The sequence below is a fragment of the Paraburkholderia sp. GAS348 genome, assembly GCF_050434205.1.
Lineage (GTDB): Bacteria > Pseudomonadota > Gammaproteobacteria > Burkholderiales > Burkholderiaceae > Paraburkholderia.
In genome coordinates this window covers 342,479-457,821 of record NZ_JBNPVT010000002.1, presented here as the reverse complement: position 1 = coordinate 457,821, position 115,343 = coordinate 342,479, and the positions used below count along the sequence as shown (strand labels likewise).

Annotated in this window: 97 protein-coding genes, 4 tRNA genes and 11 pseudogenes (2 of these 112 running past the window's edge); 67 read left to right on the top strand and 45 right to left on the bottom strand. The window is 59.5% G+C overall.

What is annotated here, in order from left to right; genetic code table 11:
• The 7 genes and pseudogenes from P3T22_RS05040 to P3T22_RS05010 all read right to left on the bottom strand — a co-directional run.
• Positions 1-115: pseudogene (locus tag P3T22_RS05040) on the bottom strand (IS1096 element passenger TnpR family protein) (its annotated part extends 257 nt beyond the left edge of the window); the annotation flags it as partial.
• 204 nt (positions 116-319) lie between these two features.
• Positions 320-1,276: a 2-hydroxyacid dehydrogenase gene (locus P3T22_RS05035; RefSeq protein ID WP_429324383.1), complete on the bottom strand. Its 957-nt coding sequence runs from the start codon at positions 1,274-1,276 to the stop codon at positions 320-322.
• Positions 1,277-1,316: 40 nt separating this feature from the next.
• On the bottom strand, positions 1,317-2,348 hold the full coding sequence (locus P3T22_RS05030) for a histone deacetylase family protein (protein WP_429324382.1): 1,032 nt from the start codon (positions 2,346-2,348) through the stop codon (positions 1,317-1,319).
• 244 nt (positions 2,349-2,592) lie between these two features.
• Positions 2,593-4,065: an NAD-dependent succinate-semialdehyde dehydrogenase gene (locus P3T22_RS05025; RefSeq protein ID WP_429324381.1), complete on the bottom strand. Its 1,473-nt coding sequence runs from the start codon at positions 4,063-4,065 to the stop codon at positions 2,593-2,595.
• 80 nt (positions 4,066-4,145) lie between these two features.
• Positions 4,146-5,546 carry an aspartate aminotransferase family protein gene (locus P3T22_RS05020; RefSeq protein WP_429324380.1) on the bottom strand — a complete coding sequence of 467 codons (1,401 nt, stop codon included), beginning with the start codon at positions 5,544-5,546 and terminating at the stop codon, positions 4,146-4,148.
• Positions 5,547-6,050: 504 nt separating this feature from the next.
• Positions 6,051-6,675 (bottom strand): annotated as a pseudogene (locus P3T22_RS05015) (FAD-binding oxidoreductase); the annotation flags it as partial.
• Between the two features lie 124 nt (positions 6,676-6,799).
• On the bottom strand, positions 6,800-8,368 hold the full coding sequence (locus tag P3T22_RS05010; RefSeq protein WP_429324379.1) for a PucR family transcriptional regulator: 1,569 nt from the start codon (positions 8,366-8,368) through the stop codon (positions 6,800-6,802).
• A 365-nt stretch (positions 8,369-8,733) separates the two neighbouring features.
• Between P3T22_RS05010 and gabT the strand changes: the two genes are divergently transcribed.
• The 3 genes from gabT (at position 8,734) to P3T22_RS04995 (ending at position 12,358) form a co-directional block, all read left to right on the top strand.
• Complete coding sequence (gabT, locus tag P3T22_RS05005; RefSeq protein WP_429324378.1) at positions 8,734-10,032, top strand: 4-aminobutyrate--2-oxoglutarate transaminase; 1,299 nt, start codon at positions 8,734-8,736, stop codon at positions 10,030-10,032.
• Between the two features lie 120 nt (positions 10,033-10,152).
• Positions 10,153-11,505, top strand: coding sequence for an MFS transporter (locus tag P3T22_RS05000; RefSeq protein ID WP_429324377.1), 1,353 nt, complete (start codon positions 10,153-10,155; stop codon positions 11,503-11,505).
• 376 nt (positions 11,506-11,881) lie between these two features.
• Complete coding sequence (locus tag P3T22_RS04995; protein ID WP_172176542.1) at positions 11,882-12,358, top strand: Lrp/AsnC family transcriptional regulator; 477 nt, start codon at positions 11,882-11,884, stop codon at positions 12,356-12,358.
• Between the two features lie 278 nt (positions 12,359-12,636).
• On the opposite strand, the gene P3T22_RS04990 is transcribed toward P3T22_RS04995, so the two are convergent.
• Together P3T22_RS04990 and P3T22_RS04985 are read right to left on the bottom strand one after the other, a co-directional pair.
• A complete protein-coding gene (locus P3T22_RS04990; RefSeq protein ID WP_216673470.1) occupies positions 12,637-14,034 on the bottom strand; it encodes an aspartate aminotransferase family protein in 1,398 nt (465 codons plus the stop codon).
• Between the two features lie 10 nt (positions 14,035-14,044).
• Positions 14,045-15,523: an NAD-dependent succinate-semialdehyde dehydrogenase gene (locus P3T22_RS04985; RefSeq protein WP_429324376.1), complete on the bottom strand. Its 1,479-nt coding sequence runs from the start codon at positions 15,521-15,523 to the stop codon at positions 14,045-14,047.
• Between the two features lie 710 nt (positions 15,524-16,233).
• Between P3T22_RS04985 and P3T22_RS04980 the strand changes: the two genes are divergently transcribed.
• The 6 genes from P3T22_RS04980 (at position 16,234) to P3T22_RS04955 (ending at position 22,709) form a co-directional block, all read left to right on the top strand.
• Positions 16,234-16,803 carry an ureidoglycolate lyase gene (locus P3T22_RS04980; RefSeq protein WP_429324375.1) on the top strand — a complete coding sequence of 190 codons (570 nt, stop codon included), beginning with the start codon at positions 16,234-16,236 and terminating at the stop codon, positions 16,801-16,803.
• Between the two features lie 171 nt (positions 16,804-16,974).
• The gene (locus P3T22_RS04975) at positions 16,975-18,129 is read left to right on the top strand and encodes a branched-chain amino acid ABC transporter substrate-binding protein (protein WP_429324374.1); all 1,155 of its coding nucleotides are present in this window, start codon (positions 16,975-16,977) and stop codon (positions 18,127-18,129) included.
• 152 nt (positions 18,130-18,281) lie between these two features.
• A complete protein-coding gene (doeA, locus tag P3T22_RS04970; protein WP_429324373.1) occupies positions 18,282-19,490 on the top strand; it encodes an ectoine hydrolase DoeA in 1,209 nt (402 codons plus the stop codon).
• Positions 19,491-19,873: 383 nt separating this feature from the next.
• Complete coding sequence (gene doeB, locus P3T22_RS04965; protein WP_429324372.1) at positions 19,874-20,899, top strand: N(2)-acetyl-L-2,4-diaminobutanoate deacetylase DoeB; 1,026 nt, start codon at positions 19,874-19,876, stop codon at positions 20,897-20,899.
• Positions 20,900-21,126: 227 nt separating this feature from the next.
• A complete protein-coding gene (locus P3T22_RS04960) occupies positions 21,127-22,419 on the top strand; it encodes a D-amino acid dehydrogenase (protein WP_429324371.1) in 1,293 nt (430 codons plus the stop codon).
• Positions 22,416-22,709, top strand: a complete 294-nt coding sequence (locus tag P3T22_RS04955; RefSeq protein ID WP_429324370.1) for an alanine racemase — start codon at positions 22,416-22,418, stop codon at positions 22,707-22,709. Before P3T22_RS04960 ends, P3T22_RS04955 begins: the two co-directional genes overlap by 4 nt.
• A gap of 68 nt (positions 22,710-22,777) precedes the next feature.
• Here P3T22_RS04955 and P3T22_RS04950 read toward each other — a convergent pair.
• The 4 genes and pseudogenes from P3T22_RS04950 to P3T22_RS04935 all read right to left on the bottom strand — a co-directional run.
• Positions 22,778-23,332, bottom strand: a pseudogene (locus P3T22_RS04950) (aldo/keto reductase); the annotation flags it as partial.
• 240 nt (positions 23,333-23,572) lie between these two features.
• On the bottom strand, positions 23,573-24,250 hold the full coding sequence (locus tag P3T22_RS04945) for a glutathione binding-like protein (RefSeq protein WP_429324369.1): 678 nt from the start codon (positions 24,248-24,250) through the stop codon (positions 23,573-23,575).
• A gap of 143 nt (positions 24,251-24,393) precedes the next feature.
• Complete coding sequence (locus P3T22_RS04940; protein ID WP_429324368.1) at positions 24,394-25,074, bottom strand: peroxiredoxin-like family protein; 681 nt, start codon at positions 25,072-25,074, stop codon at positions 24,394-24,396.
• 130 nt (positions 25,075-25,204) lie between these two features.
• Positions 25,205-26,131, bottom strand: coding sequence for a LysR substrate-binding domain-containing protein (locus P3T22_RS04935; RefSeq protein WP_429324367.1), 927 nt, complete (start codon positions 26,129-26,131; stop codon positions 25,205-25,207).
• Between the two features lie 118 nt (positions 26,132-26,249).
• Between P3T22_RS04935 and P3T22_RS04930 the strand changes: the two genes are divergently transcribed.
• The 7 genes and pseudogenes from P3T22_RS04930 to P3T22_RS04900 all read left to right on the top strand — a co-directional run bounded on the left by P3T22_RS04930 (position 26,250) and on the right by P3T22_RS04900 (position 31,697).
• A complete protein-coding gene (locus P3T22_RS04930) occupies positions 26,250-26,651 on the top strand; it encodes an MAPEG family protein (RefSeq protein ID WP_429324366.1) in 402 nt (133 codons plus the stop codon).
• 148 nt (positions 26,652-26,799) lie between these two features.
• A complete protein-coding gene (locus P3T22_RS04925; protein ID WP_429324365.1) occupies positions 26,800-27,900 on the top strand; it encodes an alkene reductase in 1,101 nt (366 codons plus the stop codon).
• Positions 27,901-27,957: 57 nt separating this feature from the next.
• The gene (locus tag P3T22_RS04920; protein WP_429324364.1) at positions 27,958-28,371 is read left to right on the top strand and encodes a YciI family protein; all 414 of its coding nucleotides are present in this window, start codon (positions 27,958-27,960) and stop codon (positions 28,369-28,371) included.
• 478 nt (positions 28,372-28,849) lie between these two features.
• Positions 28,850-29,800: an aldehyde dehydrogenase family protein gene (locus tag P3T22_RS04915; protein WP_429324363.1), complete on the top strand. Its 951-nt coding sequence runs from the start codon at positions 28,850-28,852 to the stop codon at positions 29,798-29,800.
• Positions 29,801-29,894: 94 nt separating this feature from the next.
• Positions 29,895-30,650, top strand: coding sequence for an SDR family NAD(P)-dependent oxidoreductase (locus P3T22_RS04910; RefSeq protein ID WP_429324362.1), 756 nt, complete (start codon positions 29,895-29,897; stop codon positions 30,648-30,650).
• Positions 30,651-30,804: 154 nt separating this feature from the next.
• Positions 30,805-31,371: pseudogene (locus tag P3T22_RS04905) on the top strand (cytochrome b).
• 38 nt (positions 31,372-31,409) lie between these two features.
• Positions 31,410-31,697 carry a hypothetical protein gene (locus tag P3T22_RS04900; RefSeq protein WP_429324361.1) on the top strand — a complete coding sequence of 96 codons (288 nt, stop codon included), beginning with the start codon at positions 31,410-31,412 and terminating at the stop codon, positions 31,695-31,697.
• A gap of 23 nt (positions 31,698-31,720) precedes the next feature.
• Here P3T22_RS04900 and P3T22_RS04895 read toward each other — a convergent pair.
• From P3T22_RS04895 to P3T22_RS04885, 3 genes and pseudogenes are all read right to left on the bottom strand, one after another.
• Positions 31,721-32,455: pseudogene (locus tag P3T22_RS04895) on the bottom strand (IS6 family transposase).
• Between the two features lie 166 nt (positions 32,456-32,621).
• Complete coding sequence (locus P3T22_RS04890) at positions 32,622-32,939, bottom strand: plastocyanin/azurin family copper-binding protein (RefSeq protein ID WP_429324360.1); 318 nt, start codon at positions 32,937-32,939, stop codon at positions 32,622-32,624.
• Positions 32,940-33,024: 85 nt separating this feature from the next.
• Positions 33,025-33,711, bottom strand: a pseudogene (locus tag P3T22_RS04885) (metallophosphoesterase family protein); the annotation flags it as partial.
• Positions 33,712-34,120: 409 nt separating this feature from the next.
• Between P3T22_RS04885 and P3T22_RS04880 the strand changes: the two are divergent.
• The 4 genes and pseudogenes from P3T22_RS04880 (at position 34,121) to P3T22_RS04865 (ending at position 35,924) form a co-directional block, all read left to right on the top strand.
• Complete coding sequence (locus tag P3T22_RS04880) at positions 34,121-34,303, top strand: hypothetical protein (protein WP_429324359.1); 183 nt, start codon at positions 34,121-34,123, stop codon at positions 34,301-34,303.
• Between the two features lie 376 nt (positions 34,304-34,679).
• Positions 34,680-34,862, top strand: coding sequence for a hypothetical protein (locus P3T22_RS04875; RefSeq protein ID WP_429324358.1), 183 nt, complete (start codon positions 34,680-34,682; stop codon positions 34,860-34,862).
• Between the two features lie 68 nt (positions 34,863-34,930).
• A pseudogene (locus tag P3T22_RS04870) lies at positions 34,931-35,185 on the top strand (IS5/IS1182 family transposase); the annotation flags it as partial.
• Positions 35,186-35,420: 235 nt separating this feature from the next.
• Entirely contained in the window at positions 35,421-35,924 is a 504-nt protein-coding gene (locus P3T22_RS04865; protein WP_429324357.1) for a nuclear transport factor 2 family protein, read from the top strand.
• A 483-nt stretch (positions 35,925-36,407) separates the two neighbouring features.
• Here the strand turns inward: P3T22_RS04865 and P3T22_RS04860 are convergent, their stop codons facing one another.
• On the bottom strand, positions 36,408-36,944 hold the full coding sequence (locus P3T22_RS04860; RefSeq protein WP_429324356.1) for a hypothetical protein: 537 nt from the start codon (positions 36,942-36,944) through the stop codon (positions 36,408-36,410).
• A gap of 346 nt (positions 36,945-37,290) precedes the next feature.
• Here P3T22_RS04860 and P3T22_RS04855 point away from each other — a divergent pair, with 346 nt between their 5' ends.
• Positions 37,291-37,539, top strand: a complete 249-nt coding sequence (locus tag P3T22_RS04855) for a hypothetical protein (RefSeq protein WP_429324355.1) — start codon at positions 37,291-37,293, stop codon at positions 37,537-37,539.
• Between the two features lie 56 nt (positions 37,540-37,595).
• Here the strand turns inward: P3T22_RS04855 and P3T22_RS04850 are convergent, their stop codons facing one another.
• Positions 37,596-38,141, bottom strand: a complete 546-nt coding sequence (locus P3T22_RS04850) for a hypothetical protein (RefSeq protein ID WP_429324354.1) — start codon at positions 38,139-38,141, stop codon at positions 37,596-37,598.
• Positions 38,142-38,542: 401 nt separating this feature from the next.
• On the opposite strand from P3T22_RS04850, the gene P3T22_RS04845 reads away from it, so the two are divergent.
• A complete protein-coding gene (locus P3T22_RS04845; RefSeq protein ID WP_429324353.1) occupies positions 38,543-38,821 on the top strand; it encodes a hypothetical protein in 279 nt (92 codons plus the stop codon).
• A 343-nt stretch (positions 38,822-39,164) separates the two neighbouring features.
• Entirely contained in the window at positions 39,165-39,518 is a 354-nt protein-coding gene (locus P3T22_RS04840) for a BON domain-containing protein (protein WP_429324352.1), read from the top strand.
• 1,298 nt (positions 39,519-40,816) lie between these two features.
• Here P3T22_RS04840 and P3T22_RS04835 read toward each other — a convergent pair.
• Positions 40,817-41,986 (bottom strand): porin, encoded by a 1,170-nt coding sequence (locus tag P3T22_RS04835; protein WP_200619535.1) that lies wholly within the window; start codon positions 41,984-41,986, stop codon positions 40,817-40,819.
• Positions 41,987-42,152: 166 nt separating this feature from the next.
• Here P3T22_RS04835 and P3T22_RS04830 point away from each other — a divergent pair, with 166 nt between their 5' ends.
• The 4 genes from P3T22_RS04830 (at position 42,153) to P3T22_RS04815 (ending at position 45,887) form a co-directional block, all read left to right on the top strand.
• Positions 42,153-42,368, top strand: a complete 216-nt coding sequence (locus P3T22_RS04830; RefSeq protein ID WP_429324351.1) for a hypothetical protein — start codon at positions 42,153-42,155, stop codon at positions 42,366-42,368.
• Between the two features lie 1,591 nt (positions 42,369-43,959).
• Positions 43,960-44,421, top strand: a complete 462-nt coding sequence (locus P3T22_RS04825) for a hypothetical protein (protein ID WP_429324350.1) — start codon at positions 43,960-43,962, stop codon at positions 44,419-44,421.
• 10 nt (positions 44,422-44,431) lie between these two features.
• Entirely contained in the window at positions 44,432-45,124 is a 693-nt protein-coding gene (locus P3T22_RS04820; protein ID WP_429324349.1) for a protein mobD, read from the top strand.
• The gene (locus P3T22_RS04815; protein ID WP_429324348.1) at positions 45,117-45,887 is read left to right on the top strand and encodes a hypothetical protein; all 771 of its coding nucleotides are present in this window, start codon (positions 45,117-45,119) and stop codon (positions 45,885-45,887) included. The genes P3T22_RS04820 and P3T22_RS04815 overlap by 8 nt, the downstream gene beginning before the upstream one ends.
• On the opposite strand, the gene P3T22_RS04810 is transcribed toward P3T22_RS04815, so the two are convergent.
• Complete coding sequence (locus P3T22_RS04810) at positions 45,882-48,107, bottom strand: ParB N-terminal domain-containing protein (protein ID WP_429324347.1); 2,226 nt, start codon at positions 48,105-48,107, stop codon at positions 45,882-45,884. The two genes, P3T22_RS04815 and P3T22_RS04810, sit on opposite strands and share 6 nt — an antisense overlap.
• Positions 48,108-48,231: 124 nt before the next feature.
• Positions 48,232-49,065 carry a DUF932 domain-containing protein gene (locus P3T22_RS04805; protein WP_429324346.1) on the bottom strand — a complete coding sequence of 278 codons (834 nt, stop codon included), beginning with the start codon at positions 49,063-49,065 and terminating at the stop codon, positions 48,232-48,234.
• Between the two features lie 632 nt (positions 49,066-49,697).
• Here P3T22_RS04805 and P3T22_RS04800 point away from each other — a divergent pair.
• The 4 genes from P3T22_RS04800 to P3T22_RS04785 all read left to right on the top strand — a co-directional run bounded on the left by P3T22_RS04800 (position 49,698) and on the right by P3T22_RS04785 (position 55,034).
• Positions 49,698-50,591, top strand: coding sequence for a hypothetical protein (locus P3T22_RS04800; protein ID WP_429324345.1), 894 nt, complete (start codon positions 49,698-49,700; stop codon positions 50,589-50,591).
• Entirely contained in the window at positions 50,588-51,703 is a 1,116-nt protein-coding gene (locus P3T22_RS04795) for a ComEC/Rec2 family competence protein (RefSeq protein WP_429324344.1), read from the top strand. Before P3T22_RS04800 ends, P3T22_RS04795 begins: the two co-directional genes overlap by 4 nt.
• Before the next feature lie 59 nt (positions 51,704-51,762).
• Positions 51,763-52,623: a ComEC/Rec2 family competence protein gene (locus tag P3T22_RS04790; RefSeq protein ID WP_429324343.1), complete on the top strand. Its 861-nt coding sequence runs from the start codon at positions 51,763-51,765 to the stop codon at positions 52,621-52,623.
• 182 nt (positions 52,624-52,805) lie between these two features.
• The gene (locus tag P3T22_RS04785) at positions 52,806-55,034 is read left to right on the top strand and encodes an MBL fold metallo-hydrolase (protein WP_429324342.1); all 2,229 of its coding nucleotides are present in this window, start codon (positions 52,806-52,808) and stop codon (positions 55,032-55,034) included.
• Positions 55,035-55,131: 97 nt separating this feature from the next.
• On the opposite strand, the gene P3T22_RS04780 is transcribed toward P3T22_RS04785, so the two are convergent.
• The 4 genes from P3T22_RS04780 to P3T22_RS04765 form a co-directional block, all read right to left on the bottom strand.
• The gene (locus P3T22_RS04780; protein WP_429324341.1) at positions 55,132-57,381 is read right to left on the bottom strand and encodes a ThiF family adenylyltransferase; all 2,250 of its coding nucleotides are present in this window, start codon (positions 57,379-57,381) and stop codon (positions 55,132-55,134) included.
• Positions 57,374-58,546, bottom strand: a complete 1,173-nt coding sequence (locus P3T22_RS04775) for a hypothetical protein (RefSeq protein WP_429324340.1) — start codon at positions 58,544-58,546, stop codon at positions 57,374-57,376. Before P3T22_RS04775 ends, P3T22_RS04780 begins: the two co-directional genes overlap by 8 nt.
• 253 nt (positions 58,547-58,799) lie before the next feature.
• Positions 58,800-60,812, bottom strand: a complete 2,013-nt coding sequence (locus P3T22_RS04770; protein ID WP_429324339.1) for a restriction endonuclease — start codon at positions 60,810-60,812, stop codon at positions 58,800-58,802.
• 213 nt (positions 60,813-61,025) lie between these two features.
• Positions 61,026-64,637, bottom strand: a complete 3,612-nt coding sequence (locus tag P3T22_RS04765; protein WP_429324338.1) for an SIR2 family NAD-dependent protein deacylase — start codon at positions 64,635-64,637, stop codon at positions 61,026-61,028.
• Positions 64,638-65,317: 680 nt separating this feature from the next.
• On the opposite strand from P3T22_RS04765, the gene P3T22_RS04760 reads away from it, so the two are divergent.
• On the top strand, positions 65,318-66,187 hold the full coding sequence (locus P3T22_RS04760) for a hypothetical protein (RefSeq protein WP_429324337.1): 870 nt from the start codon (positions 65,318-65,320) through the stop codon (positions 66,185-66,187).
• A 30-nt stretch (positions 66,188-66,217) separates the two neighbouring features.
• A complete protein-coding gene (locus P3T22_RS04755; protein WP_429324336.1) occupies positions 66,218-67,399 on the top strand; it encodes a patatin-like phospholipase family protein in 1,182 nt (393 codons plus the stop codon).
• Between the two features lie 375 nt (positions 67,400-67,774).
• On the opposite strand, the gene P3T22_RS04750 is transcribed toward P3T22_RS04755, so the two are convergent.
• Complete coding sequence (locus P3T22_RS04750; RefSeq protein ID WP_429324335.1) at positions 67,775-67,936, bottom strand: hypothetical protein; 162 nt, start codon at positions 67,934-67,936, stop codon at positions 67,775-67,777.
• A gap of 136 nt (positions 67,937-68,072) precedes the next feature.
• On the opposite strand from P3T22_RS04750, the gene P3T22_RS04745 reads away from it, so the two are divergent.
• Together P3T22_RS04745 and P3T22_RS04740 are read left to right on the top strand one after the other, a co-directional pair.
• A complete protein-coding gene (locus P3T22_RS04745; RefSeq protein WP_429324334.1) occupies positions 68,073-68,360 on the top strand; it encodes a hypothetical protein in 288 nt (95 codons plus the stop codon).
• 253 nt (positions 68,361-68,613) lie between these two features.
• Positions 68,614-71,823, top strand: a complete 3,210-nt coding sequence (locus P3T22_RS04740; protein WP_429324333.1) for a DEAD/DEAH box helicase — start codon at positions 68,614-68,616, stop codon at positions 71,821-71,823.
• A 451-nt stretch (positions 71,824-72,274) separates the two neighbouring features.
• Here the strand turns inward: P3T22_RS04740 and P3T22_RS04735 are convergent, their stop codons facing one another.
• The 3 genes from P3T22_RS04735 to P3T22_RS04725 all read right to left on the bottom strand — a co-directional run bounded on the left by P3T22_RS04735 (position 72,275) and on the right by P3T22_RS04725 (position 74,095).
• Positions 72,275-73,507 (bottom strand): tyrosine-type recombinase/integrase, encoded by a 1,233-nt coding sequence (locus P3T22_RS04735; protein WP_083083565.1) that lies wholly within the window; start codon positions 73,505-73,507, stop codon positions 72,275-72,277.
• 152 nt (positions 73,508-73,659) lie between these two features.
• Positions 73,660-73,746, bottom strand: a tRNA-Leu gene (locus tag P3T22_RS04730).
• 262 nt (positions 73,747-74,008) lie between these two features.
• Positions 74,009-74,095: transfer RNA gene (locus tag P3T22_RS04725), tRNA-Leu, on the bottom strand.
• 305 nt (positions 74,096-74,400) lie between these two features.
• Here P3T22_RS04725 and rnr point away from each other — a divergent pair.
• The 6 genes and pseudogenes from rnr (at position 74,401) to P3T22_RS04695 (ending at position 79,795) form a co-directional block, all read left to right on the top strand.
• Positions 74,401-76,917, top strand: coding sequence for a ribonuclease R (rnr, locus tag P3T22_RS04720; RefSeq protein ID WP_063496381.1), 2,517 nt, complete (start codon positions 74,401-74,403; stop codon positions 76,915-76,917).
• A 183-nt stretch (positions 76,918-77,100) separates the two neighbouring features.
• Positions 77,101-77,844, top strand: a complete 744-nt coding sequence (gene rlmB, locus P3T22_RS04715) for a 23S rRNA (guanosine(2251)-2'-O)-methyltransferase RlmB (protein ID WP_429324332.1) — start codon at positions 77,101-77,103, stop codon at positions 77,842-77,844.
• Between the two features lie 59 nt (positions 77,845-77,903).
• On the top strand, positions 77,904-78,599 hold the full coding sequence (rpiA, locus tag P3T22_RS04710; RefSeq protein ID WP_063497972.1) for a ribose-5-phosphate isomerase RpiA: 696 nt from the start codon (positions 77,904-77,906) through the stop codon (positions 78,597-78,599).
• Between the two features lie 265 nt (positions 78,600-78,864).
• Positions 78,865-79,065, top strand: a pseudogene (locus P3T22_RS04705) (glycosyltransferase family 4 protein); the annotation flags it as partial.
• A 29-nt stretch (positions 79,066-79,094) separates the two neighbouring features.
• A complete protein-coding gene (locus P3T22_RS04700; RefSeq protein WP_429324331.1) occupies positions 79,095-79,376 on the top strand; it encodes a type II toxin-antitoxin system HigB family toxin in 282 nt (93 codons plus the stop codon).
• Positions 79,373-79,795 carry a helix-turn-helix domain-containing protein gene (locus P3T22_RS04695; protein WP_063496377.1) on the top strand — a complete coding sequence of 141 codons (423 nt, stop codon included), beginning with the start codon at positions 79,373-79,375 and terminating at the stop codon, positions 79,793-79,795. Before P3T22_RS04700 ends, P3T22_RS04695 begins: the two co-directional genes overlap by 4 nt.
• 88 nt (positions 79,796-79,883) lie before the next feature.
• Here the strand turns inward: P3T22_RS04695 and P3T22_RS04690 are convergent.
• From P3T22_RS04690 to P3T22_RS04680, 3 genes and pseudogenes are all read right to left on the bottom strand, one after another.
• Positions 79,884-80,998, bottom strand: a pseudogene (locus P3T22_RS04690) (exopolysaccharide biosynthesis polyprenyl glycosylphosphotransferase).
• A gap of 45 nt (positions 80,999-81,043) precedes the next feature.
• Complete coding sequence (locus tag P3T22_RS04685) at positions 81,044-81,778, bottom strand: Crp/Fnr family transcriptional regulator (protein ID WP_006048767.1); 735 nt, start codon at positions 81,776-81,778, stop codon at positions 81,044-81,046.
• A gap of 940 nt (positions 81,779-82,718) precedes the next feature.
• Positions 82,719-82,913, bottom strand: a pseudogene (locus tag P3T22_RS04680) (DUF1839 family protein); the annotation flags it as partial.
• Between the two features lie 183 nt (positions 82,914-83,096).
• Here P3T22_RS04680 and P3T22_RS04675 point away from each other — a divergent pair.
• The 3 genes from P3T22_RS04675 to P3T22_RS04665 all read left to right on the top strand — a co-directional run bounded on the left by P3T22_RS04675 (position 83,097) and on the right by P3T22_RS04665 (position 85,963).
• Positions 83,097-83,630, top strand: a complete 534-nt coding sequence (locus P3T22_RS04675; RefSeq protein WP_429324330.1) for a GNAT family N-acetyltransferase — start codon at positions 83,097-83,099, stop codon at positions 83,628-83,630.
• Positions 83,631-84,104: 474 nt separating this feature from the next.
• On the top strand, positions 84,105-84,824 hold the full coding sequence (locus P3T22_RS04670; RefSeq protein WP_063496374.1) for a FadR/GntR family transcriptional regulator: 720 nt from the start codon (positions 84,105-84,107) through the stop codon (positions 84,822-84,824).
• A 140-nt stretch (positions 84,825-84,964) separates the two neighbouring features.
• Complete coding sequence (locus P3T22_RS04665) at positions 84,965-85,963, top strand: Gfo/Idh/MocA family protein (protein WP_429324329.1); 999 nt, start codon at positions 84,965-84,967, stop codon at positions 85,961-85,963.
• 72 nt (positions 85,964-86,035) lie between these two features.
• Here P3T22_RS04665 and P3T22_RS04660 read toward each other — a convergent pair whose 3' ends face one another.
• The 7 genes from P3T22_RS04660 to P3T22_RS04630 all read right to left on the bottom strand — a co-directional run bounded on the left by P3T22_RS04660 (position 86,036) and on the right by P3T22_RS04630 (position 91,784).
• Positions 86,036-86,695: an amino acid ABC transporter permease gene (locus P3T22_RS04660; RefSeq protein ID WP_429324328.1), complete on the bottom strand. Its 660-nt coding sequence runs from the start codon at positions 86,693-86,695 to the stop codon at positions 86,036-86,038.
• A 151-nt stretch (positions 86,696-86,846) separates the two neighbouring features.
• Positions 86,847-87,641, bottom strand: a complete 795-nt coding sequence (locus tag P3T22_RS04655; protein WP_429324327.1) for a cystine ABC transporter substrate-binding protein — start codon at positions 87,639-87,641, stop codon at positions 86,847-86,849.
• A gap of 263 nt (positions 87,642-87,904) precedes the next feature.
• A complete protein-coding gene (locus P3T22_RS04650) occupies positions 87,905-88,966 on the bottom strand; it encodes a quinone-dependent dihydroorotate dehydrogenase (RefSeq protein WP_181448366.1) in 1,062 nt (353 codons plus the stop codon).
• 166 nt (positions 88,967-89,132) lie between these two features.
• Positions 89,133-89,954, bottom strand: coding sequence for an arginyltransferase (locus P3T22_RS04645; protein WP_429324326.1), 822 nt, complete (start codon positions 89,952-89,954; stop codon positions 89,133-89,135).
• A gap of 104 nt (positions 89,955-90,058) precedes the next feature.
• Positions 90,059-90,796, bottom strand: coding sequence for a leucyl/phenylalanyl-tRNA--protein transferase (gene aat / locus P3T22_RS04640; RefSeq protein ID WP_063496370.1), 738 nt, complete (start codon positions 90,794-90,796; stop codon positions 90,059-90,061).
• 9 nt (positions 90,797-90,805) lie between these two features.
• Complete coding sequence (locus P3T22_RS04635; protein WP_035550671.1) at positions 90,806-91,351, bottom strand: NUDIX hydrolase; 546 nt, start codon at positions 91,349-91,351, stop codon at positions 90,806-90,808.
• A gap of 356 nt (positions 91,352-91,707) precedes the next feature.
• Positions 91,708-91,784 (bottom strand) — tRNA-Met (locus P3T22_RS04630).
• Positions 91,785-92,065: 281 nt separating this feature from the next.
• On the opposite strand from P3T22_RS04630, the gene P3T22_RS04625 reads away from it, so the two are divergent.
• A complete protein-coding gene (locus P3T22_RS04625) occupies positions 92,066-92,563 on the top strand; it encodes a heme-degrading domain-containing protein (protein ID WP_063496369.1) in 498 nt (165 codons plus the stop codon).
• A gap of 10 nt (positions 92,564-92,573) precedes the next feature.
• Positions 92,574-92,906, top strand: coding sequence for a DMT family transporter (locus P3T22_RS04620; protein ID WP_063496368.1), 333 nt, complete (start codon positions 92,574-92,576; stop codon positions 92,904-92,906).
• A 2-nt stretch (positions 92,907-92,908) separates the two neighbouring features.
• Here the strand turns inward: P3T22_RS04620 and P3T22_RS04615 are convergent, their stop codons facing one another.
• Positions 92,909-93,280 (bottom strand): hypothetical protein, encoded by a 372-nt coding sequence (locus P3T22_RS04615; protein ID WP_429324464.1) that lies wholly within the window; start codon positions 93,278-93,280, stop codon positions 92,909-92,911.
• A 311-nt stretch (positions 93,281-93,591) separates the two neighbouring features.
• Between P3T22_RS04615 and P3T22_RS04610 the strand changes: the two genes are divergently transcribed.
• Complete coding sequence (locus P3T22_RS04610) at positions 93,592-93,876, top strand: DUF1488 domain-containing protein (protein ID WP_429324325.1); 285 nt, start codon at positions 93,592-93,594, stop codon at positions 93,874-93,876.
• Positions 93,877-93,943: 67 nt separating this feature from the next.
• Here P3T22_RS04610 and P3T22_RS04605 read toward each other — a convergent pair whose 3' ends face one another.
• A complete protein-coding gene (locus tag P3T22_RS04605) occupies positions 93,944-94,954 on the bottom strand; it encodes an NAD-dependent epimerase/dehydratase family protein (RefSeq protein ID WP_429324324.1) in 1,011 nt (336 codons plus the stop codon).
• A 198-nt stretch (positions 94,955-95,152) separates the two neighbouring features.
• Between P3T22_RS04605 and P3T22_RS04600 the strand changes: the two genes are divergently transcribed.
• Positions 95,153-96,100, top strand: coding sequence for a TetR/AcrR family transcriptional regulator (locus P3T22_RS04600; RefSeq protein WP_429324323.1), 948 nt, complete (start codon positions 95,153-95,155; stop codon positions 96,098-96,100).
• Positions 96,101-96,146: 46 nt separating this feature from the next.
• Positions 96,147-97,283 carry an enoyl-CoA hydratase/isomerase family protein gene (locus tag P3T22_RS04595; RefSeq protein ID WP_429324322.1) on the top strand — a complete coding sequence of 379 codons (1,137 nt, stop codon included), beginning with the start codon at positions 96,147-96,149 and terminating at the stop codon, positions 97,281-97,283.
• A gap of 3 nt (positions 97,284-97,286) precedes the next feature.
• On the opposite strand, the gene P3T22_RS04590 is transcribed toward P3T22_RS04595, so the two are convergent.
• Entirely contained in the window at positions 97,287-97,712 is a 426-nt protein-coding gene (locus tag P3T22_RS04590; RefSeq protein ID WP_063496363.1) for a hypothetical protein, read from the bottom strand.
• Between the two features lie 540 nt (positions 97,713-98,252).
• Between P3T22_RS04590 and ssuD the strand changes: the two genes are divergently transcribed.
• The 6 genes from ssuD (at position 98,253) to P3T22_RS04560 (ending at position 102,425) form a co-directional block, all read left to right on the top strand.
• Positions 98,253-99,413: an FMNH2-dependent alkanesulfonate monooxygenase gene (gene ssuD, locus P3T22_RS04585; RefSeq protein WP_429324321.1), complete on the top strand. Its 1,161-nt coding sequence runs from the start codon at positions 98,253-98,255 to the stop codon at positions 99,411-99,413.
• Between the two features lie 56 nt (positions 99,414-99,469).
• Positions 99,470-100,378 (top strand): aliphatic sulfonate ABC transporter permease SsuC, encoded by a 909-nt coding sequence (ssuC, locus tag P3T22_RS04580; protein ID WP_429324320.1) that lies wholly within the window; start codon positions 99,470-99,472, stop codon positions 100,376-100,378.
• On the top strand, positions 100,375-101,430 hold the full coding sequence (locus tag P3T22_RS04575; RefSeq protein ID WP_429324319.1) for an ATP-binding cassette domain-containing protein: 1,056 nt from the start codon (positions 100,375-100,377) through the stop codon (positions 101,428-101,430). Before ssuC ends, P3T22_RS04575 begins: the two co-directional genes overlap by 4 nt.
• Positions 101,431-101,477: 47 nt before the next feature.
• A complete protein-coding gene (locus P3T22_RS04570; protein ID WP_429324318.1) occupies positions 101,478-101,693 on the top strand; it encodes a TOBE domain-containing protein in 216 nt (71 codons plus the stop codon).
• Positions 101,694-101,863: 170 nt separating this feature from the next.
• Positions 101,864-102,061, top strand: coding sequence for a hypothetical protein (locus P3T22_RS04565; protein ID WP_063496360.1), 198 nt, complete (start codon positions 101,864-101,866; stop codon positions 102,059-102,061).
• A gap of 121 nt (positions 102,062-102,182) precedes the next feature.
• Positions 102,183-102,425 (top strand): DUF6566 family protein, encoded by a 243-nt coding sequence (locus P3T22_RS04560; protein ID WP_429324317.1) that lies wholly within the window; start codon positions 102,183-102,185, stop codon positions 102,423-102,425.
• 177 nt (positions 102,426-102,602) lie between these two features.
• Here the strand turns inward: P3T22_RS04560 and P3T22_RS04555 are convergent, their stop codons facing one another.
• Positions 102,603-102,869: a hypothetical protein gene (locus tag P3T22_RS04555; RefSeq protein WP_063496358.1), complete on the bottom strand. Its 267-nt coding sequence runs from the start codon at positions 102,867-102,869 to the stop codon at positions 102,603-102,605.
• Between the two features lie 350 nt (positions 102,870-103,219).
• Here P3T22_RS04555 and dusA point away from each other — a divergent pair, with 350 nt between their 5' ends.
• Together dusA and P3T22_RS04545 are read left to right on the top strand one after the other, a co-directional pair.
• Positions 103,220-104,221, top strand: coding sequence for a tRNA dihydrouridine(20/20a) synthase DusA (gene dusA / locus P3T22_RS04550; RefSeq protein ID WP_063496357.1), 1,002 nt, complete (start codon positions 103,220-103,222; stop codon positions 104,219-104,221).
• Positions 104,222-104,324: 103 nt separating this feature from the next.
• Positions 104,325-104,400 (top strand) — tRNA-His (locus tag P3T22_RS04545).
• A 15-nt stretch (positions 104,401-104,415) separates the two neighbouring features.
• Here the strand turns inward: P3T22_RS04545 and P3T22_RS04540 are convergent.
• Positions 104,416-104,565, bottom strand: coding sequence for a hypothetical protein (locus P3T22_RS04540; protein WP_158515276.1), 150 nt, complete (start codon positions 104,563-104,565; stop codon positions 104,416-104,418).
• 318 nt (positions 104,566-104,883) lie between these two features.
• Here P3T22_RS04540 and P3T22_RS04535 point away from each other — a divergent pair, with 318 nt between their 5' ends.
• From P3T22_RS04535 to P3T22_RS04490, 10 genes and pseudogenes are all read left to right on the top strand, one after another.
• Positions 104,884-105,705: an alpha/beta fold hydrolase gene (locus P3T22_RS04535; protein WP_429324316.1), complete on the top strand. Its 822-nt coding sequence runs from the start codon at positions 104,884-104,886 to the stop codon at positions 105,703-105,705.
• 88 nt (positions 105,706-105,793) lie between these two features.
• On the top strand, positions 105,794-106,228 hold the full coding sequence (locus P3T22_RS04530) for a DoxX family protein (RefSeq protein WP_429324315.1): 435 nt from the start codon (positions 105,794-105,796) through the stop codon (positions 106,226-106,228).
• Positions 106,229-106,519: 291 nt separating this feature from the next.
• A complete protein-coding gene (locus P3T22_RS04525) occupies positions 106,520-107,404 on the top strand; it encodes a lipid A biosynthesis lauroyl acyltransferase (RefSeq protein WP_063496354.1) in 885 nt (294 codons plus the stop codon).
• Between the two features lie 34 nt (positions 107,405-107,438).
• Positions 107,439-107,573: pseudogene (locus P3T22_RS04520) on the top strand (LysR family transcriptional regulator); the annotation flags it as partial.
• Between the two features lie 271 nt (positions 107,574-107,844).
• Positions 107,845-108,534 carry a hydrolase gene (locus tag P3T22_RS04515; RefSeq protein ID WP_063496353.1) on the top strand — a complete coding sequence of 230 codons (690 nt, stop codon included), beginning with the start codon at positions 107,845-107,847 and terminating at the stop codon, positions 108,532-108,534.
• A 73-nt stretch (positions 108,535-108,607) separates the two neighbouring features.
• The gene (locus tag P3T22_RS04510; protein WP_429324314.1) at positions 108,608-110,476 is read left to right on the top strand and encodes an amidohydrolase; all 1,869 of its coding nucleotides are present in this window, start codon (positions 108,608-108,610) and stop codon (positions 110,474-110,476) included.
• 51 nt (positions 110,477-110,527) lie between these two features.
• Positions 110,528-111,169, top strand: coding sequence for an HD domain-containing protein (locus P3T22_RS04505; protein WP_429324463.1), 642 nt, complete (start codon positions 110,528-110,530; stop codon positions 111,167-111,169).
• A 27-nt stretch (positions 111,170-111,196) separates the two neighbouring features.
• A complete protein-coding gene (locus P3T22_RS04500) occupies positions 111,197-111,445 on the top strand; it encodes a DUF1427 family protein (protein WP_063496351.1) in 249 nt (82 codons plus the stop codon).
• 162 nt (positions 111,446-111,607) lie between these two features.
• Positions 111,608-112,564: a VOC family protein gene (locus P3T22_RS04495; protein ID WP_429324313.1), complete on the top strand. Its 957-nt coding sequence runs from the start codon at positions 111,608-111,610 to the stop codon at positions 112,562-112,564.
• Positions 112,554-114,083: an alginate export family protein gene (locus tag P3T22_RS04490; RefSeq protein WP_063496349.1), complete on the top strand. Its 1,530-nt coding sequence runs from the start codon at positions 112,554-112,556 to the stop codon at positions 114,081-114,083. Before P3T22_RS04495 ends, P3T22_RS04490 begins: the two co-directional genes overlap by 11 nt.
• Positions 114,084-114,175: 92 nt before the next feature.
• Here P3T22_RS04490 and P3T22_RS04485 read toward each other — a convergent pair whose 3' ends face one another.
• On the bottom strand, positions 114,176-115,343 hold the 3' portion of the coding sequence (locus P3T22_RS04485; protein ID WP_063496348.1) for an FAD binding domain-containing protein. It continues 56 nt past the right edge of the window; the window shows 1,168 of its 1,224 coding nt (coding positions 57-1,224); its start codon lies beyond the right edge, outside the window; the stop codon is at positions 114,176-114,178.

Genomic DNA, 115,343 nt, shown 5'->3' with positions numbered 1-115,343 from the left:
CTTCAACGTGAATGTCGTGATGCCAGCCGCCGCCGAAGTCATATCGATAGGGGAACCGCTCTCCCTGGACGACGAGTCCGTGCAGCCGCGCGTTACGGTCATCCATCATTTGCGTGTCTTCAGCACGTCGTCGGGCGCCGTCATGTTAAATGTGACAGCGCCCGGATGACTAGGCATGCCATCGTGGCTGGTGCATTCCTCCAGGTAGGTATCTAGCATCGCAGCAAAGATAGTCAGGCTAACCGCTTGGGCCTCTGACACAGCTGCCGCCCCAAACTTTTTGTCCCGCTGCAGTACGAATGCAATGCTGAAGTTTAAGTTAGTATCCGCGCGCAAGGTTCACACGAGATGTTAACGGTTGGCCATTCTCGAGACTCTTTACACCTCGAAGAACCTGGTCGACCACTACGTCAGGATCCGAGTCTGCAGCGACATGTGGGGTCACCAAGACATTCGGCATCAACCAGAGCGGGCTATCCTTTTCAAGCGGTTCAAGTTCGAACACGTCCAGCACTGCGCCGGCTAGTGTGCCATCTCGCAACGCCTCGACCAAATCGTGCTGACGGACCACTTCCCCGCGCCCCACGTTGACGAAGCACGGACCATCAAGGCTGCCCGAAAGGGAAAGTCCCGCAAAGGTACTTTTACCGATTAAGCCGCTGGTTTCCACAGTGTTCGGTAGCAGGCTCACAAGGATGTCCGTACGCTCGAGAAACGCGGGCAGTTCGTCCGGTCCGGCGAACATGGGGAAATCGTGCGTCGAAGGCTTTGTCCGAGCCCATCCGGCCACCTTAAAGCCAATTCGCTGGAGCAATTGGCCGCAGGCCTTTCCAAGGACTCCCACGCCCATGATTCCGACTCGAACCCCGCTCGCCGCAGGCTGGATAACTGGCGACCATTCACGTCGTGCCTGACTGGCTTCATAGGTTCGGATCTTTCGATGCAAATACAACACAGCGAACATCACGTACTCAACCATACGCATGGTGAGATCCGGGTCGATGACGCGTGCGACAGGAATCTCTGGCCGTTGCTCAAGTGCGTGAAGATGGTCTACGCCCGCGCCAAGGGAGAACACTGCAGCCGGCGGGGTAGATTGTTCGAAAATTTGTGAATCTGCCTTCCACGAGCAGATGACGTAGGGGTTCTCCCCCAATTGGACACCATCGTTTGGCCACACGCGAACCTTGCGGCCACCGGCCTTCGTTTCGAATGTGTGTCGCCACAATTCGGCGTCCCATGGGCCAGGTGCGACCACAATTTCAAGCTTGTTCAAGATTTACTCCGCAGAAACACTGGGTACAGCAGAAAGGGCGTTAAGCGGCGCGGGCCGACTCGAAGCCGTCCAGGATCGCCTTAAGGTTCTCACCAAGAATCGCGCTCAGGTAGCCTCCCTCCTGGATTAAGACCGTTGGCCAACGTGTCGAGCCGAGCTTGCGGCCGGCACCCCGAAAACCCTCCGTTGTGACGGCCAGGGCACCGTTCGGATCCATCTCAGACGCATCAAGTCCCAACGCAACTACGAGGGCTTCAACTCCTCTATTCGCACAAAATTCCAGCGCGTCGTCGATGGCCTGCAGATAAACAGGATCACCGGAGCCGTGCACCAACGGAAGATTCAGGTTGTAGCCCTTCCCGGTACCCGTGCCGATTTCATCGCTGTAACCAGCGTAGTAGGGCATGAATGCCGACGGATCCGCATGAATCGATACGGTCACGACATCATCGCGGTCGAAAAAGATACTTTGCGTCCCATTCCCGTGGTGAACGTCGATATCGATGATCCCGACTTTGCAGCCGAGCGCAAGCTTGAGATGTGCCGCCGCGACCGCGGTGTTATTCACAAAGCAGAAGCCGCCGGCGCTCTCAGTCGACGCGTGGTGGCCAGGCGGCCGACACAGTCCATAAGCGAAGCCATTATCGATGGCAAAGGATGCGGCGCTCATTGCGACATCTACACTCGCCTGGACAGCAGCGTACGTGTGCTCATGAATAGGCGTCGAAAGGTCAGCCATATGGAAACCCACCTGACCGATTATCCCGGTAGGGTAGTGGGACATTTGCGGCCGCGCAAAGTGAGACGGCAGAACATGTTCGAGACCGGGTTCAATCTCGGCGCGGCGTTTCCATGCTTGCTCCAGGAACGTCAAATATCGCTCTGAGTGCACACGTAAGATCGGTGCGATGCCATGTGTACCGGCGACGCAAACGTCATGTCCGCCACTCTGCGCAGCATTGAGCAATACGTTATAGCGGCCTGGCTGCTCTAAATGCGGGATCGCTTTCCCACGGCGAAGGTAAGTGGTCGGGGCGTGCAAGATGCTCGATGGGGAATGAAAGACTTTCATTTTCGATAACAAGGGGGTTAGGGTGGCGACCCTCCACGTACTTGCACTGAGCGCCGGGAGGGTCGATTAATCTGTTACAGAGCTTGTCTATCCTCGGTACTTGTGACGCGTGTCGTGTAATCCGCCTCAGTGCGACGGTTTGCGCGAGCGTGGACCACGAGGCCTATGATTCATACGTGTGTTTTTTCCGTGCTCTCGCCCCGCACAAGGAGTATCCCGATCAGGGCGAGTGTCGTTCGATAGGTCAATCCAGACCGCCCTGACACATGTACTTGATGGTGAGATAGTCGTCGAGGCCGTACTTCGAGCCTTCGCGCCCATAGCCGGATTCCTTTACACCCCCAAATGGGGCGGCTTCACTTGCGACAGCGCCTTCGTTGATGCCGATGACACCTGCTTCCAGTTTGCGCGAAACGCGATCGATTCGACGCAGGTTCTGTGTGTAAAAGTAGGCGGCGAGACCATACGGTGTGTCATTGGCGAGACGAACCACTTCGTCCTCGTCGTCGAACGGGAACAGTGGCGCAACAGGGCCAAAGGTCTCTTCGCAGCAGAGCAGCATGCTGTCGTTCGCGTTCGTTAGCACAGTCGGGGCGTAGTAGTTCGGGCCCAAAGCTTCGAGCCGCTTGCCTCCCACAAGAGCATGCGCGCCCTGCGCGACAGCGTCGTCGACGTGGCGAGCAATTTTCTCGATGGCGCGTTGGTTGATCACAGGTCCAATCTGGGACTGCGGGTCATTCGCCGGCCCGACGCGGAGTGCGCTGACGCGCTGACCAAGGAGGTCAGCGAAGCGCTCGTAGATCGCCGCGTGCACATAGATGCGGTTCGGACACACGCAAGTCTGCCCGCCATTGCGGAATTTCGCTGCCATCAAACCGGTAACTGCTGCATCGAGATCGGCGTCTTCGAAAACGATGAATGGTGCGTTGCCGCCCAACTCGAGAGAAAGCTTCTTGAGCGTTCCAGCCGACTCTCGTGCGAGATGTTTGCCGACCGCCGTCGACCCCGTGAATGTAATCTTGCGAACCCGATCATCCGCGAGCCAGTCGGCGACTGCGTTGATTCCATCTTCGCGCGCGGCCGTAATCATGTTCAGAACGCCCTCAGGCACGCCGGCTTCATGAGCGAGAGCCGCTAGGGCAAGAGCGGTCAGCGGTGTATCTTCTGCGGGCTTTGCTACCACCGTGCAACCTGCAGCCAGTGCCGGGGTAATCTTCCGGGCGATCATCGCGAGTGGAAAGTTCCACGGCGTAATTGCAGCGACTATGCCTACGGACTCTTTCACAGCGCTCATGCGCTTCCCGCGCTGATGCTGAGGGATGATGTCACCATAGATTTTTGTGGCTTCGTCCGCGAACCATGCGACGTAGGACGCGCCGTACGCGACCTCATCGCGACTCTCGACCATCGGCTTGCCCTGTTCCATCGACATCAGGGTCGCCAGATCTTCAGTGTTTTCGACGATGAGGGTGTGCCAGCGACGGAGAATCTCCGCTCGCTCGCGGGGTAGGCGGTCCCGCCAAGCCGGAAGCGCCCGTGCAGCCGCATCAGTGGCTGCACGAGCATCGACCGAGCTGCTGTTCGCGACCTGTTTGATCGTCCCGTTTGTAGCGGGATTGGTGACGGGATACCGTGCTTCACTCGAGGCATCCACCCATTTGCCCCCAATCAGATTCTGCGTGCGAAGCAGTTCGCCACGCGTTAGTTGCAACGTCATTGTTTTCTCCTTCATGTAGCGGCACCCCGGCGTGTCACCGCGATATTCGCTGCTGTGTTGTGCGCAAGTTCAGACTCTGCTTACGATAGTGCCTTTTCTGCATTTCGCAGCGACTCTCGAATATCTGCTTGATCGAGTACTTCGTCGAGCGTCTTACGTACGCGCGCGATTATCTGTTCCACCTCGCTCTGGGTGATGCACAGAGCCGGAGCGAAGCCGAGGATGTTGTCGCCGAACGCTCGGAAGATGACCTTGTTGCGGTACGCAGCCTCGAAAATCCGTTGCGAGAGATTGAGCGAAGAATCAAAGCGGGTTCGCTTTTCTTTGTCGGAGACCAGCTCAACTGCGCCGAGCAGCCCGCGATGACGCGAATCGCCTACAAGCGGATGGTCTAGGAGGCTGTCGAGCCCAGCAGCAAAGTGAGTTGCTTGGGCTGCTCCATTGGCAAGAAGACCGCCTTGACGATAGAGGCGCAATACTTCGAGGCCGATCGCAGCACTCACCGGATGGGCGGAGTATGTCTGCCCATGGCCAATTGGGTCCGCGCGACCGCCGCTGTCGGCAATGCCTTGATAAACCCGGTCAGACATCAGGACTGCGCCCATCGGCGCGTAGCCTGCTGTCAGTCCCTTGGCGACAGTCATCAGGTCAGGTTCGACATCCTCTGCTTCACACGCGAACATCGGCCCCGTGCGCCCAAAGGCGGTAATGACTTCGTCCGCAACGAAGAGGATGTCGAGCCGGTTGCATGCGTCGCGTATGGCTTTCAGCCACCCCTTCGGGGGAACAATGACCCCCCCCGATCCTTGAACGGGTTCGCAAAAGAACGCAGCGACATTTTCCGCACCCAGCTCGGAGACCTTCTTTTCGAGGGCGGCTACGGATCCCGCGATTATTGCTGCAGCGTCGTCTGGCGTCGCGCTGCGATACGGATAGGGCGACGCAATATGGTGCTGGGTCGCCAAGGGTAAATCGAAGTTCCGATGGAAGCTCGCAATGGCAGTCAGACCCGCACCGGTCGAGGACGAACCATGGTATCCGCGCTCGAGAGCGATGATGTGTTTCTTCGACGGACGTCCAGTGGCATTGTAGTAGTGCGTGATGAATCGCACGGCCGAATCGACGGCATCCGAGCCTCCAAGAGAGAAATAGACGTGGCGAAGCGATGCCGGTGCGAGCTCGACCAATTGCTCCGCGAGCTCAATGGCAGGTGCAGAGGCAAAATGGAAGTAGCCGGTAGCGTAGGGCAGGCGGGCCATTTGCTCAGACGCTGCCCGAACGATGCTTTCGTGTCCGTAGCCGGTATTGACGCACCACAACCCGGCAAACGCATCGAGCAGTTCATTGCCGTCTGCGTCCCGGAGCCACACGCCGCGGCCGGATTCAAGAATGGTTGCGCCGCGCTCTTCATGGGCCCGGTAATTGACAACCGGATGGATGAGGTGCTTGCGATCAGATTCGATAAGTGACGCAATGGACATGGTGTTCCTCGTTTCAATGTTTGACAGACGGCAATTCATCCGGCGTGACGGCAGCAACGAACGCTTCCTTTAAACCGGCGGACATATCGAAAAAATGCTGAATCAAGTGTGAATCGGGGTCGAGAGGGACCAACTTCTATACGCTTTCTTTCTCCACCGACATTGAGTTGGTTTGCTGCGAGGTCTTGACGACAGCGCGACGATCGAGCCACTGGGCAAGATGGATTGCTGTCCTGCCGGTTGAATTTCGGATTTGCGAACGGCAACTGAAGCCATCACTGACGATTACAGTGTCCTGATGCAGTGCATGGACTACAGGCACCATTTCGGAGGCGGCGACTTCCCTTGCAAGGCTCGCGGTTTTTGAGTGGTACCCGTATGCGCCGGCCATCCCGCAGCAGCCCGTCGGAAGTATGCTGCCCCCGCGGGTAGCCCCTTTGAGCAGTTGGGATTCCGCTTGCATGGCGTCACCATGTTTCTCGACGAGCTCTAGAAGACTCGACACGATTTCGGCGCGTCGCCCGCCCGCCGCAAGATGCTCCTGCAGTATCTCGGCATCGGTTGGGCCCACCCAAAATTGAGCGCCATCGTACGTGAGAACTTCCATCGATTCGACGTTTTCGGCGGTCTTTCCTGCCATGACCGAGTGTGCGCCACACGAGTTGTTGCCGACCATGCCGCCGATTGTGCAGCGACTGTGGGTGGCAGGATCGGGGCCGAACGTTAGGCCCTCCACGGCCGCAGCGTCCTTTAGCTGGTCACAAATCACGCCCGGCTGCACAATCGCAGTGCGGGAGGCGGCGTCAATCTGCTCGATAGCGGTGAGGTACTTGGATACGTCGATAACGACAGCGGCATTGACCGACTGGCCGCACATGGATGTGCCTGCTCCTCGTGTCAGGACGGGCACGTCGGCTTCGTGACACGCGCGCACTGTCTCGACTACGTCATCGAGACAACGTGGAATGACGACACCGATCGGGACTTGCCGGTAATTGGATGCCTCGGATGCGTACGCCGCACGCGTGCCGGCGTCGAACCGGACTTCGGCACGCGTGTCGGCGATACGGCGCTGGAGTGCGAGCCTGGAGTTGAGGTCGTTCCGGCGTGAGGCTTTTCCTGAAGTCATTTCAAAGTAGCGCGGGCGCAGTTCGAGGGAAACGGTGCACCACGCGAGTGCGCAAGTGCTGACGCCTCCTATTTGACCGCCCAGCTACCGCAAAGTCATCCTACTAAAGATAGGGAAATTAGACTCAATCGTTCAGAATTCTGTAGAGGGCCATCGCGACCTGAATCTCAAATCGCATGCGTGGATCCTCGAGTGACACAGACAGGACGCTTTCGATGCGCTCGAGTCGGTAGCGGAGAGTGCTGATATGTATCCCGAGTGCTTTGGACGTATTTGCGAGCTGAAAGCCTTCGTCAGCGAGGCAGGCGAGCGTTTCAAGGAGTGACTCCCCACGCCGCTTCTCGGTGAGAGGCTTTACGAGTCGCTCTATGAGCATGTCGCGCGCGGCCGCATCTCCCATCAACGTCCTCGGGAAAAGGATTTCGTCGAATTGATGTATCCGCCCCGGTCGCAGAGAGGGTACTAGCGCGTCGACATCCTGGGCGCCTGTCGCCATACCCTTAACGCCGGTGTGTACGCGACTGACAGCCAATGCCGCATGTCGGTCTGTAATGGCTTCCCACAACGTGTTCAGAGGCGCGTCGGCTGGGACGATGAATTTGATCTGATTGAGCCAGATCGCGAGCAACTCCGGCAGTTCGCGAGCCCGTAACTGACGCTTTAGCGATTCTATCCAACCTTCCCGTCGAGCGAGGCCATCCGTCGTGAGCGGGATCGGCTCGTCCAGCAGAACAAGACATACTCGATACTGCCTCGAGTCACTCCATCCACATACACGAGCGCGCTCCAGTGCGCTGGTTGTTGGATTGAACTCACCGTCCAGCAGCCCCGCTACGAGTGCATAACCCAGTCTCTCTTCCTGCTGGACAAGTTGCCGCTGATGCATCAAATGGAGCGCGGCGACAACGCTCGCATGTTCGATCGCGCGCGAGTCTAGCTCGTGGCTAGTACCTCCGGTGAGATCCAGCCAAATCAACCCGACCACCGCGTCTTGAAGTCGCACGGGCAGGCATAGTCTCGAGGTTGGACCATCTGGCAGCGCGAATTCCACGACCGTAGGGTGAGGTGCGTCGACCAGACGCAGCGCCTGTGTGTCTTTATGAATCGCGTCGACGAATTGCTGTTCGATACGCTTGATAGTGTCGACGTCCTCCGAACCACCGAGTACGTGGCCATTGATATCGGAGAAAGTGACGGGCCGGCCGAGCAGAGTGCTCAGGGCAAGGGCGATGTCCGAGAGGCTGGATGCGAAGACAGCGGCATTCGTTAGCGCGCGATGAAGCTGCTCGGACCTTTCGATGATTTCAGCCTGGAAGTTGATGATCTTTTCCAGTATCTCGTGCGTGACTTGACTGAACGGCACCTCCCAGGGAAGCTCAAGGAGAGGCACACCAACCCGGTCGGCCTCCTCGATAGCTGCTGGTGGGAAACGGTCCCGAAAATGCGGAACGGCCAAAACGACTCCAGCAAGGCCGACTTCGCTGAGTTTTCTCACGAGGTTGCGCGAGGCTTCTTCCTCTGTGGGCCAGTTATATCCTGTTGTAAGTAACAGTTCGCCAGGCTTGATCCAGTCAACGATGTCCGGATGGTCAACCATGTGGACCCAGGTAATTTCCCGGTCGAGATTCTGCTCGCCGGCCACGACTCGGGCGTCACGAAGCACTGTTTCGAGGATCGCAGTCTGAAGTCTCATTGAATCTTTTCCATTGTCCTTTTCGGGTACGAAGAAGCGCAGCAGTGGCCGATCTGGAACGTACCATCTTTGACGTAAGGGCAGAAGACTGCTGGTTCTCGTCGTAGCGGCGCTGGAAATGCGGCACGCGCAGCCCCCAATCACCACAAGCATTCCGGTGCGATGACAGCACAACGGGACCCATCTGTCGCGCAGGGCCGCCTCCATACCTCTCCGCCTTATTGTGGAATTGGATGGTAAATCGTCCAGCAATAGAGAGGGTATCAGGCAAAACACACAAAAATAACTGGCGTGCGTCCTACGCCACGTAGGTATCAGCTCGATTTCTGGCTTCCTACTATTGGTGAACTTCAAGGAGGAGGCTCATGAGCAACGTGGAGAATTTGCACGGCGACCTAGCCGCAATGCGCGATACATATGTGCCCCGCGGTGTAGCAACTGCGCATCCGCTGTTTGCTAGCCGTGCGGCTGGCGCGTATCTCTGGGATACGGCGGGAAAAAAGTATCTCGACTTCGTCGGAGGTATCGGCGTGTTAAATGTTGGGCACAACCATCCTGCCGTTGTTGCTGCCGTGCAGCAGCAACTGACAGCCTTTTCGCATGTCTGCTTCCAGGTTGTCGGTTACGAACCGTACATTCGCCTCGCGGCCCGCCTCGCGGAGCTTGTGGGGCCCGGACAAGGCTACAAATCGGTGTTCCTCACTACCGGAGCTGAGGCAGTCGAGAACGCCATCAAGATCGCTCGTAGTTACACCAACCGCCCCGGTGTTATCGCATTCAGAGGCGGTTTCCATGGCCGGACGCTGATGGGGATGTCGCTTACCGGAATGAGTTCACCCTATAAGCAAAACTTCGGGCCATTCGCTCCCGATGTCTACCATGCGCCGTACCCGAATTCCTATCACGGGATCTCGACGAGCGACGCGCTCGCCGCGATTGACCAGATTTTCAGCACGCAAGTAGCTGCGGATCGAGTCGCGGCGATCATCTTGGAGCCGGTTCAAGGTGACGGCGGCTTTTTGGCTGCTCCGTCTGAGTTCATGAAGGCGTTGCGTGAGCTGAGCACGAAGCATGGCATCGTTCTGATCGTCGATGAAATTCAGACGGGTTTCGGGCGTACTGGGGAGATGTTTGGCTTCCAGCACTCGGGCGTTCAACCCGACTTGATCACTGTCGCGAAAAGTCTCGCCGGAGGACTGCCGATCTCGGGTGTTGTAGGCCGAGCGGAAATGATCGAAGCGCCGCAGCCGGGTGGACTTGGCGGCACATACGGTGGCAACCCTCTCGCATGTGCGGCGGCGAATGCGGTCCTCGATATTTTTGAGCAGGAGGACCTGCTTGGACGCAGCCGGAAAATTGGAGCCTTGCTCCGCGGCGGTCTCGAGTCCCACCGCGAAAAGCACCAGGAGATGGGCGAAATCCGGCAGACCGGCGCGATGGTTGCAGTGGAGCTTGTGGTGGACCGTGCGACCAAAGCACCCGCAGCGGCACTCGTTCAGCGCGTTCTCGATGCTGCACGAGACGAAGGTCTGCTTTTGATCAAATGCGGTGTCGAGCGTAATGTCATTCGATTCCTCGCGCCCCTTACGACGTCCGATGAAGACGTCTCCGACGCAATTGAAATTTTTGGTCGGGCGCTCCAAAGCGCAAAGCTTGCTGACTAATGCGCCTGGCCGCGTAAGGAGACCGGCCCTCGGCGGGCCGCATTGGGCGTCGTGCCTAGATTGGGGAACGACTCGCGGTCGTCACCATTTGGGCCGACAGACTATGAAAAAGGGAAACAAATGACTTCACTTTCAGCCAGGCAGCCCATTCGCGCAGCGTTGGGCGCCTTCCTCGGAACGATGATTGAATGGTACGACTTTTACTGTTTCGGAACTGCTGCAGCTCTCGTCTTCGGGGACGTATTTTTTTCCTCGAATGATCCTGCAGTCGCGGCGTTTGCGTCGTTGGGAACGTTCGCAATTGGATTTGTTGCTCGGCCTTTTGGTGCGCTTGTTTTCGGTCATCTTGGCGACCGCATTGGGCGTAAAACAACTCTGATTGTTACGCTCCTGGTCATGGGGACAGGTACGACCCTGATGGCGTTCATCCCGAGCTACCACTCAATCGGCATCAAGGCCACCATTATTTTGGTGGTCCTGCGTATGGTGCAAGGAATCGCCGTTGGCGGTGAGTGGGGTGGAGCCGTTCTCATCGCGAGCGAGCATGCACCTGAGCGGTGGCGGACCTTTCTCGCAGCCGCTCCGCAGTACGGAAGTCCAGTTGGTTTGATCCTCGCCACGTTGATGTTCCGCATCGTGTCGAGTCTGCCGAAAGAAGATTTTCAGTCGTGGGGATGGCGAATCCCATTTCTCGCGAGCGCCTTGCTGGTGGCCATAGCCTTGATCATTCGTCGCACTGTTGATGAGAGTCCCGAGTTCGAGCGTCGAAAAGCGCAACGTGACGTCAACCACGTTGCACCGTTGCGTATGGTCCTGCGAAACCACAAGAAGGCGCTTCTGATTGGCATTGCCCTGTGTATGCACGCAAGCGCGGGCTTTTACTTCCTGACGACGTTGATGATCACGTACACGACAACCTTCTTGAAGGTGCCCAAACCACAGATTCTCGACGTGGTCGCGTGGTGTGGTGCCGTTGAACTCGTCGCGCTGCCTGTCGGGTCATTGATTGCTCATAAGATTGGCGAGCGGAAATTCCTTGTCTTGGTGACCGGCGCTCTCTGCCTATGGGCACTTCCGATGATGCACTTGATTGGCTCTGGCAACATCGTCGATATTGCAATCGGCATCTTGGTAGCCATCGCTCTTATTGGCAGTTACTACTCAGTCTTGCCATCTTTCCTGCCGCGAGCGTTTCCGGTGGAGATGCGTTATACGGGTATATCTCTGAGTTTCCAGCTGTGTGGCGCAATTTTCGGAGGTACGACGCCGTTGATTGGGGTTTCGTTGGCGAAGACGTTTGGTGGGGATTGGTTGCCATTGGGGATCTTGTTCTTGTTGATTTCCGGAGCAACGTTCTTGGCAAGCGTCTTCATTCCGATGGAAGAGCCCGAGAAGCGTGGTGAGGACACGATCGAAACCGAGCGCATGAACGCCTCCCAATCGGCGATCCCTTCGGCAAACCGAATCCCTTGAGCCCTTTTCGCGCGGGCGGGCGAAGACCTGCGCGCTGGTATCCGGTCGAACGTCCTTAGTACGCCGCTCCTGACCGGCAACAGCAATGCTCGGGGATCAATGAACTAGCAGAGCTTTGAAACGGGCCTTGGTCGGACGGCCACCCAAGTCTCAACGTGAACGAGGCGGGCGGCAGCAGGAAATGGGAGCATATCGCAGTTGCGTTCGACGAGTTCCGACCCTAGGGCCAGGAGCTGGTTATCCAGTCAACAGACGGTTGCGCCTTTCACGATCTCTGTCGCGCAACGTCGGGATTGACCACAACGTGTTGCGTGCTAGATGCTCGAGAGGACTTCCGCTATTCTGTCGGTTGTTTAATAGCCACGCCGTAATGACCATGGATCTCGACAAAATCGACGCTCGCATTCTTGACCTTGTGCAACGTAACAATCGCCTGACCAGCGACGAGCTTGGAGAAAAGGTCGGATTGTCCGCAACTGGAGTCCAGCGTCGACTGAAGCGTTTGCGATCAGAGGGCGTGATTGAAGCAGACATTTCAATAGTTTCACCCAAGGCGATTGGCCGGAACGTTACGATGTTGGTCCTGGTCACCTTGGAGCGGGAGCGGGCGGACATCGTTGACCGCTTCAAGCAGGCGATCTGCAATACTACCGAGGTAATGAGCGGCTTCTACGTTACTGGTGATGCAGACTTTGTTCTACTGGTTACTGCAAACAATATGGAAGACTACGAGCAATTTACCAGGCGTTTCTTCTACGAGAATACGGATATTAAGTCTTTCAAAACGATGGTTGTTATGGATCGCGTTAAAGCTGGCTTTACTCTGCCGATGCCTTTAGGTGCGTCAATTTAGATTGGTTCGGAAAGGAAGGCACCGGCAAAGTCATGTCTATTTTTCCTTGACCGCTGGGATGGTGTTGTGAACTGGCATCGACGGTCTACAAATATTCTCTCGATGATTGGGAAATATTGATAGCTTCGTGTGCTCCCGATTTCGGTTTCTTGTCCAATCGATCGAGAGGGTGACATGGCGTGCGAGCGGATACGGACGTCTCACGGAGTAAAAAGAGCTCCTAAACATCGCGCGACGTAAAGGAGCTAACTCCCGGACCTAAGAACGGTTATAGAAGCTTAGGAATGCGTCGGATCTTTGGCCAGTTCGTTCTCAACCTGTGAGAGCGCCTGACGAGCAATGCCAACGATGTCGTCGATCTCCGCCCTGGTAATCGTGAGCGGAGGAGCGAAACCCAGGATGTCACCGTGCGGCATCGCGCGAGCGATCAACCCGCGGTCTCGAGCGGCTTTCGACACTCGTGCCCCGACCTTCAGTTGCGCGTCAAAGCGTTGCTTGGTCGCCGGCTCAGCAACGAATTCAACCGCTGCCATGAGGCCAACACCACGAACCTCACCAACGATCGGCGAATCGCTGAACGCGTCCTCTAGTGCCGTCTGGAAATATTCGCCGACGTTTGCGGCATTTCCGGGGAGGTCCTCACGCTCGACGATGTCGAGGACTGCATTTGCAGCTGCGACGCCAATCGGATGGCCAGAGTACGTGTAGCCATGCGAGAAGGCACCGACCTTCTGTGCACCTGCGTCGAGCACCTCATAGACCTTTTCGCCCACGATACATGCCGACAGTGGCGCGTACGCCGACGTGAGCCCCTTCGCGACGGTGATGAGGTCCGGCTCTATCCCGTACTTTTGCGATCCAAACATCGCGCCGGTACGACCGAAGCCTGTGATCACTTCGTCTGCAATCAGCAGGACATCATATTTCGCCAGAACCGGTTGGATCGCTGCCCAGTAGCCTTCCGGTGGGGGCGTGATGCCGCCCGTGCCGAGCACAGGTTCAGCGATGAATGCACCGACCGTTTCCGGGCCCTCACGAAGAATGAGTTCCTCCAGCTCGCGAGCACGACGTGCCGAGAACTCCAGCTCCGTCTCACCCGGATTTGCACCCCAATAATAATGGGGTACGCCCGTATGCAAAATGCCTGAGACCGGCAGGTCCATGTGGTCGTGATAGAAGCTCATACCCGTCATCGAGCCGGACACAACTGAGCACCCGTGGTATCCGCGTTCACGCGCGATGATCTTCTTTTTCTTCGGCAGCCCGCGAAGATTGTTGTAGTACCAGACCAGCTTCGCCTGCGTTTCGTTGGCGTCGGAGCCGGAAAGGCCGTAGAACACCTTGCTCATCTTGCCCGGCGCCATCTTGACGAGGCGGTCAGACAGTTTGGCAAGCTCCTCCGTCGTGTGTGCGGCGTACGTGTGGTAATAGGCGAGCTTGTAGGCTTGCCGCGCAATCGCCTCGGCGACTTCGTCGCGGCCGTAACCAACGTTGACGCAGTAGAGGCCGGCGAACCCGTCAATGTACTCGCGGCCTTCGGCGTCGCGAATGCGAATGCCCTTGCCACCTTCAACGATCGTGGGATCTCCGGCCTTCCCGGCAGCAAAATCGTGAAGCTGCGTGAACGGATGGAGGACCGAATTGCGATCCATTTCCGAAATCTTCTTGATATCCATGTCTATCTCCTTAATCCTTCAAATTGCCGAAGCAGGTGTACTTCTGCTCCATGTAATCACCCATGCCGTAGCGCGATCCTTCCCGCCCAAGGCCCGACTGCTTCCATCCCCCGAACGGAATCGATGCACCCGTGAACTTTGGCGTATTGACGGCCACCATCCCGTACTCCAGTCGATCGGACATACGCATCGCACGATTCAGGTTGCTCGTGTATACATACGCAGCGAGACCGTATTCGGAATTGTTTGCGCGTTGCAGTACTTCAGCTTCGGTATCAAACGGCAGGATTGCGGCGACCGGACCGAACGTCTCCTCCTTCGCAATATCCATGTCATCTGCAACGTCAGCCAGAACTGTCGGAGGAACGAACTGGTGCCCCAGCGGAGAGATGCCTCCACCTGCAACGACGCGGGCTCCCGCGCTTACTGCCTGCCCAATCTGATCGCGACATTTCGCAGACACAGACGGACGAGTCATTGGGCCGATGTCGGAGCTGGGATCCAGACCATGTCCCACCTTCAGCTCTTTGACAGCGGTCGAAAACTTCTCCACAAACTGCTCGTAGATGGATCGCTGGACGTAGATTCTGTTTGCAGCAAGACAATCCTGGCCAGACGTCGCAAACTTCGCATCAATACAGCCCTCGACCGCGACCTCGAGAGACGCGTCATCAAATACGATGAAAGGTGCGTGACCGCCCAGTTCCATCGAGACCTTCTTGACCGTCTCTGCCGACTGGCGCAGCAGGATTCGGCCCACCGTGGTCGAACCGGTGAAGCTGAAGGAACGGACCTCCGTAGCTTCAAGAAGACGTTTGGACATCTCGGCCGCGTCGCCGTTGATGACCTGAAACACACCCGCCGGCATACCTGCTTCTTCAGCCAGTTTTGCGATGGCCAGCGCGCATAGCGGCGTTTCCGGCGCGGGCTTGATGATCATCGGGCAACCCGCTGCGAGCGCAGCGCCGGCCTTGCGCGTAATCATCGCGATCGGAAAATTCCAGGGTGTAACCGCCGCCGTCACTCCGATTGGGTGCCAGGTGACTGTCAGCCGGCTACCCGCCAGGTGGCTCGGAATAGTCTCCCCATAGGCACGTTCACCTTCGGCTGCAAACCAGTCGAGAAAATTCGCGGCGTACTCGATCTCCCCGCGCGATTCCTTGATAGGCTTGCCTTGCTCCGACGTCATGATTACGGCGAGGTCTTCGGAGTTGCTCCGCAGCAATGCAGCCCACCTTCGAAGAATCGCGCCACGCGCGGTCGGAACAAGTTCGCGCCAGCCTTCAAACGCAGCTCGCGCAGCATCGACCGCGGCATCAATGGCGTGCGCGGAAAGCATGTCCACTTGGGCAATCACCTCGCTGGTTGCGGGATCGATGACACTTATCTTCTCCTGGCCGGCTTTCCACGAACCGTTCACGTAGGACCGGTGTTCCAACAGGTCCGCGCGGCTCAGCGAAGCCAGTGCATTTCTTGCTAACTCTTTCACGACGTGTCCTTATAAGCTCGTCAAACGACGTATACATGGTAGCGTCGGTGCCTCGCTGAAAAAGCGCACTTGAATTGATTGTGACGTCGAATTCCGGCGATGTTCCTCTCGCTACGCAGCTTTTCAACGCCGCGTGGCATTGAGGGCGTATTCACGTCGAGGCGACTTGCCGCTACACGCTCGACCGCACGAACCACGGCTCTTGGCCCGGTGCACAACATCTGCGGGTAGTCAAACGACCGACGATTCCCTGCCAGTTGAAGGTCCGCACAAATTGTGCGCGAAGAAAGAAAAAACGCAGATTCTCTGCGTAGTGCAGCGACCAAACGCCGTATTGCGCTTTTATTGCCGGCGGAAACTCTCTTCATTCCAAATGAACTCGAGGAGAGGGGGCATGAAACCTGGCTCACGTCGCGAAGCCGTTCAGATCGGATATCTCGCTGCCGACAGTGCTTCGCAATGCAACGTGACGACTGAGTCCACTGACCACTATTCCGATTTCAGTGATCTCGCGCACGCTCGAACGGAACGGAAACAGCTATTTGGCGCTTCAGCAGAGGCGCATTCAATTGGATGGCATACGGCCTCCTATGGTGAAGCGCGTGTGGCGGATGGTTCCTTGAGTTACCCGTATTCTCGAAAGATTCACGACCGCGTTGTTGGAATCTGGCAGACCTGCAAGATGCATCCTGGAAATTCAGAGAGCACGAATGAGCACAGCACCTTTACTCACTGTCAAACAACTGACGCCCGAGTCTTTTTCTCCGTTTGGCTGGGTGTTGGGTAAAGCGATGGCGACTGCGGGCGACAAACCGTTCTTCAAAGGCCCCACGCTGTCGATGTGGCGGGAGCACCTGTTCGATACGGGGACTCCGAACAAGACCGAAATTGTGTGGGGTAACTTCAGCGACGATGACCCGATCGTGCGCACTCTCGAGACACGCTTGTTGACTCAGCAAGCGGTTGTGCCACTGACCGGGCCGTTGATCCAAATTGTTGCTGCCAGCAATGCATCTGGTGGCCCTGACATTGACTCAATCAGAGCCTTTGAAATTCCAATAGGCATGGGGACGTGCGTGCGCCCGGGATGTTGGCATGCAATCCGTGTGTCGAAAGGCGAGGTTATGGCCCTTCTGCTATCTCGGCAATCGACAACTTACGATTTGATTGTCCACCTGCACACGGGATGTCCAACAGCAGAGAGTTCAAGGAATTCAATTGTGCCGCGTCGAGTAGCTTTGAAGGAGGTCGAGTCAAACGAAATTGTCGATGCCGTATAAATCTTTGCGTCAATACCGAAAAGCGCAGTGATTTTCTGAATCTCTATTTCGATTGTGGTTGCATGCCGATTGAAGGCATTCAATTCGAACGGCGTAGTTGTGCCTTTTGCTTTACATACGCTTATAACGCTACATTTTTAGTTATCTCACGTTCAATAACAGGTGGTTATCATGCGCAAAATTGGATCCCTTTCGTGTATTGCGGCGCTCTCGTCGCTTGCATATGCTTTCGCGGCCGTCTACTCGGCACAGGCGGTCGCAGATGAGACAGTGGTGATCGGCCATGTTGCTCCGCTCACCGGCCCTGTCGCACAGTTGGGTAAAGACAACGAGAATGGTGCAAGGCTCGCGGTTGAGGAGATCAACGCAAAAGGCCTCGTGATTGGCGGTCAGAAGGTCGTCCTGCAATTGGACGGTGAAGACGACGGCGCAGACCCGAGGACGGCTACCCAGGTGGCACAGAAGCTCGTTGACGAGAAAGTGGTGGCGGTCGTTGGTCACATGGAGTCGGGCACTTCGATTCCGGCATCAAAAATTTATAGCGACGCGGGAATTACGATGATCACACCATCGGCGACCAACCCGACTCTCACGCGACAGGGTTTCAAAAACGTCTTCCGCCTGGTAGCCACTGACGCGCAACAAGGTCCTGCGCTGGCAAACTATGCAAGCGAGAAACTGAAGATTAAAACCGTTGCGATCGTTGACGATGCTACGGCATACGGCCAAGGCTTGGCTGATGAGTTCGCAAAGGCGGCAAAAAACCTGGGTATCCAAGTCCTGTCTCGAGACACCACGAACGATAAAGCTGTCGATTTTCACGCCATTTTGACGAAAATCAAGAGTGAAAAACCTGACGCAATCATGTATGGCGGTCTGGATGCAACCGGAGGGCCTTTCACCAAACAGTCCGCACAACTCGGGTTGCAGGCGAAGATTCTTTCTGGTGATGGCGTATGCTCTGACAGATTGGAAGCACTGGCGGGAAGCGCGGTTGATCGCGTAGTGTGCTCCCAGCCCGGAGCGTCTCCGGAGAAGATGCCGGGTGGCGCCGCGTTCAAGGCCAAATATCAAAAGCGTTTTGGGCATGCGATGGAAATCTATGCACCGTTCACTTACGACGCTGTGTATATCGTGGTAGATGCGATGCGACGTGTGAATTCGACAGATCCAGCAAAGATTCTGGTTGCGACGCCGGCCACCGACTATCACGGCGTTACTGGTGAAACCAAATTTGATGAGAAAGGGGATCTTCGGAACGGTGTGATTTCGATCTTTGACTATCAAAACGGGAAGAAGACGTTCGTCGACCAGGTGACGATGTAAGCGGTTCCGTCCGGGAGCAACTGGTCGAGTCGAGCTCCCGGATGTTTGTTTCTCAAGTTTGAGAAATAAAGTAAAAAGAGGGCTTTCGTACATTCGAATTTTCTGAATTGGATTATTGAAGGAGCGAAAATTAATTTTATGAGGTATTGGCAATGAGCGAAATCTCAAGTGATGCCGAATTTCCAAAGCTTCGAAATTTTTTCGATCGCGCGGAATATCTAGTTCGCTTAGAAAAAGTACGTACCGAGATGGTCGCGAGAGGCATGGATTTGCTGATCGTGTCGGACCCCGCCAATATCGGTTGGATGTCGGGGTACGATGGCTATTCGTTTTACAACCATCAATGTGTGGTTGTTTCGATGGATAACGAACCCGTCTGGTTCGGACGCGGCATAGATCTCAACGGCGCCAGGGCGACCACTTACATGGCCGATTCCGCATTGTTCGCGTACCCGGAGGAGTATGTTCAGCGCGACTTGCATCCGATGGAGTACCTTGCTCGCGAAGTGATTGCGGGTCGTCACTGGGAAGGTTTGGCTGTCGGGGTGGAAATGGACAGCTTCTACTTTTCTGCGGCGTCGCTTATCACACTGCAGAAGCATTTGCCGAAGAACTCATGGGTGGATGCGACAGGGCTCGTTAACCGTCAACGCGCCGTGAAATCGGAAACCGAACTGCGCTATATGCGGATCGGGGGGCGTATCCTCGAGAAGATGTACGGTCGGATTCTCGATTTGATCGAGCCGGGTGTGCGGAAGAACGATCTGGTTGCTGAAATTTTCGCAACCGCGATTCGGGGTGTGGATGATTTCGGTGGGGATTATCCGTCGATTGTGCCTCTGGTTCCGACCGGAATTGAGGCTGCTACCCCTCATTTGACGTGGGACGATTCGAAGTTCCAGCGCGGTGCGGGTACCTTCTTCGAAATTGCAGGGGTTTATAGAAGGTACCACTGCCCGTTGTCGAGAACGGTATATATCGGTCAGCCTCCGCAGAAATTCCTGGACGCCGAAAAAGCGGTTATTGAAGGAATTGAGGCTGGGCTTGAAGCTGCCAAGCCGGGAAACACGTGCGAGGATATTGCAACGGCCTTCTTTTCTGTCATGAATCGGCACGGCATTCAGAAAGGTGGTCGCGTGGGATATCCGATCGGAATGAGCTATCCGCCAGACTGGGGCGAGCGCACTACGAGCCTGCGCGTCGGGGACAAAACAGTGCTGGAGCCGGGCATGACTTTCCACTTCATGCCTGGCCTGTGGTTCGAGGACTGGGGACTGGAGATTACCGAGAGCATCGTTATTACACCGACAGGTTCATCATGTCTGTGCGATGTTCCGCGGAAGCTCTTTGTCAAAAACTGACTTGTTCTAAGTTGACGTGTGTTCCGGGAGAAGTGGAGGAGGGCATTGCTACTCAATTTCTCCGGAGCGCTGTGAGTTGATTGTTGTGCGAAACGGTGACGACCGGGGCGCCGGTGATGTCGAATCTTGGTCTTTTCATCGGAACGTCGGACGGCAATCCGAGTGGCGAGGGCCGACAGCGGGTGTTTCGGATCTTGCGCGAAGCCGAAGGTCATGAGGGTGCCTCTGAAGATCCCGGTGGGTGTTGCAGCATCACGGAACAGAGGTTTTACGAGTGACGCTGTAAGCCGATGCGCGCACTTTTGCAAAGTACTCAATTTACTGACTAAGGTGTTCTGATCTGCCGCGAGGCGCCACACGAACTTTTATCAAGGAGTGACCCGATGCGGGCTTCACCGATAACCCCCACTGTCGATTTCGATGCCGATGGCGAGCAACATGGGTTCTTGAAACTGCCGTACTCACGGGACGATTCTGCGTGGGGCGCGGTCATGATTCCGGTTGCGGTCGTGAAACGCGGTGAGGGGCCAACCGTCTTGCTTACGGGCGGGAACCACGGGGACGAATACGAAGGCCCCGTTGCGTTGTCGAAGCTTGCGGGCGAGCTTCGCGCACATGACGTGCGTGGACGGGTCATTATCATTCCGTTCATGAACTATCCGGCGTTCCAGACCGGTACACGCACTTCGCCGATTGACGCGGGCAACCTGAACCGCAGCTTCCCTGGCAGGCCCGACGGCACCGTGACGGAGAAAATCGCTGACTACTTCCAGCGGTACCTGCTCCCGCTTGCGGATTACGTGCTCGACATTCACGCTGGCGGTCGCACTCTCGATTTCGTGCCATTTTCCGCGACCCACGTGCTCGACGACAAGGCTCAGCAGGCACGCTGCGAGGCCGCGATGCGAGCATTCGGCGCCCCGTACTCGATGCGGCTTCTCGAACTCGACAGTGTCGGGATGTTTGACACGGCAGTCGAGGAGGCTGGCAAGGTGTTCGTATCGACGGAACTCGGCGGCGGCGGTGCGTCAACGGCGAAAAGCGTCGCTATTGCTGACCGGGGCGTGCGTGGGTTCTTGCGGTACGCCGGCATCCTGGAGGGTGATGGGCAACCGGGTGCGGAGAGGCGCACGACGACACTCCTCGATATGCCGGACGGATCCTGCTACACCACCAGCGACCGCGGCGGATTGCTGGAGATGTGCCGCGACCTGGGCGAAACGGTTACGTGCGGCGATGTGCTTGCACGCATCTACGACACGAGTCGCACCGGCGTGCCGGCGGTCGAATACAGAGCACGGCGAGACGGGATTGTCGTAGCCCGACACTTTCCTGGGTTGGTGAAAGTCGGCGACACGATCGCGGTTGTTGCAATAGTCGTCGAGCGCGATGTGGCAGTGGCTGGCTGAGTTGTTCTCGGATACGCGCGATCGCTGCTATCGCGGCTATTGGATCGCGCCGGCCCATTCAACCTGTAACGTCTTCTGTAAAACAATCCCGATCTCTCAACTTGTACCGATTGATCTGGGCGAAAATAGCTTTTCTTGAAGCGTTCCAGGTTGGCCCAGATCGTGTGGATCATCGATGGCCACGGGCGCTTGACGACCAGGGGCATCAAACGCAATCGGGAGCAAGTATGCGAGTCGTTGTGTTGGGCAGTGGGGTCGTCGGAGTCACAAGTGCTTACTACCTGGCGCTTGCAGGTCACGAAGTTACGGTCATTGATCGCGAGGCCGGTCCGGCGCTCGAAACCAGTTTTGCGAATGCCGGGCAGATCTCGCCAGGTTACGCCGCGCCGTGGGCTGCTCCAGGCATTCCACTAAAGGCAGTCAAGTGGATGTTCCAGAAGCATGCGCCGCTTGCGATCCGCCCGGACGATGAAGACAAGCAATTCCAGCTTCAGTGGATGTGGCAGATGCTGCAGAACTGCACGGCCGAACGTTATGCCGTCAACAAGAACCGGATGGTCCGGCTTGCTGAGTACAGCCGCGATTGCCTCAAGGCCTTGAGAGTGACCACTGGCATCCAGTACGAGGGACGCACGGGTGGGACACTCCAGTTGTTCCGTACACAGCAACAGCTTGATGGTGCCGCCAAGGACATCGCGGTGCTGAAAGATGCCAATGTGCCGTATGAGCTTCTTACGCGAACTGAATTGGCGCGGGCCGAGCCTGCGCTTGCGGCCACGGCGCACAAGTTGACTGGAGGCCTGCGACTGCCCGGGGACGAAACCGGAGACTGCCAACTATTCACGACGCACCTCGCGGCATTAGCCGAGCAGGCCGGGGTGAACTTTCGCTATAACACGACCATTGATGGCCTCGTGGTCGAAGGCGGAAAGGTGGTCGGGGTGCGGCATGGCAGCAAGCTAGTGCACGCCGACGTCTTCGTGGTCGCGTTCGGTTCCTATTCGACCAAGTTCCTTTCCGGCATCGTCAAGATTCCGGTTTATCCGCTCAAGGGCTACTCGATCACGGCCCCCATCGTCGACGAAGCAGCGGCGCCGGTCTCCACCGTGCTCGACGAGACCTACAAGATTGCCATCACGCGCTTCGACAAGCGCATTCGCGTTGGTGGCATGGCGGAAATCGTCGGCTTCGACAAGGGCTTGAGAGAAGCTCGGCGCGAAACGCTGGAGATGTGCGTGAACGACCTTTTCCCTGGAGGAGGCGACACGTTAAAGGCAACCTTTTGGACTGGGTTGCGTCCGATGACGCCAGACGGCACGCCAATCGTCGGCCGCACGGCTTTGCCGAATCTTTTGCTCAACACGGGGCACGGCACCCTAGGCTGGACGATGTCGTGCGGCTCCGCTCAGTTGCTAGCGGACCTCGTGTCGGGCAAGCAGCCTGCCATCCGCTACGACGACCTTAACGTCTTCCGGTACGCCGGCGGATCACCTGCGCCCGCCAATTTCGAGTTCGGATGAACGCTCCCATGTGTTGCGCGGTGCCGAAGGTTGTGCGCCGCGAGCCACAGAATCATTGCTTCGCCCCAAGGATCAACATGCCCCGCCCGCTAATTGCCTACATTCACACTGACGCTGCCATGCACAACTTAAACGTCATCAAACAGCGCGCGGCTAAGTCCAGCGTCTGGGCTATCATCAAGGCGAGCGCATACGGAAATGGTGTCGAGAGAGTCTATCCCGCCCTCGCCGAGGCGAATGCCGAGATCAAGCATGCGCGCCGGATGACTGACGCCTTCGCTGCAAGATAGCCCGAAACCAGAGCCAGACGGGCGTCGTCTGCTTAACGTGCATTATCCGTTTTCTGAAGCGACCCCTTGTAGCGAGGCTGCACTGAGACGAACCGGGCGAGCCTCCAAGTGTCCTGCCGGCCGATCGCCCGAGCCAGCCGATAAGCCAAAAAGTTCGACACGCCGACATAGCGTGCCTTGCCCAAGCGGACGACCAGATTGAGCGTTTCGATGGTCTCGTCGAGCGATGTCGCCGCATCGTCGATGTGGAGTTGATAAAGGTCGATATAGTCGGTTCCCAACCGCCGAAGCGACGCGTCGATCGCATCGAGCAGCTACTTGCGCGACGAGTCCTGATCCCACGTAGATGGTCCCATTGGACCTCCGGCTTTAGTCGCGACGATGAACCTGTCGCGCCTGCCTTTCAGCCAGCGCCCGGTGATCTCCTCAGTCCGACCTACGAGAGTCAAGTCGGCGCCCATTGGATTGGCGTTGGCTGTATCAATGAAATTAACGCCAGCGTCCGCGGCGACATCCAGGATTCGGTGAGAGGAGGATTCATCCGCCTGCTTACCGAACGTTGCGGTTCCGAGGCTTAGACGGGAGACCGTAAGGCCAGTGAGACCGAATCTTGTGTACTGCATGGCATGCACCTCGAGTGGAGAGTCGCGCAGGCGCGACTGGGCGGCGTAGATTACGCGCCGGTGAAGCGACGAAGCGCTTCCGCGGCATGATCCTGAATCACGGCACCCCCGAGATCAGCGAAGATCGCCGGTTGATCGACGAGAGTCTCGGTAAGCGTATTCGTACCCGCTCAGAGGGATGTTCCGGTTTCAGCTCATGGCCTTTGGTCCATTTCATCCTCCTGCAGAGGGGGCTGTCTATCAGGCTTGCAGTGCAGTCCGTGGAGCCGGGGGCTGCGGAGCATTGGGGTTCATTTCCTTCGCGATGGCGTAGGCGCGTTTCGTCGCCGGACGCACGGCGATCGTGTCCAGCCAGCGTTCGACGTGGGGAAACTGGTCGATGTCCTGGTTCAGGATGTTGTAGGCAGCGGCCCACGGATACGTTGCGACATCAGCGATTGAATAGTCGTCGCCCGCGAGGAACGGTCGGTCAGCGAGACGTCTGTTGAGCACGCCGTATAGGCGGGTGGTCTCGGCCGTATAGCGCTCAATCGCGTAAGGAATCTGCTCGGGCGCGGCGCGCCGGAAGTGGTTCTGTTGCCCCGCCATCGGACCCAGGCCACCCACTTGCCAGAACAACCACTGATGTACCTCAACCTGCCCACGCCCATCTGCGGGGATCAGCTTGCCCGCCTTGTCAGCGAGGTAGAGTAGAATCGCGCCGGACTCGAACAGAGAGATCGGTTCCCCGCCATCGGCCGGTTCGGGATCAACGATCGCCGGAATCCGGTTGTTGGGCGAGATTTTCAGGAATTCCGGCTCGAACTGCTCGTTCTTGCTGATGTTCACTGGAACGATGCGGTAAGGAAGACTGCTCTCTTCAAGGAAAATTGCTATTTTGTGGCCGTTGGGCGTGGCCCAGTAGTGCAGGTCAATCATTGAATTCTCCATCTGCTAAAAGGCTCTTGCCCGCGTAGCAAGAACCGGAATGATCGAGGCGATGCGGCAAGGTCCGGCCTGACTGAACCGGTCCTTGATGCTCATCGGGATTCGGGCCGATCCCGGCCGACCGGCCAGGGCAGTCAGGCGGCGCCCGCGCGCGCCAGGTGATCCAGCACGGGAAACAGCTCGGAAGGGTCGGGGCGACGTGTGTAGTCCGGGTTCACCTCGGAGTACGCGACGACGCCGCCTTGAGCGATGACGTAGCGTGCGGGCATTGGCAGGCTCCATGACGTGTCATCGTTGAACACCGCGAGGTCGTTCTTCAGGACATTCCGATACAGATCGATCAGATAGTCGGGCAGCGCGAACCGGACACCGAACGCTTGCGCCACCTGACCATGAGGATCCACGAGAATGGGAAAGCCCAGGTGGTTTTGCTGGACCGACTTGCGGCTATTGACTGCGTTCTGCATCGAGATCGCGACGAGCGAGGCCCCTCGCGCTTCGATGTCGCTACGTGCTTCCTCCAGCGCCTGAAGCTCCAGATTGCAATACGGGCACCAGACGCCCCGATAGAACGTGACCACCAGCGGGCCGCGGCTCAGAAGACGATCCGAACTGAATGTTGCGCCTTCGGAATCCTTGAGCGTGAAGCCGGGAGCCTGCTGACCGGCCTTTATCGCAAGACTTGCCTGCCCGCTCGCGATCAGTTCCGCAGTGCCTTTGCGGAACGTATCGATCACAAAAGAGGGAATATTGTAGGGGGGGCCGCCGCTTACCAGTTCGGCGGTGAAAGCATCCAGTTTGTTCTGAAGCGCCATGACTATCTTCTCCGTTTGGGAGCCGCGAGCAAGAGACGCGGCAACGACGGGAAAGATATTTGATATGCCCACGCGCTGGTAGGTGTAGAGACTGACTTTAAGATATTCAGTTATTGAATGATTGATCCACTCAAGTGCCAGTATCAGGTTGGCGCTTGATGAAATCGGTCCGGAATTCCTGGAACGCGGTGCTCACGAAATCGGCAAATGCCCGGGCCGATGGCTTTGCGGCGCGACCGGCGGGCAGGATCACGTTGATGTCGGCTGACCCCATCGCCCAATCCGGAAGGACACGCACAAGCGCGCCGCTGTCCAGCTCCGCCAGGCAACTCAAATGACCGGTTGAGAGAATGCCGAGACCCGCCACCGCTGCGGCGGTCGCACCGTCGGCCCCATTCAGCATGAAACGTGGGTCGACGCGAACCGAAGTCGCGTTTCCGTCCATCCAGAATGCCCATCCTTCTGAACTCTGGCCAGCCGGCCCAACGATCACAGCATGGTTAGGCAAGTCTGATGGAGCAGAGGGGGTTCCCGCCTTCTTCAGATAAGCCGGCGAAGCGACCAACACGCGATGCACCACACCGATCCTGCGGGCGACCGCCGTTGAATCGGCCAGCGGACCGATGCGAACGGCAACATCCACGGACTCGCCGACGAGGTCTTGTCGCTGATCATTTAGTGTGAACTCCACTCGCAATCCGGGATGGGCGTCGGTGAATTGCGAAAGTCGTGGGAGTACAGTGCGGGTGGCTAAAGCGGACGAGGTCGCGACCCGCAGAATTCCGCGCAACTCGCCGGTGCCGCGAGCCGCGTGATCGGCCTCGTCGAGCGCTGTGAGAATCGCCTCCGCGCGAGCAAGATAGTCGGCACCGGCCTCCGTCAACGTCACGGCACGTGTCGTGCGCGTGAGCAAGGCCGCGCCGACTTTCCTTTCCAAGGTGGCGACAATGCGCGAGGCGGTCGGCTGGGAGAGGCCGAGTTCGCGTCCGGCTACGGAAAAGCTGCCAGTGCGCGCAACCCGGACGAAAAGCAGCAGCGAGAAAAATCGATCGTTCATGCAGAAATCAAATAAGACTTAGTCATATTCTCCTACTACCTCAAAAAAGTGAATGAGGCAACACTAAGTCGGGAGGCCGCCGTGTGTGGCGGCCGCGTCCACAGGAGAAAGTCTCGGCATGTTAGCCCTATCGATCGTCTACGCTGGCGCGTTGGTCTGGATTTCGGCCATCGCTCAGCATCTCAACAATCTGACGGTACATGGCGCCAGGTGGGTCGCGAGTGACCGCACGCAGCCGATTGTCGACGACGGTTTCACCGGGCGGTCGACGCGTGCACTGCGCAACAACCTCGAGTCGGCTGCCATGTACGTCCCGGTTGCTCTGGTTGCGCTTTTCCTGCACCCGGCCTCGGCGATCGTCACCTGGGTGCCAGCCATCTATATGGTTGTCCGTACGACCTTCACTCTCGGCTATTGGCTGAAGATCAACGCGGTCCGCTCCCTGTCCTGGCTGATCGGGATGATCTGCATCCTCGTCCTCTCAGGTAGCCTGGCTTCGGGACTGTTATCTGCTGGCTAACGTCGTCTCATGAAAGCCCATCGTGTTGAGCAGAGCACGCCGCAAAGCGCCGTTCGGTCGGGAATCGGGCAACTCAAAATCAATGGTTGTCTCGACCAACGCATTCCTGAATTTTCAATTCTCCTATCGACTGAATCGGAGATCCATCATGCCGGACACTGATCGACAGACCCTATTTTCACCGTTCAGCCTGGGCGGCCTTGAACTGAAGAACCGTGTCGTCATGGCGTCTATGACGCGCGGACGCGCACGCAATGACGGGCTGATCCCGACGCCGTTGCATGTCGAATATTATCGGCAGCGCGCTTCCGCGGGTCTGATCATGACAGAGGCGACCTGGGTCAGCCGCGAGAGCATTGGCTTTATCAATGTTCCTGGCCTATTTACGGCCGGACAGGCCGAAGGCTGGCGCGCAGTCACTGAGGCCGTTCACGCGGAAGGCGGCCGGATCTATTCCCAACTCGCCCATTCCGGGGCCGGGTCCCATCCGGATTTCTTCAAGGGCGAGCCGCCGCTGGGGCCGTCGGCCATCAACCCCGGCCTCAAGTCCTTCACGCCGGAAGGTTTCAAGGACACGGTCACGCCCCGAGCGATGACCGTCGAACAGGTCAAGGCGACGATTGCCGACTACGCCGCAGCGGCCCGTAACGCCAGGGCGGCCGGCTTTGATGGAGTCGAACTCCATTCGGCCACGACCTATCTACTGCCGGAATTCCTCAACAGTGCACTGAATGTCCGGCGGGATGAGTATGGGGGTAGTCCGGAAAACCGTGCGCGGATCGTCGTCGAGATACTGGAAGCCCTGATTGGCGTGTGGGGGCCTGGTCGCGTGGGCATCAAAATCAGCCCGACGATGGCGATGGGTGGATTCGGCCCGACCGACGAGACGGTTGCGACCTACGATCATCTCGTCGAGCGGCTGAACGACCTGGCGCTTTCCCACCTGCAGATCGTCCGCGTCCCGAATGATCTCACTGGGACGCCGATTCATGCGCTGCAGGACACCATTGCATACTACCGCCCCCGATACGCTGGCACCCTTATCGCCAATTGTGGCTTCGATAAAGCGTCAGCCACCAGCGTTATCGAATCAGGGCAGGCCGACCTCGTATCCTTCGGTAGTTCTTTCATCGGAAATCCCGATCTGGTCCGACGGTTGCGCGAGGACCTTTCGTTAAACCCATCCAACCGGGAAACCTATTATCAGGGCGCTGCCGAAGGCTACGTCGACTATCCGGTGGCGTCCTGATCGCTTGCCGGCCGCGCACGACCTTTTCTTGATCTAATCACCCAACCGGAGACAGTAATGACTTCAAGCAGTCCCACCAGCGACCGCATCAAGGCCGACGACATGGTACAAAAGTTCAAGGAGCAGGGGTTCCTGGCGCGGCGCCTTTTCGCTGTATTTACCACTCCAGTCAATGGACTCGGCCCGATCATGCAGAATCTTCAGGCCCATCTTCGCTATCAGGTTGAACTTGAACACAAAGGTGTGATGTTCGCGGCCGGCCCCCTCCTGACGGACGATGGCGAGTATGGCGAAGGGGAAGGAATGTTCATCTATCGAGCCTCGTCACTTGCGGAAGCCCGATCGATCGCTGAGGCGGACCCTATGCATTCGAGCGGTGCTCGCAGCTTCCGCATCAGACCGTGGATTCTCAATGAAGGGAAAATAACAATCTCCGCAGACTTCTCTACCGGAAAGTTCGAAGTCTTCTGATAGACAGCAAGAACCCAACCCGGATGGTCAGTTCTACGGAATGAAGAAGTCAAGAGATCATCGCGGCGCTCAAGCGCGTTGCGATTCCATGTTACACGCGTCACCGAAGGCTTCAACCGCTTCGTTGTCTCCACGATTGCTCCGGTTGCTTCCGGCTGGAGCGGTTGCCGGGTGGGGCTTTCACCCACTGGAAAAGCGCCGCCTTTTCACGGCGCACGCCAGGAAGGGTCTTTCGCTTGTATCTTTAGTCGGACGTTAAGGAGGGGAATCGCCTGCTCGAGCTCTTGTGATCGCTGGGGTGTCTTCTTGATTGTTGGTGTGATGAGGGTTTACGCGTGTTTATGTATTTGAAAAATCAAATATAATCCACTCGTAAAGTATTTGATAAATCAAGAAAATTCCATCCGGGCGAACTCGGATAGGCCTCGTATTTCTTCCTACTTGAGCCAAGCGTCATACGCTGAACCGGAGCAGATTGATGAGAAATAAGATTGCACTTGGAGAGCCTTTTGCAATCGACCTAACGATCGAGCAATCGAAAGGTTATGCGCCTTCCCACGTCTGGGAGATGCTGACGTCCAATCTGATGGACATCGAGCAGAAACGGCTCGAACGGATGGAGCAGGGCCGATCGGAGTATTCAATTTTGTCGCTCAACTCGCCTGGCATCCAAGGGATTCCGGACATCAAGGAAGGGATTGATGTTGGGCGGCGGCCCAATGATGTCCTCGCCCGTTTGAAGTTCTTGCATCAGGGGCAAGTCTGCATGTCCGCTGGGCGGCATCTCGTTCAGCAAAGCATTGCCGACGCCTACGTCGAGAGCCTCGTCCGGCGGCCCGATGCGCTATCGGTCGGCGATCCGTTCAAGGGCGATTTCCACTTGGACCCCATCGTCAACGAACGGCAGGCCGCAAACGTAGATCGCATCGTGACGGAATCGGCCGGCAAGGGCGCGAAGATTCTCGCCGGTGGATCGCGAGACGGGCTGTTTTACAAGTCGACCGTGATGGTTGACTTCGCGCCAGGCATGCAGATGGTCGAGGAAGATATCTTCGGTCCCGTCGCCGCGGTAACCGTGGCGAAGGACGATGACGAAGCGGTTGCGCTGGCCAATCAGAACCGGTATGGCCTCGTTGCGGCAGTGGCTTCCTCCGATTTGCGCCGGGCCAGCGGGTTGCGGACCGATTGCGTGCCGGCATCGTCCACATCAATGACCAGACTGTCATGCACGAGGTGTTCGGGCCGATGGGCGGCTTGGGTATGTCGGGCAACGGGCATAACTACAGCACGCTGGCCAATGCCGACCACTTCGCGGAATGGAAGTGGATGCGGGCCGCGAAAACCTTCCCGCTTACCCATTCTGAAAAAAGGGTGGCACCGCACTCCCTCGCCGCATACGGGCAGGGCTTCAGCATCACCAGGTAGCTAAGTCGAGCAGGCGCAAACGACCCAGTGGAGGACGATGTCACGATCATCTCCGTCCGCAGATTGCTTTAAATTAAAACGTTACTGAGGAGTACGATATGAATGAAGTTGCTTTGATCACCGGTGCAGCGCGAGGTATCGGTCAAGCCTTTGCGAAAAGACTTGCCCAAGATGGTTTTACTATTGCACTCCTCGATCGTCTCGACTGCCAGGCTACTGCGCAACTCGTCCACGAAGCCGGCTCGGAGGCGCATATTTTCCGCGCCGATCTCAGCGAGAAGGCAGACATTGACCGCGTAGCGGCGGAGGTGCAAAGTGAGCTCGGCTCCGTCGACGTGCTGGTCAATAACGCCGGGATTCTCCCCAACAAATCCTTCGACGAAATTACCATGGAGGACTATCGGTTGCTGATGTCCATTAACCTGGATGCGCCATTCTGGCTGGCACATGCACTCGTGGGAAATATGCGAAAAAGAGGATGGGGGCGCATCATCAACATCACGTCCAATACGTTTGGTGCGCCAATAAAGGATTTCACTCACTACATTGCCAGCAAGATGGGGTTGATTGGTTTGACGCGCGCATTGGCAAGCGAGCTGGGTGTCTCCGGCATCACGGTCAATGCCGTGGCGCCTGGATTGACGAGAACACCCTGGATGCTCGAGCCCGGACGCAAGGGTCCGGGTGGGATGAGCTACGAGGAGGAGTCGAAGCTCATCGTTTCCATGCAGTCCATCCCGCGAGCGCAAACGCCGGAGGATCTGGCCGGAATCGTTTCGTTCCTGTCTTCAAAGGATGCTGACTTCGTCACGGGTCAAACCATTGTTGTTGATGGAGGATTGGTTCGCGTTTAGTGCAGAGGCGCTGGCACAAGACATTTTCAAGTCGTCACCAGCAGTTGCACAGAGGCGATTGTTACGAATTTCCTCGTGTGCAACAGCGAAGTTTGTATGATCGATACACGGCCGCTTAAAGGACTGGTATTTCGGCGGATCTCTTTACAAGGGTATGGATTCAATCGAATTTCCTTCTGAAGAAAACCGTTCAAGCTACAACGGTGTCGCCGTGCTATTTCATTGGCTGATCGCCCTGTTGATGATCTGCGGCTTTTATCTCGGCTGAATTATGACCGACATCCCGGGCTCCACTCCGGCGAAGCTCAGATACGTGTCGTGGCACAAGTGGATCGGCGTTACCGTGTTTGCACTCGCGCTGCTTCGCCTCCTGTGACGCGCAACGCACGGAGCACCGCCGATACCCGCCGCGATGCCGAGATGGCGAAGGGCCGCTGCGTGCACAACGCACTCGCTGCTGTATGCGCTGATGCTGGCCGTGCCCATTACAGGCTACTTGTTTAGTTCGGCAGCGGGCGTGCAAGTCGTGTATCTCGGCATACTACCGCTGCCGAACATCATCGGCCCTGACCAGACGCTGAAGGCGCTGCTGCGCACAGCGCATATTGTGCTGAACTACACGCTGCTCGTGCTGTTTGCCACGCACGTGCTAGCGGCACTCAAGCATCAATTTGTGGAACGTGACGGACTTCTCACACGTATGATTCCTTTCCGTAGATGAGAGCGCCATCTCAGGGCGCGTTCACTCTGGATCTTCGAATGATTTTCAGGAATCGCTCTTCTCGCCGGCTTCTGGCGAGTGCCGCGGCCGTTCTGTTCGCAATCGCCTTGCCCGGATTCGCGCAAAGCGACGCAAGCAAGAGCACGGTTGTTGCTACGTCGAAGCAAATGAGCGTGCCGGTCGACGGTGCGTTCAAGAAGTTCACAGCGCACCCCGCGAAGCCCCTTTTGGGCTGCACGAACCTGTCGGTCGATATGAGCAGCTACGACCTGGGCGATGCTGAGTACAACAAACGGCGCTGTCACGTTAAATTGTTCGCGACGTAGTGGCGGAGAGAACCTACGCTTGCTCAGAAAACGAACGGGACTTGGGTAGCCTCAGTGAAACGATGCCAGGCGGTGAATCGTGCGGCGAGCTGTTTGCGATAGAGTGAGGCGCTTAGCAGGTGTTGCTTGAGCGCGAAGTGCTGACTGATCGGACCGAAACTTGATAGAAAAGCCTGCGTGCGCTCAGGCTTCGCGGAAGCCTCGCATGCGTCGCTCGCGTTCGCGCGTTGGTTGATGACTGTTTTCAGCCCGGTTATTGATCCGCGCGCTGGCTTTGACGAAAACGTGTTTGACGTGAGCCATTGCGGGAATCTCGGCTTTCGCCTCCGGATAGCTGCGCATCTGGTCGGTCACAATCTTGCGCGGTGCTTCAGCACATGAGGCAAGCTCGCGCTTGAAAAACCGCTTCGCTGCTGCCTTGTCGCGACGCTTCTGTAGCAGGATATCGAGTTCGGCCCCGTGTTGATCAACGGCGCGCCACAACAGGTAAGACTCGCTACGCGACGTCACAAATGCTTGATCAAGGTGCCATCTGGTGCCGGGCTTGCGACGCGCCGCTTCGCTTGGTATGCGAAACACGCACCGAATTTATCGCACCAGCGTCGGACCGTTTCGGAGCTGACGATAACCCCGCGCTCGAACAGCAGCTCTTCAATATCACGCACGCTGAGCTGAAACCTGAAATACCGGCGTACCGCGCAACTGATGACCACTGCTGGAAAGCGATGACCGTGGTAAAGCGACTTTTCATTCTTCATCACGCGATCTTACTCGACCATCTCAGCAACGTGACAGTGCCGAGCGCTGCAGTGAAACGGCCGAAGCTGCATTATCCGCGCAACAAGCGGCACGAGGGCATCGTAACGATTGATTTCGCGTCCAGATATGCACGGCGTTATTCGGCTCAGATCACAATAGTTCGAGTCATTGAACCGTGATCGTTTCCTTCATGTCAGGGTGGTCCCCACAAAAGACATTGTAGATCCCGGGCTTGTCGAACTTGTACGAAAACGTGTCGTCCTGATCGAGGTCATACGAATGAAAGAGGCCCATGTCAAAGGCGCCTACGTCGTGGACTATCGTGTGCGGCTCCGCATCGAGATTCATCCACGTGACTGTAGTTCCGGCTTTGATCGTGGCGGACGAGGGCGAAAACATCAGATTCTTTATCGTCACGAGAGAGTCGCTCGCGCTTTGTGCGGACGCCGTGACTGTAGCTCCAGACGCTACCAGGCAGAACACGACCGCAAATACGGATTTCGGTAACGAATGATTTTTCACAATGATCTCCTCGAAGCTCGTACAGTTGCTGAATCGTGAAGCGGGGGGCACCGGGATGGCCGGCGAACGAGACGGTCGTCACGCCACGCATTCTTGGCATCTGGTCGCGCACAACCGTCAGCGGTACCGGGCCTGGGCCATTCCCGGCGGTAGGTTGAGGAAAGGCAGTGGAGCGAGCCGTATGGAAGGTGATGCTGCCTTTACCTTGCAAAGATGCATGACGTTGACGATCGACGAAATGAACACTGTCATGGTCGAAGCTGTAATAGCCGCCGTTATCCGAGGCCTTGCCAAAGCGGCAGAAATATTCCGCGCTGGAATCATCCGTTACGTCGTGCTCCCCCGGGACGGTATGAAGTTCCGGGACCGGTAATTCGAACAGGAGAGGGGATGCGAGGTCGAACTCCTGAGCTTTCGAGAGGCGGGTGGTATCGCCTGTATGAATGGCCAGAGCAGTCTTCGTGGGCGTGCTCTTGACGAGATCGATGGTCTGCTTGAGTGCTCCCGACACATCAGGGTTGCCTTCATTGTTGAACCCGATGTGTGCGTCGCTGATCTGCAGGAACAACGGTTTGCTTACCTCCACGGACTGTCCCTTCTTTTCCTGCACTATGGCCAGGTCGATGGGTGTGGGTACGCCGCCGGAAAGTGTGAACAGCGTCCCGAGTCCGCCGTAGGTCATGCACCTCAAGGCCCTGCGACGTGACGGATTGGATGGGTGCTGTGACGACATGAGATCCTCGCAAGCGAATCAGCAAGCTGAGCGGCCGGGTCGTCTGGGTAGAAACCGGCGCCTTCAGCAGGGAGTACCTGCCCGATTGGATATTTATTCCCACTGCCTGAGTTCGCGAGGCTTGCGAAGTCGCGAATGTCTGCGGGCTTCCCGGTGTCGGGAGACCGTAGCTGGGTGTCGATTGGCTACAAGCCGCCAATGCAGACAGCTGACGAGGCGACAGTAAAAGAGGAACTGATCTGAAGAAAGGGGATATTCGCGGCGCAGCAGTGTGGGGCGGCCTGACGGCGCGAACGATGGGCACCGTCAGTACAGGAACTCGCCCTCTACGTATCGAACGGATTCCGAATCGACACGATGTAGCACGGTAGTTAAGAATGTGCGCATCGAGACGGCTGGAGAGGAGAGGTTGTCACACATTCCCTATCCCCAATGGATGCGGCCGGCGGCTGTGCGATCGGTCTGGCTGACCACGGGACTGGTGGTGTTCACCTACTTGGGCACGCACGTCCTGAATCACTCGCTGGGGAATATCTCGCTCGCATGGATGGAGCGTGATCTGCTTGTGCAGAAATTCATCTGGCTGGGATGACTTGGAACGGCCGTGCTGTACAGCGCGCTGGTGACGCATTTCTTCTTGGGTCTGTCGGCACTATACGAACGATGCTCGTTGCACTGGACTCCAGGTTAAATGGCACAACTCGTTCTGGATCGATTCACCGTTCTTCGGCCGTGTGCAACTGGTGCTGGTGGTTGTCGCCTGGCTGGATGGGTGTTACGGCATCTGGTTCTGGTTGCGATTGGAACCTTGGTTCGGAGCGTGGCGGAGTGTGCTACTGAGCGCAGCGGATCTCCTCCCGGTGCTCACGCTGCTTGGCTTCTTGCAGAGCGGACGGGAAGTGATCGCGCTCGCGCAAGATCCTGTCTGGCGCGCCGCGGTGACCCGGCGGACAACTATCGGAACGTGATTGCAAAATCATTGGCTGGCCGAGCTGCGCAACTACTTTCAGCTCTTCGATCGCGGTGCGCTGCTGCTGGTGCTCGCCGCACGGCTGATGCGCGCGATGCGGGAGCGCCGGATCGGACGGCTTTGCGTCCGGTATCCAGACGGGGCGAAAAGTATTCGCGCCGCTTGGGTTTTCGGTGCTTGAGGTCAGCCGCATGGCCGGCGTGCCCCTTGCCAGCAGCTGCGGTGGACGCGCTCGATGCACGTTGTGCTGGGTACGACTCCGAGTCGCATCGTCAGAGGCTTCGCGAGCGCGGCGTCAAACCGGTGATTGCCAGGCGCTGCACAGAACACGGCAGCGGACTGGGCAAATTCCGCTGGGTGGTCGAGCATACCCACGCATGGCTCCACGACCTTCGTCGTCTTCGCATTCGCTTTGAGCGTCGGGCTGATATTCACGAAACATTCCTCAAACTCGGTTGCTCGCTCGTCTGCTGGGACATCTCCATACGCACGGAGCAGTCCTTTTTGAAATGGTCTCCTAGGAACTTTCCTTATGCTGCAAGCGCGTCGGTGTTGCAGGCCTTCGCGCTATGGCCCAGGTTCCAGGGCCGGCGCAGATGGCATGGCGACGCGCTTGCAATGCAGCAAGCCATTCGGCGCGGGAGCACCGATGCGCCGGCAAGATCCGTCTCGTCGCCGCCACCTGCGGATGCTAAAGTCCTTGCAGCCGCCGGCTTTTAACGAAAAGAAAGGGATCGTCATGCCAAACAGAATCACCTTGCTCCAGCGCGTGGCAGCCGCCGCTGCTTTCTTTGTGCTGATCGCGAGCCATGTGGCCCGCGCCGAAGATAGCGTCGCGCCGGTTCATCCGGCCGCTCGCGATATTGCCCAGGAAGAGCGCAACCGCGCGCTAGTCGTGAACTTCTACGATGCGGTGTTCAACCGGCACGATCTCAGGACTGCTAGCACCGTGCTCGCACCGAATTACATTCAGCACAATCCGCATGTGCCCACCGGGTCCGCGCCGTTCATCAGCTTCTTTACCGAATACTTCAAGCATGCCCCCGATGCCCGTTCGACCATCGTGCGCAGTGCGACCGACGGCGATCTCGTCTTTCTGCATGTTCACTCGACCAGTAACCCGCAAGACCGCGGCAACGCCATCGTGGATATCTTCCGCGTCGAGCACGGCAAGATCGCCGAGCACTGGGATGTGATTCAACCCGTGCCCGAGCAGTCGGCCAACGACAACACGATGTTCTAGTCGATCCGGCGAAACACGCTGTCTGCCGCGGGCCTCTCCTTGCTTTAGACAGCGCGCCGCGGTTTAGTCGAGGCTGCCGAACACCGCTTCGATCGAACTAAAGATGCTAAGCATGTCTCCCGTCGAGCAGTTCGATCCGTGTTTGCAACAAGTAATGGACGCCCTTCATTGGCCACCTCATTTGTGGACGTCTTGCGAGCGGGCGATTTATCAAACGATTCATGACCGATTCGGCCGACGCCACCCGGCGTGTCGCTTCCAGCATCGATCCGGACGGCAGGCATGCCATTGCCATCCGCGCTGACGTGGCCAGGAAAACCAACACGCAAGCCCACGGCCAGCCAGACCCTCGAGGCGCTCGGCGCCATCGACATTTTGGTCGCATTGACTCATCAGAATTGCAACTCGCGCTGACCTGTTGCCTCACTTAGTCTGCTACCCGTCGGCTTGTCCGGCGGGAGCGGCAAGAGGTGACGAGGCAAATCAGCATGACGACACGCAAAAAGTTGGTGGCAGCATTGCATTTGCTGCCAGGACGGCGCGGGCCATCTGAACAAAGCCGGCAGCGGACAGCGACGGGAGGATAACGAGCGCGGGGATCAGTGCGGGCTTCGCGAGGCGAACGAAAGGATAGTGACGAAAACGGATCCACAATACGAGACGGTTATGCACGCACCCGGGGGCGAGCCGTGCAAGTTGCAAGCCTTGTGTTCCGCTCGTGGTCAGCGATACCACAATCTTTTTGTAGTCCGGTTCGAAGCCATAGAGCGAAGCGGCGAGGTGGGCCGCAACCGCACGCCGGATGAGCAGGACAGGGAGGCTGAGTCCGGCCCAGAGGCGGACCCATTCGGCGAGCTGAAGAGTCCACTGGTGACGCCGGTCATAGACCGTACGAAGAGCCAGCGCAAAATGCAGGCCGGCGGAGCCATACAGAAGGACCGTGCCGCGCGCGGCAAGATCCAGCGACCAGATGCCGAGCGCGTGATTCTCCAGATGGAGGGAAAGATAGGTCAGCAGCACTACACTCGACGCCAGTTGCAAGTGACGCAGAATTGATTGCACTTCGGTTCCCTTTGATCTCGCGGTTGCACTTGAAACGACGCACCTCTATTCCCACCATTCGAGCGTCCGTCCAACAGGAAGCCGCATCCGGACCGGCTCGGCTCTGATCAAGAAAACTCGCAAAAACTCGGGCAAGTAGCACAGGCGTGCTCTAAATCGCGGTATGCCGCCGCGTTCGAGGTTCGGGAATAAAGCGGACGCTGGCGTGGTTAGCTCAGTGTACGCAGCACGATCGACAGATCGCAGCGTTCCGCTACCGACAGCTGGTCGTAGTGAGCTGCGGCAGAAATGGAAGGAGGCGAACATGAACATCGCCGAGAAGTCCCTGCGGTTCCTGGTAGAAAAATGGCTTGCGCCGACTCCGACGACGCGGCTCCGCGTAATTCAGTTCGGCCGTACCGGTTGCGAGAGGAGACGCTATGTGCGCGTTGAGGCCTTGGCCCCAAGCGGTTCGCATGCGATTTTCTTCTTTCGGCACGATGACGGCTGCTGGTGTGTATTCCCGCCTGCGATTTCGCGGCCGGCATTGACGGGTCGTCGGCTTGCAGCGTAGAGGAGCGCCATACTGGTAAAAGGAGCATCAAATAAAAACGGCAACTAGCGCTTTCCTCAGCAACCAGGAAAGCGTTGGCCGTGCGGCCATGCACCCGTCGCAGCAGGACCGAGCCGGTCTTTTACAATGTGAGGGCCGTGCCTACCGTGGTTACGCCGACGAGTGTCATGCTCGCACGGCACGTAGTGCACTCCCAGTCCTGCACCGTTGATCATTTGCACAGCGCCATCGAATTCGCCGGGCTTCGAAGGGTGACTGATATCACTGGCTTGGATCATGAACGCCTTTCGCTCCGGCGTTGCCTGGATCTCGCTGACAGCCTCCTCCGGCGTACTGGCGGGGCCAGGACTCAGTGCCTTGTCGAAGCGCGCGTGACTGTGGCTGATCTGCACGAACCTGGGAGCGGTGCATCGATTTCTGCTGCCGGAGCTACGGTGCAGATCATCAGCAAGGTCGGTACGCCGCCGTTCGGTGGCGAGCATGCCCGCCTCGTCCCGTGCGCTGGCGGTGAGGGCGGTGCTTAGGCGTGGGCCGCGTTCTTGAAACGCTTCGGCTTGCGGTCCTGCCGCCGCAGTGCCGCAGGTTCGGAAGTCGCTCGTCATGCATCCCTCGATGTTTTGTCTGACGGCACTGCGATCGCGCGCCCTTTCGATTCGAATCGTCTGAAAGGTAGCCGTTTCGCAATCGCGGCAAGAAGCGCTGGGCACTTCAATTCGTGGTAGATCTAACCGTAGGACCATCGCTAGGGCGGCACTATTTGCATCCGTTTTTTCAGTTCGAAGCTGGAATAATTTTCGAAAGACTTCGGTATAGGCTAGAAGAGCATGCCAGCGATCAGGCAGACGGTCCGCCTGCAGACTCGCGGTTCATGAACGAAATGGGCTGACCCGGCGCGAGCCTGAAGACAGGAGAGCACCGCGATGCTCGTGAGCAGGTCCACCCGCAAAGAGAACCCAGCAGCCCCGCCGCGTTTCGAGGCAGCATCTCACGCGGGGCGTCAGGGATGCCAGAAGATCTGGTCCGGGACGCCTATCTGTGTGCAACCCATTCCTTCGACGGTTTCCATGGCGACAATACGTGCGGATCGATGCTCGCAATTGGGCGCAACACCCGGTTCACCGAATGGCAACGATGGTGCCAGATGGCCGACGGCGCCCCCGACGACGAAGCCCTGCACTGTAGGTCATTCGAAACCCAAGTGGCTCGTCGCGCCGATGCGCTCTCTGTCCAGTACTCGTGTATGCCTGAGGTCGATCATGAAATCGCTGCTGAGTCACCATGAGATCGCCATTCTGTTTCTACTGCTCGATGCGCCCAACCAGGTCGCACCTGGTGATCCAGATGCGATCGCTCTTCAAGAAGCGAGCCTCATCGAAATCGTACCTACGGCTTTCGACAACGGCAGATTTCGGGTAACGCCAGCCGGGGCGGAACTACTCCGGCGTCTTCGTATTCCAGCACACCGGCGAAGATAGCCAGGAGCTTCTCCCTATCCCCGTAGTCTTCCCAACATATCGTGTCGACCGCAGAACAGTTCCTCAGAATGTCGGGTAGCCCGGCAGCACCGACGTTGTGTAATGGTTTCATTAGAGACCGTCCCGAATCATCGCCATAGGAGAACGTGTATGAACGCAATCAAAGCAGTCAAGTTAGCGAGCTGCGCGCTGATTGTCCTGGCTTCCGTCAACGCCTATGCGCAGTCCAGCGAAGCCGGCGGAATGGCGCCCGCCGCACCGACCGCGAAGTCGGTCGGTGCGGAAAACCGCGCGTTGCGCAAGAAAGTGCGTACCGCGCTCGCGAAGGCTGGGGGGATCGATGTTGCCAATCTGACCGTGCGCGCGCGTAGCGGCGCTGTGTCGCTGGTAGGCACCGTGCCTGACGCGTCGCAAATTGATCAAGCAGCGACCGTCGCGAAGAGCGTGGCGGGCGTAACTTCCGTCGACAATCATTTGACGATTCGCACGGAGGGCGGTCAGTAATTGCGCGGGCGCGTCGGGCAACCGGCTCGCCGTCAAGCCTTACCGGGCAAGGCGTTGCCAGTCGCACATTGCATATGTCACTGTTGCCGAACGCGTGGGCACGTCAGTCATCTGGATCTGGATATGAGAAAGGAGCTGACACCACGTAAGGCCGCAGACAGTCGATGCAGTTGAGAAAGTCGCTGCGTGGCTTTTTCAATTCGCTCGCAAGAAAATCGACTTCTCAAATCGGCATACAAACCGGTCGCGAACACCGGGAACCCATCACCGCTCGCGCGGTAATGGGGCTCAGGTTGAGCTCTGGTGGCAGGTAAGAAGAAACAGAGCCATGACTCCCACCAGCCAGAGCGCCAGAGTTATATAGATTTGCTGAATTATTCGGAAACGTTGTAGTCGGTGCCCTTTCTGGATGCCGGAACAGTCCTGACGCTGCGACGACGGTCCCCAGAAGCGTTATCCGACGCCGTCATTCGCTACTTGATGCGACTGAATGCCGTCCCGGAATTGCGCAATTCATTTACGAAAACGATGGGCTTTATGACTGCGAGACTTATGATAGAAATTCGCGTTTCGCTTGTTCCACCACCTAGCCAACCTTCACACATATTACGGAGGACCTGGGCCCGAGGCGATGCCACTGAATGGCGTGGGACCCGTAAAGTCAGCGCTGGTGAACATGCCGACACTTGCTGCGTAGCGTTCGTCAGGGCTCCAAAGAAAACGCCCGCGCTATTCAAGCGGGCGTTTCCGTGGCCCCGCTACCGCGCCTCCATGAGCGATTTCTCGATCGCTTCTGCTTTGGGGGTCGGCTTCCGCGCGGCTCCTTGGAGTGCAGGACGCGCAGCGGGACGACCAAGTCGGCGAGACTAGCGTTCAGATGGGGGAATTCGTACCTTTCGTGCAATTTATGGCGGATTGATCCTAAAACTCGTTATTTACCAATGACTTGTCTAGCATCCGATTGTGCGAAAGCCGGGGCGCCCCCGAGCCTTTCTGCAGCGGCTCTGCAAGTGACTACCGCCAGATTTCGCACGATTCGTACGATTACCCCATGAAGAACACAATAGCCACAAGGCACTCGTCTACATCAGCGATCGCGGGCTGGCGATGGTTGCGCGTCTGAAGCGCAGCGTGGACGCGCACCACGAGGCAATCGAAGAAGCTTTGAGCCACGCAACTCCAAACTGCTGAAGCGCTCGTTCGAGCGCCTGATCGAGAAATAACAGTTGCATTGACGGCATTCGACAGTTCCGTCGCTGGCCCGTTTCGTTGCATGCCCGGCACATGCAACAGGTCTTCTAGAACTTGTGACGCAGGCCGAGGTTGACCATTTCCTGCGTGCTGGTGCCTGCGTATCCGTACGAGCCGATTGAGGCTTGCGCCGCCATCGTGCCGCCTGTGCCATTGCCGGTTTCGCCGCTCGCATGCTGATAGGCGGCCGTCACATACACATCGGTGCGCTTCGAAAGGGAATAGTCAGCGCCGAGCGAGACCTGGTGATACGTCGCGGAGGTATCGCCGCTCGATTTTGTATAGCTGTAGCCCAGGCCGACCAGAAGGGCCTTGGTGGCTTGATAGTTCACGAATCCCTGACCCGTGTTGTATTTTTCGTTCGAAGCGAACACCGAGGCGCTGTCGCGGCGGTACTGCGAGTTGCTGTAGGCGGCCCCGAGCGTGAACTGCCCGAGCGTATATTGGCCCGCGACGCGGGCAATCCCGAGCGAGTGCGCGGTCTGGTATCCACTGTTGATCGGGCCATCGAACGTACCGTCCGACGTGCTATTCCAACCCGCTGTCGGACTGCGTGGGCCCGCCGACGCTGGACTGTTTGCTGCATAGAAGTAACCGGCGGCGAGGGCGATCGGGCCATTGTTATAGGCGGCCGCCGCCGAATACGATTGCTCCGAGCCGGTGCTGCCCGCGATGCCGCCGAACGAGTACATCGCTTCAAACTGCAGACCCGACCAGACCGGCGACGTGTACTTGACCGCGTTGTTCACGCGGAAGCTGTTGTCGTAGTTGTCGACGTCGCCCGCGGTCGCGAATGCGCTGCCGAAATAGTTGTCCTCGGTGATGCCCTGTACGAGATCGATCAGCGGATCGTACTGGCGGCCGAGCGTCACGGAACCCAGCGAATCGCTTGTCAAACCGACGTAGGCCTGCCGCCCGAATAGCCGGCTGCCTTGCCCCAGTTTGCCGGTGCTCGGATCGAAACCGTTTTCGAGCTGGAAGATGGCCTTCAGGCCGGCGCCGAGATCTTCCGTTCCCTTGAGGCCCCAACGTGTACCCGACAGATTGCCTGCACTACTGTTGCCGAGAGCCCAGAGATTCTTGTTGCCCTGTGCGTTGTGCACGTAGGTCAGCGACGTGTCGATCGCGCCGTACAAGGTCACGCTGCTTTGGGCATGCGCGGCGCCGGCGGACGCGAGCGCAGCCAGCGAAATTATCGAAAAGGTGGTGCGTTTCATCTCATCTCCTGCGTTGGACGTCAATCCTCATGCAGGGAGACTAATCTCGCAAAACAGTAATGTACAAAGTTGAAATACAGATCGTGTCCGATATGCGACACCTGACAATTAACCATCCTTTCAATTAATGAAAAACAGAGTCGTGGTCATAGAGGAATTTGTCGAAATGTCCCTGAATCCGGCCGAATTCCGTCCCGCGCAAGCAGAAAACATGCTTGCCGTTTACCGTATCCGTAGACAGCCGATGCCTGCGCTTAACGCGGCTTCGGCCGGTTTTTTTTTGTCTGAAGTGTTCGCCGAACCGGGCGGTTTGCTCACAGCCGATGCCCAGAAGATAGCGTTCCGCCCAGGCATTGCTGCCTGGCGCTCAGCAACCGTCTGAAAAAAGCGAGTCCTTGCGGCGTGCCAGGGAAGCGCTTAAGCGCCTGCTATTCCTACATCCCCGGGGATCTCAACCTTCACCTTATGGGGGTGTCGATGGCTTTCAGAACTCCGCACAAATCTGTGCGGCACGAGTTTGACGGCGGCACGACGATGTGTGATGACGGATTGCATCTGGAGATCAATCGATGAAGGAAATCGATAACGCGGGGTGCGTCGTAGGACGACTGCAGACGCACCCCGCGTCGCGTTACGCGAACAGTGGGGCACGTGGTAGAAAAGCGGTTCGCCGAAGCCCGAAAAACGCAACAGTTCCAAACATACCAACAACGAGGTTGCTAATTCCTTTTATGGAAAATCCCAAAATTTCAGGATAGTGGCCAATCCTTGGTGCCATCTCGGCGCTCGGGACAAGTGAATCTGCAGGTCGGGGCGGCGGAAGCACACGTTGAACGAAACCGCTGACGCGGAAACTAGGTGTCGCAAGGCGACGGCGAATAGCATGGATCGGCTGGCAATTGTCGGACTCGCAGTCGTATCGGTCTTTGCAACCAGTCCCTTGGCGCGACATCGTTGCCGACCGGCTGAAGTAGCGTGCGTTCAGGCTCTCAACGCCGCTGTAGACGCCAGCCAATTCGGCGGCTACGAATACAGTTTTCGACGTTCGCGTTGAACTGATCGATCAGATTACCGAAATACGCAGCAGGATCCCGGTCAATGCGAGAACGCTTGCTTGTTAGCAAGCGCAGGTTTACTGAGACCGCGATCATGCTTATCTAGTAGAAGTCTGTCGCACATGGCGCCCAAAACCGGCGGTAGCCTATCCTGCCATCCCTTGTTTTCGGTGCATTTTTTGTGGTCCAGAGTAAACGCCGTGCGCAGAGGGTTCTGCGTTCGCGTGAACGGCTGATTGTGCGGTGGCGAACGGCGTGCGTTATCCTTGCGATGACGATGCGACGTGGGTTTGCTAAGTGTGTCAACGCATTGCGAAGAACGATGTGTTAAGGGATGCGCAACCAGTGCGTCATGAACTGTGAACCGGTGGCGAACCCAATGTGTGAAGTGTGCGCGCTGCCGTGCGTTGGGTGCTCACAAAAATTCGAATGGTTTGCTGGGTATATGTGCTGATCGATGCGCTTCGCGCGGCGCACGAAAATAGAAAACGAGAGAGTGTGCTGGGAGCCTATGCAATGCTCGGAACGAGTAAAAAGATGTGGACGGTGCGATTCAAGCGGTGCGCTATCGGGCGAGCATCGAACGCGCAGACGATAGCGAAACACCATGAGCAGTTCCCGGCTAGGCGTGTACAGGCTGCATGCCTACATGTGATACAGCCGAAACCACAATCCGGGGTCAAGGTGATGATCTCCGGAGTGAACGGCAAGCGCTACCCCGGCGCTCCTAAATGCGTTGGTGAAGCGTGTCGCGCGCGCACCACATTCGCAAAAAAGTGCGTTGTTCTCCTACATTCCCTTCGCTGCCGGTGTGTTCCTGCGCGGGCAAGTCGTGCGCAAAAACCGTGTTGACGCGTGCTCAGGACGTGCGCACGATGGTGTCACAGCGAAGCGTAGCCGATGTGCAGGAGGGTAACGATGCCTGTTGCGAAGGTCTATACGAAGTCGCAATGGGAGGCGTTTGGCCGCGCACTCGATGCGCTGCCGGAGAAGCCGGATACCGAACGTGGCGTGACGGTGCGCGATGCGATGAAGGACATGCGTGTGCGCGTGCGGACTGCGCAGGCGAAGGGCTATACGCTGGAGCAGATCGCGGAGCAGGCGCAGCAGCAAGGGCTCGACATCACGGCTGGGACGATTCGCTATGCACTGCGCTCGACCGGGAAAGGCGGTAGCGTAGGTGGTGTTGCGCGGCCAGCATCAGGTGCACGCGCGCCCGGTGCTGGGAAGGTGTTCACGGCGCAATCGCGGGCGCAGGATGCGACGTTTCAGACAAAGCATGTTCGCAAGGATGGGGGAAAGACGGAAGCCAGACCGCAATCCGGGCCAGTGCAGGGTGCACTCGGATTTGCGATCCGGCCCGACACCGACGATCTGTAGAGGAGTCGCGATGGATAAGGCAGTCAATCCCATCTATCTCGTGGGCGGCGGCAAGGGCGGCGTTGGCAAGAGCCTCGTCGCGCTCGCGCTGGTCGATCATCTGCAGCGGCGCGGAGTGAAACCCGTGCTGGTTGAGAACGACACGTCAAACCCTGACGTGATGAAGGCCGTGCAGGGCGAGATTGATTGCGCCGCGTTCGATCTGGACGAGGCGGACGGCTGGATCAATTTCGTGAACTACTGCGACGAGCATCGCGACGCAGTTGTGGTGGTCAGCACGGCAGCCCGCAACCAGGATGGCGTCGCCCGCTACGGTGCGACGCTGGCCACCACGCTGGGCGAGCTTGGCAGGCGGCTCGTCGTGTTCTGGGTGATCAACCGGCAGCGCGACAGTCTGGAACTGCTGCGCCAGTTTGGGGAGACGTTTCCAGAGGCGATTACACATGTTGTGCGCAATGGCCACTACGGCGCGCCGGACAGGTTCGTGCTGTATCAGGACTCGAAAATCCGCAAGAGTATCGAGGCGAAGGGCAAGTCGCTCGACTTTCCCGAACTCGCGGATCGCGTGGCAGACGATCTGCGCAGTCAGCGCCTGTCGGTGCGCAAGGCGGCAGAGTCGCTGCCCATTGGGCAGCGCGCGGAACTGCTGCGCTGGCGGGCCCTCTATGACGCGATGTTTACCGGGGTGACGGGCAATGCCTGAACGGCGGGCGCGGCGTGGACGTCCTGTCGATCCGCTCGCACGGCTCTTTTACGACGTGACCGGCGAGAAGCCGGACGATGCGAGCCTGCTGCGCATGCGCCGCGTGTCGGTGGCCATGAATCTGCGCGACAACGATGCGCTGTGGTCGGTGCTGGCGGTGCTCGAATACTATGCGCGGCTTTACGAAGCGATGCCGGAGCGCATCCGGCAGGCAGGCAAGGGCAATCTGGACGCAGTGCGGGATGAGGCACGTGAGGCAACGGACGCGCTGATGGCGCAGCACCGCGACGCGCTCGCGCGCTGCAAGGCGACCATAGAACTCGCGGAACGGATGACCGTTGAACACGAGGCGAGGTATCGCGCGACGCTCGCGGCACTGAATGAACAGGCGTTGGTTGCGCAGGCGGAGCGCGCGGCTGACCGGATAGCGCGCATCGCGGGAAACCGGGTAGTGGGCGCGGTAGCCGTCGCGGCTCGCGAGCACCGGCAGCAACTCGACGCAGCGGTAGCTCTGTTTGAACGGGAAATGAGCGCGGCAGCGGCGCGCGCCGCGAAGGTTGAGCAGATAGCCGAGCGACGGATGACGAAGGCGTTCCGCACACTGGTGGTTGGGGCGCTGATTGTGATTCTGCTCGCGGCGACAGCGGGTGCGGTGGCGGGCCGCTACTCCGGTAGTAATATGGTGCGGGCAGAGGGTTTGCCGTCTGCCCGCACCGGTCATACTTCCTTGATGTCGCCTTTCATGAACGCGAGGGCATTATGAAGCGTGCGCGAGGCTGGCAGCGGTCGGAAAGGGCCACGGCGGCTGCGTGCTGGCTGGGGCGGGAGCCACTGCCACACCGCAAGCCGTGTTGTTGATGCCACTGTGATTGCTCCCGGGCTCGGCGGCACTTTCGTCGTCGTCCTGCGGCTCGTCAGAACCATTGCCAGTGTCCGGACCGTGTTCGTCCTCCCCGGGGTCCCCGTCCTCGTCGTCGCGCGCTTCCCATGACGGCATGACCGGGATTTCCGTATCGGTGAGGATTTCCGGGAGCCACGCGACCTTCGCCAGCCGCAGTTCGGCTGCGGCAGCGGCGTCGGCCTTCTTCATCTTTCCGAGGTCGGCGGCAACCCTGGGCGACAGGGCTGCGGACACGACTTCCCCGATGCGCGCCTTGCTGACATGATCGAAATACGTGGCGCGGGTCGGCGTCCAGTAACGGGTCATGTCGAGGTGCAGCGCGCCCGCGAGCGCGTTGATCGCCTGCGGCTTTTCCTCGCCCGCGATGCCGTCGAGCAAGGTGCCGATGCAGAAGGCGAGCAGATCGAGCAGCGTCGTGCCGGGATCCTGCTTCGCGAGCCACGGCAGCAGGTCGGTGCGTTTCGCGGGCAACTCGGCGGTCCATCGGGCGCGTTGTGCCTCGACAGCGTTCCATGCAGCACTGGTGGGCAGATCGTCCGCCGCGCGTAGCAGGCTGTCGTGATTGTTGTCGCCAGACAGCGCCAGATAGTCGCGCGCGGACGTGTAGCCGTAGTGCTCGGGCAGTGCCTGCGGAACGAGATGCCGCAACAGGGCAGCGAGCGCGACGGCGGGCTGCGCGACCATTTCGGCGTGAATGGCGACGGTGCGGTGCGCGGTGAGTCGCTGGCAGAGTTTTGCGCTGTGGACTGGCTTGATCTTCATAACAGGACAGCCTGCCGGGTTCGCTGCTTCCGCCTGCCGCGTTCGGGTGACGGTCGCACCCGCCGCGTCCAGCGCCGCACTGTTCTCGCGCCGCACTAGACCGCGCTCGATGAGCAGTTTTCCCTGCGGATCGATGATCACGAACGCGCCCGCCTCCGCTATCTGCTGTGTATCCCACACGAGAGCGCGGCTTTCGAGTGCGGCGGTCGCGGCGTTGACCCGTTCGATTCCAGCATCGAGGCGGTCAGCTTCCTCATAGGCATTTTCGTCGTCCTCGGACAGCGCCTCCAGCTTCCCGGCGAGTTCATCCTGCTCTGCGGTAAGCGCATCCATTTCACGCTGCTCGTCGTCCGTCAAGGGGCGCTGGATGGGGCGCAGCTTGCCGTAGCGGTTAAGCTCCAGCACATCACGCTCGATTCGGGTCTCTGTCCAGCCCCAACCCTCGGCGCGGACTTCCTCTGCGGCTGCGTCCAGTTTCTCCGCGACGAGCCGTTGCAACAGTTCGGCATCGGCAATGTAGCCCGCATTCCCGTCGTCGCTGAAGAGATCACGGCGTACATACCCGCCTGCTGCTTCGTAGGTGTCGAGGCCAATAAAGCGAACGAGGCGGCTGCGGCTCGCATCGATTTCGGCCCGCGTGATCGCCTGTCGCAGATAGTTGGGCTGGCGCTGCCACTCGTTCGCATCGAACCAAATGTGTTCCTGCGTTTCATGGTTGTCAGCGAGGGCGAGTGCGGCAAGCTGGTCCAGCGTTATCGCGTCCTCCCGCAGCAGGGCCAACAGCTTTGGGGATACGCTGGCGAGCTTCATGCGCCGTTTGACCGTGAGCGGCGAGGCAGAAAAGAGCGCGGCGATGTAATCGACGCTTCTTCCTTCCTCGGCCAGCATCCGGTATGCGCGCAGCACGTCGAACGGATCGAGTCCTTCGCGCTCGGTGTTCTCGATCAGGGAAATGGCGAGGGCTTCGCCTTCACTGACGATCCGCACGGGGACCGGGTAATCGGCGGCAATGTCTTTTTGTTCGATCAGGAGGTCGAGGGCGGCCTCGCGGCGCTGACCGGCGCACACGCCGAATTTGCGCTGCCTGCCGCGCGATCCTTTTATCTCGTGGACGACGAGATTTTGCAGCAGACCCTTTGCCCGGATATTGGCGGCAAGGCCGGGAATGCCCGACAGGGGTTTCGTGCGTGCATTGAGTGGCGACGGTCGCAGGCTGGAATACGGCACGGTCACGATGGGCTGCTCGTTACCGAAGTGGGATTCGAGCATGGTAGCTTGTTCGGCGGTGTCTACCATAGTGGTTTCGGATTTGGCTTGCATGACTGACTCCAGAAAGTTGAAATGAAAGTTCCGGGTCGGGCACTATCGGATTCTGTCAGGATTCAACCCGGATAGGAGTCCTGATAGAGGAAAAGATGGGGCGGCTTTCCCGCCCCTGTCGTGGCTACGCTTTCATCTGGCGCATTGCATCCGCGAGCATCCACAGGGCGCGATTGAGCTTCACGTTCTGGTCGATGCCGGTGATAGGCCGGGTGGACATCGAGCGACCCGTGCGTGAGCGTCCATGCAGTCCGCCCTTGGTGAGGTTTTCCTGCACGCGGTTAAAGACGGTCCAGAGGTCGTCGCGTCGATCCTCGAAGCGGCGCGGGGCGAGCAACTGGCTGTCGGTGACCGGGGCCGGTGCCTCTAGGTCGGTCGGGTCGTAGCGCAGCGCAAGTGCGGAGCGGGCGAATGCGTGCTGTTCGTCGCGGTCGAGCATGACAGCGCGCATGCCTTCCTTCTGCTGGCGGATCAGGTCGAAACCGTCGAGCACGTCGAATGCGCCGTTGATCACGTTCTGGACGATGTTGCCCTTGTGCGGGACGCGGATATCGGCGACGTTGTCGCCTGCCACCATGCCGTTCTGGCACACGAAGCGCAGCACGCCCGCGAGCATCTGGTAACTGCTGGTGCCATCGTGCGAGTTCAGCAGCACGATTTCGTTGGCTTCCTCGCCGGTAATCTGGTTAGCGTGACGAAGCCGAAGCATGTGTTTCGTGTACTCGCGACGGTCGTCGTGCCGCACGCGCGTCTGGCAGACCATGAAAGGCTGGAAACCTTCGTTACGCAGGCCGCGCACCACATCGATGGTTGGAATGTAGGTGTAGCGTTCGGAGCGGCTTTCGTGCTTGCCGTCCGCGAAGATGGACGGGGCAACGCGGCAAATCTGGTCGTCCGACAGGGGCGAGTCAGCGCGCAGCATCGGGGAGCCGTACCGGAAAGAAGAAGCGAGTTGCATGGCAATCTCCAAAGTCAAGGTTGAGGACCTGAACCGGGCGACGGGATGTGACTTGCCGTTAGGGCTGGAGACCTCCCGGTGGAACTCGGGGTTGGCTTTGCTGCCGCCAGGTTCCCGGGTTCCCGCCCGTGCGACTTGAGGAGCCGATAGCGGACTGGTGTCAAGGAAAAAGGCGAGGGAGGGGTGCGGGCAACACGGTCCCTCGCCCCTTGACGCCAGTCCGCTATCGGCTACGGTCGCGGGTCAAGGGCGGGAGCTTGGGAGCCGGATGCATGCCGGGCCTCGGATTGACCGGGCAGGGGTATGGCTGGAAGACTGGAAGATGACCGGGGTTGACTGCTGCGCCAGGGATTGATGCCCGGCAGGGGTGAGACGCGGGGACGCGGCTCGACGCGCAGCGCGAAAGCCCGCTCATGACGCGTTAGCGGCGGGAAGTGACCGCCGCTCAAGACGGCGATTCTGATGCGTTCACCATCGCCACGGGCTTCCACGCAGACAGAGCCGCAGCGGTGCTCGACAGCATTCGCCACCAGATTGACATAGGATGTCAAGGTTACTTTTACGGTAGATAATCAAGAAATATTTGCCTTATACTGGGCGCAAAAACATCAGTCAAAAGACGTGCCCACGCTATGAACCTGAACATGGTGCTCGAACAGTTGCGCGATCCCTACCAGAAGCAAGCCCGGATTTTTCCTGGACTACTGACGGTGTTGCCGCTTCTCGTTCCCTTGCTCTGGATCTTCGGGCCCAAAAGTCCAATCCTGACCGCCTTGGTCGGCCTCGTAGGTGGCTGCGGGGCAATCTATGCGCTTGCCAGTGTCGCTCGCGGGCGCGGCAAACGACTCGAGGAGAAACTCGTTAAAGGTTGGGGCGGGATGCCGACGACGCTGATTTTGCGTCATGGCGACCGCTTTCTGGACAGCGTCAGCAAGAAGCGTTACCACGATGCGATCAGAACGAAGCTCGGTATTACGGTGCCGACGCCTGAAGAGGAAGCGCGCGACCTCGTTGCCGCAGACGACGTCTATAAAGGCGCAACGCGTTTGCTGCGTGAGTTGACTCGTGGAAAGGCCAATGCGCTATTGCTCAAAGAGAATATTGCCTACGGTTTTCACCGCAACATGTTTGCCATGCGACCGATCGGCGTGCTCACGTGTTTTCTGGGAATCCTGTTAGGACTCGAGCTGAGTAAAGCTCTCCAGTTTCATCCCCTTGCTTTTGACGTACTGAACCTTGCAACACCAGGCCCAAGTGGCGGCATAACGCTTGTGGTTTCCATTGCATTGCTTTTTTTCTGGGCGCATTTTAACGAGGATCAAGTTAAGCGGATTGGGTACGTCTACGCCGAGCGCCTTTTTGAATCGTTGAATTCGCTGCCGGAGAAGGGCCAGTCCGTTTCCGGTGCCCGGGCGAAGAAGCGAGCCGATTCCGTGGTAGATGGAAAACCCGATGCGCCGAAAGCAAGAAGAACCAGATCCGCCAGTTCCGCAGGGAATGGCTCCAACGGGGAATCAGATAAGTGAAGTGCGAAATTGAATTTCTACCCGTGGGTGATGCAAGCCGCGCGGGCGATTGCATTGTTGTCCGTTACGGGGAAGAAGACAGCTACGAACTGATGGTCATTGACGGTGGGACAGTTGATAGCGGGAAAAATCTGGTCAGGCATCTTCGCGCGCACTATGGCAATGATGTGACGGTCTCGCATGCGGTTTTGACTCATGCGGATGCAGATCATGCTTCTGGCATGCGCGAGCTATTTGCTGAGATCAGAGTGGAAAAGCTTTGGATGCATATTCCGTGGCGACTCGCCTCGGAAGCGAAGCACCTGTTCGCGAGCAAGAACTGGACAAAGGAAGGGCTCACGAAGGCCATCAAGGATGAATACGACATCCTAAGCGAGATACTCCGCATGGCGTGGGATGCGGGTACCAAAGTCCAATACCCGTTCCAAGGCAGTCGAATCGGCCCGTTTACAGTGCTATCGCCAAGTAGGCGGCACTATCTCCATTTGCTACCGCAGTTCGACAAAACTCCGGATCCCGACAAGGAAGCAATTGAGACAGCGGGATTTTGGCTGATTCAAGCGACGAACGATGCTCTGGGTAAAGCCCTCGAGGCCGCTGCCAGTGACACGCAAAGCTGGATTGAGGAAACCTGGCACGAGGAACACCTCCGGGATGGCGCGTGCACGTCAGCCAGCAATGAGGGCAGTGTCGTCCTCTATGCCAACATTGCTGACGGCAGGAGACTCCTGCTGACTGGCGACGCGGGCGTGTGTGCGTTGTCATGGGCAGTCGAGTATGCCAAAGCGAACAGCTTTCCGCTACGAAGCTTCAGTTTCGTGCAGGTTCCTCACCATGGCAGTCGGAGCAATGTAGGGCCAGCCATCCTGAACGAACTAATCGGCCCTGTGCAACCGGAAGGGACGCGGACGTTTACCGCGTTCGTGTCCGCTCCAGTAGACGACAGCTCACATCCGAGAAAGATGGTGCTCAATGCATTCATTCGACGCGGTGGCCGGGTCCATGCAACGCAGGGAGGCAAGCGGGTGCATTGGGGCGGATTTGCACCAAGGAAGGGGTATGGACCAATTGAAGCGATCAAGCTGAGTTCGCTCGTCGAGGAGTATGACTGACCGCTTGCCGGCTCTCTGATTGAGCGGTAATCACTTGAAACGACTCATGCGGAGAGAACGTGGCAGGTCTTCCGGTTCATGACGGATTACTCCAGGTCTTTGACGTCGAGCATGGAGCGTGTGCGCTGTTAACGGTTCCGGTTCCGGGCGATGGATGCCGGCGCATGCTCATCGATTGCGGGCACAATTCGACGACGGGCTGGAACGCTGGCTCCCACCTGCGCAATCTCGGGGTCTCATACCTTGAGCAATTCGTCATCACCAACTATGACGAGGATCACGCCTCTGGGCATCCGTACCTCGCTCAGAATGGTGTCAATGTCGCCTGGATGCTGAGAAACCCGACGGTGAGCGCTCAGGTCGTCAAGACCCTGAAAACGGATGATGGGATGGGGAAGGGCATCGATTCGCTCGTGAACGCCCTTGGTCACTATGCGCTGACGCCATTGCAGGTAGTTCCGCCGGATTTTCCCAATGTGTTCGTCGAGTGGTTCTGGAATCCATACCCGTACTTCACTGACGAAAATAATCTGAGTCTCGTTCTGCATCTCAAGATTCACGGATTTTCATTTCTATTTCCGGGAGACCTGGAGTGCGCTGGATTCAGGCACATGCTGAACACCAACCAGCGATTTCGCGAAGTCGTGGGCGGCGTACACATCCTGGTCGCGTCGCATCATGGACGGCAGAACGGCATTTGTCCTGAAATGTTCGACGTATGGGGATGCCGCCCGAGACTCGTCGTGATCTCCGATGACTACAAGCAGTTCGACACACAGGAGACGGTACAGTACTACGCGAGCAAGTGCAGCGGAATATCGGACTTCAGGCGTCCAGGCAATGTTCGGCGCGTTCTCACGACTCGCTACGATGGTGAGCTTATCTTTACATTTGCGAGCGGCAACTGCTACGTTTCCTGATTGGACCACGAATACAGTGGTAACTGGGAGCGGAACTTAGGCCGTAAGCCGCGAAAGAAGCAGGAGGTAGAAGCATGAATCGGTGCGTGCGGCGCGTCCGCGGTGCCTGCGTCGGCAAGGGAACATGCTTCGGCGTCGCTGCGCGGCATTCATCCTTGACACAAACAAAAAAGGTCCCCTGAATGATCATTGCAAAAAGTGTGAGCGACCGGAATCTCGCAGCTGGCGAGAGCGTTCGCGTCTGCAGCTACAACGTGCGGCATGGAGACTGTACGTTAGTCGAATACGTCCGCGACGACACCGTTCAGTTTCGTTTGCTCGTTGATGCGGGGGAGCGTTTGCCTCAGACACTGGTCACCCATCTTGCGGAAAATCCACGCAATGACGGGCGTCCGGATATCGACGTGGTGATGTTGAGCCATGTGGATAACGACCACCAAGGTGGCTTGCCGCAACTTCTTGAGGGAAAAATTACGATCGGCGAGTATCTCGGACCTTGTCTTCCGGCCTTTCGTCGTCTTGCATGGCTCTTCGCTGACCGGGTGCGCAATGCGGTCGAGCGGGCACAGGAATGGGAGGACGCCCTGTTAGCCGCGAAGGTGCCCGTTTCCTATCCGTTCGAAGGCTATTCCTCAAGGTTTGTGAACGGTCGCGTGGTCCTTTCCATTCTATCGCCGGCTTCGCGACTCATCGAAGCCTTGGCGCTGTCCGACGGTGAAGAACTGGGCAACCTTTTGATGCGAGCGCCATTACCGAGCGAATGGCTACTGGAAGCCGACCTGAACGATACCCGCGATGAAGGCGACGACTTTGCATTCCTGCGCAGTATCTTTCGCACCGGATCGTCGGCTTCGCCCGACGATTTTGCTACAGGTCTGCCCCGCCCAGGCGCACTGGATGCAGATGCGGTCCGGAGCGCGAATACGCATGAAAGCGCGCAGCGCCTCGACCCCGAATTCTTCGGGAATCACGTTCTCAACGATACCTCACTCGTCGCTGTTCTAGACGTTCATCTTGGAGGCGTGCATCGAAAGAGGATTGTTCTTGCGGGAGACCAGGAAAACTGGTCCTACATTGCTGCGAAGCATCCTGTTGGCCTCGGGATAGACGTATTGAAAGCACCGCATCATGGAGGCAAGCTGTTCATTGAGGGACGTTCTGATGCCCAAAACGACGTATATGCATGGCTGAGGCCTCGCAGCGTCATGGTAAGTGCCAGCGGTCGACACGGTCTTCCGGAACTCAACTTCCGGAACGTGGTTCGATCGATCGGAGCATCGCTCGTTTGTCCAAACGTACGTCGTGTGGAAACATTAGCCGGCGCGCTGCCTGCAGCTAGTGACATCGATTCATGTTTTTCCGTCTTCCAGTGCGAGTCTTCTGTTGAGAAGCGGCCGGTCACAGTTCTGACATTGACGGGCAGCAATAGCACGGCGGACGCCTATGCCTGCGTTCAGGGGTTAGGCGATCAGGCTTTCACTCCTATCGTCGTTCTTAACCAGAACGTTACTTCGCCCAGTGAATCGTTCGTCCGATGGACGCAGGGTGAGCTGGAAAAGCACAGCAACTGGATTGCGAAGCAGCTCAAGCAAAGTCATAAGGACTTTCTTTCGAGGCTAACAAGCTCGACTAATCCGCAGCTCGCCAAACTGGACCATCGGCTTGAACGCTGGACAGACCTCGCGATTCTGGCACGCAAGGATGGTCGGCATGCCCTTGTAGCGGATCCGGGGCCGGTATTGCGATTCGGTCGCCGCCACAGGAAGTTCTTTGTGGCGCAATCGGAGTGCCGCAATGGCCGCACATCTGATATCTACCGGATGCCTTCAAAAGCCGATATCGACGACACGATACGATGGGTAAGAGGAATTCCAAAGATTTATGTCCATTCGAATCCTGCCGCTGAGTCGGTGTACGCGCGTGACGCAATAGCGGTGCTGAATTCGTGTGATTGGGATATGTTGGCGGCGTTCATTGCCCTGCGTACGGGGTTGCCGATGGACGTCATTCTCGAAGAGATCGTTCCGCTTCTTGTTCCAGTCTTCGCTGACGAGTTCACAGCTCGGCTGTGTTCCACATATTACAGACACTCAAGGTGGACCAAAGGCGCGGCGACAATATGTTTGCGCAGGGACAGCGAGGAGGAGGGGCAGTTGAATGTCGACGAGTGGCCTGACGACATAATATGCGAACCGTACGCGGAATGGACTGGATCCCATTTCGAAAAGGTGCTCAAAATGGCTGAGCGCGATGCCCTCATGCTCAACCTCGCGTACAGGCATAAGGGTCAATGGACCACCTACTCGCACATGCAAGGGTTTCTTGAAAAAAATCGGTACTCTGGGAAAAGTGAGTTTCCCGAGGCGTTCGTGGAGGCGTTACGCCTGACGCCCTGGATCCCTGTCTGGTAGGACCGTGCACGTTGCCGGACGGTCTCACCACGTTGGGCTCCGCAAGCCGCTCTTTTCATGCTGCCAGGAGAGTTGCGTGGAATACGGCCCAAAGCCTTTAGTCGTAGGCAATGGCTTGCAGGATACGGACGTCCTCCTCACCGATAATCAGCTGGACGGCAGGAAGACCGTCGTCGAGCATGCCATGGGCGAGGTGTGCCAGCTGTACGAGATCTTCACGGCTGGGCGACGCCGAGCAACCGGGCGGGTGGCTGTGCCATTCGCCGATGTATCCAACCACGCCATTGGTTCGTCGGTGCGCTTCGGCGACGGCATCTGCAACTCCTGCCGTTCCGCGTTTGAATGAAGTCGGCGTTGAGACGCTGTCGGGCGGCGCCGACAACCCGGCGACTACCACGGCGGCGCCGACGTTGAAGTCGTAGTATCCGAGTAGGATGCCGCCTGTCTCATTTGGGAATGCATCCTTTCGAAGGGAGCGCAGTTCAGCTTCAACTCCGGTGTCGATGTACAGCTTGAATTCGTCGAATATCAACTGACGCTCGGAACACACGGGCACGTCGTATGCCTGCACGGAACCGCGTTCGGGATCGCGTTGCCAGATCCGGATTTGGCTATCTTTGCGCGCAGATAGAAGAACGACCTGTTCCGCCAAGGTGCCTGCCTGTGTGGCAATGCGCCAGTACGGCATTGCGAGCGAGATGTCGCGACAGCTATTGCCGCTCCAGAACGTATCCGTGTTTGTTTCGAGGTGATCGCGTCCCCAGTCGTTGTTAATTATCGCCCGGTAGTATTGTGCTTCAAGACTTCGCAGACGCACTGCTCTGGCGGTATCTTCCATGAGAAGAACGGCACCGTTGCCATCTGGGGTGACAAAAGCCGAAGCATGGCGCGCGAATGCGTCAACGGAGCTCGCTGCACGCGGATATTCGAGTGTCGTCGATACGTCGATGACCAGCTCGCTTGCCGAAAGCGCCGCAGAGAGGGCCTGGTTGCCGAAATCGAGAGCGTTGGCATTTAACGGTGTGACTGAAGTCGCTTCACCCACGGCAGCACGGTGCAGCTTCGCTGCCACGTCCACCTTCTGATGACCAATGTGCTCATCGAGCGCTACGTGACGAGTCAGGTTATGCGGCTTCACATGGTCATTATCGATTACGGTCCACGTGCCCCAGCCGGCTCGGCCCCACAGATTGAGCATCGCGCTGCCGAGCGACCCCGCGCCGATTAATACAGCTTTCGGCCCGGCGCTATCGACGCCCGATTGACGGCGAAATTGATCCGCGTCGTTTTTCTGGAGAACTTCCATCGGCAATATGGCTTGCGCTCTCCAGATGCCTGTATCCGCGCCTCCGCCCAGGTGCGGGGCGTAGGTCCCATTTGCGAAGGTGAGCAGGCCAATGTTCACTCCCAGATCGAGCACGCTGACGGGTATGAAGAAGGCACGGTGCCCTATCGCCTGCGGTTCGCCGCCTTCGACCCGACAGATTGGAATGTGAAGCAACAAGACAGTCGTTTCTTTATTGGCAGGTTTATTCTGCGCGCGACCTCCAACGCGATCGCGAACCATGTCCTTCAAAAGAGAGGCGAAATCGACCCCTCGCTGCCCGAGGATAGTATCGAGTGCGCCTAACGTGTCGGGGTCCCGCGTGATTGCGCCGTGGACGACTGGGGGCAATTCAATTTCGATGGGGGTAATGTTTCCCTGAGGCAGATCGGCCGCGACTGGTATGGGTACCAGTTCGCAAGTCAAGCCTTCGTCCGCGCGAATTGCTTTCTTGTTCAACCCGAAGCGGTGCTCGCCACTGTTGCGTAGCTCGTCGTAGTTCCTGGGCAGAACAAGCTCGTAGTTGCTGGAGAAGAACAGATGCTCGACCGGCTGATCGGCGGGGTGCAACTCGTCTCGAGCGCTGCGCGCGAGCCACCACTGGATCCGGCGAAGAAATGCTTCCGGTGTCCAGGTGCGCAAGACGGAAACAGCTGACTCGAAGTATAGGCAAAGGCTTGCGGGGCCCTCGTAGTAGCCGTGGTTTTGATGCATGAGCACCGGGAAGTCCTTGCGCAAGGCAAGAACCTCCACAAGGTCGGAGGGATTGTCGCTCACGCAAAGAGCGACGCGTTCCCGATACAGAATCCCATGCGGGTTATCTGGGGGTACGTCGTCGGTTTCCACGTCCGCGACGAGGCACTCGAGCTGATGCCCATCCGGGCTGGTAGCGCGCAGCACCTTGATGAGCGAAAAGTCGCGGGAACGTTCGATTGCGCGAACCAGGGACTTTGCGCGCGGAATGGCGGGTTCTTCGTCAGCCTGCAGTTCGGAAAAACCCGGGAGTTCGTGATATTCAGTCACACGCACCTGCGCGGGGCGGAGATGAGAGCACCAATGCAGGAGCACCAATTGATGTCGTTTTCTTCCAGCTAACGCCGCCCCGACCGATCTCAAAGACGAGCGGCTCGGGCTTGCGTGCATTGGGCTCTTCCATGGTAACCACGAATTTGCGGCCCTTTACTTCGCGCAGATACCGTTCGTAAGCCTTCCGGGCCTGGATGTGGGGCGGCTGAATTTGCGTGTAAGACTCTTTCACATCCGGAATCGGTTTGCTGCTGCTCACAATATAGGCATCAGGTTTTCCCTGCCGGAGCAGATATTTGACAAGCTCTTTCGGCTCGGTTTCCGATTCCCCTTTCTCGCCGTCTTCAGTCAGCGCAAGATAACTGCAGTGGTGGGGAATGTTAAACAGGTTCCATCCGAGTCGATCCCCGCGCTTGTGATACAGCGTCGTGCGCACGATGTCTTCGAGGTCTTCAGCGCAGCTGTCACCGACCTGCAGAAAGTCGTAGCGCTGGCCGTCGGCATCAAAGCGGACGTTGAAGACCAGTGAAGCGGAATTGCGTATTACGTCGGAGCCGTCGTCGCAATGCTTGATGAAGGGTGAGTGGCAGAAGAACTCCACGTTGTCACTCGCAAGCGAGAACCCCGGGACGAGTGTGCCGGCGTCCACAAACAGATGGTCCCGGGCATCCGGGCGTTCGCCACGCTCCTTGAGCTTGGGCTCAAGCCATTCCCGGAGTGCCTCCGGCTTCGAAAAGACGAGGATGCCCTGTCCATTCAGCAACCGATGACGGGCCTCCTGGCGCAACAGCACGTACTCTTCCTTCTGGTGGTCGTTGTCGGCCTCTTCCAGCAACATCGCAGCAGGTACCCACAGCTCCTTGATCTTTATCCGGCCCTCGCCATGGTAGATTTTGGCATGCTGGAGCTCGAAGAATTCGGTGCTGCCCTGAATGTGATCGAGATCGGCGTGCGTAAAGGCCACTACGTCGAAATAGTCACGGCCGGCGTCCTTGAGCTCCTTCTTCAGGGTCGCTTTCAGATCGATCTCCGGTGTGTCCGGATCCTCGGCATTGCCGCGATGGCAAAAGTCGAAAAGCACGCGGCGACCGTTGTCGAGTATCACCTGGGCAGTATCGCCATTGGCGACGCCATAGAATTTCACGAAATGCGTTGTTGTCACTGTGGCCTCTTCATAGCGTGCTGGAGGCGCCTATCGAAATCCGGAGTCCTCCTTATTTAAACTATATGGGCTAATGGAGGAAACGTCAACCACAAGATATTGTGGTCTCTCCGAGATTATGAAATGTTATTGTAATGTTTGAGCGTAAAGGTTCCGTCGCCCGCGAACCGGTCCCGCGAAACGGGCGACGGACGTGCGCGAGCCGGTTTCCCGCATGTCCGGCACGTGGAATCGGATGTGGTCCAGGCTTGGTCTACGAAGAGGCTCGCAGCGAGAACGCCTGACACAGGAGATCCTCACGTACTCTGTTCGCGGCGGGCAGCAGCAGGTCGACGGCAAAGTCGATATCGGATTGCGCGAGGCGCTCGGCGTTGCGCAGCAACTGGATCAGGCAACGAAGAGCATTATCGAGCCAAGCCACGAGGTCAAAGCGTTTTGAGGTGTCAGCAATGAGACCCGGAATTGCCCCGTCCAGCATGTCCGATCGAAGTGTCAGCTTTCCGGCGATGTATCGTCTTTCTCCTTCGCCGCCTAGGCTTAGGAACCGCAGGACGAGTTGCAAAACATTGGTGGTGATTTCTCGCTTAACGGGTACCCCCAACTTGTCGAGGTAGAAATGCCCCTGAAGATGCGTGCAGAATTCGATCAGTTCAGATACGGTGCGTGGCGAATCGAAATCCCGTCGCGGCAGAAGCGCGTGGGAGTCGATATGCAGCTCGAAGGGCTCGACAGGAGGGCGAACCTGGGTCCGCCTGAACCAGCCTGTGCGGGTTTCAGGCGCTTGCGTCTGCTTCGCCCAGTCATTTGCCCAGCCCGCGAAGGTATCTACCAGCCACTCATGTGCATGCTCGACGTCCCAATATCCAGCGGGGCCGACCAAGCTGCTGTCACCGGGCGTAACCGTCGGCGGCTGCCAGATTAAGAGAAGACTGTCTTGTTCCCACTGTAAAGCCATCTCGCCGTCTGATACCGCGTTAAGCACGAGGTGATGCACTGATGCCGTGGTTTGCCTGCTGCTCGGGTTATAGATTTTCAGCAGGCCTGCGCTGCGGTCGAAAATGTGTCTTGATGTGTCGCCCTTCTCGAAATCATGCGTATTTGCGAAATCCAGCATCGCTCTCCAGGCGTCACGACTGACGCGCGCCACCACAAAACCTTGTTCATCGTGCGTCAAACGAGGAAACCGGAGAAAGCGCCAATATTTTTCAAGTTCATTGGCAGCCTGCAGGAAGCCTTCCCACGCTTTGCAAAGAATCCAGTCCAGGTCCTGAACTTCTTCGGTGTTTAGCGTCAGCCGAACACCGTCAGCGGAAAGAACGTACCGTCCAGGCACGGCACTTTGCTGTGCGTACGGCCGCTCATCGTGCTTCATCGTTGCCCATACTCGCCATTGAGCCCACGTGAGGAGTGTCTTCGCGCTAATCGCAAAACTGATTCCGCTGAGGTCCGCACGTGCAAACGTCAGGATTCCACCAAAATGGGGGAATCTCTCGCAGGGGAGGTTGACGTCAAGTCGAGTTGTCACCTGTTCAAGAGCAAGCTGATTCTCGAACTGCCCGACGAAGTGTTGTCTGAATTGCGATGGATACATTCCCGATGGCGACGCCGGGTCGCAGAATCGTCGCGCGCACTCAACTCCGAAAAATCGCGTGACGATTGCGGGCCGCGTGCGCAGCAAATCGTTCAGACGAGCGGAATCCCACAGCTCTGCCTCAATGTTTGCGACGATAAGCCGGTTGTATGCGTTCGTCCAGGCATCCACTGCAGCTGTCTCTTCACCCAGCGTTGTCGTCGTACAAAATATGTATTTGCTTGTGGAGCTAGCCTTCGGACCAATCAGGAAATCGTTGACTGCCTCTTCTATATTTCCGGCTGTCAATCGCCGCACGCGCTTACACTGAGCGACGATGTGCTTCTGTGCACCGATACGGTATGTGACGATATCGATGCCGTACTGATCTTGCCCCGGTCGTCCGTACTGTACCGCCTGACGAACCTTCTCTTCACCTCCATCGTTGAGGATCTGTGCGCAGAGCGCTTCAAAGCGTGGCCAAGGGATATTGGCGAGAGGCAGTGAGGTAATCGGCAGATCATCAACGACCACATCTACCAGCGCGGGTGGGCCGAGCAGGACATCCAGTGATATTTCAACTGCGGTTACGTGCTGTTCTCGTGCTCCAGGTCTCTTACGATTGCGCGATCTTGCTTCGCCGGGATTTGCACGCCTTCGTTTTGCTTTAGGTGACGAGTCGATGATGAATGCCATATTCAGGTTGTTGGAAAGACAAGCGTGCGTCTTCTAGTCCCAAGAGGCTGCCCATGCACATCGTCTGTTGCGTCGAACTATACGGGTTTCGCCGCTTATCGAGTCGGACACTGCGCGAACAACAGCATGACCGACTGACCCGAAATCACACGCCAGGATTTGACGTTGCTCGTGCTACTGTGCCTCCCTGGCTCACACTTCTTAAGTGTTCTGTCAATCGTCGTCGTTAGACTTTGCGAATCGCACCTCGGGCAGAGGATCGTCTCGCGCGGATTCCAGAATTATGAGAAGGCCGTCGTCGGGCTTCTCGCTTCGCTCTAAGATATCCCGCGCCAGTCGGACACACGCGGCGCGAACGGACGATGCGCTAACCGCTTCGCGGCTCCCATACTGTATGCCAGCATAGTCCCTCTCCTCAAACAGCACAGGGATGCTGTCAGTCAAAACCGCTATCTCTTGCGTGTCGAGCCAACCGTTGTTGTGCATCTGTCGCGCGGTCCACAGCAGTGCGGCCAAACCGGCGGACCTGCCGGAGGCGAGCACGTAGATCATATGGCGAATCAGATTCGTGCAGCTGTCTGGTCCGGCAATTTCTCGCCACGTCAGAAGAGCATGTGAGGCGTAGGCGACAACATTGGCCTCGCGGTCGTGAAGTCCGTGCCGGATTTCGGCCTCGATTTTCTCTTTCAGATTCGCCGCGCATTGATAAAAGTATGTAAGCCCGATCAGGGCCGAAAATGCTCCGACCTTTGAGTAGAATGAGTAAAGGCGTTCGAAGCGCTCCTCGCTCAAGGCGTTACTGTCGAGAGCCGGTACGATGGAGCGCGATAGCACCTGGCCAATGAGAACGCCGCGCTGTTTCCTGTCACGGCTGGCAAGCCCCATCTCGTCGCTGGTTACGGGTTCGGGGCGCCACTGAACGAGCTTGTCGAAATACGCCATTGCCTGCTTTGCAGTGGGACGTTCCCGTACGGCTTTGTCGATTGCCGCATTTGCAATTGCTGCGAGCAGCGCAGGCTCAAACAATCTATCGTCGGTAATTCCGAAGAGAGCCTGTCTGATGCGTGCCCCGGTAACGTCCGGGTTCGGTGACGGCAACTTTAGCAAAACGTATAGAGAAAGGCCGGTCGTCGGTAGGGCCTCAGCTTCCGCGCCACCTGGCCAGATTGAACCGGCAATTTTCTGTAACTCCGCTTCCAAAAGAAAATTGTGCTCGACCAGAGGCAGGAGTCGCTCTAACGCGGGGCGGCTTGTCACGGAGCAGGGGGTAATACGCTCGATGACTTCATCAATTCGCCTGTCAAGCGCCGCGTTGGGGGTTCGTTTCCCGGGAAAGGAGACGACAGGATTGGGCCATTCCTTGAATGACGGGCCATCGATCTCGGCGTGAAGCGGGAAAAGTAGGGCGTCCAGCAGCAGGTCCCGGTGTCGTTCAGCAGGAACGCTGCCCAAGGTATATTCAACCAGATGCTCCAGTACGTCGAATAGCCAATGGTGGCGCAGTTCTTTTGTTTTGCCGAGCTCCATGGCTAGCCGGAATATGTCCATGGCGTCGGTGGGCGTCGCCCGTATTGATACGCGTGCCAGAACTTCTGCAAGCACCCGCAAGCGCGAGATGGAGCTTGACCCACCTCGCTTCGTTACCTTGCTAACCCAATATCGAACAGCCTGCATGCACTGACGTCGGAGCTGCTCTGCTTCTTTCGAGGGGATGCAGGCCATTCGGATACGAGAGAAGGTTCTCTTCAGCGAATCCGACGTATCGCTGTTCGCAGCGCGGATCGAAAGCGGGATTTTGTAAATATCTTCGAGGTCGTCAAGGCGCGTCATCGTGGACGCGGGGGCAGCCAGAAATCCGACGCCATTCCACCGCAGTGGCATGCCGGCGCTAAGCGACACGCCTTCAAGCAAAAGCAGGGGGTGAAGGTCCCGGTTGATCGTAACGACGCCCGAATTGTCCTTGAACATGCCGGGCTCGAATGCCGCGTCTATCTGGTTTCTCTCGTTCTGCTCATCAAGCTCTTTGGCGATTCGTTCCTTTATGTCATCAACGACGTCTGCCGGACTACACCTTGCATCGTTGTAAATCGATGGGAAGCGCTCGAAAGGGACGCTGCCCTTTGACATCTGGGTTCCGCGAAGGAGCCAATGAGCCCATGCCAGCCGCGAGAATACGTGGATGGAGTTTCTGTCGTTTCTGTGCTGAGACAGTAATTCGCTATACGCTTCAGCGAGCAGCTGCTCCCCTTCCTCGAAGCGATTGACATCGGCCAGGAGTGAAGCTTTCCGCATTTTCCATACGGGGTCAGTAGCAACAATATCGTCAGCAAATTTTTCGACTGAGGCGTAGTCAAGGCGATCGCGGGCGGCGATTGCGCGATGGAAGCTGAGCTCTGATGTGATCGCGGGCCAGTGTCGCGCGTTGGCCTGCAATATGGCGGTGGTCTTTTCTTCTATCGCTGTTGATTCTTCGCTGTCAAACCACCGCGTATCTTTAAGCAGCTTGAGGGCAATCTCCATCTGCTGCCTTATTGTCAGCCCGTTTGGTTCGGCTGGATCACATACCTTGAGCAGTTCTTTTGCGATCCAAGGCAAGGTGACCTCGAATGTCACACTGCGACGCCATGCGATTTCATACAGGAGCCTCGCCCTGTCGTCCGGCTCGAGCTTCGCGATGTTGTGTACGTTCGGAAAAGGATCACTGATTTGCGCCCCAATCTGGAAACGCACAGATGAGGGGCATACCAGCCATCCGGGATAGGACTTTCGGTCTGCCTCAAGTGTGGGAAGCTGCTGTTTTAGCAAAGAGGCGCCGTACTCGGCGTCGCGAATGGCACGTGAAGCGTCCTCCGCAGACGTCCCCGTCCGATGAAGATTGATTGGCTCCCATTCCGAGGCGGACTTCGGTTCGAGCCGCTTCAATGCGTCCAGAAACAATTCAGTTGCCTTGACGTGCTGGATATCCCGGTCGTCATAATCATCAACGAGCTCGGCAAGGTCGATGGGCGCAATGTTGATGGACTCCAGATATTTGCGCTTTGCTGAAGTAAGCCTCAGCGGTCCTGCAAGGTATATGCGACGTACATGTGTTGTCAGCCGGTCGCGTACCCATCCTGCCCATTGCAGAAAATTTGGGTCATCACCCGAGAATCCGAGCAGGCACAACTCGTTTTCGACAAACACCTGACGCGCGAAGTTGACGAAGGTTGCATATTGCTCGGGGTATCTCCGGTAGTCCTCTTGCGTGAACACCAGCTCGTCGGTGATGTTGACCGTGCCATGCAGTTTCACTATCCGGGGTGAGCGCGCACTCGAAAGTTCCTCCTGACGACGAACGACATTGTAGACCTGTGTATGTACGTCTTGCGCCGCGCGTTCAAGCAATGTGTCCCAGTTGGTCGTCAATACCTCGGACCACGGCAGCTCAAGAAGGGACTTGTAGAGTGGGCCTGGCGTCCACCCAAGGTCGTTGATTTCCTTCGTGATGAGGTCGTGCAGGTTCTGCTTTCCGAAGTAGGCCGAATACACTTCCGCGAGACGGAGGGGATCCATGGCGGCGCTCTCTTTGAGTTCGCCGGCCAGAAGTCTCGAAAAGTCGCCCCAGAGCGAGAGTTTCTTGTCAGCATCTCCTGTCGTCGCGGCGCCCCGGCTGAAGCCAGCGCCAACCATAACGGCCGCGCCGTGGAATGCATTGTCAAGTTGCCACAGTGCCGACGCGAACTTCTTCAAGGCGGCGTAATCCGGCAGGTCTTCGATTGAATTGTTTTCTTCGTTATTCATCTTGGGATGTTTGATGACATTCGGATCGTCTTGGGTATCGTACACCCGGTATTGGTGGTGCTTGTCGCACCGAGTTGCTTGCCCGCATGGTTACTGGCCGGTCGTTGAGATGACGGTCGCACGAGATCGATGGGCTCGAAGGGGCTTGAGATTTTAGAGTGGACTAGGGGGCCTGCTGGTTTCGCGATGGATAGGCGCACCCCTTCAATCGGCCGTTTCAGGCATAGCTTCGCCGACGGGATCATCGGATAGATCACGAATTCGTAGTTGTCGCAGTGGCGGCATGTCGGTCGCAAGCGAACAGCTGACTGGGCTAATCCGTATTCGGCTGCGACCTTGCCCGACGGCGCGGTATTGCGCGTGGCACGGCCGGGCAAGAAACGCAAGTGCAATTTCCGATCCCGGCTCCACTGAAGTTGCACAATTTCCACATATAGTGTATTGACCGCCGGTATGGCACCACATATAGTGCTAGCAGTCCCGGCATGAGAGGCTAACGGAAAGTCGGCTTAAAGCCTCCCAAAAGTTGACGCTGCTTGATGTGGCGCTAAATTCAGGGCGCTTCCGGCAGGTAGCGGATAACCGAACCAACATGACTTGGCGGCGCAGAACCTGTTCGCGCCCAATTCACCCGAATGCGTGCGTCCGTTGATAACAAGGGCTCGCACCTGACACCGGAGCTGCGCATGTCTATTGTCAAGAGTTTCTCCGTGGGAAACGGCGACATGTTCTACATCAAGCACAACAGCGATAACTTCACGATTATCGACTGCAATCTGACTGATGAGAACAAGGACGCAATCGTCGCCGAGCTGAAAAAAGAGTCGGCCAGCAAGAGCATCACTCGCTTCATCTGTACCCACCCGGACCAGGATCACTTTGGGGGAATCGAACTGCTCGATGATGAAATGCCCATCCGGAATTTCTACGTCGTCAAGAATCAAGCCGTCAAGGATACGGACACGGACTCGTTCACGCGCTATTGCGAGCTTCGAGACGACGCGGACAAGGCGTTCTATATCCACAAAGGCTGTAAGCGAAAGTGGATGAATCTTGGCGACGATACGCGCGACACGTCGGGCATCAGCGTCCTGTGGCCGGATACCAACAACGCCGATTTTAAGGAGGCGCTGGCAGACTGCGAAGTGGGTGACTCCTATAACAATACGTCGGCCGTCATTCGATACAAGCTTGAGAACGGAGCAAGTGTGATGTGGTTGGGTGACCTCGAAACGGAGTTCATGGAAAAGATCGAGGATCACATCAAGCTCGAGAAAACCACAATCGTTTTCGCTTCACATCACGGTCGAGAGTCAGGAAAAATTCCTGACTCGTGGCTTGAGAAATTGGATCCGCAGATCATCGTGATCGGCGAGGCTCCCTCGCGGCATTTGAACTATTACACGGGCTACCAGAAAATCACCCAGAACCGTGCCGGCGACATCATCATGGAGTGCGTCGAAGGTAAGGTGCACTTTTACGTTTCCAATTCGACATACGTTGGGCCGAGCAAGCTCAATAACGAATCGAGGACCACGTTCCCCAACTATATCGGCACCCTCGAAGTAGAAGTGGAATACACGCTCGACGCTTAAGTCAGGTAGAGCGCTCGCCGGGGACATCATATGGATAGCGATCGTATTGCGCCGGAACTGACTTCGTTTCGGGCGACAGTCAACAATGAGGCCGCGCTCGCAAAGGGTATGACGTCACAAGGTATCGAGGCCCCTGAAATCGGTCAGCTCGAAATCGCGCTGGCACTGTCAGGCGGAGGGGCACGTGCGATGGCATTCCATCTCGGTGTACTGCGGTACCTGGCAGAGCAGGGTATGTTGGAGCGCGTTTCGCGGGTTTCGACTGTGTCCGGCGGCAGCCTGCTGGTGGGACTTATCTTTAACCAGTGCAACATGAACTGGCCATCGTCCGCAGGCTTCGTTGAGCAGGTGTACGAACCGCTGCGTACTCAGATGAGCCGACGTAGCCTCGCCTTCGACGCGATATGCAAACTGTTGCTTCCAGAAAACTGGCGCTATGTGTTGTCCCGGGCGAATCTGATCGCGAAATCGCTACGGGGCTGGGGCGTTACGCAGTGCCTCAAAGACCTGCCAACGCGTCCGGAATGGTCGATCAACGGGACGACCGCTGAGACCGGGCGACGATTCCGGTTTAAGCGAGACTCGATCGGGGACTGGAAGTCCGGCTACGCTCCCGGCGGCGAGTTCGCGCTATCGAGTGCGATGGCGGTATCGGCGGCCTTTCCGGGACTGATCGGGCCGCTCTCCATCAAGACCGGAGCATTCTCATGGATGCGCCGAAAGGAATGGGATGCCGGTAAGCCAGCGGAACCGGTGACGTTGCCCTACAAGAACCTGCACCTTTATGACGGCGGCGTCTACGACAATCTGGGACTTGAGCCGTATTTCGATGTTGGCAAACAGCAGCCAAAAATTGCTGGGACCGTCATCTACGTTTCGGACGCAGGCGCTCCACTTGCCGACGGGCGCGCACCCTTCTTCAGCTTGTTTCGGGCGAAGCGCCTCGCCGATATCATGTCGGAGCAATCGCGGACGTTACGGGTGCGTTCATTTGTTAGCTACCTCGAGGGATCGGGCAGTGCCGGCGCCTATACCTACATCGGGGCGAAGATTCGCGGCGGAGACCAGGCAAATGCTACGTTCGTACGCAATTTCCCGACGAATCTCTCCAGGATGAAGGTTGACGTTTTTGATGCGATTGCCGGCCATGGATACGCTGTCGCGGGGGACATCGAACGCCAGTATGGCCTGCTCGCAAATCTAAAGAAGTAGGTTGCAGATGGTCGATGCGAGGGGCTCCTCGAAAGGGCGGCGGTCAAGCGCGTCGCGAAGCGGTATGACGCGCAAGAATTGGGTGCTACCCAAAGCGGTTCTGGCGACGTGCGCTCGCCGGTACGCGTCGTCGGTGTCAAGTCTGCGCGAAATCACTTGGATTCAGTTCGAGTCGGGCTGCGCTGCGTGCGCGCAGCTCTGCGCTCGTCGGTCGCGCGGATGCGGCCGTAACCGCTAAAGAAAGTCTTAAGGCTCTGGGCGCCCGTGGCATCCGGCGCTAGCCAGAAATACGCTTCCGGTGCCGCGATGGTGATGACGCATTCGGCGAGGCCATTTTGGTGCGGCAGCCAAAAGGCCACGCCTCCGTGGTTGGTGTCACGCGCGCGATGCGCTCAGGTCATTCTCGCTGAAGCCTATCGAGTTGCCCATCTGCCAGACAGCCTGATCCTGGCTCCTCATCGAACTTGCACAGGGTGTCGCGCGCGTCGGCACCCGCGAGATGACGCCGGGCATGCCAGGCGCACTGGGAGTCTTCATTGATTTGCCTCCCACGAAGCTTCTTTGGCGGGCCCGGTGGTCCCCGACAATGCCCGTTGACCCTCCAGGGATTGCGCCTAGGACCGCATTCAGCTCCTTGCTTCTGCCACACCACCCTAAGGTGGGTCAGGATTCCGTGCAAATCAACACACGAACGACCAAGTTTGTCGCTCCAGGTGTTGATTTTATGCGCCGCTTTCCCAACGGTGGCTTTGTCGACGTTGGCGACTTCGACGTGCTCGCGTACTGGCCGGAGACTAATACCTGGCTTAGCGTGGAATGCAAGTACAACCAGCCGCCGTTCTGTCTCAAGGATGCGCGTAGGCTGCGGGAGCGGATTTTTGGCGTACCACCCGACCGAGCGCAGTTCGCGAAGATTGAAGGGCGTCGTGCGTTTTTGCAAGCAAGGACCGACGAGCTATGAACGCTATTGGGTTGGCCAGATTCCACTATCAGCGATCCGCAAAGATTCCTGAAGGCGTACGTATGTCGAGACATCTATTGGTGGATGCGCTTTCCACGGTATCCTGTGCCCACGGAATTCGTGCGCGTGCACTCACTCGACCAATGGCCCAGATGCAAACTTGGTCTCGGCAATGCTACTTGATCAGCTACGTCGGTCTTGGACCTGGTATTGATTAATCTAGGCTCTTCTTGGCAATATTGCGTATCCTATTGTGACGATTCAAAAGATATCCCGGATCCTCGACTACTGGCACAGCGTCGAATTCTTCAACAGCTACAGCCTTGATGATCAACTCGAGGAGGCCAGAGACGCTAATCGGAAAACGGTTTGCGTCCGGTCGACGAGCACTGGGTTGATTCATGGTTGGGACGAGGTGTCCGGACAGTCGGGTGACTTGTACTTGGTTCCATTTGACGTAGTGCAGGCCACGTCCGTGGTCGAGCACACTGTAGCGGCGAAGTCGAAAGCACGTTCTGTGATCGACCAGATTCGCGATGACGAAATGGCTCCCGAGGGTTTAACGTGCTTCGCGAAAGTAAAGCTGGGACATAGCGGACGGGTCAATGCCGATAGCCTGAGCGTGTCGGCTTTGCCGTGGGCATTGGGGCGCCTGCAAAGTGGAGCGTTGGAAGAGCTGTGTGCGGATGCGTTTGAAGCAAGCCTGATCGCCCTGAGGGAGGATCTGACGACGCTTGTGGCAGAAGACCAACCCTTTGATGCGAAGCAATTGGTCGCGATGGTACGGCGACTCCATGAATGGGCACGCTACACTCCACTCAGCGATGGCCTCGCTTGGATGGTTATATCGCCAGTGAGAGCGCAAGCGGCAGAGGCGCAGACGCGACCTAAGGATGAGAGCATCACCGCCGCGCAATCCACCGATGCATCGTCCAAGGAGCAGCAGGAAGAGGATGAAAAACGAGACCTGCCGATCCTGAACAGCTTCTACGTGCATGATCTGATGCAGGCGCAGCGCGAGCTGGACGGACCGCGTGTCCCGCGCGCGCTGAAGACTTATCTCTCCCTGCAGGACGCTTCGAAGCTCGATCTGGACGCGCCCGATGGCCAGCGGACCATTCTTGAAACGCTGCGGCCTCGCAACGGAATCGGCGGGCGTTGGCCATCTCCCGTTGGTCATTTTCAGGCGCTGATGCAGCAATACGCGCTGAACAGGATGAAGACGTTGGGTGAGGGCGAAATCGTCGCGGTAAACGGGCCACCGGGCACCGGGAAGACCACGCTGCTGCGAGATTTCATTGCTCATCTCGTGGTTGAGCGGGCGAAGGTGCTAGCGTCGCTCGATGGTGTCAAAGCGGGCTTATCCGGCGAGACCATCGAAGCAGTCTTCGCGGGCGGTAAATCTCATACTTTCCCGGTTCTGTCGCCCATGCTAACGGGCTTCGAGGTCGTAGTGGCCTCCAGCAACAACGGCGCGGTGGAAAATCTCTCACTCGAATTGCCGCAGAGTCGGCACCTCGATTCCGCACAACGCGAAACGCTGGGCTACTTCAAACCTATCGCAACGCGCTACGCAGGCAGCCATGCGACGAGGGCATGGAAGGCGCCCGAAGAGCCAGTTTGGGGGCTGGTTTCGGCTGCGCTAGGCAAGCGGGCCAACCGCACCCGTTTTGGTGATGTGTTTTCGAACCGTGCTGTAAAACCGGATGATCGGCCGGACCGGTTTCTGCCGAACGGTGAAGTCGATTTCCCGAGCTGGGATGCAGTGGGCGCGATGACCTACTGGCGGTACCGTGCAAAAACGCGTGGCGCACGTCCGGGATTTCGCGCGATGCAGGAACGCTTCAACACCGCGCATGCGGCTTGGCAGGCGGAGCATGGGCGCCTCGAAGCGCTCGATGCTGCGTTGAACGAGCTGGACGCAAAGTGGGCAAACGTAACACAGCGCTGTCCCGATCTGCTTCGTCCGGATACGGATGAAGCGACGCTGGATCGCCTGGACCGGCTGATGCGAGAGCTGGAAAGGGAGACCGAGCTGATTGAGCGACGTCTTGGTCCGTCCTTTATGCGTTGGTTATCCAGATGGTTCCGCCCCGATCTGTATCGACGATGGTGCGAGACGGCGGAAGCTGCCTTCTCCCTTCGAGTCGTATGCGACAGACTGCGGACCGTAAGGTCGCTGCTTGAGCAGACGGGTGTGACTGTATGGCAGGGCACTGAGCTTGCAGAGGAGACTTGCCAGGCCCGAGCTTTCTGGCAGAGCGATAATCTGAATGGTCTGCGCAACGAGCTTTTTTCTGCAGCCATGGCGTTGCACGAGGCCTTCTTCCACGAGGCCCAGACAAAAGACCTGATCTTCGCGCTGTCGAGGATGCTTTCACGACCTCCAGTTGGCGAAGCGCGCAAGGTCCTGTGGCAATGGTTCTTCATGCTGGTGCCCGTAGTGTCGAGTACCTTCGCGTCTTTCCGGCGACAGTTCGCTGGGATCGGGCCGGAGGATCTGGGTTGGCTGATTGTCGATGAAGCTGGGCAGGCGGTACCGCAGGCGGCCGTTGGCGCGATCATGCGTGCCCGACGCGTGGTTGTGGTGGGAGATCCTCTCCAGATCGAGCCGGTAGTTACGCAGTCTACGCGCCTGTTGATGGGCCTCGGCGAGTATTGGCTGCAGGAGCGGCGTCCACGTTATGCGGTGGACGTACACTCCGTGCAGACGCTGGCTGACCGGTGCTATCCACACGGTGTGCGACATCCGCTCGAGCGCGATCAGTTCATCGGTATTCCACTCGTCATGCACCGGCGCTGCGCGACCCCAATGTTCGAGATTGCCAATGCAATTGCCTATGATGGAAGAATGAAGCACGCGAAGAAGGGCAAACCCTCCGCGCATGGCGTTCTTGGTCATAGCGCATGGTGGCATGTAGCCGGTGATAGCCGTGATGGAACGAAGTACATCGTTGCGCAAGGACAGCACGTATTCGAAGCGCTGGTCAGGCTGTACATCGAAGCACCGGATCTGACGGATGCGGAGCGGCCGCAACTACCTGATGCCTTCGTCATCACGCCGTTCAGGCAGGTCAAGCAGGGATTGATTGCACTTCTGGGTGATCATGACGCGTGGCGTGCCGCGCTGTCAGGAACGGGAAGGCGTGCGCCGGACAAGCTGGGTGATTGGGTAAAGAAGCGGGTCGGCACGGTCCACACGTTCCAGGGCAAGGAAAGCGAAGTGGTTTTCTTCGTGCTAGGTTGTGATGTGGAACAGACTGGAGCGATAGATTGGGCCGCGGCAGCTCCGAACCTGCTCAACGTGGCAGTTACTCGCGCGAAAAGCTATTTGTACGTCATTGGCGATTGCCACCTATGGGGAGGCCGCCAATATTTCGATATGGCACTCGCCTTGCTTGCTGAATCACCCAGGCAGGTTGGCAAGCCAGCTCCGGCTGATGCAGACATTCATGCAGGGTAGACAATGGCCGATGCCATGCAGCGGTACAGGGACGAACATTTCGCAGCCACGCGGGGCAGAGGTTCACAGGCTTCTATGCGCCTTGGAAGTACGCGTGAAGCAGGCCACTGTGTTCCTTCCACAACGGTAGCAGCACATGTTGCACACTGTCTGGGACGAGGGTGCAGCCAGAGTTAAGGTCGATGGCATTTGCGGGCTCCGCCTGGATCGCGCCGGATTGAGTTTGACGGTAGCGGCGACGGTACCTCGACAGGAATCGTCTTGAGATATCGCGCGTTGGCGATCATTCATAGAAGGTGCGCGTTGATGCTCCAATGCACGCTATCCAAAGCCGACAACAGCCGACTGGATTTATCGGTATCGTGGACGGGATCGTCGTTGCCAGACTGCACGGAAACGCCGTCGCAACAAGGCTCCCGTCCGCCGATTGACATTTGAGTGGGTATGGTGCTCAGGGTCGCCTGCTTGATCCAGCCGCCGTCGTTGACGTGCTTAACCGATCAATATAGTCGGCCCACTCCTGCATGACCCTGCGACGATCATCGTCAAACGTTGTTCTATCGTAGGCCTTTTGCACATCGCCACGTTTGGCGTGTGCCAGTTGCGCTTCCAGAACGTCGATATCCATTCCGAGTCGTTCTCGTCCGACCGTACGAAGCATGCCCCGGAAACCGTGTGTCGCGTGTTTTCCTTGAAAGCCCATCTCTCGCAGTGCTTTGCTCAATGCATCTCGATGTAAATGAGGGGTCTTTTGACGGGCAGGGGACGGAAAGACATAGTGCCCCTTACCGGTAAGTGACTGCAACTCGTTCAGGACGGCGATGGCCTGCTTCGGCAATGGCACGATGTGATCGTGCCGCATTTTCATCCGCTCGGCTGCAACATGCCATTCAGCTGTCTCGAGGTTCACCTCGGTCCACGGCACCGCTGCAACCACGCCGGGGCGAAGGCCGGTCAGCATGGTGAGCTTGAGGGCGGCGCGGGTAATGGGCGACCTGTAGGCATCGATAGCAAGAACGAGCGGAGCAATGTCCGCAGGCCTGGTGATCGCTGGTATATGGCCCTTCCTGTGGCGAGGCACAACGCCGCGCAGTGTCAAGGCGGCGCCATCTTCGCGCAACCCGTTCTGGACGGCGTACGTCACGATGCCACCGACATACTGCCGTGCCTTGGTCGCGAGGTTAGGCGCATGAGCTGCAATTGCTTCGAGTACGGGCTTGACCTCTGGCGTGGCAAGCGTCGAAATGGGCTTGTTGCGGAGTGCGGGAGTCAGGTATTCGCGCACGACAAACTCTGCCTTCCGGTAGGTTTCGTCCGCCCATTCCCTGCGTTTGAAGTCGAGCCAGCGCTGGGCCACGAGATGGAAAGCGCCTTCGGCCACGCGTTTGCGGGCGATGGATTCGGCCTGGCGATATGCAACCGGATCGATGCCTTCGCGTACGAGATTGCGTGCGGTAGTGGCTGACCGTCGCGCATCAGTGAGCGTGATATCGGGGTAGGGGCCGAGGCTGTGGAAGTTCTCCTTGCCCGTGCTCGGTCGTCGATAGCGGAACAGCCAGGTTTTGGTGCCGTTCGGCTGGATCCTCAGGGCGAGTCCGTTTCCATCCGCGAGAAGGTAGGAACGCGCGCGCGCTTTGGCGGCTCGGAACACCAACTCTGACTTCGGTTCGACGCGTCTGGGCATGGGTTTGCCCTCGAATCTGGTATACGCAACAGTATACGCAAAAATCGTCGATGTCAGTGGAACGCAAGGGATCTGTAGAGAACAAAAAACCCCGTAAGACGTTGATCTTACGGGGTTTCTCGGACTACTTCGGCTTGCGCCGGAACAGCTGTTGGTGCCCAGGAGAGGACTCGAACCTCCACGGTGTTGCCACCGCTAGGACCTGAACCTAGTGCGTCTACCAATTCCGCCACCTGGGCACGTCTTCAAGCTAGACCGCTATTTTAGCGTGATGATGCAGCGTGTCAATCCCTACATGCAAACAAACGATCGCTTCATCAACCGCCCGGTTGTGCCATGCAGCAGAGCAAAACTCCACTGCTCGACAACTGCCAACTCACGTCGACCCAACCGTCCTGCCAACCACGTATTCCGATCGAAAAAACCAGAATCGGATCACGTAGCCTCACACAAAAAGTAAAGCCGCCTATGTGAAACATCAGGCGGCTTTACTTTTGAATCTGGTGCCCAAGAGAGGACTCGAACCTCCACAGTGTTGCCACCGCTAGGACCTGAACCTAGTGCGTCTACCAATTTCGCCACCTGGGCAGGTGATGAACAGCAAAGAACGCCATTATAGCGACAGATTCAGGGCTGTCAAGCGTTTCTCAAAGGCCACTTAAACATCGCCGCAGCGAGACTGCATACGGCTCACAGCGACTATTGACGGGCCGCGTGGCGCGCCAGACGGGTGTTAGAATGCCTCGCAGTAGTTCGTTGGCACGGTGCACACGCCCCGTCGGACTCAGACTTGAACGAGCCGGACCCGAGCAGTCATTCCAGTGCAATCGCAAGTGCAACTTAAGCGCAACCCAAACGCTTCTTAAGCCGAGCCACATCGCCGACCGACGTCCATGCAACGAGAAAAAATCATCGACAAGCCCTTGAGCAAATTCCCGTATCCGATTCCAAGCCGCGAAGAAATCCTGGGCGTCCTGCGCACGAGTGAAGCGCCGCTTGCCGCGAACGACATCGCCGAAGCCCTGTCGATCAAGCGCCAGGAGCGCGAAGGATTTTTCAAGCGCTTAGGCGCCATGGAGCGCGACGGCCAGATCCGGCTCGATCAGCGCAATCTCTATCAGCTGACCCATCCGTCGAACTTCGTCGCGGGCCGCGTACAGGGCCATCGCGACGGCTACGGTTTTCTCATTCGCGACGACGGCCAGGACGATCTGTTCCTGCCCACCGGCGAAATGCAGAAGGTCATGCACAACGATCGCGTGCTCGCGCGCATTGTCGGCTATGACCGCCGTGGCAGGCCGGAAGGGCATATCGTCGAAGTCACGGATCGCGCCAACAAGCGCGTGATCGGCCGTCTGCTCAACGAGAACGGCGCGCTGATCGTCGCGCCTGAAGACAAGCGCATCGGGCACGACATCCTGATCACGCAGAACACCAAGAAGGCCAAGGTCGGCCAGGTGGTGGTGGTCGAGCTGACCGATTTCCCGAGCCGTCATTCGCAGCCGCTCGGCCGCGTGGTGGAAGTGCTCGGCGATATCGACGACCCCGGCATGGAAATCGAAATCGCGGTGCGCAAGTACGGCGTGCCGCACGAATTCAGCGAGGCCGCGCTCGACGAAGCCGCCAGGCTGCCTGACGAAGTGCGCCCGGTCGACGCGCGTCATCGCATCGATCTGCGCGACGTGCCGCTCGTCACGATCGACGGTGAAGATGCCCGCGACTTCGACGACGCAGTCTATTGCGAACCGGTTCAGGTCGGCCGCGGCGAAGGCTTCCGCCTGATCGTCGCGATCGCGGACGTCTCGCACTATGTGCATCAGAAGAGCGGGCTCGACGCCGACGCGCTCGAGCGCAGCACCTCGGTGTACTTCCCGCGCCGCGTGATTCCTATGCTGCCGGAAAAGCTTTCGAACGGGCTGTGCTCGCTGAATCCGCATGTCGATCGTTGCGTGCTGGTGTGCGACATGATCGTCACCGCGCGTGGCGAAGTGAAGGCCTATCAGTTCTATCCCGGCGTGATCAATTCCGCCGCGCGCCTCACGTACACCGAAGTCGCCGCGGTGCTGAAAAACACCAAGGGCCCGGAGGCTGCGCGTCGCGCCGCCTTGCTGCCCCAACTGCAGAATCTGTATGGCGTCTACAAGTCGCTGTTCGCCGCACGCCAGAAGCGCGGCGCAATCGACTTCGATACGACCGAGACTTACATCGTCTGCAATGCGCAGGGCAAGATCGAACAGATCATTCCGCGCACGCGCAACGACGCACACAAGCTGATCGAGGAATGCATGCTGGCCGCGAACGTCTGCGCGGCCGACTTCCTCAAGCGCAACAAGCACCCGGGTCTGTACCGCGTGCACGCTGGGCCGACCGCCGAGAAGCTCGAAAATCTGCGCACCTTCCTGCGCGGCATGGGCCTCACGCTTGCCGGCGGCGACAAGCCGCACGCCAGTGATTATGCCGCGCTGATGGCGCAGATCCGCGAACGGCCGGACGCGCAGATGCTGCAGACCATGCTGCTGCGCTCGATGCAGCAGGCCGTCTACAGTCCGGACAACATCGGCCACTTCGGTCTCGCGTACGAGGCGTACGCGCACTTCACGAGCCCGATTCGCCGCTATCCCGACCTGCTCACGCACCGCGCGATCTACGCGGTCCTGCAAGGCCGCAAGTATCAGCCGGAGCCGCCGCAAGGCGTCGAGTTGAATACGGCGCTGTCGCCGCGCGCCCGCGCGATGCAGCAAGCCGACGACGAAAAACGCGGCCGCCAACGTGGCAACAACGTGGCGATCTGGGAAGAGCTCGGTCTGCATTGCTCGGCCAACGAGCGCCGCGCGGACGAAGCCTCGCGCGACGTCGAAGCCTGGCTCAAGTGCTACTTCATGCGCGACAAGCTCGGTGAAGAGTACGGCGGCATGGTGAACGGCGTGACGTCGTTCGGCATTTTCGTGCAGCTCGACTCGCTCTTTATCGAAGGCCTCGTGCACGTCACCGAACTGGGTTCGGACTATTTCCAGTACGACGAGATCAAGAACGAGTTGCGCGGCGAGCGCACCGGCATTCGCTATCGTCTGTCGGATCGCGTGCGGGTGCAGGTGAGCCGCGTCGATCTCGATGCGCGCAAGATCGACTTCCGCCTCGTGCGCGATACGCCGATCAAGCCGCCGGCGAGCCGTCCGGCTCCTGGCGACAAGGCATCCGGTGAAAGCGGCGGGGCGCGTGTGCGTTCGTTGCCGCCGGTGGACGGCGGCGCAGGCGGTGCGGCGGCCGGCGCGGGCGGCCGCCGCAAGAAGGCTGCCCCGGCGCAAACCGCGGCCGTCAAGGAAGCGCGCGCGGCACGCGGCGCGGCGAAGAAGCACGGCGGCGCTGCGTCCAAGCCGGCATCGAAACCGCAGGCCCGCAAGAAACGCTGAAGTCGCATGACGGGTTGAACCGCGCGCATCGGGTATGTTCAGACGTACCGGTTGCGCGCGGTCTTCGTTTCATCGCAATCAAGTCAAGTACCGAAGCAGATACGCCAGCAACACAGTAAGCAGGCTTGTATTCATCACAGCAGCGCGCGTTTCAAGGCGCGCTCAATCAAAGGTTTTTCAGTCATGTCACGTCTCAAGGTTCTATACGGTTTCCATGCAGTGACCGCGCGCATGCGGCACGACGCGTCGACGGTCGAAGAGGTCTATTACGACGCGACGCGCAAAGACCGTCGCATGACCGAATTCCTGCATGCGGCGAAAGAAGCCGGCGTGCGTCTGATCGCTGCCGACGAAACGCGTCTGTGGGGCCTCTCGCATACCGAGCGGCACCAGGGCGTGGTGGCGCGCGCGGGCGACATGCCGCTCGCGCAGAACCTGGCTGAACTGCTCGACGGCATCAACGGTTCGCCGTTGATTCTGGTGCTGGACGGCGTGACCGATCCGCACAATCTCGGCGCCTGCCTGCGCGTGGCCGATGCGGCCGGCGCGCATGCGGTGATCGCGCCGCGTGACCGCGCGGTGGGTTTGAACGCGACGGCAGCGAAAGTGGCGAGCGGCGCAGCCGACACCGTGCCGTACATCACCGTCACGAATCTGGCGCGCTCGCTGCGTGAGTTGAAGGACGCGGGCGTGTGGGTGGTCGGTACCGCCGGCGAGGCCACCAAAAGCCTCTACGAGACCGAACTCGACGGTCCGGTCGCGCTGGTGATGGGCGCCGAGGGCGAGGGCATGCGGCGTCTCACGCGCGATACCTGCGACGTGGTTATGCAGATTCCGATGGCGGGTACGGTCGAAAGCCTGAATGTGTCCGTGGCGAGCGGCGTGTGCCTGTTCGAAGCGGTGCGTCAGCGCTCGGTGAAGAAGTAAACGAAGCTCGCTCGCGACTCCGGTAAACTTGTCGTTTTTTACGCTCGCCTGCATTCCCCATGACCCAAGACGAACTCAAGCAACTGGTCGGCCAGGCCGCCGCCGACTATGTGAACGCCAACGTGCCGGAAGGCTCCGTGATCGGCGTCGGCACCGGCTCCACCGCAAACTGTTTCATCGACGCGCTGGCCGCCAGCAAGACCCGCTATCGCGGCGCCGTGTCGAGCTCGCTCGCCACCACCGCGCGTCTGCAGTCGCACGGTTTCAAGGTGCTCGACCTGAACGAAATCGATTCGCTGCCGGTGTACGTGGACGGCGCCGATGAGATCGATCATGGCGGCGCGATGATCAAGGGCGGCGGCGGCGCGCTGACGCGCGAGAAGATCGTCGCTTCGGTGTCGGACGTGTTCGTCTGCATCGCCGACGCGAGCAAGCTGGTCGACACGCTCGGCAACTTTCCGCTGCCGATCGAAGTCGTGCCGATGGCGCGTACCGCGATCGGCCGCCGCGTTACGGCGCTCGGCGGCGTGCCGGTGGTGCGCGTGACCAAGGAAGGTGTGCCGTTCATTACCGATAACGGCAACGAGATCATCGACGTCAAGGGGCTGCGCATCAGCGACCCGCGCACGCTGGAAATGCACATCAATGCATGGCCGGGCGTGGTGACGGTGGGCCTGTTCGCGGGCCGCGGCGCGAATCTGTGCATGCTCGGCACGGATACGGGCGTCGAGACGATCGAATACAGCAAGAGCTGATCACCGCGCTTTTGCAGCCGCATGCGAGCCCGCTTCAGCGGGCTCGTTCTCCCGCATTGATTTGTTCCGGCCTGCAGCCGGCCTGCCATCGTCGGGCGCAGAAAGCTCGAAGCCGGGCGACGTGATTGAATGCGCCGTTCGCAAGAGGCGAATAACGGGGCATCATTATTCGCGGACTGTCGCGCGTCGAATGTGGGCGTGCGCACGCACAGCAAATGATGCGGCACATACACTCGTCGGTACGGTCGTGGGGTGTTTATCTACAGGCGGGGCGCATCCAGCCGGTGTGTATTTCGCACACCCAATGGTCGTGTCGATGCTCGATGCAATTGACCGTTTCGAGCGGCGGAGTGGACAGATCACCCCGGCGGCATGCCGCGCGAATGCCGAACGGTTTTCGGCGGTGGTTTTCCGTCCCGCCTTCTTGGCCGAAGGGACGCGCACGATCGCGGCATCCGGCTCGCGGCTGTGCGGGTCGTGCCAAGGAAGGCGTTGTTGGAGTTGCTGGACTTTATAAAGAGACATCCGGAGGCGCGCAGTGCGTTGTTGGCGTGGTACGCACTGGCGCAGGCTTGCCTCGCGTATGGCTATAACGATCTGAAGCAGACGTTCGCGGGCGTGGACGACGTGCCGCCGCACTACACTGTTTTCAACGTTGGCGGCAACGGGTTCCGGATCATCGCGGCGATTCATTACAACAGGCAGTCGTGGTTCGTTCGTCATGTATGGACGCATGCGAAATACGACCTTTGGACGAGGAAGAGTTTAAACTCATGAATGCCGATCGCCTTCCGGGAGCCTTTCCCGACATCGCTCAAAGCTGGGCTGCGCTGCAAACCCAGCTACCGATCACACCCATTCGCAACGAGCAGGACTACCAGAAGATGGTGCGGCTCGCCAACGCGCTCTCCGATCACCTGAACGGTAACGGTGAGGATCCGCTGGCTGATCTGTTTGCGATCGTCACCGACCTGATCGAAAGCTGGGAAGCGAGCAACGTGACGATCCCGAAAGCGGAACCGCGCGAGGTGTTGCGGCATTTGCTGGAGACGCACGGGCTCAAGCAAAAGGATCTGATCGGTATCGCATCGCCCACGGTGGTGAGCGATATTCTCGCGGGCCGGCGCGCCATCAGCAAAAAGGTGGCGAAGGCGCTGGCCCTGCGTTTTCATACCGACGTCAGCGCGTTCCTGTAAGCACGGCGCAGCGCCAAGCCTTGTGCGGAGCGCTGCGACTGCCGCTCAGTCGGCCATTCAGCTGCCTGCGGTGCCCGCAGCGGCATGCTCAGAACGCGTTGCGGCCGACGAAACCCTTGAAAATCGTAATTAACACGATCTTCATGTCGAACCAGAACGACCAGTTGTCGATGTAGAAGAGATCGAACTTGACGCGCGCCTCCATCTTTTCGACCTTGGTCGTGGCGCCGCGATAACCGTTCACCTGCGCCCAGCCGGTGATGCCCGGCTTGATCCGGTAACGGTTCATATAGCCGTACACCTGATCCTTGTAGAGATCGTCGTGTTCGAGCGCATGGGGACGCGGACCCACCACCGACATCTGGCCGAGCAGCACGTTCAGAAATTGCGGCAGTTCGTCGAGACTGGTGCGGCGCATGAAGCCGCCGAGCTTCGTGACGCGCGCGTCGTTGCGTGCGGCCTGCGTGACCTGGCCGGGGGCTTCGTGGTGCACGGTCATCGAGCGGAACTTGTAGATCGCGAACGGCTGGCCGTCCACGCCCTTGCGGGTCTGGCGGAAGAACACTGGCCCCGGCGAGCTCAGCTTGATGCCGACGCGAGCACGACGAACACGGGTGCGAGCGCCAGCAGCGCGGCCGCCGCGAACAGGCGGTCGAAGATCAGCTTGGGCCACATCTGCGGCGACGAGACGGGCGTCGCGCTCAGATTGAGCGTCGGTAAACCGACGACATCGACCAGCGCATGGTCGAGATGCGCGAGCAAGGTACGCGCGAAACCGGGCGCACCGACGATCGCGACCGTACGGTAGTTCATGCCGCGCCGCCGCACACTGCGCAAGGACACATGCACGAGGCACTTGGTGACGATGATCAGGGCGCCGGAGATCAGCGTCGAGTAACCGAACCACAGCCGCGAAAGCGCGTCCATGCGGTGCAAGGTGAACGCCAGCACAAGGGCGGTGGCGACCACGACCAGCCACGCGGCAGCAACTCTCAAAAGCATGGAAGGCAGCGCCTTGCCGCGCCACGGTTCATAGACGCCGAAGCCGGGAAACATCAGCAAGACGAGTACACAGTTAAAGGCGATCAGGAGATGCTCGGTGTCCGACAACGCGATCGGCGTCGAAAACCGCATCCTGTGCGCGAGCAGCCCGCCCGCAATCACAAAGAGTGCGTCGAGACATCGCGCAGTATTCCTGAACATGATGATTGACCCTGTGATCGAGCGATGCAGCCGTGGGCGGGCTGCTTACTCGACGGTTTCAGCCTGGCGCAGGCGTGGCAGCAGGCGATCGAATTCGCGTTTGACGAGGCCGTAGCATTCGCAGGCGCGTGCTTCGAGACCTTTGCGGTCGAGTACCTTGATATGGCCGCGGCTGTGATGAATCAGGCCTTCGTCGTGCAGCTTGCCGGCCGCTTCGGTGATGCCTTCGCGACGCACGCCGAGCATGTCGGCGATCAGTTGCTGGGTGACCGTCAGATCGTTCGACGCCACACGGTCCACTTCGATCAGCAGCCAGCGGCACAGTTGCTTGTTCAACGCGTGATGGCGATTGCAGGCAGCGGTCTGCGCGACTTGCGTGAGGAGGGCGTGCATGTACAGCAGCATCAGGCGGCGCAGGAAGTCGGAGCGTGCGAATTGCTGCTTGAGCGCCTGTGCGCTCATCCGGTAGGCGAAGCCCGCACATTGCACCTGCACACGGTTCGGCATCGTTTCGCCACCCGTGAGCACCGGCACGCCGGTCATGCCTTCGCGGCCGACCGCGGCGATTTCGACCGAGCTGCCGTCTTCCATCGTCGAGAGCATCGAGATGATCGCAGTGGTCGGGAAGTAGACGTGATGGATGCGCTGACCTGAGTCGCACAGCAACTGCTCGGTGCGCAGGTGAACCAGTTCGAGATGAGGGGCAAGTGCCTGCCATTCGTGGGACGGCAATGCGCCGAGCAAATGGTTGCCGTGCAGATCTGATTGAAGTGTCAACATGATCGGTCCTCGCTGAAGCCGCGCATTGCGCGGTTTCCTGTCTTTGTTCCGATGCCCGCATCCTTTAATTGACGACATGCTCGCTTGGCGAGCAGCGAAGGGATGAACAGGAACGGCCCCGTGTGCCCTGATGCGTCACCGTCGTTTTTGGAATCTCGCTGCGGTAGCGCGGTGTTGCGTTCTCTCTTTAGCGAGGAGCGTGCCAACCTTGGGTAAAACGAGCGCTGGTGTGGCGCAGCGAACAAAGTCTTGGCAGAGCGCGAAGCCAAACGTGATTTTTTGTTTCAATTCTGTACAACGCCTGCTTTGGGCGCGAGCCCGTCGAAGGGTAATTTTATTCGAGCCAAGTCATTGATCAGATTGGGTTAGCGGTCAATGAGCGTTGCTTTGCAGTCGGTGTCTCAAAGATGCAATGGCCTTTGCATGTGCGTTCTCGGGGGCCGTCCGGAGTGTGCCGGAATTGATTCAGTTGTGTTCCATACGCCGGGTGCGGTGCGGTACGGAGTGTCCTGTTTGAAGACCGGGAAGTTGCAAAAGAACCGACAGTGATTCCGCAGACCAGACAGGCGGGTTCGTGCAGAGCGAGGTTTTGGCGCATTGCGACGGGATGGCTAGTTCAGGGACGACATTCAGCCCTGGAAGGTGGCGGATATCGCATTGAACGCGCGGACTTCGCCGACGAGTGCCATGCGTGTTGCGTCTGCGTTAAACACCGCATTCGATGCATGTGCAACGAATTTTTCAACGGGGCGGAGTCGCACGATGCGGGCGCGGTTCGTCAGCAGGCTTCAACGTCAGAGGATATAAAGTGGGCTCGCCATGCGTGTGGGGCCACCCGCGTTCGGCATGCCGCACAGGCACGCTTCCGGTCAGTGCATATGCATCGCTCCATTCCGAAGACGAAATCAAGCCACCGCAATTCACCGCGGCAGCACAGCGGCGTCCCGGGATGCGCAGGAAATGCCTCGCGCCACCGCGAGATCGGCTTGGTCAGCGGCAGCCGGTTTCGATGCGCACCCAACAATTCAGCCGATGCTTCGGCGAGCGCGGCGCCTTTCAGCGCGGGCCGAACCAGCTTGGCGAATTCAACATGCGGAAGCAGCAGAGCGGGTTGCTGCGCGAATTGCGGCTTCTTGCTACACCCTGTCCCTACGCTCGTATTCAAGGATTGTCGAAGCCCAGCGTCAGTGCGATGCCGCACGGAAACACGCGTTTCGCGGACGTACCGTGTAGCCAGGGCAACAGGCGTGTTGGACCAGGCCGTCGAGGGCGGCGTGCGATGCCGTCCTCGCTGAACTTATTACCACTGGGGAACGCGATGAACTGGAAAACGCTGGAATTCGAGCAGCTTTCGGCACGTGAGTTGTATCTGATCTTGCGGGCGCGCAGCGCGGTCTTCGTGGTCGAGCAATCGCACGTCTGTCTTGACGCCGATGGCCGCGACGAGCACGCGCTGCATGTCTTCGCGGCCGAGGACATGGCGCGGCCCATGCCGATCCTGGCCTACGCACGCCTGCAACCCGGCGACGCCGAAGATCCGGAAGTCACCATCGACAAGGTGCTGACGAGCCCGCTGCGGCGCGGCGACGGCACTGCCGAACAATTGCTCGAAAGGGTGCTGCAGGCGATCGCCGAGCGTTGGCCGGGACGCGCCGCGCGCGTGAGCGCGCCGCTCGGCTTGCGCGACTTCTACGAGCAATTCGGCTTTCGTAAGACGGAAGGGCCGTACCTCGAACATGGCGTGCCGTTCATCGGCCTGACGCGCCAGGTGCGCGGCAGCCAGCCGCCCTTCGGGACGCGGCGCCGCGAGCGCGACGGCGCGGCGTCCGTCAACACGTTCGAACTCCTGTAATCAAGTGGCTGTAGCCCCCGGCGGCGGCGTCCTGGCTGAACGCGATTGGCACGCGCTAAAGCGGCAAGCTCGCTGGGTTTCCTTTCAATTCGCCCGCGTTTTCACATTCAAGGCCAACGCTGCTCGACGCCTGACGCGCCGCATCGTTACGCCAGTCTTTTGGCGCCTGTCCGGAACCGCCGCGGGGAGAGGATCAGACAATTCGATTCACTACGTGCGTCTTCGCACGATGCAAATTTTGCAACGCAGGCACGCTTGAGGCGCAAGCTTATGGCCCGTCAAAACATGCGGCGTTACACGGAAGAAACAATTCTTCAGAGGGATAACCCTCTCAGGACGTTTCCCAACTGGCGCAACCGTTTCGAAGCTAGCAACGTATCGTAAAAGAACAACGACATAACGATAAAACGACACATCAGGGCCGCTTGATCAACAGGCTACGCGGGGGCAAACACCGCTTCGGGGAGAGGTCAAATGGAACAGGCAAACAAGGATCGATCGCTGGTCAGTAAAGTCATGGACGGGCTCGTGACCGGCATTGTCGAGGAGAAGTACGGCGCCATCCTGCCACCGCAGGATGTGCTGTCGAAGGAGTTCGACGTCAGCCGCACCGTCATGCGCGAGGCGCTGTCGATGCTGCTCGCGCGCGACATGCTGGACGTGCGGCCCAAGATCGGCACGCGCATCCGGCCGATGAGCGATTGGCGCATGATCGACGAGGACGTCGTGAACTGGCGTTTTCGCGCGAAGCCCGATCCCCTGTTTCTACGCGACGTGATCGAGTTTCGCATCCTGATCGAACCGCGTGCCTCGGCACAGGCGGCCGCGCGCGGCAGTGCCGCCGACATCACCGCGATTCGCGAAGCGTTCGAAACGTTCCGTGTGATCCGGCCGGGCGAGCCCGGCTATCAGGCCGCCGACGAACTCTTCCACGCGCGCATCGTGGTGGCGAGCGGCAATCAGTTCTTCAAACAGATGGCGGCGATCATCCGCGGCGCGCTGTCGACCGTCAACCCGATCGTCAGTCAGAAGGACGGGTTGTGGGAGGAGGCGGTGAGCACGCATCAACGCGTGGTCGAAGCGATCGAACGGCGCGATCCGAAGGAAGCGGAAATCGCCTCGCTGGCGATGATCGACTACACCGCGGAAGAGATCGGCAGCAGGTTCACTTCGGAACCGCCGATGCGCGGCTGAGCGTGGCCGCTGCGGCGGCGGCCCGGATTGTCTTCCCGGGAGACCTGGCATGACGGACGGTGTGGCAGCATGCCCGCGCGTAGGCGCGCGGCTTGCGTCACAATAGCGCCTGTTCTGAACTGCATGGACTCGAAGGAACGATGACAATCGCAACGCAAGAGGCCTCCTCGGGCGGCATGATTCGCTGGGGGATCGTCGGGACGGGCCGCATTGCCCGTCGCTTCGCTCTTGGACTCGCTCATGTGCCGCACGCGCAATTGACCGCGCTGTGGTCGCGTCGCACCGAACCGGCCTTGGCCTTCGCCGGAGAATTCGGCGGCGAGGTGTGCGCGAGTTTCGACGCGCTGCTCGCGAGCGGTATCGACGCGCTTTATATCGCCACCGTCCAGGACAGTCACGCCGAGTACGCGATCGCCGCGCTGAAAGCCGGTCTGCACGTGCTGTGCGAAAAACCCGCCACCATCAACAAGCAGCAACTCGTGCGCGTGCTCGATGTCGCTCGCGCCGAGCAACGGCTTTTCATGGAAGCCATGAAGCCGCCGTTTTATCCGCTCTACAGGACTTTGCGCGCACATCTGGATGCCGAGCCGATCGGCGAGGTGGGTCTCGTGCGTGCCGGGTGTTCGGTGCCGGGCGTGCCGGACGATCATCCGTCGCTGTCGTTCGAGCATGCGGGCGGCGCGCTGCTCGATATCGGTGTCTACGAAATGTTTCTCGCGGTGGACTGGCTCGGTGCGCCCCGTGAGGTGCAGACGCTCGGGCGGCTCGGCTCGACCGGCGTCGATACGTTCGCGAGCCTGAACAGCCAGCATGAGCGCGGTATCGCTCAGCTGTTTTGCGGACTCGACCTGCACGGCAAGGGCGACGCGTTGCTGATGGCCAACGGCGGGCATGTCACGATTCATGAGCCCTGGTGGAATCCGGCGCGCGCGACGATCCGGTACGCCAATGGTCGTGTGGTCGAACTCGACGAGCCGTTCGAGGGCGGCGGTCTGAACTACGAGACCGCGCATTTTTGCGAGCTGATTCGAGCGGGGCAGCTGGAGAGTCCGCTGATGCCGCATGGCAAGTCGCTGCAGATGATCGAGATGGCGGATGCCGCGCGTGCCGCGTTGGGGCTTAAGTTCGCGGGGGAGTGAGGCGTATCCGATGTTCGGCTACGATCGCGATGACAGCGCCGACTCGCGTGACTCCGGGCGAGGCATGGACGCTCAGTGGCGCGCCGGCAGCGCAAGGCGCCGTTCGTACCAGTGCTGCACCCACTCGAGCACCTGGCACAGCACCCAGTAGACCGCGGCTGCCGCGAGGTACAGCGGCAGCGGCTGATAGGTCGACGCGATGATCTCCTGCGCGCTGCGCAGCAGTTCGGTCACGGTAATCACCGACACCAGCGACGTATCCTTGATCAGGCTGATCAAGCTGTTAGACAGACTCGGCACGGCGATGCGCAAGGCTTGCGGCGCGATCACGTAGCGCAGCGTCTGGCGCCGCGAGAGTCCGAGGCTATAGGCGGCCAGCCATTGGCCGTTGGGAATGCCCAGAATCGCGCCGCGCATGCTCTCCGACAGATACGCCGCCACGTTCGCCGACAACGCGATCACGCCCGCGGGTGTGGGGTCGAGCGAAATGCCGAGACTCGGCAAGCCGTAGTAGATCACGAAGATCTGCACCAGCAGCGGGGTGCCGCGGAACAGGCTGACATACACGCGCGCGAGCCAGTTCAGGGCGCGGTTGTGGCTGATGCCCATCACCGCGAGCACGGCGCCGGCAAAGAGGCCGAAGATCATCGACAGAACCGCGAACTTGACCGTCAGGACGGCGCCCTGTGCGAGCACAGGAAGCGATTGGACGAGCAGGGAAGTGGTGGACATGAGCGGTGGGTAGGGTTGGCGCGCAAAGCGCACATCATAAACTTTGGCGGGCGTTAAGTACGTCTGCAAAAGCGCGTCTGCAATAGGCGCCTCTGCAAAAGCGAAGGGCGGCATCGTCGACGATGCCGCCCTTCGTTTCATCCGGCGCGCGTTACTTGATCGGCTTGCTCACGTCGATGCCGAACCACTTGTCCGAGATCTTCGAGAACGTGCCGTCCGCTTGGAGCTGGCTCATCGCGTCGTCGATCGCCTTGGCGAACTTCGGATTGCCCTTCCTGAACGGAATGCCTGACGGGTTGCCCGCGCCGACCGTCGCGCCCGTGCGCAGCGGCAGTTGCGAGTTCTTCATCAGATACGCGAGCATCAGGCGGTCGTTCAGCGCCGCGTCCAGACGGCCGGCGGCCAGGTCGCGCAGGTATTCAGGCGCGCCTGGATACGTCTTCACGTCGATGCCCTGCACCGACTTTGCCATGTCCATGTAGTTCGTGCCCAGACCGACGCCGAGCTTCTTGCCCTTCAGATCGTCGAGCGATTTGAACTGGCGCGTGTCGTCCTTACGCTGGATCAGCTGAGCGGCCGAGTACGTGTATGGCGGCGAAAAGTCGAGCGCCTGTTTGCGTGCGTCCGTGATGCCGACCTGGTTGACGATCACGTCGAACTTGTTCGCCTGCAGACCGGCGATGATGCCGCTCCACTCGGTCGTGACGAACTCCGGCTTCACGCCGAGCTTCGCGGCGACGGCTTTGGCGATGTCGACGTCATAGCCGACCAGCTCGCCCGACGGCGCTTTCGAATTGAACGGCGGGAAGGTGCCTTCCAGACCGACGCGCAGCGTGCCGCGTTGCTTGACCTGGTCGAGCAGGTCGTCCGCATGGGCGGTGACAGCGGTGAACGACGCGCCGATCAGGCCGGCGACGAGCATCTTTTTCAGCAAGCCAAATTTCATCGAGTTCCTTTTTTTCGTCTGGCGTTTTAACGGACGAAAGCATAACAAAGCAGACTATCGAAATCTAAATACCGTTTGAGTATGTCTATATTACTGATGCGGATTGGGGATGGCGCGGAGCGGACCGCCGTAGGTCCCGCTTCAGGTCGGGCCGGGTGGAGTCGGATTCAGGCTGGGTTGGACCGGGCGTGGACCCGGCTTGGGGCAGCCCACGCCGCCCCAGCCACACACGAACCCGCTGCGCCGCAGGCCGCCGCCAGGCTTTAGCGCAGCGCCTGCGCACATTCGGCCACCAGCGCCGGTCCGCGGTAAATGAAGCCGGTATAGAGCTGCACCAGCGAAGCGCCCGCCGCCAGCTTGGCGCGCGCATCCTCGCCCGAGAAAATCCCGCCCACGCCGATGATCGGCACCGTCTCGCCGACTTCGGCGCGCAGCTTGCGGATCACTTCGTTCGACGCGTCGAACACGGGCTTGCCCGACAGGCCGCCGGCTTCGTCGCCGTATTGCATGCCGGTGACGGCGGTGCGCGAGAGCGTGGTATTGGTGGCGATCACGCCTTCGAAATGATGGCGCAGCAGCGTATCGGCGATCGATTTGATCTGTTCGTCGTCGAGGTCCGGTGCGATCTTCAGCGCGAGCGGCACCAGCTTGCCATGCAGGTCGGCCAGACGCTGCTGCTTGTCCTTGAGCGCCGCGAGCAGCGCGTCGAGTTCGCCCGCGCCTTGCAGCTGGCGCAGATTCTTCGTATTCGGCGACGAGATGTTGACCGTCACATAGCTCGCGAACGGGTACACGCGTTCGAGGCAGTACAGGTAGTCTTCGGCGGCGCGCTCGATCGGCGTGTCGGCGTTCTTGCCGATGTTCAGCCCGAGAATGCCGCGATAGCGCGCGGCCTGCACGTTCTTGACGAACTGGTCGACGCCTGCGTTGTTGAAGCCCATCCGGTTGATCACGGCATTCGCCTGCGGCAGGCGGAACATGCGCGGGCGCGGATTGCCCGGCTGCGCGCGCGGCGTGACCGTGCCCACTTCAATGAAGCCGAAGCCGAGCGCCGCCAGACCGTCGATACACGCGCCGTCTTTGTCGAGACCCGCGGCGAGCCCGACCGGGTTGCGGAACGTCAGCCCCATCACGGTGCGCGGCGCATCCGGCACGTGTGGCGCGAGTACGCCCGCAAGGCCGGTGCGGCCGGCGGCGCCGAGCACGCGCAAGGTCAGGTGGTGAGCGTCTTCCGCGTCCATGCGAAAGAGTTGGGCGCGTACGAGCGGGTAGAGGGAACTGAACACAGGACGAAGCCGGGCGGCCGGAAAATGGGAACCCGCCATTTTACCGGCTTTGGGGTATGAGTGAGACTAACTGGAAGGGGCGCGGGGGCGTGCGCACCAGGACGCTGCGGGCGAACCTGCCTGATGTGGCGAGGCGTACTGGCGCAGCGGCGTCAGCTTCGGAGCGTGCAGACGGTGCCGCCCCGCCGGGTGGCGCCCGCGGATGTCACGGCCGCAGTGGTCCGCGCCGACCCTGAATCGCCAGATCGACCGGCGGCAGATTGATGTTGGCGGGATCGAGCACTTTCCAGACGCCGTCGATCAAGCCTTCGAGCGGCCGGAAATTCGCCTTGTACGCCATCTTCGGACTCTCGCGAATCCAGTAGCCGAGGTACACGTAGGGCAGCTTGAGGTTCTTCGCCTGCTCGATCTGCCAGTAGATGTTGTAGGTGCCGAAGCTGGTGTGCGGCAGACCCGGTTCGAAAAACGTATAGACCGACGAGAGCCCGTCACCCAGGATGTCGATCATGCTGATCATGCGCAGAATTCCCGGCGCTTCCGGATAATCCGGCAGCGGCTCGCGAAATTCGACCAGCCGCGAGTTGATCCGGCTCTGCAGCAGGAACTGCTCGTATTGATCGCGGCTGTCGCGGTCCATGCCGCCGCCGGCATGCCGAGCCGACTGATAGCGCATGTAGAGCGCGTAGTGTTCTTCGTCGTAATGCAGTGGGGCGACCGTTGCGACCAGCTCGCCGTGCTTCTTCCAGACCCGGCGTTGCGTGCGGTTCGCCACGAAATGATCGACCGGCACGCGCACCGGCACACAGGCGCGGCAGCCATCGCAATACGGGCGGTAGGTGAACACACCCGAACGGCGGAAGCCGGCTTTGACGAGGTCGGTATAGACGTCGGAGTTGATCAGATGGCTGGGGGTGGCGACTTGCGAACGCGCGATGCGGCCATCCAGATAGCTGCAGGGATAGGGCGCCGTTGCATAAAATTGCAGCGCGGAAAGCGGGGAAAGAGGCAGCTCGTTGGGATGAGTCACGTTGGCAGCTCTAGAAGCGTCTCTGGTAGTGCAAACCCGGCGTGCCTTGCGGCTCGTGACCCGCGGCTCGGTAGGCGACGGATCCGGATTCGGCCTGATTCTTCCTACGCCGCCGGCGCGACGACATCGCGCAGTACGGTCTTGTCGAAGCGCCAGGGAATTGGCGCTGCATCGACAGACGCACGAACATGCGCAATGAACGCTTTGCGCGCTATCTCGCGGCCGCCCAGCGACGCCAGATGCGACGTGTTCTGCTGGCAGTCTATCATTTCTATTTCGTGACGGCGCAAGTGTGCGACAAGCGCGGCGAGCGCCATTTTCGACGCATCGGTGACCTCCGCGAACATCGATTCGCCGAAGAACATCCGGCCGAACGACACCCCGTACAAACCGCCCACGCGCTCGCCTTCGAACCAGGTTTCGATGCTGTGCGCATCGCCCACCCGGTGCAGGGACGAATACGCCTCGACCACGTCGGCGGTGATCCACGTGCCGCGCTGGCCGCGCCGCGGCGCCTGCGCACAGGCGCGCATCACGGCGGCGAAATCATGGTCGACGCGGATTTCCCAGGCGTCTTCGCGCAGCACACGCTTGAGCGTCTTGCGCAGCGACGGCGACACTTTGAACTCGGCGGGGCGCAGGATCATGCGCGGATCGGGACTCCACCACAAGACCGGCTGGCCGTCCGAGTACCACGGGAAGATGCCGCGCCGATAGGCGTCGATCAGCCGCGACGGCAGCAGGTCGCCGCTGGCGGCGAGCAGGCCGGGTGCGCCGCTTGTCGCGCCGAGCGCGCGCTCGACGGAGGGAAACGGATCGTCAGGTCCGAGCCAGGGAACCATGCGCGCCGCTCAACCTTCGCGCAGTGAGCGGAAAATATCGCCCGTATGCAGGCCGAAGCTGCCGGCGGCACGGTCGGCGAAAAAGAAACGCAAGGTCTGGCCGACGGTCGGGAAGGCGATCTCGTCCCACGGAATTTCGTGTTCCTCGAAGAGTTTCACTTCGAGGCTTTCCTCCCCGGCGGCGATGTCGAGATCGAGCAGGCGCGCCATATAGAACAGATGCACCTGATGCACGTGCGGGACGTTCAGCAGCGAGAACAGGCTTTGCACCTCGACGCGCGCGCCGGCTTCTTCCAGCGTTTCGCGCGAAGCCGCTTCGGCGGTGGTTTCGCCCATTTCCATGAAGCCTGCCGGCAGCGTCCAGTAGCCGTAGCGCGGTTCGATCGCGCGACGGCACAGCAACACCTTGTCGTCCCAGACCGGGACGGTGCCGACTACGTTGCGCGGATTCTGATAGTGCACCGTGCCGCAACTGCCGCATACGAAGCGCTCGCGGTTGTCACCCGGCGGAATGCTCAGGCTGACGCCGTGGCCGCAGACAGAACAGAATTTCATAGGAAGGGGACGAGAAAGAGTGATGGGAGTTTATCACTGGGGCGAGCTTTGCCGGGAGCGGGGCATGGCGGTGCGCGCCGGGCAGTACGGGGTGGGGAATTTCACTGGTCAGACGCCCGCCGGCGCTTGTGTCCGCTTGTGCCTGCTGCTGCCGTTGAGGAAGAATGCGGATATGTTTGGAGTCCGGATCAATGGGGCGGGCGGGAATGACGGGGTGTGCAGAACGCCTCGCAACTGCGAGGCGGAGAACGGGAAACAGAAAGGACAGAGACAGAAAACAAAAAAGGCCTGCCGGTTGGGCAAGCCTTTGATATTGTTTCGACGTTTCGAACCGCTTCAGCTATTTAAAAGCTACTTGGTTGCGGGGGTAGGATTTGAACCTACGACCTTCGGGTTATGAGCCCGACGAGCTGCCAGACTGCTCCACCCCGCGTCCGTCGAAGAAAAGATTATAGGACAAAGCGACAGCCAACGCAATAGCTATTTAAGAACCGACTTCAATACATGCCGAGGCACGCCAATGCGGAGAGGTTTCCAAAGCGGCCTCCAAAGCGGTTTCCAAAGCGCGGCGCTCTCCAAAGTCGCGGCGCGCATTGCCGGCGTCGCAAACCGGAAGGCCCTCGTAAGGCGCTGCGCTAGAATCCAGATTCTCTTCGCGCGCCGGCATGCATGTGCGACGGGCTGCGCTTCACCTCTTACCTTGCTCTGAACTCCATGGATATCGCTCACGATCTACAGGTGATTGCCGCACAGGAACACGCGCTGGTGTTCCCGCAATTCGACGCCGACCGCGCATGGCAGGTCGGTGCCTATCTGCACGAGGTCGCGAGGGCACGCGGCATCGCCGCCGCCATCGACGTGCGCACGTTCGGTCAGCCGCTGTTCTTCAGCTTGCTTGACGGTGCTACGCCGGACAACGTCGACTGGGCACGCCGCAAGGGCAACACGGTCGCGCATTTCCGGCGCAGTTCGTACGCGATCGGTTTGAAGATGCAACATGCGGGTAGCACGCTCGCCGACAAGCACGGCTTGCCGGTCACGGAATATGCGTCCCATGGCGGCGCGTTTCCATTGACGGTAGCGGGCGCCGGTGTGATCGGCTCGATCACAGTATCCGGTTTGCCGCAGCGTGCGGATCACGAACTGGTGGTGGAAGCGCTGTGTGCTCACCTCGGCCACGACTACAGCAAGCTCGCGCTTGCAAAGGCCTGAGGCGATGCGGATGCCTCCTTATGCATTACTCGCCATTGCGATCGTTGCCGAAGTCATCGCGACCTCCGCAATGCGGGCGTCGGAGGGTTTTTCGCGGCTGTTGCCCGCAACGGTCGTGGTGATCGGCTACGGCATCGCGTTCTATTGCCTGTCGCTCACGCTGAAGAGCATTCCGGTGGGCATCGTCTACGCGGTGTGGTCCGGCGCCGGCATCGTGCTGATTACGCTGGTCGCGCTCGTGCTGTACCGGCAAGTGCCTGACGTGCCGGCCATTATCGGGCTCGGGCTGATCATTGCCGGGGTCGCCGTGTTGAACATGTTCTCGAAGATGCAGGCGCACTGAGGCTACTTGCAGCGCACGATCATCGACCGGTTTTTCACGTTGGCCGAGACCACGTTAGTGACGCTGCCGCCCGCGGCGCCGCCTTCATCGTTGTCTTTCGAAACGATGTCGTAGCCGGTCGCGCCACATGCATTGCCGGCCTGCACGTAGCAGGAGGCCCAGCTGGAAGCGGCGTCGGCGCCGCTGCAGTTCACCGCGAAGCCGGTCTGGCCGTTCGGCAGATTGATCAGCGAGGTGGTGTTCGACGATGCGCAACCGGCGAGACCCGCGCCGAGCAGCAGGGCGGCGGGCAGGGACGCCCTGCGGACTAGCGCAAGCGCGGCGCTGCTGGGTCGGAAGCGGCTGGAGCGGCGCAGTTGCGTCATGAAATGCATCGTAATGTTTCCTTTCATCGGGGTGCAGCAGAGAAGATTTTCCCATATTGCGCTCGCTGAACCCGAAATGGCGTCACTGCACCGGCACAGACCGTGCCGCTGGACCGGTTCGACAGAGGCAGGCGGCACGGCGCAAGCCGGCGTATCGATTCGCACGCAGAACTCATCTGCCCGGGTGGCGCGGCATCGGGCAGGAGGGCGAAGGAGGCTGGACCGCGGTCCAGCCGCGCGAGTACCATAACGGGCATGTCCGGGGGCGGCCGGTTCTCACTGGTGTGCTTTTCCTGCCGGATACTTCTGATGAGGCGACCATGGAAATTCGGTTTCCCGCGGATGCGCCTGCTTACCGCGACTCAAATCTGACGGTGGTGTTTCCCGCGCTCGTGGACGGCGAACCGGTGCCGTGCGCGATTTCGGTCGAGGCGCTCGAGGATCACTTCGGCGCGTACTCAGAGGATCTCGAAGGCTGGATGCGCGCGTTCGACGCCGGGCGTCCGCACATCGAGGCCGTTGCGCGCGAGCATTTGCAGATCAGCAACGGCACGCCCGTGCTGCTCAAGAGCGGCCATTTCCCACCAGGCAACGTTGCGGGCTGATCCGGCTCTTTCGCTGATACGTGGGTGGCGCGCTGCCAATACTCTCGCTTGCGAAAGCCGTCCACAGTCAGGCTGTTTTTGCGGCGCTCCGGTGCGTGTTTGCATTCGCCGATGCTGCCTCGCGCGCTGCGTCGAAAGCATGGCGGATACCGTCCTCGTACGAGGTTTTTGCGATCGGGCCGATCAGCTTCGTCAATGCGGAGTCGTCAAGCACAACCGGCTCGGTCATCAGGTAATTCATCTCCACCAGTTCCCGCATCAGCGGATTGAAAAGGCCGAGCATGCGCAGCAGGGTCTTGCCGGCCACCATCAGCTTCGGCCCGCGGCCCGCCAGCGCATAGGCCTGTCTCGCCACTTCGCGCTGCGTGATCGTGCCCGTGCCGGCCAGGTGCCACCACCGGCCGTATGCGTCGGGTGTGCGCGTGAGTTTCTCGACCACCGGTCCGATATCCGGCAGGTAGATGAATTCGTGCGGCACATCCACCGGCCCGATCACCTGCGCGCGTTTGCCGTGCGCCGCGCCCTCGAACACGCCATTCAGCAGACTGCGTTCGATGCCGGGGCCGTAGAAATCCGGCAGGCGCAGCACCAGCGTCGACAGGCGGGTCGATCCGCTGGCTTGCCCGTGTGCCGCCAGCACCAGTTTTTCCTGCGCGAGCCGCATCTTGCCCTTGAACGTATGGGGCTCGCGCGGATGATTTTCGCTAATCGGATTGCCGCGTGCGCGGCCGTACGGATACACGGTGCCGATCAGAATGAAGCGCTCGACGCCCGCCGCCGTTACCCCGGCGAGGGTTCTTTCCATGAGCGGCGGATGCGCGGCGAACTGATCGTAGGGCACGCCCACCAGATAGATCACGGTTTGCAAACCGGCTGCCGCAGCGCTGATCGAAGCCGGATCGTCTGGATTCCACATGACGATTTCCGCATGCGGGTCGTGGCCGAAAGCCGCCTCGAGCGGCGCGCGCGAGCGGCCGACCACCCGGTAATCCCGGCCCGCCGCGCCGAGAGCCGCCGCAATACTTTGCCCTGCCGCGCCCGCGGCACCGAATAAACCCACTTTTCCTGTGGCTTGCATGACGACTCCTGAAGACGGCGCCGTATCGCGCCTGGGGGATGTTGGCCGATCGATGTGTTGATTGATGTGTTGATCGATGTGTTGATCGATGTGTTGATTGATCTGTTGGTTGATCAATGAGAATTTAGTGAACACCGTTCAGTGAACAGTGTTCAGTTTAATTTGACTTTTCAGTTTGTCAACCCGAAAATGTCCGTCATGGGAATCGTCGAACGAAAAAGCCGTCAGAAACAGGCGCTGCGCGAGCGCATCCTCGACGCAGCGCGGCGCATCGTGATGCGCGAAGGCTTTGCCTCGCTATCAATGCGCAAGATTGCCGACGCCATCGAGTATTCGCCCGCCACGCTGTACCTTCACTTCGCGAGCCGCGATGAGATCGCCCAGGCACTGTGCGCGGAAGGCTATGCGCAATTGCTGGAGACGTTCGTGCCGCTTGCGCAGATCGCCGATCCGGCTGAGCGCTTGAGGGCGCTCGGGCGGGCTTATGTGGCGTTCGGTGTCGCGCATCCGGAAACCTACCGGCTGATCTTCATGGAAGACCCGAGCTACACGGGCGCGGCGCTGGGCGGCGTGGCGGCTGCGTCGAGGGCGGCTGTGTCAGGGGCTGCGGTCATGGATGCAGATGCAGATGCAGATGCGGGTGCAGATGCAGGTGCAGGTGCGGTGGGCGAAGCATCGGAGATCACGGCGGCAAAAACACCGGCCGCGGGTCCCCCCGTGTCAGAAAAGGCGAGCCTCGCGCCGGCGAAACCGGACGAAGACTCCGGCGAAGCCGCGTTGCACATCATGCTCTGCGCGCTCGAAGAGTTGAAAGCGGCGGGGCGCTTGTCCGCATCGATGGACGTGACCGTTTGGGCGGAGGCGTTCTGGGCGACTCTGCACGGCATCGTCGCGCTCAACCTCACGTGTCCCGTGTTTCCGAGCGCGCCGCTGGATACGGTGGTGGGTGTCGCGCTCGATGCCTGGCTGGGTACGCAAAACGCCGGGCAGCCGCGAGGCGTCACGAGCGCTTCCCGGGCGCGGAAAAAAAAGTCTGCTGAAACGTCGGTTGAACCGCGTGTCGAGCCGGGCACCAAACCGGCTATCGGAGCGGAAACCAACGCGGACACCAAACCCGCGGCCAAGCCCAAAGCCGCGAGTGCGTGATAACGTTCAGTTCCGTTTCATTTCGCGCCATCGCGCTTAGCTCTCCATGTCCATTTCCACCTCGCCCGCCGTCAGCGACGAAGTCGCGACTTACATAGCCAACCGCATCGGTTTCATCGAACTGGAAAGGCCGAAGGCGCTCAACGCGCTGTCGACCGGCATGATTCGCGCGATGCATGCGGCGCTCGACCAGTGGCGCGAAAATCCCGACGTGCTCGCCGTGGTGGTGCGCAGCGCGCATCCGCGTGCGTTCTGCGCGGGCGGCGATATCCGCTTTCTGTATGAGTCCGCGCAGCGCGGCGAGGATGATGCGCGCGATACGTTTTTCACCGAGGAATACCGGCTCAATCACGCGATCTTCACCTACCCGAAGCCGTACATCGCGTTGATGAACGGCGTCGTGATGGGCGGCGGCATGGGGATTTCGCAGGGCGCGCATCGCACCGGCGGCCTGCGTGTGGCGACTCACTCGACGAAGATGGCGATGCCCGAAACCCGCATCGGACTCTTTCCCGATGTCGGTGCGGGCTGGTTTCTGGCGCGCACACCCGGCGCGCTCGGCCGCTATCTGGCGGTCACCGGCGAAACGATCGGCGCAGCCGATGCGCTCTACGCAGGCCTCGCCGACGCCTATATCGACGACGCGGCATTGCCCGCGCTAGTCGATACGCTGCGCACTGAACGGTTCGAACGTGGCGCAGACGTGGTGGCGTGCGTCGAGCGCGAGACGGCCGCGCATCAGGTCGTGCCGGCACCCGATGCTTCGTTGCTCGCGAACACACGTGCGTTGATCGACCGGCATTTCGCGTTGCCCGACATGGCGCAGATTCTCGCTTCGCTGGAACAGGAACGTGAGCTTGGCGGCGAGACCGCCGATTGGGCAGAGCAGACGATTGCCGTGTTGCGCGAACGTTCGCCCTTGTCGATGGCCGTGTCGCTGGAAGTGGTGACGCGCGCCGAGGGCTCGATGGCGGATGTGTTGCGCTGCGATCTCGATCTGACGCGCACGAGCTTCGCGCAAGGCGACACGGTCGAAGGGATTCGCGCGCGCATCATCGACAAGGACAACGCGCCGCGCTGGCGTTTTGCGCGCATTGAAGACGTGAGCGCCGCCGATGTGGCGAAGATGTTCGAAAGCCCGTGGCCGGCCAACGAACACCCGTTGCGCGATCTGCGGGCTTGACGCTCAGTCCTCGTCTTCGCTCGCCATGAATGCGCGCATGAACACCAGCGCGCCCCAGCCCCACATCGCGTTCGCCGCGAAACCCAGCGCGAGGCGCGGCAGCATGTTGCCGCTTGGCCAGATGCCGCGCAGTGGATCGACCACGAACACGCTTGCCGCCGTCAACGCAATGCCGCCGAATACAAAGGCGGGCACCCACGGCGCGCGCCGCCCAGGCGCCACGCGCAACAGCCACGCCATCAGCACCGCCCAGCACGCGCTCCAGATTGCGTTCGCAATGAACTCGGGCAGCCCGAGCGGCAAAAACGGCGCGGTCGAAAAACCGGTTGGGTCGATCAAACCGGCTGCGTGCAGCAGCGCCAGAGTCGATTCATGAAAGAACAGGGAAGCCAGAAAACCGGCGACGAACGGCAGGATGAGTTTTTGCATGCATTGCACCGCGAGAGCTCAGGCGGCGCGGTTCGCGCGGCCTGCACCGGATTATTGGAAACGTGGCGCCATTATATATAGGGGCCACCCGCTTCCAGCGTGGGTAAGGTGCAACACCGCGCAACATCCGTATGCTTCAGCGTCGGGCTAATCACGAAAGTGGAAAACCTAAGCTAAAAAAAATCGTTCAAAAGCCGGGCCCCGGTCCATAGACTGCTTCTCCATACAGACGGTGTTTGCCGCCGTCGCCTGTTTAATCGAGCGCATCACGCGCACGTTTGGTCGAGGGAAGCCGTCGCGATGTCCTGCCTGATGCCGATCTTCAACTGCTCCATGGCGCACACGCATATGTGGATGCGCTGTCGGAGCTAATCCGCGCCTCACCGCAGTATTTCCATAATTTTGCGCTTGCATCTCCGGCTGTGTGCCGGATGGATGCGCGCGGCCAGCGGTGCGCGGCCGGCGTGTGCGCTTTCACTCGACGCACCATCGTTGCACACGTCCCCATTCAATCCGGTTTCGAACAAGCAGGAGCAGCAAATGAATGTGTTCTGGTTCATTCCGACTCACGGCGACAGCCGCTATCTCGGCACGTCCCAAGGCGCACGCGCAGCGGACTACGACTACTTCCGGCAAATCGCCGTCGCCGCCGATACGCTCGGTTACGAGGGCGTGCTGCTGCCGACCGGCCGTTCGTGCGAAGACGCATGGGTCGTCGCGTCGAGCCTGATTGGCGCGACCAAACGTCTGAAGTTTCTGGTGGCGATCCGTCCGGGCATTTCGTCGCCGGGCCTGGCGGCGCGCATGGCGGCGACCTTCGACCGGCTGTCGAATGGACGTCTGCTGATCAACGTCGTGACCGGTGGCAGTCCGGCTGAACTCGAAGGCGACGGCGTGTTCGTCGATCACGACATACGCTATGAAATCACCGACGAATTCCTGCAGATCTGGCGCAAGCTGCTGAGCGCCGCGCATACCAACGACGCGATCGACTTCAGCGGCAAGCATCTGACCTCGAAGGGCGGCAAGGCGCTGTATCCGCCGGTGCAGAACCCGCATCCGCCGTTGTGGTTCGGCGGTTCGTCGGCGGCTGCGCACGACATCGCGGCCGATCATATCGACACGTATCTGACGTGGGGCGAGCCGCCCGCGGCCGTTGCGAAGAAGATCGCCGACATTCGCGCCCGTGCTGAAGCGCGTGGCCGCAAGATCAAGTTCGGCATTCGCCTGCACGTCATCGTGCGCGAGACTGAAGAAGAAGCATGGGCCGCCGCGGACAAGCTGATCAGCAAGCTCGACGACGAAACCATTGCCCGTGCGCAGGCTTCGTTCTCGAAGATGGATTCCGAGGGACAGCGCCGCATGGCCGCGTTGCACGGCGGCAAGCGTGGCAGCCGCGCGGAACTCGAGGTGTATCCGCATCTGTGGGCGGGCGTGGGTCTCGTGCGCGGTGGCGCGGGGACGGCGCTGGTCGGCAATCCCGAGCAGGTGGCGGCGCTGATGAACGAATACGCGGCGCTCGGCATCGAGACGTTCATCCTGTCCGGCTATCCGAATCTCGAAGAATCGTATCGCTTCGCCGAACTGGTGTTTCCACTGCTGCCGGGCCGTCGAATGAAGACCTCCGGCGGTCCGCTGTCGGGTCCGTTCGGCGAGATCGTCGGCAACGACTATTTGCCGAAGGCGACGAGTTCGAGTTGAGCGCTTTTGCGCGGTTCGCTCACTACGCCCAACAGTTAAGCAATGAGGAAATCGTCATGGCTCAAGCCACTGCGAGTGCGGAACGAGGTCCGAACGAAGGCACGCGTGCGGACGCCAATGCGGACTTGCATGCCGACGTGAAGGCAGGTGCGCGTTCAGGCGCTAGTCTTGCCGCGAGTTTCACCGTATCACGCCGCATCGGCGCGCATCTGGCGCCGTGGCTCGTGCCGCTGGCGATTCTGCTGGCGTGGGAGTTCGCGGCACGTAACGGCATTCTCTCGGCGCGCGTGCTGCCCGAACCGCTCGCGGTCGTGAAGGCCGCATGGTCGCTGATCCAGTCCGGCGAAATGTGGGCGGACGTGAAGGTCAGCACGTGGCGCGCGGTATCGGGCTTTGCGATCGGCGGTGGCATCGGATTCGTGCTCGGCCTTGCGACGGGTCTCTTCAAATTCGCCGAAATCGCGCTCGACTCGACCGTGCAGATGATCCGCAACATTCCCGCGTTGGCGATGATCCCGCTCGTGATCCTGTGGTTCGGTATCGAGGAGGAGGCGAGGGTGTTTCTCGTCGCGCTGGGCGTGTTTTTTCCGATCTACGCGAACACGTTCCACGGCATCCGCTCGGTCGATGCCAATCTGATTGAAATGGCGCGGAGTTACGGCGTGAAGGGTTTCGCCCTTTACCGCCACGTGATCCTGCCGGGTGCGTTGCCGTCGATTCTGGTCGGCGTGCGTTTCGCGTTCGGGCTGATGTGGGTCACGCTGATCGTTGCTGAAACCATCTCCGCGCAGTCTGGCATCGGCTACATGACGATGAACGCGCGCGAATTCCTGCAAACCGATGTGGTGGTGGTCGGCATCCTGCTCTACGCGGCGCTCGGCAAACTCGCCGACTTGCTGGCCAAGCGTCTCGAGCGCGTGTCGCTGCGTTGGCATCCGGCGTATCAACGGGGAGCGAAAGCATGAGCGCAAAGACATTGTCGGCGTCGTTCGGCGGCATCGCCGGCAGCGATCTCGAAGCCGAACTGGCGCAACCGCGCACCGTCGATCACGACGCCGATGAGGCGGCTGGCTTCGACCGTGCGGATCAGGCGCACGATTACCATCGCGTGGGCAGCGTGGGCAGCGTGGGCGTCGTGAGTGGAGTGAGTGGAGTGAGTGGAGTGAGCGGCGTGCCCTCGGCGGCGGGGGCATCGGCGCGCAACGACGCGCGCCGGTCCGCCGATCATGCGGTCGAGTTGCGCGGTGTCGGTAAGCAGTACTGCGAGCGCAAGGTGTTGTCCGATTTTGATGTGTCGATCGAGCGCGGCAGCTTCGTGGCCATTGTCGGCCGCAGCGGCTGCGGGAAATCGACCTTGCTGCGGCTGGTCGCCGGCCTGGAAAAGACCACGTCGGGCGTGCTCGAAAAGCGCGCCGAAGACGGTCGGCCGCTCGACACTCGCATCATGTTTCAGGACGCGCGGCTCCTGCCCTGGAAGAGCGTGCTGCAAAACGTGATGCTCGGCCTCGGCCGCAGCGCGCGTGAAGATGCGCGCGCCGTGCTCGCCGAAGTCGGCTTGCTGGAGCGCGCCAACGACTGGCCCGCACAGCTCTCCGGCGGCCAGCGTCAGCGTGTGGCGCTGGCGCGTGCGCTGGTGCATCGGCCGCAATTGCTGCTGCTGGACGAACCGCTCGGCGCGCTCGACGCGTTGACGCGCATCGAAATGCACGCGCTGATCGAACGCCTGTGGCGCGAACATCGATTTACCGCGCTGCTGGTGACGCACGACGTGCATGAAGCCGTCGCGTTAGGCGAGCGGATTCTGCTGATCGAAGAAGGGCGCATCGCGCTCGATCAGCCGGTGCCGCTTGCACGCCCCCGGGCGCGTGCATCGGCCGGTTTTGCCGCGCTGGAAGAACATGTGTTGCAACGCGTACTGAAGACGGCGCCGAACGACGGCGCGCGGTCCTTTCGCGCTTACGACGCACGTAACGAGGGGCGCCTCAGGCGGCCGACAGACGTCCGCTGGGCCGTCTGACATCCCTTGACCGACTTTTTTCAACCGCTTTTCTGGAGCCACTCGATATGGGCATTTCCGCAATCAACGTACGCAATCAGTTCAAGGGCAAGATCAAGGAAATCATCCGTGGGCCGGTGGTATCCGAGGTCGACGTGGACACGCCGTTCGGCATTGTCACCTCGGTGATCACCACGCGCTCGGTCGACGAACTCGACTTGAAGGTCGGCTCGGAGGTAGTCGCCCTGGTGAAGTCGACGGAGGTGTCGATCGCGCGTCTGTAAGCCCCCGCTGTGCCGTTCGCACCGCCACGCGTGCCGACGCTATTTCGCGTTGGCACGCGTGGCGGCGCCGGCGGGCATCCAGACGGTGCACAATGCCCATGCGTCGACGCGTCCCTGCGTGCTGCCGCGAAACTTGCTACGATAAATTCAGCATCACGACGGAGACGGCCATGTCGAAGTCATTAAGTCCGGAAGCGGTTGAAGCACTGCGGCGCCTGAACGAAGTCGGCGTCGGACAGCCCATGCCGAAGTTTGCGCAATCCGTCACGGCGGAGTTGCTGGCGAACGGGCTGGCCGCCGAAGCGAGCGGCGGCGACGTCGAAATCACCTGTAACGGCCGGCAGTACCTGTCTGGCGATTGCGACTGATCGTCGGACGAGGGCCGGCCGATGCATGCTCCGAGCCGCGACGACGGCCCGGCGGAGAGGCATGGCCGCGGAATTTCACCACGGGTACCGAAGCCATCAGGGAAGCCATAGGGAGGCGATCATGGAGCCGAAAGGCCTCGACATGGGCGACTACCAGGAGCGCTATCAGGACTACGACATCGAAGTCGCGGTCGAACAGGTGCTCACCGGCGTCAAAGCGCACTTCAGGGTGTTGCGCAACGAGGCGGTGGTGGTCGACTGGCGCCTCGTGCACATCGACACCCTATGGTCTACCGAGCATGCCGCTGCTCAGGCAGGCTTCAGGGTGGCGCGCGAAACGATCGATGCCGGCCTCGCCGTCTAGCCACAAGCACGCGAGCCGGCAAGCGCATTCAATTAAGGCTACGCGGGGCTTGATGCTGCGGGCGCCGCCGCGATGTAATGGGACTGAAAATGGAACTGGGCGCCGGCATGCGTTGCTGCATGCGCGGCGCCCAGTTCGGCTGCCGTCTTGTGAACGGCAGCCTGCAACGGCGACAGATTAGTGGCCGAAGAAAACCGATTGCGGGCCCGAAACCGGCTCACGCGTACCCGATTGCGTCGACACGTTCTTCGTGCCGCCGAACGAATTGGATTCAGTGTTAGCGCGCTCGGCCGCGACAGTTTGCGCGTTCTGGCCTTGTTGCGAAGCCGGTGCGCCGACCGACGGACTATAGTAGGGTGCCGGGCCGTAGCCGCTAGCGAATGCGGGAGCAGCGATCGAGGCAGAAACAGCAACCAGCAGGGCGGCGATAAGCTTGGTCTTCATGGTGTGACTCCGATAACGTTTCGATTTCATTTCAGGAAGGCGTCGCAGGGGCCGATGGGATGTATCTGCAACGTCGATGGAGTGCAGTGTATACACCTACTATCAAAAATTTGTACCGATAATTTGAATTTACTGTTCTGGCTGCCGCAATAATCGCTCAGAGGGTTATGCGACAGGCGTCAGCGGCGGTCTGACCCTGTTGGCCAAGCGTTTTCGCCGCTCAAAGACCCGCTTGGCAGGGCGGTTTATCGGCGCGGTTGTGGGGAATATCTGGCCCGTCTTCGGCGTTTCAGGGGCATTTCGCCACTTGCGGTAAAATTGCGGTTTGATTCAAGCCGTCTGGCCGCCCCATGTCTTCAGCTCAAACTCCCAGTCCGCGCCGCATTTCTGTCGCTCCGATGATGGACTGGACCGATCGCCACTGCCGCTCGCTGCATCGCGTGATATCGCGCCATACGTGGCTCTACACCGAAATGGTCACCACCGGCGCGCTGCTGCACGGCGACGTGCCGCGCCATCTGGCGTTTACGCCCGAAGAAGCGCCGGTTGCCTTGCAACTCGGCGGCAGCGAGCCTGACGATCTCGCGCGTGCGGCGAGGCTCGGTGAGCAATGGGGCTATGACGAGATCAATCTGAACTGCGGCTGCCCGTCTGAGCGCGTGCAGCGTGGTGCGTTCGGCGCTTGCCTGATGAACGAGCCGCAACTCGTCGCCGATTGCGTGAAGGCAATGCGCGATGCCGTGTCGGTACCGGTAACAGTCAAGCACCGGATCGGCGTCGATGCGGTCGAGGAATATGGCTTTGTGCGCGACTTCGTCGGCACGATCGCGAACGCCGGCTGCAGTGTGTTCGTGGTGCACGCGCGCAATGCGATTCTCAAGGGCTTGAGCCCGAAAGAGAACCGCGAGATTCCGCCGCTCAAATACGACTACGCGTATCAGTTGAAGCGTGACTTCCCGCATCTGGAGATCATCATCAATGGCGGCATCAAGACGCTTGATGAGGTGGAGGCGCATCTTCAGCACGTCGATGGCGTGATGCTCGGGCGCGAGGCCTATCACAACCCTTATGTGCTGGCCGATGTCGATGCACGCTTCTACGGCTCGACGGATGCGCCGCTCACGCGCGAGCAGGTCGAGGCGAAGCTGATCGAATATTGCGCGGCTGAAATGGCGCGCGGCACGTACCTTGGTGCGATCACGCGTCATGCGCTCGGCCTCTACCGCGGTGAGGCAGGCGCACGTGGATGGCGTCGCGTGTTGTCCGATAGCAAGCGCCTGGCGGCGCGCGATCTGAGCATCTTCGACGAGGCAAGACAGCATCTGCGTGAGCCCGTCGAAATTTTTGAATAAAGGACTAGGCAAACGGAATTCTTGTTCGTATAATCTCGTTTCTTCATCGGCGAGCCAAGTTTCTCAGCAATGAGCTGCTTAGCAAGTCAAGCAGATGTCAGTGGTGGCTGTAGCTCAGTTGGTAGAGTCCAGGATTGTGATTCCTGTTGTCGTGGGTTCGAGCCCCATCAGCCACCCCAAAGAATTCAGTAGATTCAAAACGTTGTAGCTGAAGAGCCGTTCCAGAATGCAAAATTCGGAACGGCTTTTTTGTTTTTGGAATCTACGTCGCCATTTTTGCGGCCTTCATCTTGCGTCAGTCGCATCGACGGCAAATCACGCTCGGATTTGCGTGCGCCGCGCATTCATCTGCATCTTCCTGCCTTCCCACTCCCTCGAAATCGTCGGATCGAATTTCCCGACGTAGTAGGCGATCGCTTCCCGCCACACCCGGCGCCAACCGCGTAAGGCATGCGGTATGCGGGGTTACGTTTAAGAACATTTAAGACTGCCGTCAGGACTTTTAGCGCTTCATCCCCCTAATCTGCTGACCAGTCGTGATGCCGCGTCGGTCCGAAGCCGGCGCGCTTGCGGCGGCGGTCGTCCCTGCTGTTTCCAATGCCGCAAGCACTGCAGCGGGCAGCAAAACCGGCAATCATCTTGCACATCCAGGAGCACGAGCCATGAACTTCGTTACTACCAGGGATGGCGCACAGATTTTCTACAGGGATTGGGGCTCGGGCCACCCAATTGTGTTCTCCCATGGCTGGCCGCTCGATGCCGATGCCTGGGACGCGCAAATGCTGTTTCTGGTGCAGAAAGGTTATCGCGTGATCGCTCACGATCGCCGGGGCCACGGCCGTTCGAGCCAAACCGCGCACGGTAACGACATGGACACCTACGCGGACGATCTGGCTGCCGTCATCGAGGCGCTCGATCTCAAGGGCGCAACCCTCGTCGGCCATTCAACGGGTGGTGGAGAAATCGTGCACTACGTGGGCCGCCATGGAACAAAACGTGTCGCCAAAATGGTCCTTATCGGTGCGGTGCCGCCGATCATGCTGAAGACCGAGGCCAATCCGACAGGGCTGCCCATGTCGGTCTTCGACGATATTCGGACCAATACCGCAAACAATCGGTCGCAGTTTTTCAAGGACCTCGCGGTGCCTTTCTACGGCTATAACCGGCCCAATGCAAAAGTCCAGCAAGGCGTGATCGACGAATTCTGGCGCGAAGGGATGATGGGCTCGGTGCTCGGTCAGTACGAGTGCATCAAGCAATTCTCCGAGGTCGACTACACGCCAGATCTCAAGAAGATCGATGTGCCGACGCTGATCCTGCATGGCGACGACGATCAGATCGTGCCGTTGGACGACGCCGGGCGTAAGTCCGCGCAAATCGTCAGGAACGCCACGCTCAAGGTCTACCCCGGCGCACCTCACGGCATGTGCACGACGGAAGCGGATCGCGTCAATGCCGATCTTCTTGCATTCATCGAGTCGTGAGCTTGAGGCGCAGCGAAGCCGATAAAGGCCAGGAAGATCGATGCTGCCGGCGTTGTGACCCGGCAGCCTTGCTATAAAGGAAGCCTTGATGAACCGCCTCGATTCCGAACTGGCGCCGGTACCGGCGCGCACGGCCGACGCCGCGCTGCTTTTCCTGCGTGTCGCGGCCAGCGTGCTGGTGCTGATCGTGCACGGCCTGCCGAAGGCCATGCACTACACGAGTCAACTGGCGGCGATCGAAGACCCGCTGCATCTCGGCAAGACGTTGACGCTCAGCTTTGCGATCTTCGCTGAGGTGCTGTGCCCCGTGCTGATGATTGCGGGCATCGCGACCCGGCTTGCCGCGTTGCCGATCATCGTGATCTCGCTGATGGCGCTCACGCTGGTGCATCCCGAGTGGACGCTCGATCAGGCGCAGTTCGCGTGGATGCTGCTGATCCTGTTCGGCACGATCGTGATCGGCGGTGCGGGACGCTACCGTGTTACATGGTTTTCGCGAACGCCGGCGAACCGACGCACATGAGCCGCGTCTAGAACGATTCAGGTTCACTTCACAAAGGGACGCGGATGCCGCAGCGCGGTTCACGGCCGCGCTGGCGTCGGCACGCCGCCGTCTTAAGAAAAGTTAGTCCTGCAACGCCATTCGCAAGGTCGGCAAGAAGTCGAAGGCATGGTATCGGCCGACATACTATTTTGCGAAGTGGCTACTCTTTTGTGGGATATTAGCGGGATTGTTTTCCCTGCGTTGAAAGCAGGGTTGGGCGCAGGTTTTGGCGCCTCGCTTCGTTAACAGTTTTCACAGAGAAACGATCTCATGCTTACGCGTCTGAGTACCCACCTCGCTATCGGGTTTTTGAAGTTCCTGGCAATCCTCCCGTACGGCCTTGTTGCCCGCTTTGGCGACGGCCTCGGTTGGCTCCTGTACCAGATTCCGAGCAGGCGCAAGCGGGTGGTCCACATCAATTTGCGTCTGTGCTTTCCGCAATGGGATGCAGCCCGCCGTAATGAAGTGGCGGGGCAGCATTTCCGCCATGTTATTCGCAGCTACGTCGAACGGAGCGTTCAATGGTTCGGGTCGGCGGCGAAGCTCGAAAAGCTGGTGCAGATCGAGAGCGAGATCGATCTCCTTGATCCCGATATGCCGCCGACGCTATTGTTGGGCGCGCATTTTGTCGGTATCGAGGCGGGTTCGATTTTTATCAACTACGCGTTGCAGCGGCAATGTGGCGCGCTGTATCAGCCGATCTCGAATCCGCTGCTGGATAAGGTCGCCATTGAAGCGCGCGGACGCTTCGGTTCGCACATGGCAAGCCGTGCCGACAGCGCTCGGATCGTGTTGCGCTGGCTGCGCGATCGCAAGCCCGTGATGCTCGGTGCGGACATGGACTACGGAAAGCGTAACTCCATGTTCGTGTCGTTTTTTGGCGTGCCGGCATGCACACTCACGGCAACCGGTCGTCTTGCCAGGACGGGTAATGCGCAAGTGGTGCCGTTTATCGGCGAGGTGCTGCCGGGCTACAAAGGGTATCGCCTCAAGGTTTTCAAGCCATGGGAAAACTATCCGAGCGGCGACGACTATGCCGACGCGCGCCGGATGAATGAGTGGCTCGAAGCAGAAATTCCGCACATTCCAGAGCAGTACTACTGGGTGCACAAGCGCTTCAAGACCCGGCCGGAAGGCGAGAAGGGCTTCTACTAACGGCTTCAGCCAACCCGGCTAGCAACTCACCTGCAACTTCGATGCGAGCCCTCGTCAAGGCGACGCAGTCGTCTACGCCGCCTATCTGCCCAATCGCCGTCACTCCGGCAAAGTGCGCTCGCTCGTTCAGTTTCTCGAAGCACGGCTTCACACCTCATCCGAAGGCTGAACGGCGGCGCGCCCACGCCGGCTGATTGAAGTGTACGAATGCAGCGCACATAAAGTCCTGCAGAAAATGTGAAATGTTCTGAGCCGGCCATATGGATCGCGTCGCGATCAGTCGCGACTGTCCGGCCGTCATTTTGTTTAAGAACTATTAAGGGCTTTGCCAAGGACTCGGCGAAAAGTGGTGGATAGACTGGGCGCTAGTTTTTCTCGCACTCAGGGCGAGTGCGACATGACTTCCCGTGTTCACTAATTTCCTTAGGATGTACAAAGCCATGGCAAATCCGAAACTTGAAGTCCTGACACCGGCAAACTCGCAGATCATTTTCATCGACCACCAGCCGCAAATGGCTTTCGGGGTCCAGTCCATCGACCGTCAGGTATTGAAGAACAACGTAGTAGGACTCGCGAAGGCAGCGCGGGTGTTTAACATTCCTACCACCATTACGACAGTGGAATCCGAAAGTTTCTCGGGATACACCTACCCCGAGCTGCTGGACGTGTTTCCGGGGCACAAAGTGCTCGAACGCTCGTCCATGAATTCGTGGGACGACCAGAAGGTTCGTGACTCGCTGGCTGCCAATGGCCGGAAAAAAGTGGTGGTGGCAGGTCTGTGGACCGAGGTTTGCAACAACACGTTTGCGCTATGCGCGATGGACGAAGGCGACTACGAAATCTATATGGTCGCCGACGCGTCGGGCGGCACGTCGAAGGAGGCCCACGATTATGCAATGCAGCGCATGATCCAGGCCGGCGTGGTTCCGATGACGTGGCAACAGGTGTTGCTCGAATGGCAACGCGATTGGGCGCACAGAGAGACTTACGACGCAGTTATGGCGATTGCCAAAGAGCATTCGGGTGCGTACGGAATGGGCATCGACTATGCCTACACCATGGTGCACAAGGCTCCGCAGCGCGCGGCAGGGTCGCACGAGGTTCTGGCGCCAGTGCCTGCGAAGAAGTAAATAGTCGCCGAGCGCCCGCTTCCCACGAATCGCTCCGCGCGTGAGAAGCGGAGCGCTCCCTATGAGGACCACCATGAATTCCAATACTCCCGAGCCGACGCCGGCCGACGTCGTGTTCTTCAACGGCAAGATCGCTACGCAGGACGACAAGCGTTCATTTGCCGATGCGCTTGCCGTCGCGAACGGCCGTATCGTCGCTTCGGGATCTCGCGAAGCCGTGATGCGTCACGTGAACCACACGACGCGGCAGGTTGACCTCAAGGGGCGCACGGTCATCCCCGGTCTGAACGATTCCCACCTGCACATCATTCGAGGCGGGCTGAACTTCAACATGGAGTTGCGTTGGGACGGCGTGCCGTCGCTCGCGGACGCGCTCGACATGCTGAAGAAGCAGGTGGCGCGCACGCCGGCGCCGCAATGGGTGCGCGTGGTGGGCGGCTGGAACGAATTCCAGTTCGCCGAGGGCCGAGGGCCGACGCTCGAAGAAGTCAATGCGATTGCGCCGGACACGCCGGTGTTCATTTTGCATCTGTACGACAGCGCGCTCCTGAACGCAGCGGCGCTGCGCGCGGCCGGTTATACCAAAGACACGCCCAATCCGCCCGGCGGCGAGATCCAGCGCGATAAGCGTGGCAACCCGACCGGCATGCTGATTGCGCGGCCGAACGCCGGCATCCTGTACGCGACGCTCGCCAAAGGGCCGAAGCTCGCACCGGAAGATCAGCGCAATTCCACGCTGCACTTCATGCGCGAACTGAACCGTCTCGGCGTGACGAGCGCGATCGACGCGGGCGGCGGCTACCAGGCCTATCCGGACGACTACGCGATCATCATGGATCTCGCGAAGCGCAACGAGCTGACCGTACGTATCGCGTACAACCTGTTCACGCAGAATGCCAGGAAGGAAATCGAAGATTTCGCGAAGTGGGTGAAGGTGACCCAACCCGGCGACGGTGACGATTTTCTGCGCGTCAATGGCGCCGGTGAAATGCTGGTGTTCTCGGCAGCGGACTTCGAAGATTTTCTCGAGCCGCGCCCGGACCTGCCGGATACGCTGGAAGACGAACTGGAAGCGGTCGTCAAACTGCTGGTGGCGAACCGCTGGCCGTTCCGGCTACACGCCACGTACAACGAATCGATCGAGCGTTTCCTGAACGTCTTCGAGCGTGTGAACGCCGAGATCCCCTTCAACGGGCTGCGCTGGTTCTTCGACCATTGCGAGACCATCGCGCAGAAGAACATCGAGCGGGTGCGCGCGCTCGGCGGCGGCATCGCGATCCAGCATCGGATGGCGTTTCAGGGCGAATACTTCATTCAGCGATATGGCGAAGAGGCGGTCAAGCGCACCCCGCCCATCCGTCACATGCTCGATGCCGGATTGCCCGTCGGCGCGGGGACGGACGCCACGCGCGTCGCGAGCTTCAATCCGTTCGTTTCACTGTACTGGATGGTGTCGGGCAAGACTGTTGGCGGCACGGCGATGTATGCCAGCGAGAACCGTCTTGACCGGATGGAAGCGTTGCGCCGCTACACGGTAGGCAGCGCATGGTTCTCGAACGAGGACGACCGCAAAGGCGCGCTGGTGCCCGGCCAGTTCGCGGACTTCGCGGTACTCAGCGAGGACTACTTCACCGTCGACGAAAGCCGCATCAAGTTTCTGACCTCCGCGATGACGGTGGTGGGCGGCAAGGTCGTGTATGCCGACGACGAATTCGCGCCGCTTGGCCCCCCTGATCTGCCGGTCAGCCCGTCGTGGTCGCCGGTCGCGGAATTCGGCGGCTACAGCCGTTACAAGCCGACCGCGGTGGCGTGCGTGGATGGCTGCGTGAATCTGTGCGGCGTGCATGCCCATGCCCACGGCTGGGCGTGGCGTAAAAATGTGCCGGTCAGCGATTCGAACGGCTTCTGGGGCGCTTTGGGCTGTAGCTGTTTCGCATTCTGATCGCCACGGCTTCGTGCCAACACGCGAGCGAGGACCATGATGCCGACCCTCATGAAGAAAACCATTGCCGGCATTGAGATTCCCGATGGTGTGATGGCTCAGGCGGCGACCGCTCAGATCCGGGGCACGGAGTCAGAGTTGATCTTTCACCATTCGCTACGAGCATTTCTGTTCGGTGCGCTGATCGGATATCGCGAAAGCCTGACATTCGACGCCGAGCTGCTTTATGTCGCTGCGATGTTTCACAACGTTGGGCTGAACGTGAAGTATCACCGGTCGCCGTACCGGTTCGAGGTGGACAGCGCGAATGCCGCGCGCGATTTTTTGCGGCGGCATGTCGTCATCGAGCGTTTGATCGACGAAGTCTGGACGGCGATCGCGCTGCACACGACACCGGGCATTCCGGAACATATGTCGCCGCTGGTCGCGCTGATCAGCGCCGGCGTGCAGATGGATGTTCGGGGCGCCCGCTACGACGATTTCACCGCACAGCAGTGCGATGAAATCGTACAGGCTTATCCGCGCGAATCAGGCTTCAAGAGGAGGATCATCGAAGCCTATGCGCGTGGCATGGAACATCGGCCGGAGACGACGTTCGGAACGGTGAATGCCGACGTCCTGGACCGGTGGGACCCGAACTATCGCCGCTTGAATTTCTGCGGACTGGTGCTGGGATCGGACTGGCCCAATTAACAGGTGTTTCTGGAAAGGACGAATAGCATGGGCTACATCATTTCTCTGGGGGTCGGCTTTTGCGTTGGCCTCCTATATTGGCTACTCAAGGTGCAGTCGCCGGCGCCGCCGCTGATTGCGCTGGCCGGATTGCTCGGCATGGTGTTGGGCGAGCACGCCATCCCGGTCGTCAAAACGCAGTTATTCGCGCAGACGACAGTTGAGGTCGCTGGGCCGGGAAAGGGCGCTGCAGCGCAAAAGGCCGTGGCGCCCGACACGACGAAGCAGGGCAGCTGACGTGACAGGCGCAGGTCCTTCGCCTGGCTGAGCAGCGTCGATTCGACACGACGCCCCCGTTCCCGCGCTGATCGCGGACTGCGCAAACGTGCGCCAGACAACATACACCGCCTCGATCAGAGGCAGACCATTCAAACTTTGCTAATACATGTGGGTAATGCCATGTTCAAGTCGTTTCATCGGCCCCGTCCACTCGCATCGCTCTGCGCGGCGATACTGATTGGATTGACATCGGTTGCATCCGCATCTGCATTCGCCGATGCCGGGCCGCCGGAGGTGTCGAACGGAACAGCCGCATCCCCCGCGAAATACCCCGACGTATCGGTCGGCGCGCAGTACGACACGACTCACGTGTATGTGGCTTCGGCCGATCTCGACGCGTTCGTCAACAGCTTTCTCGCGACCTTCGGCGGCAAGGCATCCCAACGTGCGGTTTTCACGGTGACGCCCACGCCGAGCAAGACGGCGTCGCAATATGTGCAAACGCCGGTCGGCATGCTCTCGGTGTTCGGCTTCGAAACGGCGATTCCGTATCCGTTCGGCAATGAGCGAACCGGGTATCTGGTCACCGATATCGACAAGGCGGTGAAGGCCGCGCGTGCGGCCGGCGCCGACATTGTCGTCGACCCGTTCGACGATCCGATCGGCAAGGATGCAATCATCCGATGGCCGGGCGGCGTCACGATGCAGCTCTATTGGCATACCAAGGCGCCGAACTATGCGCCGTTGCAGAGCGTGCCGGATAACCGCGTGTACGTGTCGCGCTACGAAGCGGACAACTTCGTGCGCCGGTGGCTGCGTTTCTCGCATGGCAAGGTGCTGTCGGACAACCCGCGTGCGGACGCCGGCGTGATCGGCCGGCCGGGCGAGACGATCCGTGTGATTCGCATCAACTCGGGCTTCGGCCATATGGTCGTGTTCGTCACGGACGGCAAGCTGCCGGTCCCGTTCGGGGGTGAAACGACCGGTTATAGCGTGGACGATGTCGCCCAGACGATCGAGCGCGCACAAGCGGCCGGCGCGAAGGTGCTTTACCCGCCGTATCACAGCGCAGCGGGTACGACGGCCATGCTCGAATTCCCGGGCCGCTACATTGCCGAAGTGCACGATGGCAAGTGATGCAAACGTCACGAAGCCATTGAGATCATTGAAGGCACGCGGGCGCGCGCCGCGCCTTTCCGTGCGGCGCGCCGCCCGCGCCTTGCTGATCAGCACGGGTCTCGCGGCCGCGCTGCCGGCTTCAGCGGCGGATACGGCGCTCGGCGGAGCTGACGATACCACCACGGCCAATCCCGCCGTGACTGCGGCTCCGGCGAGTGCATCGTGTGTGCGGCCGGCAATCATGTTCAACCGCTGGCAGGAAAACTGGGGGGTATTGGCGAATCCTTGCGTGCCGAAGCGGCCGTTCGATTCGCTGAAGTACATTCCGCTGTTCGGCAATCCCGACGCGTACATCTCGCTCGGCGTGGTGCTGCGCGAGCGCCTGGAGATGAACGATGCGCCGCTGTTCGGTCTCGGCTCGGGGCATGACGACACGTACCTGCTGCAACGTCTGGACGTTCATGCGGATATCCACCTCGGCCCTCACGTGCAGATCTTCACGCAATTCGAAGACGCGCGGCCCTACGGCAAGGACAACGTCACGCCGGTCGATAAAAATCCGCTGGATCTGCGCCAGGCGTTCGTCGCGATTACCGAGCCGCTTGGACCCGGCACCTTCAGGTTCCGCGTCGGCCGGCAGGAAATGGCGTTCGACTTGCAGCGCTTCGTCGCGGTGCGCGACGGCCCGAACGTGCGTCAGGCATTCGACGCGCTATGGGCCGACTATGAAACCGGTCCATGGCGCTGGATCGCCTATGCGACGCAACCGGTTCAGTATCGCGACAATTCGGATTTCGACGACGTCTCCAATCGCGATCTGACATTCAGCGGCGTGCGCGTGGAGCGCAAAAACGTCGGGCCGGGTGACTTGTCGGCGTACTACTCGCGCTACAACCGCAGCAACGCGCACTTTCTCGACGCAGTCGGCGACGAGCATCGCGACGTCTTCGATGCGCGCTATTCCGGCAAAGTCAACCATATCGACTGGGACGTGGAGGGCATGTATCAATCGGGCCATGTCGGCAGCAAGACGATCGGTGCGTGGGCGGTGGGCTCGCTCGCCGGCTACACGCTGACGTCCGTGCCGTGGATGCCCCGGCTCGGCATCCAGGTCGACGCCGCGTCGGGCGACAACCACCCGGGCGACGGCCGCGTCGGTACGTTCAATCCGCTGTTCCCGAACGGCTATTACTTTGCACTGGCCGGCTATACCGGCTACTCGAACCTGGTTCACGTCAAGCCGTCGCTCGTCCTTAAACCGGACAGCAAGCTGACGCTGCTGGCCGGCGTGGGGCTGCAATGGCGCGAGACCACCGCTGACGCGGTCTACCAGCAAGGCTCGGCGGTCGTGCCGGGCACGGCGGGACACGGCAGCAGCTGGACGGGGTTCTATACGCAGCTTCGCGCTGACTGGGCCGTCGCCGCGAATCTTGCCGCGGCGCTCGAGGCCGTGCATTTTCAGATCGGACCGTCGCTGCGCGAATTGGGCGCCCGCAATTCCGACTACATCGGCGCGGAACTCAAATTCGGCTGGTAGAAGCGCAATCTGCAAACCCTGCCAGATGAGGTCATGTTATGAGCACGACAGTTGGTCGAACCCGCCGCGGCCACAACGAACGCTTCGAACACTTAAAAGCGTGCAGGTACCGCGGTCTCGCGCATCACCGCATCGGGCGTGCGATAGCGCTCGGCCATTTCACGGTCGACCTCGTTTTTCAATTGCGCCTGCATGTAAGCGCCCAGATGGCGTGCGTGCTGGACGATGGCCGTGCCGACTTGCGTGCGCACGCGGCTGTACTCCGCGAGTGCGTCCTGAACGTCTGCATGGCTCTTCAACGCGCTGACGAGCGCCATTGCGTCGCTCGCTGCCTTGGTGACGCCCATGCCGCAGTGCGGCCGCGCCACGAACGCCGCGTCGCCCAGCAAGGCAACCCGGCCGAACGCCATGTGCGGCACTTCGAGATCGAAGATGGGTTGAAAGAGCGGTTGCGTCGATTTGGTCACCACTTCGCCGAATTGCGGCGCGAGTAGCGTGAGCGCCGCGTCTTCCATGTCGGCGAGCACCTCGCGGCGAATCAGCGTTGGCGGAATGCCACCCACCCAACGTTTGCCGGATGCATCGGTCAGCAGGTTCGGCAACTGGATGTCTTCGCTTGTCGCGCGGTACCAGACGAAGTTGTAACGGCGTTCACCCGGGGTCGTGCTGTTGCCCTGGCCGGCAACCGGATAGCCGAGAATCTGTTCGCGCGGGGGCAGGCAGAAGGCAAACTTGTCGAACAGTGCCTCGCGCGTTGCCAACGACAGCGAGGTTTCGTCGACCAGGCCGCGCCATGCGACATAGCCGGCATACTGAAGCTTCACGTCAGGCAGGAACCGCTCGCGAATCGCCGACTTGAAACCGTCCGCCGCAATCACGAGATCCGCGCGCAATACCGTGCCGTCACCGAGCGACACGCTTGCCTGATCGGCTCCGTCTTCCACGGCTACGACCGTGCCGCCGGCATGGTAGTGGACCTCGGGCAGCGCCGCGCGCAGCACGTGATACATCTTGCCCCACGCGGTCAGGGTCTGCGGCAGTTCGCGCTCGGACAACACCGCGCCGCTCTGCGCGAAGGTCACGCGCGACTGCACTTTGACGCCGATCGAGTCATCGATTGCGATTCCGGCGGCCGTCATGGCCTCGAATAACTCGGGATGGGTGACGATGCCGGCGCCGCGGCCGGCCAGTTCTTCAGGAACGCGCTCGAAAATGTCGACATCCCAGCCATTGCGGACCAGCAGATTGGCCGCAAACAGG

What these genes read in the sequence shown, in the direction of transcription:
- P3T22_RS04635 (WP_035550671.1), bottom strand. Translation starts at nt 91,351, where the DNA reads ATGAAATTCTGTTCTGTCTGCGGCCACGGCGTCAGCCTGAGCATTCCG.
- rlmB (WP_429324332.1), top strand. Translation starts at nt 77,101, where the DNA reads ATGTCACGTCTCAAGGTTCTATACGGTTTCCATGCAGTGACCGCGCGC.
- P3T22_RS04505 (WP_429324463.1), top strand. Translation starts at nt 110,528, where the DNA reads ATGAAGAAAACCATTGCCGGCATTGAGATTCCCGATGGTGTGATGGCT.
- P3T22_RS04490 (WP_063496349.1), top strand. Translation starts at nt 112,554, where the DNA reads ATGGCAAGTGATGCAAACGTCACGAAGCCATTGAGATCATTGAAGGCA.
- P3T22_RS04910 (WP_429324362.1), top strand. Translation starts at nt 29,895, where the DNA reads ATGAATGAAGTTGCTTTGATCACCGGTGCAGCGCGAGGTATCGGTCAA.
- P3T22_RS04655 (WP_429324327.1), bottom strand. Translation starts at nt 87,641, where the DNA reads ATGAAATTTGGCTTGCTGAAAAAGATGCTCGTCGCCGGCCTGATCGGC.
- aat (WP_063496370.1), bottom strand. Translation starts at nt 90,796, where the DNA reads ATGGTTCCCTGGCTCGGACCTGACGATCCGTTTCCCTCCGTCGAGCGC.
- P3T22_RS04660 (WP_429324328.1), bottom strand. Translation starts at nt 86,695, where the DNA reads ATGTCCACCACTTCCCTGCTCGTCCAATCGCTTCCTGTGCTCGCACAG.
- P3T22_RS04755 (WP_429324336.1), top strand. Translation starts at nt 66,218, where the DNA reads ATGGATAGCGATCGTATTGCGCCGGAACTGACTTCGTTTCGGGCGACA.
- P3T22_RS04670 (WP_063496374.1), top strand. Translation starts at nt 84,105, where the DNA reads ATGGAACAGGCAAACAAGGATCGATCGCTGGTCAGTAAAGTCATGGAC.
- P3T22_RS05020 (WP_429324380.1), bottom strand. Translation starts at nt 5,546, where the DNA reads ATGTCCATTGCGTCACTTATCGAATCTGATCGCAAGCACCTCATCCAT.
- P3T22_RS04995 (WP_172176542.1), top strand. Translation starts at nt 11,882, where the DNA reads ATGGATCTCGACAAAATCGACGCTCGCATTCTTGACCTTGTGCAACGT.
- P3T22_RS04820 (WP_429324349.1), top strand. Translation starts at nt 44,432, where the DNA reads ATGGATAAGGCAGTCAATCCCATCTATCTCGTGGGCGGCGGCAAGGGC.
- P3T22_RS04900 (WP_429324361.1), top strand. Translation starts at nt 31,410, where the DNA reads ATGATTTTCAGGAATCGCTCTTCTCGCCGGCTTCTGGCGAGTGCCGCG.
- P3T22_RS04805 (WP_429324346.1), bottom strand. Translation starts at nt 49,065, where the DNA reads ATGCAACTCGCTTCTTCTTTCCGGTACGGCTCCCCGATGCTGCGCGCT.
- P3T22_RS04835 (WP_200619535.1), bottom strand. Translation starts at nt 41,986, where the DNA reads ATGAAACGCACCACCTTTTCGATAATTTCGCTGGCTGCGCTCGCGTCC.
- P3T22_RS04560 (WP_429324317.1), top strand. Translation starts at nt 102,183, where the DNA reads ATGGAGCCGAAAGGCCTCGACATGGGCGACTACCAGGAGCGCTATCAG.
- ssuD (WP_429324321.1), top strand. Translation starts at nt 98,253, where the DNA reads ATGAATGTGTTCTGGTTCATTCCGACTCACGGCGACAGCCGCTATCTC.
- gabT (WP_429324378.1), top strand. Translation starts at nt 8,734, where the DNA reads ATGAGCAACGTGGAGAATTTGCACGGCGACCTAGCCGCAATGCGCGAT.
- P3T22_RS04935 (WP_429324367.1), bottom strand. Translation starts at nt 26,131, where the DNA reads ATGAACGATCGATTTTTCTCGCTGCTGCTTTTCGTCCGGGTTGCGCGC.
- P3T22_RS04960 (WP_429324371.1), top strand. Translation starts at nt 21,127, where the DNA reads ATGCGAGTCGTTGTGTTGGGCAGTGGGGTCGTCGGAGTCACAAGTGCT.
- P3T22_RS04845 (WP_429324353.1), top strand. Translation starts at nt 38,543, where the DNA reads ATGCCAGAAGATCTGGTCCGGGACGCCTATCTGTGTGCAACCCATTCC.
- ssuC (WP_429324320.1), top strand. Translation starts at nt 99,470, where the DNA reads ATGGCTCAAGCCACTGCGAGTGCGGAACGAGGTCCGAACGAAGGCACG.
- P3T22_RS04605 (WP_429324324.1), bottom strand. Translation starts at nt 94,954, where the DNA reads ATGCAAGCCACAGGAAAAGTGGGTTTATTCGGTGCCGCGGGCGCGGCA.
- P3T22_RS04975 (WP_429324374.1), top strand. Translation starts at nt 16,975, where the DNA reads ATGCGCAAAATTGGATCCCTTTCGTGTATTGCGGCGCTCTCGTCGCTT.
- P3T22_RS04610 (WP_429324325.1), top strand. Translation starts at nt 93,592, where the DNA reads ATGGAAATTCGGTTTCCCGCGGATGCGCCTGCTTACCGCGACTCAAAT.
- P3T22_RS04980 (WP_429324375.1), top strand. Translation starts at nt 16,234, where the DNA reads ATGAGCACAGCACCTTTACTCACTGTCAAACAACTGACGCCCGAGTCT.
- P3T22_RS04495 (WP_429324313.1), top strand. Translation starts at nt 111,608, where the DNA reads ATGTTCAAGTCGTTTCATCGGCCCCGTCCACTCGCATCGCTCTGCGCG.
- P3T22_RS04685 (WP_006048767.1), bottom strand. Translation starts at nt 81,778, where the DNA reads ATGTTGACACTTCAATCAGATCTGCACGGCAACCATTTGCTCGGCGCA.
- P3T22_RS04760 (WP_429324337.1), top strand. Translation starts at nt 65,318, where the DNA reads ATGTTCTACATCAAGCACAACAGCGATAACTTCACGATTATCGACTGC.
- P3T22_RS04865 (WP_429324357.1), top strand. Translation starts at nt 35,421, where the DNA reads ATGCCAAACAGAATCACCTTGCTCCAGCGCGTGGCAGCCGCCGCTGCT.
- P3T22_RS04785 (WP_429324342.1), top strand. Translation starts at nt 52,806, where the DNA reads ATGATCATTGCAAAAAGTGTGAGCGACCGGAATCTCGCAGCTGGCGAG.
- P3T22_RS04570 (WP_429324318.1), top strand. Translation starts at nt 101,478, where the DNA reads ATGGGCATTTCCGCAATCAACGTACGCAATCAGTTCAAGGGCAAGATC.
- P3T22_RS04540 (WP_158515276.1), bottom strand. Translation starts at nt 104,565, where the DNA reads ATGCGCGGCGCACGCAAATCCGAGCGTGATTTGCCGTCGATGCGACTG.
- P3T22_RS04750 (WP_429324335.1), bottom strand. Translation starts at nt 67,936, where the DNA reads ATGAAGACTCCCAGTGCGCCTGGCATGCCCGGCGTCATCTCGCGGGTG.
- P3T22_RS04955 (WP_429324370.1), top strand. Translation starts at nt 22,416, where the DNA reads ATGAACGCTCCCATGTGTTGCGCGGTGCCGAAGGTTGTGCGCCGCGAG.
- doeA (WP_429324373.1), top strand. Translation starts at nt 18,282, where the DNA reads ATGAGCGAAATCTCAAGTGATGCCGAATTTCCAAAGCTTCGAAATTTT.
- P3T22_RS04500 (WP_063496351.1), top strand. Translation starts at nt 111,197, where the DNA reads ATGGGCTACATCATTTCTCTGGGGGTCGGCTTTTGCGTTGGCCTCCTA.
- P3T22_RS04800 (WP_429324345.1), top strand. Translation starts at nt 49,698, where the DNA reads ATGAACCTGAACATGGTGCTCGAACAGTTGCGCGATCCCTACCAGAAG.
- P3T22_RS05025 (WP_429324381.1), bottom strand. Translation starts at nt 4,065, where the DNA reads ATGACGTTGCAACTAACGCGTGGCGAACTGCTTCGCACGCAGAATCTG.
- P3T22_RS04590 (WP_063496363.1), bottom strand. Translation starts at nt 97,712, where the DNA reads ATGCAAAAACTCATCCTGCCGTTCGTCGCCGGTTTTCTGGCTTCCCTG.
- P3T22_RS04925 (WP_429324365.1), top strand. Translation starts at nt 26,800, where the DNA reads ATGCCGGACACTGATCGACAGACCCTATTTTCACCGTTCAGCCTGGGC.
- rpiA (WP_063497972.1), top strand. Translation starts at nt 77,904, where the DNA reads ATGACCCAAGACGAACTCAAGCAACTGGTCGGCCAGGCCGCCGCCGAC.
- P3T22_RS04695 (WP_063496377.1), top strand. Translation starts at nt 79,373, where the DNA reads ATGAATGCCGATCGCCTTCCGGGAGCCTTTCCCGACATCGCTCAAAGC.
- P3T22_RS04855 (WP_429324355.1), top strand. Translation starts at nt 37,291, where the DNA reads ATGAACATCGCCGAGAAGTCCCTGCGGTTCCTGGTAGAAAAATGGCTT.
- P3T22_RS04930 (WP_429324366.1), top strand. Translation starts at nt 26,250, where the DNA reads ATGTTAGCCCTATCGATCGTCTACGCTGGCGCGTTGGTCTGGATTTCG.
- P3T22_RS04555 (WP_063496358.1), bottom strand. Translation starts at nt 102,869, where the DNA reads ATGAAGACCAAGCTTATCGCCGCCCTGCTGGTTGCTGTTTCTGCCTCG.
- P3T22_RS04850 (WP_429324354.1), bottom strand. Translation starts at nt 38,141, where the DNA reads ATGACGAGCGACTTCCGAACCTGCGGCACTGCGGCGGCAGGACCGCAA.
- P3T22_RS04840 (WP_429324352.1), top strand. Translation starts at nt 39,165, where the DNA reads ATGAACGCAATCAAAGCAGTCAAGTTAGCGAGCTGCGCGCTGATTGTC.
- P3T22_RS04620 (WP_063496368.1), top strand. Translation starts at nt 92,574, where the DNA reads ATGCCTCCTTATGCATTACTCGCCATTGCGATCGTTGCCGAAGTCATC.
- P3T22_RS04665 (WP_429324329.1), top strand. Translation starts at nt 84,965, where the DNA reads ATGACAATCGCAACGCAAGAGGCCTCCTCGGGCGGCATGATTCGCTGG.
- P3T22_RS04615 (WP_429324464.1), bottom strand. Translation starts at nt 93,280, where the DNA reads ATGCATTTCATGACGCAACTGCGCCGCTCCAGCCGCTTCCGACCCAGC.
- P3T22_RS04625 (WP_063496369.1), top strand. Translation starts at nt 92,066, where the DNA reads ATGGATATCGCTCACGATCTACAGGTGATTGCCGCACAGGAACACGCG.
- P3T22_RS04535 (WP_429324316.1), top strand. Translation starts at nt 104,884, where the DNA reads ATGAACTTCGTTACTACCAGGGATGGCGCACAGATTTTCTACAGGGAT.
- P3T22_RS04990 (WP_216673470.1), bottom strand. Translation starts at nt 14,034, where the DNA reads ATGGATATCAAGAAGATTTCGGAAATGGATCGCAATTCGGTCCTCCAT.
- rnr (WP_063496381.1), top strand. Translation starts at nt 74,401, where the DNA reads ATGCAACGAGAAAAAATCATCGACAAGCCCTTGAGCAAATTCCCGTAT.
- P3T22_RS05010 (WP_429324379.1), bottom strand. Translation starts at nt 8,368, where the DNA reads ATGAGACTTCAGACTGCGATCCTCGAAACAGTGCTTCGTGACGCCCGA.
- P3T22_RS04770 (WP_429324339.1), bottom strand. Translation starts at nt 60,812, where the DNA reads ATGGCATTCATCATCGACTCGTCACCTAAAGCAAAACGAAGGCGTGCA.
- P3T22_RS04650 (WP_181448366.1), bottom strand. Translation starts at nt 88,966, where the DNA reads ATGGCGGGTTCCCATTTTCCGGCCGCCCGGCTTCGTCCTGTGTTCAGT.
- P3T22_RS05000 (WP_429324377.1), top strand. Translation starts at nt 10,153, where the DNA reads ATGACTTCACTTTCAGCCAGGCAGCCCATTCGCGCAGCGTTGGGCGCC.
- P3T22_RS04920 (WP_429324364.1), top strand. Translation starts at nt 27,958, where the DNA reads ATGACTTCAAGCAGTCCCACCAGCGACCGCATCAAGGCCGACGACATG.
- P3T22_RS04945 (WP_429324369.1), bottom strand. Translation starts at nt 24,250, where the DNA reads ATGATTGACCTGCACTACTGGGCCACGCCCAACGGCCACAAAATAGCA.
- P3T22_RS04940 (WP_429324368.1), bottom strand. Translation starts at nt 25,074, where the DNA reads ATGGCGCTTCAGAACAAACTGGATGCTTTCACCGCCGAACTGGTAAGC.
- P3T22_RS04600 (WP_429324323.1), top strand. Translation starts at nt 95,153, where the DNA reads ATGGGAATCGTCGAACGAAAAAGCCGTCAGAAACAGGCGCTGCGCGAG.
- P3T22_RS04565 (WP_063496360.1), top strand. Translation starts at nt 101,864, where the DNA reads ATGTCGAAGTCATTAAGTCCGGAAGCGGTTGAAGCACTGCGGCGCCTG.
- P3T22_RS04515 (WP_063496353.1), top strand. Translation starts at nt 107,845, where the DNA reads ATGGCAAATCCGAAACTTGAAGTCCTGACACCGGCAAACTCGCAGATC.
- P3T22_RS04525 (WP_063496354.1), top strand. Translation starts at nt 106,520, where the DNA reads ATGCTTACGCGTCTGAGTACCCACCTCGCTATCGGGTTTTTGAAGTTC.
- P3T22_RS04735 (WP_083083565.1), bottom strand. Translation starts at nt 73,507, where the DNA reads ATGCCCAGACGCGTCGAACCGAAGTCAGAGTTGGTGTTCCGAGCCGCC.
- P3T22_RS05030 (WP_429324382.1), bottom strand. Translation starts at nt 2,348, where the DNA reads ATGAAAGTCTTTCATTCCCCATCGAGCATCTTGCACGCCCCGACCACT.
- P3T22_RS04510 (WP_429324314.1), top strand. Translation starts at nt 108,608, where the DNA reads ATGAATTCCAATACTCCCGAGCCGACGCCGGCCGACGTCGTGTTCTTC.
- P3T22_RS04675 (WP_429324330.1), top strand. Translation starts at nt 83,097, where the DNA reads ATGAACTGGAAAACGCTGGAATTCGAGCAGCTTTCGGCACGTGAGTTG.
- P3T22_RS04575 (WP_429324319.1), top strand. Translation starts at nt 100,375, where the DNA reads ATGAGCGCAAAGACATTGTCGGCGTCGTTCGGCGGCATCGCCGGCAGC.
- dusA (WP_063496357.1), top strand. Translation starts at nt 103,220, where the DNA reads ATGTCTTCAGCTCAAACTCCCAGTCCGCGCCGCATTTCTGTCGCTCCG.
- P3T22_RS04530 (WP_429324315.1), top strand. Translation starts at nt 105,794, where the DNA reads ATGAACCGCCTCGATTCCGAACTGGCGCCGGTACCGGCGCGCACGGCC.
- P3T22_RS04915 (WP_429324363.1), top strand. Translation starts at nt 28,850, where the DNA reads ATGAGAAATAAGATTGCACTTGGAGAGCCTTTTGCAATCGACCTAACG.
- P3T22_RS04815 (WP_429324348.1), top strand. Translation starts at nt 45,117, where the DNA reads ATGCCTGAACGGCGGGCGCGGCGTGGACGTCCTGTCGATCCGCTCGCA.
- doeB (WP_429324372.1), top strand. Translation starts at nt 19,874, where the DNA reads ATGCGGGCTTCACCGATAACCCCCACTGTCGATTTCGATGCCGATGGC.
- P3T22_RS04810 (WP_429324347.1), bottom strand. Translation starts at nt 48,107, where the DNA reads ATGCAAGCCAAATCCGAAACCACTATGGTAGACACCGCCGAACAAGCT.
- P3T22_RS04825 (WP_429324350.1), top strand. Translation starts at nt 43,960, where the DNA reads ATGCCTGTTGCGAAGGTCTATACGAAGTCGCAATGGGAGGCGTTTGGC.
- P3T22_RS04595 (WP_429324322.1), top strand. Translation starts at nt 96,147, where the DNA reads ATGTCCATTTCCACCTCGCCCGCCGTCAGCGACGAAGTCGCGACTTAC.
- P3T22_RS04830 (WP_429324351.1), top strand. Translation starts at nt 42,153, where the DNA reads ATGTCCCTGAATCCGGCCGAATTCCGTCCCGCGCAAGCAGAAAACATG.